The organism is Micromonospora sp. NPDC049101 (genome assembly GCF_040648675.1).
Lineage (GTDB): Bacteria > Actinomycetota > Actinomycetes > Mycobacteriales > Micromonosporaceae > Micromonospora.
On sequence record NZ_JBEZED010000018.1, the window covers coordinates 1 to 115,343 of the forward strand.

A 115,343-nucleotide genomic window follows, 5' to 3' on the forward strand; every position below is an offset into this window, starting at 1 on the left:
ACTACACCATCGTCAGCCGCAGCAGCGGACTGACAGCCGACGTCTCCGGTGCCTCGACCAGCGACGGAGCGCAGGTCGTGCAGTGGACCGCCAACGGCGGGACCAACCAGCAGTGGCAGTTCGTACCCGCCTGACCAGTGACAGAGGTGGTTGGCAAGTCCGACCGCCGATGACCGCCTGACGATCGTCGTGAGGTCTACTCGGGCGCGGGGATTCCCGCGCCCGAGTAGACCACGACCCGATCTTGACCAAAACTGGCGTGCACCAATGCAGTCGATACTCTTGGGGTCTGTGGATCTAACGGTGTTTCCGGCCTGACCTGCCGGGCGTTGTGCTGGCCGAACTTCGGCACTGACAGCGGTGGCGCCGCCGACGATCAGACGACGCCGGGTAACCCCCGCAGCCGGGGAGTCCGGAAACCGTCGGTTTCATCCATGAAGGACACCGTCGGACATGCGGGTCGAGGGTCGTCGTGTTGCGGGGCCAACAGCCCGGCAGCACGACGTTCCATCGACTGCCGTTGACGATCGACTCGTCGCGCGGTCGTCTCGCGGCAGCCCTGGCAGTTCTCCCGTTCGGACCAGCTCCGTCGCCGCAGGTCGGCCGGGTGCATGCGGGCCTGGTCGAGATCCACCCGCGCCGCCATCCTGAGCTGCCAGATCGCCTCGGCGTACGCGTGGTACGCCCGGTGGTAGTCCCGGGAGGAGAGAGCCGCGCCGGACCGGATGGCGTTGCGTATGGCAATCAGTCTCTGGTAGGCCAGTTCTCCCGCCTGGACGAGTTCCACAGTGCCGGCGACCAGCAGCCGTTCTCGTGCGGCGAACACGTCAGCGCTCTGGACAGCGCGGTTGGCGCGACGGAGACGATCCGGTGCGGCATTGTCATCCTGGGCGATCTCGCGTAGCGCACTGTGGGCCGAGTCAAGCGCCACCGCGAAGTCGAGACAGTAGCCGAGCCGTGCGGCCGCACGGTTGCGCCGCCGTTCATCGCGGTTGCGCTGCGCCTCCACCGTGACCGCGCCAGCGAGGGCGATGACGGCTCCGCAGACCGCGCCGATGACCGAGATCCATGCCACACCTCCAGTTTCTACCCACGGTGACGAACCAGCTACCCAGCCCTGTCGCCAGTTCGCGTCGGTGAGGAAACGCCGTCCGGAAACAGCGCCAGGAAACAGCGGCATCCGGCTGGGGCGCCCGACAGTCATCGCCGGGTGCCGACGACGCAGAGACCGGCCCAATCGAACGGGCCGAGGTCGGGATTCTCCGCGCGGATCTCCCGCTGCGCCGCGCGGAGCGCCGGCACCACCGACGCCCCCCGGCCGACCCGTTGAATGAGGCGCGCGGCGACATGCGCCGACGCCACCCCGCCGATCTGGCCGGTGCCCGCCACCACCGTGTCGGCACCTCCGATCAGCGCGCCGACGGCCAGGCTCAGCGGGTCGTGCCCGTACCGGCTCGACGCGGTGCCGCTCCAGCAGCCGTTCAACACCACCAGCCGGGGTAGTCGGCGCTGGGCCAGCGCGTCCATCGTGACGCCGCCGGGTCCGAGCAGCGCCGTGGCACCCGGCTGGTCACCATGCCCGGAGAGGTAGAGCAGAGCGGGGCGGACCCCCTCGTCGACGGCCGGCAGCGCGGGAAGCTCCCGGTGGCCGCCCGGCCAGTCGGCCAGGGCCGGCATTTCCACCCGGTAGCCCGGCAGGCCGGAGTCGAGCAGGCTCACCGCCGGCCCGCTGGCGACCGCCGTACCCGGTCCGCCAGCAACCGGCGACCGGGCCAGGAGAAGTTCCGTGGTACGCAGGCTCGGCGCCAGGGAGACCTCGGCCACGTCACAGAGGTACGCGCCGTCGCGAGTCAGGGCCGCGTGCGGCAGGTGCCACAGCCGTGGATCCGAAATGATCATCACTGACCGGGGATGGTCCGGCGAACCCGCCCAGACGGCCGGATCGGGCAGCAGGAACGCCCCCAGTTCTTCCCAGCTGGCCCGACTCATCCCTCGTTCGGGAGGAACCCCGGTGGTCAGGCTGTCGAGCAGCGCGGCCAGGTGATCGGAGGCGGTACACAGCGTGGCCCGCCATTCCCCGTACCGCGGTCGGGTCAGCACCGACGACCACCAGCCGGCCGACCTCGGCCCGAGCGTGATCACCACCACGACGTCGGCCATCGCGTCGAGGATGTCCGGGGCCGGCAGGTGGCCGGGCAACGGCGGCAGCGGCACCCGATCGGTCGGTCGTCCCGATCTGATCGACGCGGCGGCGAGCCGGGCCACCCCGAACACCTCCTCGGCCAACGCCGGATCGGCGCGCGGTGCGGCAATCCGGGACCGCGCGACGGCACCCGCCAAGCCACCCGAGCCAGCCGGGTCAGCCGAGCTGGTTGATCCGGTCGGGTCCGCGGAACCGCCGGAGCCGGCCGCCAGGTTGGCCGAGCTGCCCGCCAGCAACTGGTTCAACAGGTCCGCGCGCCCGGTCTCGGCGACCCGGACGGCGGCCTCGGGCTCGTCGAGTTCGGTGTGCGCCAGCAGCGCCGCCGCGTACACCTCCTCCCGCGCGGCGTGCGTCGACCACCTGTCGTCCGGGTCGGACAGCTCCCCGCGTTGCAGGTCGGCGGCGAGCAGCGCGGCCCGGCCGGCGGCGTGCCGCAGCCCACGCGGCAGTGCGTCCGTGGGTGGCGCCCGGTGCAGGTCGTACAGCGCGAGCATGGTTCGGTTGAGGTCCTGCCGCTCCGGCCGGGTGGCCAGGTCGAGCACCGTGGCGAGGTGGCCGACGATGGTTGCCGGATCGCCGTTCGAGCCGATGAGGTTGCGGGCGACGTGCCGGTGCCAGCGCAGCGCCTCCAGCGTCTCGGCCCCCTCGTAGTACGGCTGAGCCTCGCGCAGGGTGGCCGCGACGGCGGTTGTGTCGCCGCGGCTCTGTAGCACCTCGGCCCGTTCCAACAGCACCTGACCGAGCCGGTAGGTGTCGCGCCGGGCGCGGAATCGAGTCGCCAGATCGTCGGTGATCCGCAGCGCCTCGCCGAGGCGGTCGAGTGCGCGCAGCGCCGCGACCTCGCGCAGGCGGGCGTAGAAAAGATTGCCCTCGCTCACCCCGTCGAACGCGGCGGCGGCCCGCCGGTATGCCTCGAGCGCCGCCTCGGGTCGGCCGAGCACGATCTCCACCCCGCCCTCCCGGTGCGAGATCAACCCCCGGGTGAACGGATCGACATCCCGTTCGTCGGCGAACTCGCGGGCCCCGTGCAGGACATCCCGGGCGACCGCCAGCTCGCCCCGGTGCCGGTGGAGCGTCGCCTTCTGGATCAACACCCGAACGTACTGTCGCGCCACGCGAGGCTCCTCGGCGTACTGCCGGCACACCTCGATGCCCCGATCGCAGCAGGACAGGCCGGTGTCGTACCGGCTCGCCACCTCCCGCAGGGCTGCCAGCTCCCGCCAGGCGTACGCGTGCAGCCCCGCCGTCGCGGCCTGCAACGGTTCCCGCAGCAGTGCGTGATTCCACCGCTCGGCGGCCGTGAAGCCGCCGCTGAGTCGGTGCCACTGGGCGACGAACGCGACGGCCTCCTGACAGCGTTTCCGGTCGTCCGCGCGCAGCGCGGTCCGGCTCTCCGCGAGCAGGAGGCGCAGCGCCAGCCCGGGCTGCCGCTCCCGCCACGCGGCCGTCGCCTGTTGCTGGTAGAGATCCGCCAGAGGTCGCCACTGCTGCTCGGCGTGCAGGTGCTCGGCGGCGGGCCGGTTGGGGTGTTCGGCTGGCAGCGCGACCGCAGGATCGATCAGCCGGTCGAGAAGCGCCGCCGGTGCGCCAGAGTCGATCACCGTGGCACCGTCCGATTCAAGGTCGACTGTGGAATGAGACCATGGTGACCGTGACAGACTCAGCTGCCGGGCGGGTGGTCGTCAAGTTCGTCGAGGATATTGATGCGGCCGATCGGGACGAGCTAACTCGCCGGCTCGAGGGTGTCGGGCTCGCGCCGCGGGTCGGGTTCGACCTGGGTGATCGCGGTGCGATTCCCCAACGGTTGCTGCCAGCCGCGGTGATCACACTCTTCCACGAGGTCGCCGAGGCCGGTGCCGAGCGGCTTGCTCAGGCCACACAGGCGGCGCGGGACTGGCTGGTGGTCACCCCCGTACCGGGTTTCGTCGAGCTGGAGGTCGACGTCACCCGTCAGTTGATAGTGATCCGGGCCAGCGATCCGGACCGGGCAGCCGAGGCGTTGAAGCGCGTCCTGCCCAGCGGCCTCACCGGCGACCCGGCCGGCAGCCCCACCGGCGGCCCGCTCGCCTGGGACGGCGACCGGTGGGCCGTTGAGCCGGCGCAGCCGACCGCCCGGATCACCGGCCCCCCGCCCCGGGTGTTGGCGCTGGACACTGACTGGTTTTCCGCCAAGGGCGGGGTGAGCACGTTCAACCGGTCGCTCTGCGCGGCGCTGGCCCGGGCGGGCGCAGACGTCGTCTGCGTCGTCCTCAAGCCGTCCCCGGACGAGATCACACACGCCCGCAACGCTGGTGTGACGCTGCTGGCCGCACCCGCGCCGGCGACCGGCGGACCGCGGGACGCGCTGGCCCGGCGTCCGCGGCTGGCAGACGGCTGGGTGCCCGACCTGGTTGTCGGACACGGCCGGATCACCGGCGGGCACGCCCGGATCCAGGTCGAGGACCATTTCCCCGCGGCGGCTCGGGCGCACATCGTGCACACCTGGTCGGACCACATCGAATGGCAGCGGGGTGACCGGCCGGACGCCGGGGCCATCGCGGAGGATCGTTGGAAGGAGGACATCGAGCTGGCCCGTACCGCGACCCGGGCGTTCGGGGTGGGCCCCTTGCTGCACGGTCTCCTCGGCCGCGACCTCTCCGCCTATCCGGACACCCCGGCTCCGGGCCGGATCGATCCGGGCTTCGAGCTCGACGACGATACGCTCCGCGTCCCGCCCGGGTGGCACCAACGCCAGGTGGTGCTCACGGGCCGGCTCGACGACTGGCCGGTCAAGGGGCTGGATCTGGCCGCCCGGGCGGTGGGAGCGGCCGTAGAGTTGCTCAGTCTGGGCGGCACCGAGCCGGAACTGGTGCTGCGGGGCGTACCGCCGACCGAACATGGTCGGCTGCGGGAGCTGGTGCTCGGGTGGGCGGGCCGGCGCACCCTACAGGTCACCCCCCGGGCCTACTCCACCCGCGAGGACGACCTGCGGGCCGACCTGCGCCGGGCGTGCCTCGCGCTGATGCCCTCCCGGGCCGAGGCGTTCGGCCTCGTCGGGTGCGAGGCCATTGTCGCCGGCACCCCGCTGCTGGTCAGCGCGAGGAGCGGGCTGGGCGGGCTGCTCCGCGAGGTGCTGCCGGCGGAGGACGCGGCGTTGGTCGTACTGCCGGTCGAGGACGACGAACCCACCGACACCCAACGCTGGGCCTTCGAAACGGCGCGAATCCTGCGGGACCCGCCGGGGTCCTTCGCCATCGCCGAACGGATCCGGCGGACCATGGCCGAGCGGGTCACCAGCGCGAAGGCCGCGGCGGCCGTACTGAGCACGCTCGGCTGAGACCAACCGGTCCTGGTCACTCGGAGGGTTGGTAGGGCTCGCCGCAGTCGCGGCAGCGTTCGCGATCGGACCAGTCCGCCCGGCCGAGCGCGTCCGGAGTCAGCGGTGGCTGTCCCAGTTCGACTCGCACGGCCATCCGGAAGAGCCAGAGCGCCTCGGCGAAGGGGTGGTAGACCCGGTGGTAGTCGGCCTCAGCCAGGCCCGCCCCGGCCCGGATCGCGTCGCGGATCGCGACGAGGCGGAGGAAGGCGACTTCTGCCGCGGTCACCAGCGGCACCGTGCCCAGCGCCAGAAGACGTTCTCGGATCGCGTACACCCCGGCGTGGTCGAGCGTCCCGTTGGCCGGGTCACGGCGTGCCGCAGGTGACCGGTTGGTGCGGGCCACCGCGCGCAGCGCGTTGTGGGCCTCGTCGAGCGCGAGCATGAAGGCGACCGCAGTAGCCGAGCCGATCGGCAGCTCACCCTGGTGCAACGGATCGTCGGGTCTGCGCTGTGGCATCGCCTCGTCAGGGCCGGGCTGTCGCGGCCAGCCGGTCGCCGGGTCCCGCGTCCGGTCGCTCGGCTGGGCCGCCCGGGAAGGTCGGGAATCGCCTAACTGCGCCTGCGCGAGCCTGGCCAGGATGCCGTCGGTCGCCAGTGCGTCGTCGCAGCGCCGCGCCAGCTGGACGTTGCCCGGCGCGCGGCCGGTCTCCACCTTGCTGAGATAACCCCGGCTGTAGTTGACCCTTCGGGCAAGCCCCGACAGGGACAGGCCGGCGGCCTCCCGGCACCGGCGAAGGCACTCTCCCAGCCGCTCCGCACTGTCGGTCGGCGACTCGCACCTGTCGTCCCGCACACTCGTCACGGCGCAGAGTCGTCTTCGCAGGACACTCCGTAACTGTATCAATCTCAGGCTTCGCACGGCGGTGCTCCGGCTGGGGCGCCCGGTGGCGGTGGCCCGGCGACCGGGAACCCGGCCGCCGGACCACCGCCCCGATCAGCACGCCGGCGTCGATACCTGGTTCGCGACAAGCGATGAGTGGATGTAGCCGCTCGTCGGGCTGTTGACCCTGAACCAGCGGTTGGACGCGTAGTTGGAGCTGGGCGGGTAGACCCACTGGGCGTCGACCCAGCAGAGCATCGTGACGCCCGTACCGTTGCCGTAGTAGCCGTTGGACGAGCAGCCCGTGCTGGCGCAGCTGCGGATGTTGGCGCCGCCGGAGTTGGAGCTGATGTACGGTCCCGCCGCCGCCGCGGGCATCGCCGTCGCGCCAAGGAGAGCGCCGGTGGCACCGACGATCGCGGCGATCCCTGCGAGACGGCGGCGAACCGCCGTATTGCTCTTCGACATCGTGCTTCTCCTCGATGATCGGGGCTGGCCGGTGAACCAGCTCGCTGTCATCAGGATGCGTCGATCAGTTTCCGCTCCGGAACGTGTTTCCTGTTGCCTCGAGTGGACAGGAGACAGGGCCGAACCGGTCCTTGGTAGCCGGTAGCGGGCTCGTGCCAGTATTCGGGGCACGCGGCTGTTCCACGCCCTGATCATCGAACCCGCACGACGCGTTGCCGACATCATCGGCTGTTCGGGCTACCGACGTCGGCACCACAACAAGCCAAGATCAGCCACTACGCCCGGCAAGCCCTCACCGAACCATGAAACGGATCTCCTGCCGGGGTAATTAGACACATCGATTACACCGCCCGGGTTCATCCACAATCCCGGATGCAGTGGCGTCATCGGAGCAGCTGCGACGATGAACAAATCGCCCGTCGGTCTGACTTGCCCGTGGTATGACTCTTCCGGGAGCCGGTAGACCGGACGGGTGAAGAAGCGGGTTGGAGTGAAAACGAAGCGCCCCGGGCTGGTCCGCGATCTTGGCCAGCCGAAGCAGGCCACCTACGTCGAGTTGTTCTTCGATGTGATTTACATCTTTATCCTTTTCCGGCTCTCTCAGGCCCTGCTCAACCGGCTGGACTGGACCGGCGCTTACCAGACGCTGATCCTGCTGTTGGCAGTGTGGTGGGTCTGGTCGTACACCAACCTGGTGACCGACACCCTGGACTCACGGCTGATCCATATCCAGTTGCTGGTAATCGCCACCATGTTCGGTGGCCTGCTAATCTCCACAACTATCCCGGAGGCGTTCGAACAGCGCGGAATGCTCTTCGCGATCGCATACGTCGCGATCAACCTGGGCCGCAGTTCCCTGCTCGCCATCGCCCTGCGCCGGGATCCGCTCGGCTGTCGACCGCTGCGCGCAGTTCCCTGGTTCGTGGTCTCGGCGGTGCCCTGGATCGCCGGCGCACTGGTCGACGAGCCGGCATCGTCGCCATCACCGTCTCCGACGAGATGACGATCGCGCACGCGGCCGCCGCGGCCCCGGCGTCCTGGCTGGTCATCATCCTGAGCGGACCGGCGCTCTTCCTCGCCGGACACGCACTACTCGGGCGGCACGTGTTCACCCGCGTGTCCATGCCTCGGCTGATCGGGCTGGGCGTGCTCATCGCCATCGGCCCGCCCCTGGTCGGGCAACCCGTACTGGTACCCGCTGCGGCAGCCGCCGTCGTGCTCGCAGGGGTCGTCGGGTTCGACCTACTGCGCGGCGGCCGGGAGGTGGGCGATCAATCCTTGCCCCCACGGCTCTGAACCAGCGTTCATCGCACGCGCCTGGTCAACGGCGCGCGTTGCGGATGTCGCTCTGGACCCGGTGGCGCTCCGCCCACCACCGTCGAGACGGGCCGTCAGGCGCGACAGCAAGTCCGGGGTCCGCTCTGGAGTCTTCACGGCCCTGACCGCACGCCACTGCCCACCCGAGCGGAGTTGGGTCCGCATCACTGGATGGGACGGGACACGTCCGTCACCTGATGCCGCCCTCGGTGGCGGCCTGAGGAGACAGGCCCGGCTTAAGGGGTCTTCTGGCCCTGACCACTTGCCGGTGTCGAGCGCAGGCTGAGCACATCGGCGAACGTGTCGCATTCGTCTCCCGCGAGAGCAGCGCGGCGCTCACGTCCCCGCTGCCCCGATCAGCCGCGGCGAGAGTGCCGGTGGCCATTGGCACCGTTGGTCGCGACGGGCTTCCGACGGATGTGCGCCTCGCGCTCTCGGCAGACGGTCGTCATGCACGCGTGAACCGCAATCTTCGACTACCGATAGGAAGGCGGCGGTCCTGATGACCGCGACCCGCACCGCACCTTTGGACACCGCATCCACTCTCCAGGTGGCGGCGGGCGAGCCGTTGGGTTCCGACGAGCTGCAACGCATCGACGCGTACTGGCGGGCGGCAAACTACCTGTCGGTTGGGCAGATCTACCTGATGGGTGACCCGCTGCTGCGCGAACCGCTGCAACCCGCGCAGGTCAAGCCGCGACTGCTCGGGCACTGGGGCACCACTCCCGGTCTGAACCTGCTCTACGCCCACCTGTCACGGATCATCGCCGCTCGCGGCCGGGAGGTCATCTACGTGACCGGCCCGGGTCATGGTGGCCCCGGCCTGGTCGCGAACACCTGGTTGGAAGGCACCTACTCGGAGATATACCCGCGGATACCGCAGGACGCGGTCGGTATGCGGCGGTTGTTCACGCAGTTCTCCTTTCCCGGCGGGGTTCCGTCGCATGTCGCGCCGGAGACGCCTGGGTCGATTCACGAGGGCGGTGAGCTGGGTTACTCGCTGTCGCACGCGTACGGCGCGGCCCTGGACAACCCTGACCTGGTCGTGGCGTGTGTCATCGGTGACGGTGAGGCGGAGACCGGCCCGCTGGCCGCGTCGTGGCACTCGAACAAGTTCCTCGACCCGGTCGGTGACGGTGCCGTGCTGCCGATCCTGCACCTCAACGGTTACAAGATCGCCAACCCGACCATCCTGGCCCGCATCGGCGACGACGAACTCCGCAACCTTTCATCGATCGGGTCCCCGGCCTCGGCCGCAGGGCAGCCGTCCTGCGCCAGCAGATGGTCGACAAACGCGCCGAGCACCGCGCCTACGTGCGGCGAACCGGCGAGGACCTGCCCGAGATCCGCGACTGGGTGTGGCCGCGCACGCCCTGACCGGCCGGACGTCCGATGGTGCAGAAGGAGATCCGACCGTGAGCACTGACGCTTCCATCCGAGCCGCCGACACCCGCGCCGAGGGCCGGGCGTTGTCCGCCGCCGCCGCAACGGCGGGGCACGCCCCGTCGATCCACAACACCCAACCCTGGCGCTGGCGGGTATCCGGCAACGAGCTGGACCTCTACCTCGATCACAGCCGGGGCCTCGAGATCACCGACCCCGACTCCCGGCTCGCCGTCCTGAGCTGCGGTGCCGCGCTGCACCATGCTCTGGTCAGCCTCGCGACGGCCGGCTGGCACACGCTCGTCGCCCGAATGCCGAACCCCGCGCACCCCGACCACCTCGCGCGGGTGCGCATCGACCACCGAATCCCGGTCAATCCGGCTGCGGTACGCCACCTGCGAACCATCGCGCTACGGCACACCGACCGCCGGCCCGCCGTGAGTGACCCGGTCGCCGCCGACAAGCTGCACGCCATCGTCACGGCCGTCGAATCCGCCGGCGCTCACCTACATCTGCTCCAACCCGACCAGGTGTACGACCTGGCCACCGCCGTCGATCACGCCCAGCGCACCGAGACCGGCGAGGTCGCCTGGCAGGCCGAGCTCGCCTACTGGACCGGCGGCACCCGGCCGCTGGGCACCGGCATTCCGGACTCCGCCATCGGTGATCGCGCTCCGCAGACGACAGTGCCCGGCCGCGACTTCGGCCACTACGGCGACCTGCCCATCTCCGAGGCGCACGAGAACGCCGCCACCTTCGCGATCCTCTACGGCCCTGAGGACGGCCGGCTCGACTGGCTCCGCGCCGGCGAGACGCTCTCCGCCGCCTGGCTCACCGCCACCGAACTCGGCGTGTCCGTCCTGCCGTTGAGCGCCACGATCGAGGTGGCAGTCACCCGTGAACGTCTGCGGCGCCTGCTGGCCGACGTCGGTCACCCGCAGCTCGTGCTGCGCTTCACTACCGCGGACCCGGCCGGCACCGCCGCTGCGCACACTCCGCGGATCCCTGCCGAACAGGTCATCGAGCGGGCCTGACCAGCCGTCGCGCACCACCAGCTCCCGCGAGGCTGCCACCACGATCGAGGAAGGCGGCAAACCACAATGACCGTTTCGAAAGCGCAGGTCGTACCAAATGTGGGCTTGGAGCCCCGGCCGAACGGCGAACTGCGCACCGCCTCGGCCGGTGGTCTGTCGTCGCGCGACGCCGCGACGCGGTTGGCGCGGGACGGCGGCAACGTGCTGCCGACGCCGCAACCCACACCGCTGTGGCGAAGGATCGCCACGCAGTTGCGCGACCCGCTGGTGCTGGTCCTGCTCGCCGCGGCAGGGTTCACCCTGGCGACCACCGACTTCACCGACGCGGCCGTCATCCTGCTGGTCATCGCCGTCAACACCACCGTCGGCGTGCTCCAGGAGATCAAGGCGGAGCGGGCCATCACCGCCCTGTCCGCGCTCACCGCCCCGGCCGCCCGGGTGGTCCGCGACGGCAGACAACGCGAAGTCCCGGCCGCGGACCTCGTCCCGGACGACCTGCTGATCCTGGCCGAAGGCGACGTCGTGCCCGCGGACGCCCGCCTCGTGGAGTCGGTCGCGCTGCTCGTCGACGAGGCGGCGCTGACCGGAGAATCCGCGCCCGTCGACAAGTTCCTCGCCGCCACCGGCGTGGACTCGGCCTCTTCAGCGGTCGTGTCGGCCGGTACGGTCGTCGTCCGGGGCCGGGGACGCGCCGTCATCACCGCGACCGGTGCGGCCAGCGCGATGGGCCGCATCGCCGCCATGATGGTCACCAGCCCCGGCCGGACGCCCCTGCAGCGTCGCCTGGCCGGCGTGGGCCGCCAACTCGCTGTCGGCGCGCTGCTGCTCTGCGGGCTGGTCCTGGCCCTCGGCCTGCTGCGCGGACAACCGCTGCAGCTGATGATCGTCACCGCGATCAGCCTGGTGGTGGCCGCCGTACCGGAGTCACTGCCGGCCGTGGTCACCCTCAGCCTGGCCCTGGGCGCACGCCGGATGACCGCCCGCCACGCCGTGATCCGCAGGCTGCCGGCGGTGGAGACCCTCGGCTCGGTGACGATCCTGGCCACCGACAAGACCGGCACCCTCACCGAAGGCACCATGGTCGTCCGGCAGTTGTGGACCCCACACGGGAATGCCTCGGTCAGCGGCTTCGGCTTCGCTCCGGACGGGCAGATCCACCGAGACGGCGAGAACATCGTCGCCGACCAAGCCGGCGACCAGGCCCCCGACCTCGTGGAGCTGATGCGGGCGGCAGTGCTCTGCAGCGATGCGTCGCTGCGCGCGCCCAGCCCCGACAACGACGACTGGCTGGCCGTCGGTGATCCCACCGAGGCGGCGCTGCTGACCGCCGGCGGCAAGCTCGGCATCGACGTCGACGCCCTGCACCGGGCGTCACCCCGGCATGCTGAGGCGCCCTTCGACAGCGAGCGCAAACGGATGAGCACCGCACACCAGTTGGCCGCCGGCCGCGTCTGGATCATCTGCAAGGGTGCCCCGGAGTCGCTGCTGCAGCCGGCGATCATCACCGACCACTCGGACGTGTTGCGTCAGGCCACCGACCGCGCCGACACCCTCGCCCGCGAGGGATACCGGGTCCTCGCCGTGGCCCAGGCCGAACGCGACACCGTGCCCGGCGACGCCGCAGGCTACGAGCACGGCCTGCGACTACTGGGCCTCGTGGCGATCCTCGACCCGGCCCGCGCGTCCGCCGCGACCACCATCGCCGCGTGCCGCGACGCCGGCATCACCCCGGTCCTCATCACCGGCGACCACCCCGCCACCGCCACCGCGATCGCCACCGAACTGCACATCATCGACGCCGGCGACACCGCGGTCGACTGTCGTACCACCGATCCCGGCCCGGCAGCCACCCGCGGCGTGCGGGTCTTCGCCCGCGCCACCCCGCAGCAGAAGGTCGCCATCATCGACGCCCTGCGTGCCGCCGGCGAGGTCGTCGCGATGACCGGCGACGGCGTCAACGACGGCCCCGCACTGCACCGCGCCGACATCGGCGTGGCCATGGGCAAGCGCGGCACCGAAGTCGCCCGCCAAGCCGCCGACCTGGTGCTCGCCGACGACGAACTCGCCACCGTCGTCGCCGCCGCCCAGGAGGGCCGCCGCGTCTATGCCAACATCCGCCGGTTCCTGCTCTACGCCCTGTCCGGCGGCGCCGCCGAGATCGCCGTGATGCTCATCGGGCCGTTCGTCGGCCTGCCCCTGCCGCTGCTCCCGGCCCAGATCCTCTGGATCAACCTGCTCACCCACGGCCTACCCGGCCTGGCCATGGGCAGCGAACCCGCCGACCCCGACGCCATGCGCAAGCCCCCACGCCCACCGGCCGAAACCGTCCTCGGCGCCGGCCTGTGGCAACGCGTCCTGCGCGTCGCGGCGGTCATCGTCGCCGTCACCATCGGCGTCGGCGCCTGGGCGCACACCACCGACCGGCCCTGGCAGACCCTGACGTTCCTCGCCCTGGGCCTCACCCAACTCGCCGTGGCCCTCGGATCACGGGCCCGCCCCGGCACCGCGGCCAACCCCATGCTGTTCGCCGCCGTCGGCGCGGCGCTGCTGCTGCAACTCGCCGCCATCTACGCGCCGCCGCTGCGCGAGTTGCTCGGCACCGAACCGGTCGCCGCCACCGACCTACTGATCGTGACGGCCGTGTCCGCCCTGGGCTTCGCCGCCATCCGCCTCGACCGCCGCATCCACTCGACCCCACCACCACCAGCGGAGCTTGGTACGCCCATTCGGAAGTCGAACTGAGCTGGCCGGGCTCAGTCCCCATGCGCCGACCAGCACGGCTTTCGTCGACAGTGACTGGCCCCTACCCGCCCGGCGGTGGCGGGTGCTGCGTGCCTGACTCGGTCAGGAGTGACGCGGATCGTCCACCATCGACCGGGTCGCTGCCAGCCTCGTGCTGCTGTACGGCCAGCCCGTCAGCCGGATCGTCGTTCTGCGCATTGACCACGTCACCGATTCGACCACCGGGATCAGTGCGGCCCGCATGGGCATCCGACTGACCGATCTCGGCTTCTTCACCCGCGCTGGCCGCGCCACCGCGCTGATGGAGCTGGGTGCCGAGCTGCCACCGGTCGTCCTCAGCAGCTGCTGGGCATCCACATCCACACAGCAACCGCCTGGTCGCAAGCGGCCGGCAACACCAGAACCGGCTACGCAGCGACATTTAGCCGACGCGGCAAATGACCACGACACTTCGAGTTCGCCCAGCGGCAACCTCACCAAACACCGAGCCGATAGGCTCCCCGCCGTGCCGCTTGCCCCGAACGACACCCTGACCGAGCACGCCGCGATACGCCTCGCCGGCGACGACATCATCGTCTGCGAGACAGACGGCGCGTCCGTCCTTCTCGGCAACGACGCCATGGTGATCATCGCTGAGCGGGGAAACGGTCTGGATGTCAGCGGCGTATCGAACAGTCGTCGGTTCCACCTGCACGGGCCACTCGTCGAGGCAGTCGGAGTTCGGCTGTTCGGCCACCCGCCAACCTCGCCGCAATGGAGCTGGGCGGGACGACGCGATGTCCGGCCAATCCACCTGCTGACCCGCCTTCCCGCAGGCTGTCTCTACCTCGGGCTCGGCAAGCACGAACAGAGCCACCACAGCAACGGGGTCATGATCAGTGCCGAGCTGACAATCACCCCAGAATTGACCGGCGACCTCTTGGACCGCGTCCGGCCGCCGACCGAACCCGACACTCTGCCTGACCAGACCTGGCTCGCCAACATCCAGGCCAGCCCGACCACTGCACTCAACCAATTCGTCGAAGGCTGGGTCCCCGAAACCGACGAGGATCTCGGCGAGTTCTCCTCGAGTGGCTGGACTCTGCCCGAACCGCTGACCGCCTTCTACCGGCTGGCCCGGCATCGGCCGGCCCTCCTCGGCCAGCAGAACTTCCTGAGACGCCCGGAAGAGTGGAAGCTGGCACACGATGGCCTCATCGATTTCGGACACGAAAACCAGGGAGGCTTCATCTGGCTCTTCGACCCTTCGGACGCCGACCCCGTGGTGTGGATCGACCAAGACGACTACGGGCTGCGGCCCGAGCACGAGCGGATGAGCGGCTTCCTTCTCAAGTTCGCCGTGTACGAGACGATGATGAACGCCCATTACAAGGCCCTGAGCACCGAGCTCGAAGCCGAGCACGTTGAGATGGTCACCGCAAGATTGACACCGCTGCCGTGGAAGCCATGGCGCTGGCCGAATGACTCGACGCGCTTCTTCGTCGCGCCAGGCATGATCGCCGAAGTGACCGACTCCGGGCACGGGAAGTTCTCGATGTGGATCGGCGCGGCTCACCGTAGCGTGCTACGCCCACTGCGTGGTCTCGAGATCCCGTGGACGCGGTTCGAGGGCTGAGCCAGCATCACGATGGCCGCCAATTGATCCTGGCATCCCGCACGTTCTGATATCCGAACCCGCCAGTATGCTCGGTGTGGTCGAGCAGGCTGTACGCCTCGATCAGGCAGACCAACGGCACGGTAACTGTCGCATCGGCGTAGGCCAGCAGGGCGCCCGTGTCGAGCACGTAGACCGGCGTGCTCACGCTGCACTGGGCCTGTCGAAGTCGGTGCGGACCTCGTCGACCGGGCGCTCCAGCAGCTCCGCCATCCGCAGGAACCGCGCTCTTCGAGCCGGCGCCCGTTCAGCCAGCCCCGCCCGAGCGCTGGATGAGGTGCTGCACCCACTTGTCGAACTTGCTGCTGGCGCCGCCGGCCAGGCTGGCCAGGTCCTGCTCGGTCACCGCGCCCCGGTCGGTCAGCGACACGATGAGGCTGCGCAGCCGCCGGTGGTCGTCCGCCTCGGAGGGTTCGACGGGGCCGCCGCCGCCGACCTGCCGTTGCAGGTCCTGGAGGATGTCCATCATCTGCGGCAGTGTCTCGATGACCTGCGAGAGACCGGTTTCGTGCGGGCTCGACGAGCCGCGCAGGTCCTGCAGGGTGAGCGCCACCGACATCGGGGTGACGATGTCGGCGTCGGTGGTGATCGAGTCGATGGCGCGGCCCAACTGTTCCTTGGCCGAGTGCACACTGTCCAGGTCGGTGTGGTCGACCAGGATCGTCCGCATCCCCTGCACGTCGAAGGGGAGCTGCTGGTCCTTCGCCATCAGCTGGACGAAGGGTTTGCGAAGCGCGTGCCGCACCGCCAGTTCGTAGAAGACGTTGGCGTTCTGGTCGGTGAGGTCGGCGATGACCAGGTCGTTCTGGATGATCCGGTCGAGCACCTGCGAGGTGATCAGGCCGGCGCGTTCGATCTCGTCACCCCGGATCGCCTGGTAGCCCCGCGCCTCGACGACCGGGCGGATGACGTGTTTGAGGATCTGGTCGCTGCGGCGGCGGATCTCGGAGCCCTCCTGGCCGATCGGAGCGATGACGAAGCACTCACGTCGGCTGGGCTGCCCGTTAGCGTCCCCCATGCGGCACAGCGTAGAGGAGGTCGGCAAGCCTCGCTGTCACCCCCGTCGCGCCTCGGCCCGCTCCCAGTGGGCGTGGTGCGCGGCGAGTAGCCGTCCGGCGTCGTCCACCGCGGTGGGAGTCACCCGTTCCGAGGCCCACCGGTCGAGGACCGGTGCCATGCCGTCGACCAGGCGCCGGCCGACCGGGGTCAGGCGTGGCTGCGCGGCCAGCACCCGCACGGTTTGCCGGGCCGCTCGGGTCCAGCGGACGAACTCGACCTCGGCGTGGTGCCGGGCCGCCCGGTCCCGTTCGACGAACCGTTGCCGTCGCCAGAAGCCGGCCACCCCCAGGTGGGCGTACGCGCCGTGCAGCAGGCCCTCCAGGGGGCGGGGGTCGGGTCGCCACGGCGCGTAGAACGACTCATCCGGACCGGGCTCCACCAGGGGGAACAGGTCGGCCAGCGCGGCCAGCTTGAGGTGTTGGATCTCGTGGGCGAGGGTGACCGCCGCCGAGCGGGGATCCGGCGGCAGGGACATCGCCACCGCGCCGAACCCGTGGTGGAACGTGCCGCTGCGGATCCCGGACCGCGGCGGGTCGAGGGGCACCAGCGCGCGGAGCGCCACCGACGCCTCCTCGGCGACCGCCCGGTGCTCGTCGGTGAGCAGGCGCCACGCCCCGCGCAGCCGGTGCTGCCATCGGCCGGGGTCGCGCACCGAACCGGCGATCGGGTGGGCGCGGGCCTCGGCTGCCATCGGCACGTGCCGCCAGGTGCCGGTGTCCAGCAGCAGCCGCAGCGCCAGCCCGCCGTGGGTGGCACGCAGCTCGGGGACCGGCCGCCAGCGGTGGTCGGGCGGGTGGTCGTACCCGATCTCGGTCCGCTGCCCGGCGCAGCGCACCTCGGCCCGCCCACCCGCGCAGCGCACGCGGGCTCGGGTGGCAGCGGGGTCGACCCGCAGGGTGCCGAGGCCGGGCAGGTCCAGCCGGCCCGGTGTGGCCGGGTCGAGCGGCACGTCCAGGTCGGCGTCCGCGCGGGCCCGCACCACTGCGGCGGCGGCGACCGCCGCGAGCAGACCGGGGTACGCCGCCGCGCGCTCGTCACCCCGGCGCAGCAGTGCCGCGGTGCCGAAGGCCCAGGCGGCCACCGGGGGATGACCCCACGCCGCCTGGCGTTGGTCCCGGTCGAGGCCACCCACCACGCGGTACGCCGCCTCGACCGCCGCCCGGTCCGGATGGTCCACCCGATGGGTGAGGACGACCAGCGCCCGGACCAGCAGCAGGTTCTTGCTGTGCTGGGCGGCACGCAACAGCTCAAGGGCGGTCGGGCCGCCTCCGCCGGTGGCGAGCCCGTCGAGGACGGCTCGGGGTAGCCGGTGCCCGGCTGTCGTCACCGGTGCGCCTCCCGCAGTGCTGTCACGTCCCGCCGCAGGGTGCTGCGGATGTGAGCGATGAGCTGGTACAGGTCGGCGCAGTAGACCGACGGGTTGTCGAAGCCGCGGCCGGCGTGCCACCGGTGTGTGTAGAGGCCGCCGCCGCAGACCTGGCGCAGCTCGCAGGCGCGGCACTGGGCGCAGAGCCCGGCTGCCCCGGCCTGCTGGGCCCGCACGCCTGGCTGGTCGAGCGCGGCGTCGAAGGTGTCCCGGTCGACGTGCAGGCCGGTGCTGCCGGCACTGGCGTGGGCGGCGCCGAGGGTGTCGTCCATCTCGATCGCCCCGTCGGTCTCCACCACCGTCACGGCGACCGGGCTGACCCCCACCCCGGCCAGCCGGGAGGAGCCGCCCAGCAACAGCTGGATGATCTCGTCGAAGAGGCGGATCCGGGTCCGTCGACTGTCGTCGGCGTACCACTCGTCGAAGACGGCGGTCAGCCAGTCCGCGTACGGGGCCTGCCGTGGGTCGGCGGGGCGGCCCGGGGGCGGCGACGACCAGGTGCCGTGCGGCAGCAGGAAGTCCATCGTCGGGGGACTGTGGGCCAGCAGGCTGCGGTAGGTGTTGACCGGGTCGTTGCGCAGGTCCACGGTGCACAGCAGACCGTTGAACAGCCGCCGGTACGATCCGGTCAACTGGTGCAGTGCGGCCTCGACCCGGTCGTGGCTGCCCCGACCGTCCGACCCTCGCCGGTGCCTGTCGTGCGCCGCGCGGTCCCCGTCGAGGCTGACGCTGATCCCCACGTCGAGCCGGTCGAACAGACGCAGGAAGGGGCCGTCCAGTCGGACGCCGTTGGTCTGCACCGTCATCCGCGCGGGCACCGGGGCGGCACCGCGCCGCAGCAGCTCGACGGCCCGCTCGACACCGGCAACCCCGGCCAGCAGCGGCTCGCCGCCGTGCAGCACTACGCTCACCCCGCCCAGCCGGTGTCGGCGGGCGTGCTCGCCGATCCGCTCACCGGTGCGGGCCAGTGTCGCCGCCGACATCGTCCGGGGTCGGGATCGCCAGCGCTGGTCGGCCATCGTGTACACGTAGCAGTAGTCGCAGGCCAGGTCGCAGCGGCTGTGCAGCTTCACCACGAACTGTCGGAAAGGAGACGGACGCCGCACTGGCGCGGGGAGGACCACCGTGCCGGGTGACGGCCGGTGACCACCAACGGGTCCGGGCATCAGACGCTCCGCCGTCCTGTCGGTCGCCGGTCGGGCCACCTGCCAGAGTGGAGCATACATCGACAGATGACGTTCCGGGTGCCGCGAATGACCGGCCGGCGCCGGGACGGGCCCGTCCTACCTGGTCCGGCCGCCGTCCGGGTGTCGGCCGTCGAGGCGGCGCACGGTTATCATGAGCACACTCAGCGGAGCTGGCGACCGGTCGATATCTGGCCCGGCGGTGGGCCGACCGGGCGCGGCACGACACGGAGACAGGCGGTGGTCGGTGATGGACACCGAAGAGGACGACCTCCGTTCCGAGTTGATCGACCTGACCGACATGGACCTCGCCGAGCTGGACGCGATCCCGGGTGGTGTGCTCGTGGCCGCACTGGCACGACTCGACCGCCGCGCCGCCGTCGACCAGTACGCAGGCTTCGAAAGCGCCCTCGATGACGACGACTGACCCCACGGGTGCCGCGACGACGCAGGCAACCCGCACCACCGCCCGGGCCGGGGGAGACCGATGAAGATCAGTAGGGACGAGACGCCGGGTGTCGCCACGATCGTCTCGTTCGTGTCACCCGCCGACGACACCGGCCGCAGCAGCGCGGTAGCCAACGTCGCCTGGATCCTCGCCGGCAACGGCAAGAAGGTGCTCGCCGTCGACTGGTGCCCGAAGACCCCACGGGTCTACGACTTCCTGCGCCCGGTGCAGGTGGACGCCGTCTCGGCGGCCCGGGAGCTGGGCGAGGACCTGGCCACCGCGCTCACCCCCGCACCGGACGTGCCGCTGGTGCCACCCTCGACGGTGATCGCGCCGGCCGCGCCCGAGCAGGGCACCCTCTACCGGTACGCGGTGTCCGGCTCGGCCGCGACGTTCAGCATGGTGGGGCTCGGCGCCACCACCGACGGGCTGCCCACCGGGGATGCCGCCCGCATCCGGCAGCTGCTCCAGCAGGCCGACTACGACTACGTCCTCATCGACGCCCCGGTGGACCTGAGCGCACCGGGGATCACGCACTGCGCGGTGCTCAGCGACGTCGCCGTGGTCTGCATGCCACCCCGCCGGCTGTCCGTGCAACAGGCCGCCGGGCTCGCCAAGGAGCTGCAGCAGCGGGCCGCCGGCGGGATCCGGGTGCTCGCCGCGCCGACCCTGCACGAGGGTCCCGAGCCCGGGCACGGTGGTTCCCGTGACTACGTCCGGCAGGCCTTCGGTTGGCTGCTGGAGAAGCCGCCGGGTGACGCCCTCGGCCCCGCCGCAGCGGGGATCGTGGAGGTGCCGGCGCACAACTACGACACCTTCGACGACGTGCTGTCCGTGCTCGGCGACGAGCCGGACGACGCCAACAGCCCGTTGACCGCGTACGAGCGGATCACGGAGTGGATCAGCGGGGGCGAGGTCACCCGGGCGGCGCCCGTCCCGGAGCGGATCCGCCGACGTTACCGGCACGCCGTGCTGCTGGACCCGGCGGAGGATCTCGGCGACATCGCCGTGGCGTACGACCCGGTCGACCGGCCCTGGGCGGACTGGATCGGCGGGCAACTGCGCCGCGCCGGGGTTCGGCCCCACCTGCGGGCGGTGCGCCCCGGCACGCAGCTCGACGTCGCGCCGCACGGCACGGTGCTGGCGGTTCTCTCGCCGGATCTCGCCGAGACCGCCGGGACGGACCTGGCCGGGCTTCGCCCGGACCTGGCCGGCCGGCCGGAGGAGGTCCTCGGCGTGCTGGTGACCGGCGAGGCGTGGCGGGAGCCGTTCGGGCCCGAACGGGTCGTCGACCTGCGCACGGCCGACGCCGTCCGGGCACAGTCGTTGCTGCTGAGCCAACTCGGTCTGATCGCCCCCGCGCAACCGTCCGGCGACCTGCGCAACGTGCCACGCTTCCCGGCGGACCCGGACCGTCGGGTGCGGTTCAACGTGCCTCCCCGCAACCTGTCGTTCGTCGGCCGCGACGACTATCTTGAGCGGCTGCGCGACCACCTCACCAGCGAGGACGGCCCGGTGACCCTCACCGGTGGGGCGGGCGTCGGCAAGAGCGAGCTGGCCCGGGAGTTCGCCCACCGGTTCGCCTACGACTACGACGTGGTCTGGTGGATCCCCGCCCAGGACCGGGAGACCGTGCAGACCGGGCTCGGCGCGCTCGCCAACGAGATCAAGGCGGTGGACAGCACCGGTGCGGCCGAGGCCGCACTGAAGGCGCTCTCCGCCGCCGACGGCGCGTTCCCACGCTGGTTGCTGATCTATGACAACGCCGACGACGCCGACGTGCTGACCGGCCTCCGGCCGCGAGACGGTGTCGGCCACGTCCTGATCACCTCGCGGGACGACGGCTCCTCCGGGTTGCCCTCTCCACTGGAGGTCGCCGCGCTGACCGGCGACGAGAGCGTCGCGATGCTGCGCCGGGTGCTCGGCATCAGCACCGAGGACGCCCGGTCGATCGCGGTGGCGCTGGAACACCTGCCGCTGGCCCTGCGTCTGGCCACCGCCTGGATGCGGCAACGTGCCCTGGGATTGGAACGCGCCGGGGTGCCCAGCCTGGAGGCGGTGGGCCAGGGCGTCCGGGAGTTGCTGGTCGCGCTGGACGGGCAGTCCGACGAGGATCCCGGCGAACACATCCCCGGATCGCACACCTCGAGCGTCGCCCGGGTCCTGCGGGTCACGCTGGAGGCGCTGCGCGCAACCCCCTTCGGGGAACTGGCCATCCGGTTGGCCGAGCTGAGTGCCTTCCTCTCCCCGGAGGGCATCGGGCTGCCGCTGCTGCGGTCCACCTCGATGCTGACCCAGCTCGCCGCCGCGTCCGGCACCGACGTGGACGAGTTGCTGCTCGACGCCAACGAGGTGGACCTCGTCCTCACCGTCGGCGCCCGCTTCGCGCTCTACGACGTCGACTGGGGGCACGGGTCGGCGCTGCGGATGCACCGCGCCATCCAGGTGCTGCTTCGCGAGGCCATCCCCGAGCCGCAGCGCGGTGAGCGGCACCGGCAGGTGCTCCAGGGGCTCGCCGGCTACGCCCCGACCGACCCGGAGGCCGACGGTCGCCGCTACGCCGACGTCTTCGACGAGCTGCAACAGCACCTCGTCCCCACCGGCGCGCTGGACTCCGACGACCGGCAGGTCCGGCACTGGGTCGTCAAGCAGGTGCGCCACCTGTACCTGTCCAACGACAGTGATGCCTGGCGTTCCGCGTTGCTGCTGGCCTCGGCGGCCTGCGACCAGTGGGACGACGGCGACGAGCTCGACCAGCTGACCATGCGGCTGTTCGTCCAGACGGCCAATCTGCATCGGGCACTGGGCAACCACCAGGAGGCGCTGCGCCTTGACGAACGGGTCCTCGGCGAACAGCGCCGCCGCTACGGGCTGCGCCACGTCCACACCCTCGTCGCCGGTCGCGGTCGAGGTGGTGACCTGCGCGGTCTGGGCCGATTCGAGGACGCCCTGGTCGAGGACCAGGCCACCTTCAAGGGTTTCCGCGAGATCGTCGGCGACGACCACCCGAGCACCCGGATGGCGGTGAACAACCTCGGCATCTCGTTCCTGCTCACCGGTGACGCCCCGGAGGCCCTGCGGCTGGCTCGCCAGGAACGCGACCGCCGGATGCTGCTGTTCGGCCCGGAGGACCCGCGGACCTGGCGGGCGTCGTGCCAGGTCGGCACGTGCGAGCGGGAGGTCGGCGAGTACGAGCTGTCACTGGCCACCCTCAGGGAGGCCCTGGCCCGCATCCACGAGTTGCCCAGCGGCAGCCTCCTCGACGAGTTGCGGGTGCACCGCAGCCTCGCCGTCACCGAACGCCGCCTCGGTCTGATCATTCCGGCCAAGAAGCGCAGCGCCGAGACGTACAGCGGCTATGTCAAGAACCTCGGCGAGGACCACCCCCTCACCCGGGGCAGCCTGCTCAGCCTGGCAGCCGACTACTACCGGGCCGGTGACGCCGGGATCGCCGTGAAGAGCGCCATGCGCTGCCTGCGTGGCTACGAGCGGAAGCTGGCGGCGGGACACCCCTTCACCGCCGTCTGCTCGGTCAATCTGGGTCTGTTCCAGCGCGGTCTGGGGGAGTCCGACCAGGCCGTCTGGTATGGCGAGCGCGGTCTGCGGTCGCTGCGCGCCAAGCTTGGCGACGCGCACCCGTGGACCCTGGCGGCGAGCACCGCCCAGGCCGGCCACCTGGCCGCCAGCGGCGACCTGGGCGGCGCGCTGTCGACGCAGGAGGAGGCGCACGCGACCGCCCTGAACTACCTCGGCCGCGGCCATCCGGTGACCCGGGACGCCGCCGCGAACCTCATGGCGGTCCGCGCGCTGCGCGACGGCACTCCCGGTGGTGCTGCCGTCCTGACCGATACCGACATCGATGTGCCGCAGAGTTGAGGGAGTGACCTGGTGACCGATCCGGAACTGCACGACGTCCTGATCGAGGAGACGGCCGAGCAGGACGTCCCGGGTTTCCTGAAGAAGCGTGACCTCTGTCGGGGGTTGCTGCTCGGTGGCGGCGGCGTCTACCACGTGGCCCACTACACCACCGGGGTGCTCGACTTCGCGCTGGACCTGCTCGCCCACCCATCCACCCCGGTACCTGGCGACGAGACCACCCCGCAGGAGCAGCGCGACGTGTACCGCCGCGTCGGCGCCCAACTGGTGTACCGGGTCAGCGAGCTGAACCGTCGGCTGGGCGAGTTGCACAGCGGGGCGCTGATCCGCACTGTGGTGCAGACCCGCGCGGGTCTCGTCTTCTGCAACTCGGTGGTGGGCAACGAGCACGTGGTCGGCTTCGCCGCCGTGCCCGGAACGGACACCGCGCCGGTGGCCGACCCTGCTCGGGTCAGCCTCGTCGACCAGGCCGCCGCGCACGCCGCGACCGACCTGCGCCGGCTGCTGCGGCAGCGGTCGCAGAACCCGGGCGGCTGGGAAGGTGAGGTGGTCGACGAGCCGCTGCCGACCAGCGCGCCGACGGACGGCTTCCAGCCGCACCTGACCGGGTCGTCCACGCCCGACGAAGCGGTCATGGCGGCGCTGCGCCCTGGGTGCCTGCACTACCTGAGCCACCACCGGGCGGGTGAGCAGGCGTGGGCCGTCGACATTCTCGGCCACCCCGACCTGGACACGTTCTTCAACCGGGGAGTCACGGTGGCGGATCGGCGCGACCGCTACCAGCGCCTCGCCGGGGACCTGTCGTTGCTGGCCCTACAGGTGAGCCGGGACCTGCGCCGGGCCGTCGCCGGGGACGTCACCCGGCTGGTGCTCGACGTGGAGATGGGCGCCGTCTACCACTACCGGCTCTCCGCCGACGACTACCTGGTGGGCGTCACCCTGGACCAGGACCGGGTCGCCGTCGCCGACCAGGAGATGGCCGCGGTGGCCCGACGGCTCACGCGGCCGGCCTGAACTCTGCCGGCGGTCCCCGTGGGTTGTGATTGAGGTGATCGCCCAGCGCCGATATCCTCGATTCGAATCAACGGGGGTTCGACGTGTCGGTTGGGTGGCCGTGACCGGACTGAGGAGAGCAGCGCCGGTGGTCGCCGCCCTGGCCGGGCTGCTCTTGGCCTGGGCCGGCGACGTGGGCGGGCTCGAAGGCTCCCCTGCCTACCTCATGCTCGCCTCGGTCCTGTTGGCGGTCGGCCTGGTCGGCAGCACCCGGGACATCAGCCTCGCCGAGGTCCGCGCCCACCTGGGCACCGTACTGCTGGCCGTCACCGTCGGCGTGGTCGCCAAGGCCGCGCTCATCGCCGCGGTCATGGTGCTGGTCTTCGGCGACCCCGCGTTCCTGGTCCTCGGCGTCGCCGTCGCCCAGATCGACCCGCTCGCGGTGGCCGCGATGAGCCGCCCCGACCGCACGTCCGCCCGAGCGCGCTCCATCCTGTCCATCTGGGCGTCCTTCGACGACCCGATCACCGTGCTGCTCACCGTCTACGTCTCCGCGTTCGCCCTGGACCTCAGCGGAGGCGGCGGCGGCGCGCTCGCCGGCGCGATCAGCGACCGGCCGCTGGACCTGCTGCTCGGCCTGCTCGCCAACGTGGCCTTCGCCGTGGGCGCCTGGCTGCTGTGGCGGCTGCTCCACGCCGCCGGCCTGCGCGACGACGCCCCCCGCCCCCGGGTCCGTACGGCACTCAACTGGCTGGCCGTGGCGCTGCTGATCGCGCTGGTCCTCTTCGCCGCCTGGCAGTTCCTCATGCTCGGCATCGCGCTGGCCGGGCTCTTCTTCCGCCCCCGACTGGGCCCCGTCGTCGGCCGTTCCACCCAGGCGGCGTACCTGGTCGCCTCGTTCCTGCTCGGGCTGTTGCTCGTGCACGGCGTCGACATCGTCCCCGGCGTGGTGCTCGGTCTGGCGGCCGTGGCGGCGCAGCTGGTGGTGTCGCTGCCGATCAGCCGTGGCCTGCCCACCGCCGACCGGCGCTACCTCGCCTGGGGGCAGCAGAACGGCATCACAGCGGTGATCCTCGCTCTCGTCCTCGAACGGGACTTCCCCGGAACGGTGGGGATCGTGGCGACGGCCATCGTGGTCATCAACATCATCCACGCCCTGGCCACGGCCGTGCTGGACCGGCGCCTCCCCGACGGCCCCGGCAACGCCCCACCCGGGCCGGACGTCGACCCGACCGGGCCGCCCCGGATGCGCGATGGCCCGGCGGCGCGGGCACTGGAGCCGGAACGCTGAGCCCGGCCGACGCGCTCAACCGGCCAGCAACAACTGACGGACCCGACCGCCCAGCCCGTCGAAGACCGACCGGGCCTGTGACCAGGTGCGCGATCGTTCGACCGGGTCGCCGCCGTCCTCCGCGCCCGGGCCGGAGGCGGCCAGCCCACTGAGGGTGTCCAACTGGAACAGCGGCAGATACTCGGCGATCCCGTCGTACGTCTCGCAGAGCAGGTCCAGCCGTTCCAGGTCAGTCGGTTGGGGATTCGCGCGGTGGCCGTCATACCACTGCTCGACCCCCTCGCGGAACGCTTCGATGAGGCGGCGGAGGACCACCGACGTGCCGACCGCGCGTTGGACGTCCCGGGAGCGCAGCAGCGACCGTAGCGCCTGCCCGCCGTCGGCGCCGCCGACGCTCGCGACCCGGTGCGGGGCGAACGCGTCGCGTAACCGGCGCTCGAACCCGGCGAGCTGATCCAGGGCGGCGACGGCCTCGACGAACATTCGTGCCACCCGCCCCGGCAGCGGCGCCGTCACCCCCGTCGACGCCGGATGCTGCCCCGGGACGACGCCCAACCGCCCGGCCGGGCTGGTGAGATCGTGCCGCAACTCGCCCCGCATCTCGTCGAGCTGGTACGACAGGTGTTCGATGGATCGTTGGGTGTTGCTCTGCTGGCGGTGGATGCGTTCGACGCGTTGGCGCACCGAGGTGAGCGCGTCCGCCCCGATCGCCTGCTCCAGCCGCCGCATCAGGGCCTTGACGCTGCCCGACAGGTCCTCGGCGAACGACTGCGGGTCGTGGACGATCGGCTCGACGCTGAACGTTCCGGCGAGTTCCGCGGCGAACTCCGCGGGCAGGTGACCGACGACCACCAGGATCACCTCGCTGTCCGGAACTGCCGCCCGGATCGCGACGACCCGCCGGTTGAGGTCGTCGACCTCCTCGGCCTTGAGGACCGACTCGCTGAGCAGCACGCAGCAGCCGGCGTTGCGTTCCTCCAGGGGGATCCAGAAGTCGACAGGCAGGTCGCGCATCGATCCGACCAGGTGATCCCGCTGGTACGACCAGCCGTCCTGGGTGAGCACCCGCCGCACGTCGGCGGCGACGTCCTGCCGGTTGGCCAGGTCGAACTGGACCCGGACCACCTCGCGGACCATGACGTGGGTGACAGGTGTGCCGGCCTGGGCGGCGCGCTGGAAGAGGTGGTAGCAGAGCCGGATCACCCGCCGGGGCACCCCGTCGGCGAGGTTCGCCAGGTATTCGGTGGTCTCCACTGTGAACGGCGCGAGTCGGGCCGTGCCGGACGCGCGCAGCTGGGTCTGCCGGATGAACGTGCGGACGTCCTCGCCGGTCAGCGCCGACATCCGCACGATCGGCCCGATCCGCTGCCGTACGTCGGTGCTGAGGAGGTGCAGCATGTCGGGCAACCCGGCGATCACCAGGAAGGCCCCGGCGGAGGTGAACACCCCGAGCAGCCGTTGCAGGCGGGCCATCGTCTCCGGGCCGGGCCGGCCGCCCGCGGTGAGGATCTTGTCGAGCTCGTCGAGGACCAGTACGAAACGATCGTGTCGTCGACAGTGCAGCAGAGCCAGCACGCCCATCGCCTCGACGGCGGTGGCCTCGACGTCCGCGCTGGCCGTCACCCCGGCGGCGACCAGCGCGGGGCCCGGGGGGTGACCCGAGAGCCAGTCCCAGGCGGCCACCTCGGTGTCCGGGTCGAGCAACATCGCCAGGGCGGTGCCGAAGGCCGGGTTGGTGGTGACCTCAGTGAGGCTCGCCCGCAGCCGCCCGACCAGACCGTCCGTCGAGGAGGTGGGGCCCGCGGGGTCGGGCAGATATCCGGTGAGCAGCTCCCGCACGGTGTCGCGGGACAGCCGGGACAGGAACCGCCGGTGCAGGGACAGGAAGGTGTCCCCGGGCGCGTCCAGGTAGATCGCCTGCCCGGCGGCTCCGGTGACGTTCCGGGCGTGGGCCAGCAGCTCGACAGCGAGGTGGGTCTTGCCGGTGCCGTAGTCACCGACGAGGGCGACCACCGCGCCGACACCGGTGTGCAGGTAGTCGTCGAGCTGTTCGGTCGCGTCGCGGACGGCGGCGGTGACCACCGTGCTCGCGCCCGTACCCTGCTCGGTCACCCGGGCCACGGCCGTCGGCGAGAAGGGATTGACCGGGCCTGCCGCCGGTGGACCTCCGGTTGCGTCCATCTCCGTGATCCTCCGGTAGGTCCGGCCTGGGCGCCAGGTGGCGGGGGACCGGAGGCCGACCCGCTCGTGCGCCCCCTCCGGCCCGTCTGGCAATCGTAGCCTTCGGCGGCCACCCCGGTGGACCGATCCGCACCTGCGGGCTGCGGTGTTCACCTGCAAAAAGGGCCGATCAGCCGGGGTGCCGATGGTCCGGTCGGATCGACTGCGTCGAATACGATGCGGGTTGGCCCGGTCTGGCCCGAGCACGAGTCGGTCCGGAGGTGCGCGCGGACGGTGGGCATCGGCCGTCGGTCCGGCGACACTGGTGCGACGACGGTCCCCCGGACGAGGGAGTTGGTCGATGACGGGTCCGGTCCCCGGCGCGTACCGCCCGGCCGGGAGGGCACTGCGAATGGTCTTCGCGGTGATCGGTGTGGTCGCGCTGGTGCTCGGCTACGTCGGCTTCGACCGACTGTTGCGGGCCGAGCCGGGCGCGGGCCACGACCTGTACGACGTGGTCTACTACGACATTCAGCTCTTCGTGCTGGGCGCCGAGCCGTTGCAGAATCCCGGCCCGTACCCGTGGCAGTTGCAGGTCGCCCGGTTCGCGGCCCCGCTGTTCACCCTGCTCGCCGTGGTGGAGGCCAGCCGACTGCTGTTGGCCGCCGAGATCCGGCGGCTGCGTGCTCGCCGGGCGCGGGGGCACTCGGTGGTCTGCGGCGACTCCCAGTTCGCCCAGATGCTCGCCGACCGGCTCTTCAGCGAGGGTGAGCGCGTGGTCGTCGTCCGCGCCGAGCCGTTCGGGCCACTGGAGTACCGACGCCGCCGCTACCTGGGGGTCGTTGGGGATCCGACGAGTCCCGAGGTGCTGCGCGGCGCTGGCCTGCCGCACGCCCGCACCGTGTACGCCTGCACCGACGACGACGACCGCAACCACGCCATCGCCAACGCCGCGAGCCGCCTCATCCAGGACCGGCGGCATCCGGCCCGGGTCTACGTGCAGGTCCACGACCCGGAGATGTGCCTGTCGTTGCAGGCCCGACGCCTGGGTGCCGCTGGTTCCAGCCGGCTGCGACTGGACTACTTCCACGTCGACGACGTCGCCGCCCGGGCCCTGCACCGGCACCACCCGCTGCCCTCGGCGCCCCGACGACCGGTGCGGATCCTCATCGCCGGTCGGGGCAGCTTCCGTCGTGCCGCGCTGGTGGCCAGCGCGCGGCACTGGCAGCTGCGCCAGACCGAGGCGCCGGCCGGTCGGCCCCTGCCACCGCTGCACGTCGACCTGGTCGCACCGGACGCCGCCGCCGAACTCGAACTGGCGAGCGCCCGGCACCCCTTCCTGGCCGGCGCGTGCCAGGTGCGGGCGTACGACCTGGACCTCGACGGTCTGGTCGGGTCGGGGATGCTGCGCCACGGTTACGACCGGCTCTACGTCTGCGCTGAGGACGAGCGGACCGGGCTCCAGTTGGCGTTGGACACGCCGGCCCTCTGGCAGCGGGCCGAGAGCACGGTGTTCGTCCCGGTGTACCGGCAGGCGGCTCTCGCCGCCGCGTTCCACGGCGACCGGCGGCACGACCTGCTCGACGAGGTGCACGGGCGGCTCCAGCTCTACCCGGTGCTGACCCGGGCCTGCGACGCCCAGTTGATCGCCGAGGACCTCACCGAACGGCTGGCCCGGCAGATCCACGACAGGTACGTCCAGGCGCAGGTGCGCGCGGGGGTACGCCTGGGCGCGTCCCCCGCGATGGTGGACTGGGCCCGGCTGCCCGAGTCGCTGCGCCGGGCCAACCGTGCTCACGTGCAGGACATCGCGGCGAAGCTGTTGAGCCTCGGCTGTGTGGTGGCGCCCCGACACGGCACCACAGCCGGCCCGGCGGACCCGGGCGCCAGCCGGGCCATCGACGACCGGATCGACGAGCTGGCCCGGTTGGAGCACGAGCGGTGGTGTCGGGAGCGACGGGGGGAGGGCTGGCTGTACGGCGAGCCGCGCGACGACGCCCGCCGTCGGCATCCCACGCTGCGGCCGTGGGACGAGCTGGCGCCGGACGTGCAGGAGATGAACCGGAACGAGATCCGGGCGCTGCCGGAGGTGTTGTCCGACGCCGGCTTCGAGATGATCCGGCTGACCGCCGACCCGCCCGACCCGGCTGCCCCCGCCGACCCGCCGGCGCCGTCGCGGCAGGTAGCTGGCCCGGACGACGCCCCGCGTGCGCCGGGTGATGCGTCGGGCGAGAGGATCGGCGGATGACGCGGGAGCCTCGGCCGGTCCGGGTGGGAGTCACTGGGCACATCAACCTGACCCCCGGCACCGAACGGCTCGTGTACGACGCCCTGCGTACCGAGTTGCGCCGGATCAGCGGCCGGCCGGTGCGGGGTGTCACCTGCCTGGCCGTCGGCGCCGACCAGGCGTTCGCGCGGGCGGTGCTGGCCACCGGCGGCGCGTACGAGGTGGTGCTGCCGGCGCCCGACTACCGGGAGCGGGTGATCCCCCCGGCCAACCGCGCGGCCTTCGACGACCTGCTCGGCCGGGCGGACGAGGTCGTCCACACCGGATTCCAGCACTCCGGCACGGCGGCCTACGTGGCCGCCAACCGCGAGTTGCTGCGTCGGGTGCACCGGTTGGTGGCCGTCTGGGACGGGGAGCCCGGCTGTCACGAGGCGGCGACCGACCGGACGGTGAGCTGGGCGCGGCAGCGGGACATCCCGACCAGCATCGTGTGGCCAGCGGGCGCCCGGCGGACCGCCACCGCTGGCTGAGGACGCGTGCCGCGCGACCACGTCAGCACTGCCGTCGGCCGCAGCCCGGGACCGTGGCCGCGACCAGCACGAGGGCCGGAGGCGCCACGCCGACGCACCGAGACAGCCCTCCGGATCACACAGATCGCGCCACTGCTGCGCGTCGGTGTCGTGCCCGCGTGCGCGCCGCCGTCGACATGGATCAGTTCGCCGGTGACGGCCGGCATCCACTCGGAGCGCAGGGCGCGCACGACCCGGTCGACCACGGCGACGATCGTGCTGGACCAGCCCTGGGTTAGTGCACTGATCGCGTACGGGTTCGTCGCGCGGGTGCTCACCGGCCCCAAACTCAGCCCGCTCGCCCTGCTCGTCACTCGGGTGATCACGCCGCGGCTACCGGTGCGGCCCAAGCTCGTCGCCGGGCCGCCCAAGCGGTTCGCCCAGGGGATCGGCGCTGTGCTGGCCCTGACCGCCGCTGTGCTGGCGCTCGGGTTCGGGCAGCACCTCGTGGCATACCTCGTCCTCGGCGCGGTGATCGTGGCGGCGACACTCGAATCCGTGTTCGCGTTCTGCGTGGGCTGCGCGATCTTCGCGGCGCTCAGGCGGATCGGATGGATCCCCCGAGGCCGTCTGCGCCGAATGCGACGACATCTGGAGCCGCGTGCCGGCGGGCGGATAGGAGACCGTCGGATCGGGCCGCCGCCCGTGTGCGTCGCCGGGGCCGATGGGCTGGTCGACGTCGGGCGGTCGCGCCGCCTCGGCGAGGATCCACTCCGAGCCGTGGTGGTCCCCTCAGCTCGACGCGCTGTTGAGCTGGCGCCACGCCGCCCGCCGCAGCGCCTGTTGGGCCGGGTCGGCAACCGGTGCCGCCGCCAACAGCCGCGACGTGTACGGGTGCCGGGGCGCGCGCAGCACATCATTCGCCGGACCTCCTCCACGACCCGGCCACGATGCAGCACCGCCACCCGGTCGGCGAGTTGCTCGACCACTGCCAGGTCGTGGCTGATGAACAGGCAGGAGAAACCAAAGTGGCCCTGTAGCGACCGGAGCAGTTCCAGGATCCGTGCCTGCACCGACACGTCCAGGGCGCTGGTGGGCTCGTCCGCGATCAACAGGGCCGGGTTCAGGGCGATGGCGCGGGCGATGGCCACCCGCTGCCGTTGCCCACCCGACATCTCGTACGGGTGGCGGTCGCGCAGGCGCGACGGCAGCTCGACCGCGTCCAACAGCTCGTCGACGCGGCGGCGTTGCGCGTCCGGGCGCAGATCGGTGTGCAGCGACAACGGCTCGGCGATGCTCGCGCCGACCGTCCGGCGGGGGTTCAGGGACGACGCCGGATCCTGGAAGACGATGCCGAGCTGAGAGCGGAACGTGCGCAGTTCCCGACGGGAGGCGTGCCCCACGTCGACGCCAGCGACGGTCACCGTGCCGGCAGTCACCGGTACCAGGCCGGCAATCGCCCGGCCGAGGGTCGATTTGCCGGAGCCTGATTCGCCGACCAGGGCCACCAGTTCACCCTGGCCAATGTGCAACGAGACGTCGTCCACGGCCCGGACCGGCCGGCCGCGCCGCCTTCCCGGGTAGTCGACGACGACGTTGCGGAGCAGTGCGACGGGTTTCGTACCGGTCGATGTGTCGAGCGGTCGTGGCTCGTGCGCCGGCGGCGGCGCCGGTTCCGGCTCGGCGAGCCGCAGCTCCGGCAACGTGGGTACGGCGTGCAGCAACGCGGTGGTGTACTCGTGCCGGGGCGCGGCGAAGAGTTGTGCGACGGGCGCCTGTTCGACGATCTGACCGTCGCGCAGCACCACCACATCGTCGGCGACGTCGGCCACCACGCCCATGTCGTGCGTGATGAGGAGTACGGCCATGTCGAGTCGGGTGCGCAGGTCGCGGAGCAGGTCGAGGATGCCGGCCTGGACGGTCACGTCCAGTGCGGTGGTCGGCTCGTCCGCGATCAGCAGCAGCGGGTCGCAGCTGATGGCCATCGCGATCATCGCCCGCTGGAGTTGGCCGCCGGACAGTTCGTGCGGGTACGACCGCGCCACTCGCGCGGGGTCGTCCAGGCCGACGGTGGCGAGCAACTCCAGAACCCGGGCGTTGGCGGCAGAGTGTGTCACCGGGCGGTGCGCCCGGATCGCCTCGGCGACCTGGTCACCGATGGTGAAGACCGGGTTGAGCGCGGTCATCGGCTCCTGGAAGATCGTGCCGATACGGCCGCAGCGTACCTCCCGCAGCAGGCTCGGTTCCGCGCCGATCAGCTCGGCGCCGTCGAGGGTGATGCTGCCGCTGACCCGGGCGGTGGCGGGGAGCAGGCCCAGGGCGGCCATCGCGGTGACGCTCTTGCCTGATCCTGATTCGCCGACCAGGGCGAGGACCTGCCCGCCGTGCAGCTCGAAGGACGCGTCGTGAACGGCTGCGTGCGTGTCGCCATCCACCTCGAACTCGACGGCCAGCCCGGCCACCGCGAGTAGCGGTGACCGGGTGGCCTTCGTGAGGCGTGGCTCCGTGGGGGAGACCGTCATCCCTGCTTCAGCGATACCTTCAGGTAGTTCGGGTAGGCCGGAAAGGACGGCACGAAGAAGTTCTGCACCTTCGACCCGTGCAGGAACGAGTTCTTCGTGTAGGTCAGCGGCACCACCGGCGCGTCCTGCAGGATGCGCTTGTCCGCCTGCGCCCACCGCGCCTGTGCCTTCGCCGGGTCGGTCTCGGCCGTGGCCTGCTCGATGAGCGTGTCGACCTCGGGCTGGGAGTAGCGGGCGATGTTGTAGCCACCGCCGCCGATCTCGCTGGACGCGAACAGCGGCTGGATGTTGCCGTTGGCGCTGGGGAAGTCCGGCTGCCAACTGGAGACGGTCAGGTCGTAGTCACCCTTGTCGCCGGTGACCTCGGCGGTCCAGGCGTCATCGTCCACCGGCTTGATGGTCACCGCGATACCCACCCGCTGGAGCCCCTGCTGGATGGCCTGGGACTTGGCGAGGTTCGGCTGGTCGTTCTCGGACAGCAGCGTGAGCTCCAGGCTGGTCTGTCCCGCCTCGCCGAGCAACTGCTTGGCCTTGGCGACGTCCCCCGACGGGTCGGCTGGGTAGAGGTTGTAGTCGACTCGTCCGGCGATGCCGGGGGTGATCAACGTGCTGGCCAGGTCGCCGCCGATGGCGCCGCCGGAGGCGAGCTGGTAGGACTTCTTGTCCACGGCGTACTGGATGGCCTGGCGGACCTTGAGGTCCTTCAACGGTCCGCGCTGGGTGTTGAGCGCCAGGTACGACAGTGCGCCCGCGTCCGAGGTGACCAGCCGCTGCTTCGCGCCGGCGTTCTGCTCGATCTGCGCGAGTTGGGCGGGCGCCACGAAGCCGGCGCCGAAGGCGGCGCGGTCGTCACCCGAGTCGGCGATGAGCCGCTGCGACTGGACCGTGGTGTCCTGGCCTAGCTGGAACGTGATCTGGTCGGGCCCGGCGGTGCGGACCGGGTCGGTCCCCGCGTCCCAGTTCGGGTTGCGGGACAGCTTGACCGAGACACCCTGCTGGTACGACTCGACCTGGTAGGGGCCGGACGCGACCGGGTTCTGGTTGTACTTCTTCGGGTCGTCCTTCGCCTTGGGAACGGGTGCGAACGCCGGCGTGGAGACAATCCACGGCCAGTCGCCGTACGCCGTCTTGAGGTGGAAGACGAGGGTCTTCGCGTCCGGGGTCTCGACCGAGGCCAGGTCCGCTCCGGAGTACGGCCCCTTGTACTCGGTGCCGCCCACCAGCAGGCTCTTGTGGTAGCCGAGGCCGCCGGAGAGTTCGGGCGCGAAGGAGCGCTCGATGCCGTACTTGACGTCGCCTGCGGTGATCGGAGCCCCGTCGGCGTACTTGAGCCCGTCCTTCAGGGTGAAGGTCCAGGTTTTGCCGCCGTCGGTGGTCTTACCAGTGTCCGTCGCCAGATCGGGGACCACCTGCGCCGCCTTGCCTGGCTGGACCTCCCAGGTGGTGAGTCGGCGCAGGACCAGGCCCAGGGTGGTGATTGCCAGGTTCTGGCTCTTGGCGGGGTCGAAGTTGATGTCGCTGGCGGCGTTGAGGATGGTCAACGTGCCACCCTTCTCGGTGCCCCCGGTCGATCCGCCGGCGTCCGGTGTGACGTCCGGGTTCGCGTTGCAGCCGGCCAGGGCGAGGACGGCTGCGAGCGCGAGAGCGCTGCGTCTTTTCATCAGTGCCTTACCTTTCGATGGTTGGCGCATCAGGGCGCCACTCTTGGGTCGAGGACGCCGTAGACCAGGTCCACGAGGAAGTTCGCGAGGATGATGAGGAACGCGGAGAAGAGGGTGATCCCGATGATCAGCGGAAGGTCGACGTTGCCGACCGCGTCCAGCAGCAGGGCGCCCAGGCCGGGCATGCTGAAGACCCGTTCGGTGATGACCGCGCCGCCGAGCAGCGACCCGAGGTCGAGCCCGAAGACGGTGACCACCGGGATGAGGACGTTGCGCAGGGCGTGCCGGCCGATGACCCGCCGTTCCCGCAGCCCTTTGGCGCGGGCCGTGCGGATGTAGTCCTCGCCCAGCACGTCGAGCATCTGACCCCGGGTCAGTCGGGCGTAGACAGCCGCGGAGATCAGGGCGAGCACACACCAGGGCAGCACCAGGTGCCACAACCAGCCCACCGGATCCTCGGTCAGCGGCACGTACCCGTTGACCGGCACCATGTTGAGGGTGAAGCCGAACAGCAGGATGCCGAGCAGGCCGACCAGGTAGCTGGGGGCGGAGACACCGATCGTGGAGAACGTCATCGCTGCCCGGTCGAGGGCGGTGCCCCTGCGGACGGCCGAGATGACTCCGGTGCCGACGCCGATGATCAGCCAGAGCACGGCGGCGCCGATGGCGATGGAGAAGGTGACCGGGATGCGTTCCAGGATGAGCTGGGTGACCGATTCGTTCAGTTGGAAGGAGTACCCGAAGCAGGGCGCGGCGCAGTGCACGGCGGCAGCCCCGGAGCCGAAGGTGCGGCCGGTGAAGATCCCGCCGAGGAAGGCCAGATACTGCTGCACCCAGGGCTGGTCGTAGCCCATGAAGGCGCGGGCGTCGGCGAGCCGTTCGGGTGTGCAGGGTCGTCCGCAGGAGAGCTGCGCCGGATCGCTGGGCAGCAGGACGAAGATCGCGTACGTGAGCAGACTGATCACGAGCAGCGTGACGATCATGCTGAACAGGCGTCCGGAGACCAGTCGGAGGAGTTTCATCGCCGCAGCCCTCGCGTCTTCGGGTCGAATGCGTCGCGCAGGCCGTCGCCGAGCAGGTTGAAGGAGAGCGTGGCGAGGAAGAGCGCCCCGCCGGGAAAGACCAGGAACATCGGGTCGGTCTGGACCCAGCCGATCGCGTCGCCGATCGAGCGGCCCCACGCCGGTGTCGGCGGCGGCACGCCGACCCCGAGGAACGAGAGTGCGGCCTCTGCGCCGATCATCGACGGGATCATGATGGTGGCGTAGACGATGATCGTGGCGCTGAGGTTGGGGAGTAGTTGCCGTCTGAGCAGGTGCCAGCCACCTGCGCCAAGCGCGACCGAGGCGACCACGAATGTGCGCTGCTTCAACGCCAGCGTCTGACCGCGGACCACCCGCGCGATCGAGGGCCAGCCGAAGATCGCGAGGACGCCGACGAGGAGCAGTGGTTTCGGGAGGCTGGTCGGAGCGATCGCGCCGAGCGCGATCACGAAGATCAGGTACGGGAAACCGAGCAGGACGTCGATGATCCGGGTGACGATCCGGTCGTACCAGCCGCCGTAGAAGCCGGCGGTGAGGCCGACGATCACTCCGAGCAGCACCGAGACGGTGGTGGCCCCGGCGCCGACCAGGATCGAGGTACGAGCGCCGTGCACCACGATGGCGAACAGATCGCGCCCGGTCATCGGTTCCACCCCGAACCAGTGCTCGGCGCTGATTCCGCCACCGAAGCCCTTCGGCGCCCCGGAGTCCGACAGGGCGTCAAGGTCGTACGTGTAGGGGCCCTGACCCGCGATCGCGCTGAGCAGTGGGGCGGCGGCCGCGACGAGGAGGAAGAAGGCCACGCCGCCGGCTCCGCCCAGCGCCCAACGGTCGGCGGCCAGATGGTGCCAGAGGTGGCGGGCGGTCGTGCTGCGGGCCTGCCTCGGTGGTCGGGTCGGAGCCGGCGGCGCGAGATGAGGGTCGGCGGACACGTTGGTTCCTTACGGGGGTCCAGGGGTGGGTGGGCCGGGAAGCTCAGCGCTCCCGGCAACACTTCCTGCCCACGCTGACCCCTCTCGGTGCTTATTGCGGTAGCTGGAGACCGTTTACCTGTCGATGCCACACCGCGCGGCCCGGCAGCCGCAGCGACCATGTTCCGTGAGCCGCGCCGGGAAAATCCAGCACTAGAGACCTACAACACAGACCGGATTAGTAGGGAATTATCGAGTTCCCCCGTCCAACCTGGCCGATCCACGTCAGCGGCTGGGGTGCCACCCGAGCGCGGGGCCGAGCCGGGTCGCCATGTCGGTGAGGATCTGCGCGTAGTCGGCCGGTGTGAAGGTGAAGGGCAGGGCGAACGCGACCTCGTCGACCTCGCGGAACGCGACATTGTCGAGCAGTCGTTCGGCGATTAGCTCCGACGGGCCGACGAGGTCGGCGGCGAACATCATCCGGGCCGGGCCCTGGGGTGACGCCGTTCGAGGCGTGCGTTGTTGGGCGTACTCCTCGTAGCGGGCACGTTGGGTCGGGGTGGCCGTGTCGGTGGGGATGACGACGAGCCCCTGCGAGACACGAGCCCGCTCGCCGTCCTGGTGGTGGGCGCGAAAAGTCCGGATGTGCGAGAGCTGGATCTCGGCGAAGTCGGTGGACTCCTCGGCCTTGACCACGCTGCTGGTGAGCAGGTTCATGCCCTGCTCGCCGGCCCAGCGAGCGGAGCTGAGGCTGCCGGCGCCGTACCACATCCGGGCGGCCAGGCCGGGGGAGTGCGGTTGCACCCGGCGGGAGAACTGCTCGAAACCTTGGAAGCCGTCGACGTCGCTGGCCGGCTCGCCGCGAACGAGGTCGAGCAGCCGTCGTACCCGCGTGTAGCTGAAGTCCTCCGCGTCCGCGGTGTCCGGGTAGAGCGCTCGGCGGACCTGGTCGTAGTGCATCGGTGGGCCGACGCTCACCCCGGGGTTGAGGCGCCCGCCGGAGAGGATGTCGACCGTGGCCAGGTCCTCGGCCAGCCGCAGCGGGTTCTCCCAGCCGAGCGGGATGACCGCGGTGCCGAGCTCGATGTGCCGGGTCCGCTGTGAGGCCGCCGCCAGGACGGCGATCGGTGAGGAGATGCCGTACTGGAGGTGGCGGTGCCGTACCCAGGTGCTGTCGAAGCCGAGTTGCTCGCCCAACTCGACGAGCTGGAGTGTCGCCTCGTGGCCGTTGCGAGGGTCGGCCTCGTCGAACAGGCCGATGGTCAGGAAGCCGAGCTTTCGCAGTGGCGCCGACTGTTTCGACACAGGTGTTTCACTCACCGTCCGCCTCCAAGGACGCTCACACAAGAACTTGAAACCTACTCGATTGGTAGGGAAGTCGATCGCAGGCTGCCTGTCCGGCTCACCTCCCGCCGGGTCGTCGACCCGATGCGGGTCACCGCGCAGCGCTGCCCCGGCGGGCCCCGCACGGCCTGAGTAACGCTGCACTGGCTCACCCCTGGGCTGCAGCGCTTCCCGACGTGCTGCGCATCGCCGGTATGCCCGGCCAATCCGGCACACCGATGATCGATCCGATAGTCTACTAAAGCGGTAGGTCTTATGGTTTCCCTGGTGTCCGAACCCCGCCCCTCAGGCTGGTGCCGGTGCTCGTCGTTGCCGGTGGCAGCATCACCGCAGGCGCGGTCAGGAGCTGAGCGATCTTGGTGACCTGGCAAAGTGGATCTCTCGGATTCGCCGCAGGCCTGCTCATCTCTCTGGTTACCGCCCCGGCCGGAGTGTCCGGCGCTGTGTTCCTGCTTCCGGTGCAGCTCAGCCTCCTGCATGTCCCGAGCCCGGCCGTGACCCCCACCAACCTGCTGTTCAACATCGTCGCCGGGCCCGGAGCGCTCCTGCGCTACCGTCGAGCAGGTGGGCTGGCCGGCCCACTGACCCGGCTCTTACTCGCCGGAACCCTGCCCGGCGTTGTCATCGGCGCCTGCGTCCGCGTCTTCGCCATCCCCGGCCCACACGCCTTCCGACTCGTCGTCGCCGTGGTCCTGCTACCCCTCGGCATCTGGCTGATTGCCCGCGCCGCACGCCCAGGGATTCCAGATCGGCAACCGCTCACCCGCCGCACCACCCTCGGCCTCGGCGCAGTGGTCGGCACCGTCGGCGGCATCTACGGCATCGGCGGCGGCTCCCTGCTCGGCCCCATCCTCGCCGGTCGCGGCACCCCGATGACAACCATTGCCCCTGCCGCGTTGGCCTGTACGTTCCTCACCTCGATCGGCGGTGCCGCCACCTACGGCCTGCTCGCGCTCGGAACCGACGGCGACATCGCACCGCATTGGGCCCTCGGCCTGCTCTGCGGTGCCGGCGGCCTCGTCGGCGGCTATCTCGGTGCCCGCCTGCAACCACGACTGCCCGAACGCGCACTTCGGCTGCTGCTCGGCAGTCTCGCTGCAGCCCTCGCGGTTCTTTACCTCAGCCAGGGCATCCGCTGACGGGGCCCTCCGACTACGTGAGCCGGTGGCTGATCCTCGACCACGCCTGGCCGGGCTACCGCCGGACACACCGACAGTAACGGGGGCCGCCACCACCAACATCAAAGCCGAATCGGTTATCGCAGTTGCCGGCCTGCGCTGAGGTAGAACCTGTCTGGTGTTTCGCCGTGCTGTTCGAGCATGTCCGCCCGGACGAGGGGCGCGGAGGTCGCGGGTTGCCTGGTCGTCGGTGAGGTTCTCGTCGCGCTGACAGACGGTCCGGCGCACCCGACCGCCGGTTGCGGCGAACTGGGAGACCGGTTTCGTCAACCCGGCGGAGCACTGCCCTCCCGGTCTGGACTGGCTGCACAGTCCGCCGCAGGGCCGCACGCAGTGGCTGCGTCTCGCTTACCGGCTGGCTCCCGTACCCGGCTGAGTTCAGGCCCGCTCGCGGTCCTGCCGCGTCGTCCGTGACGGGGTTCACTCCGGCAGCTGCGCACTTTTCCGCATGCCGACGCATCTTGTTCCGTTCGCGCTACCGGCAACGAGAAACGGAGAACATCGTCGTGGGAACCATCCGGCAAGGTGCGCAGTTTGTTGAGGTCAACGGCATTACCCTGCACTGTTACGTCCGAGGCAGCGGCCCGATCCTGCTGCTGCCCTCGCCGGGCTGGGGCCCCTCCGTCGACTACCTGATGCCGCAGCCGGCCCTGGAAAGGCACTGCACCGTGGTGTATTTCGACGCCCGGCACAGCGGGAAGTCGACCGGTCCGGAGAACCCCGAAGGCTACACGCTCGACCACTACGTGGCCGACATCGAAGCCCTCCGTGTCTACCTGGACGCGCCTCAGGTCTTCGTCGCCGGACACTCGGGCGGCGGCCACCAGGCGCTGGCCTACGGGATCGAGCACGACGCCCACCTGCTGGGGATCATCTCGATCGACGCGATCGCGGCGGCCGACGACGTTCGCAACCGCGAGATGACGAAGATGATCGACAAGCGCTGGACGGAGCCCTTCTACCGGGCGCACCCGACCTACATCGATGACGCCATGGCCACGATGAGCGGCGGAGGCGGTTCTCTCACCATCGAAGAGATCCTCGACAAGACCGGAGCCCTCTACTTCCACGACCCCGAGAAGGCTGCTGGCGGCCTGGCGAACCTGCAGTTCGACAACGACGTCCTCAGGTACAGCCAGATGTCGGGATTCCAGAGCAAGAACCTGCTCCCGGAGCTGCCCCGGATCAGCGCGCCGACCCTGATCATCGTCGGTGACGACGATTTCCAGTGCGACCCGGTATCGCAGGGTGCGCGGATGCACGCCGCGATGCCGTCCTCCACGCTGGAGATCATCGAGGACGCCGGTCACTTCCCGTGGATCGAGCAGCCCGACGCGTTCGACGCGGCCTGCGACAAGTGGTTCGCGACGTTGTCCGCCTGAGAGCTGGCACCTGATCTGCCGAGTCGACGTTGACCGGCTGTTCGAGGCGAGGGATCAGTCTCGTTCGCTGGCCATCGGCAGGCCAGGAAACGGGGGCAGAGGCCGGCCTTGAAAGCTGGCATCGACGTCGATCGCCGGGGTTCGGAAGCGCGGGCCCTCTACGCAACCCCTTGGCGACCAGCGCCAACTCAAAGGCACTCCAAACCATCCTCCTAGGATGCTGTACAGACTGTGCCTGAGCCTCGATCCACCGATCTACGGTGCGGGCCCCGTCGATGCCAAGCTGCCCTTGATCTCGGCAGGCGGGGCGCAGGGTGGCGTTGGCGGCAGCGATATCTTTTGGGGTCGTCGTACACCAGCCGCAACCGTGAGCGGGCCCGGCACGATGATCATCCTGGTCGCGTCGCATTGATGCTCTTGACATGCTTCAGAAAGCCCCGTTAACATCACCGAAACGTTGTTAGCGCTAACAGCCGCGGGTAACTGATCCGCGCCGGACGAGACACGAGTCGATGGGCGTGTGCGCTGGAAGCCCAACTGGTCGAGCGGAAATCCTTTCCCCACCCTTCGTGATCACCGTCGAAGGATGCCTCACATCCAGCAATTAACCCCGTCAGGCAGTCCTATTCGTAAAATCGGACTGCCCGTTGTTGGCGCTAAACACGCCCAGACGGAAGGTGGGACCTGATGGTTATCGAGAGGACTGCCGGCAGTCGACGTCGAGGTTTAGCGGCTATTGGCCTTGCTCTTGCGGTAGGAATGGGCGTGGGTCAACTGACGCCGATCGTGCCGGCCTCGGCGGAGAAGCCCGTGCCGCCGGCGGCACCCGGCGCCGGACCGCAAACCCCGTCCGCCAAGGTGCCACTGGCCGGTGTCGACATGGCTCAGACGTACGTGAACCCGATCAACTTGCCCGGGATGGCCGTGCGCAACATCGTAGGGACGATGCCGCCTACGGACGAGAATGTCGCAGACACCTCGCAAATCCCGGCCAGCTTGAACCTGGAGACGTGGACGGCCGCGTCCGGGCGGACTCTCGCGAGCCGATCCACCGTCGGGTTCTCCAGAATTTCCGAGAACTCCGCACGGACCGGGGCGGACTGGTCTGCTCTGAACGTCGACGGGACCATCTATCTCTATGCATCTGGTGCGATGCAGAACGCACCGAACAACAACCGCACTGTCTGGTCCACCACCGACTACCTCACGTGGACGCCCCACGAGATGAACCTGGGCCTGGTCGCACCAACCGTCGTGCAGCTCGGCGACAAGTTCTACATGGCCGGCAACAACACGCCGGTCTATCAAGCGAACTCGCCCACCGGGCCGTGGACCAGCATGGGAAGTTTCCTGCGCCCGAGCGGCCAGACCCTGAGCGTCGGCGACGTGCAGTTCTTCCCGGACACGGACGGCCGGCTGTACCTGACGTACAACATCGGCTCGCCGATCATGGGCGTCGAACTCGACCCGAACAACCCTCGGCAACTCATCAGCGACCCGGTCGTGCTCTGGACCTTCGACCCGCGCCAGGAGTGGCAGCACATCGGTGACAACAAGGCGACCTACACGCATGGGTACGTGGAGGGTTCGCAGCTGTTCAAGGTGCGGGACACGTACTACCTCTCGGTCGCATCCGGTGGCACGGAGTTCACCACGTACGCGACCGGGGTGATGACGTCGGACAAACCGCTGTCCGGGTACAAGGTCACTCAGCAGAACCCGATCGGCTACGGAAACAACCACCCGAGTGCGGTATATCCGAACGCTGGGCACGGCAGTTTCGTCCTCGACAAGTCCGGCAACCTGGTGTTCTTCTACACCTATGTGATCGCGTACGAGGAGTTCTTCGAGCGGCGGCTGGGGATGGACATCTGCAACGTGGTCCCCGCCGGTCCGAAGCGGGGAGCAATCGATTGCGAGTTGTCCAACACGCCGCAACTGGCCCCGGGGAAGAAGATCTCGGGCAGGGACGACACCGGACTCTACAATGTGGCCACCAACAGCCAGGCGTACTGGACGAGCAGCTATGCGCCCGGGCGCAACCCGTACTACGGAAGCGACCGCTCCCTATCCACCTGGTGGGAGCCGGCTGACGGCGATACCGCGCCCACGTACATCAGGGGCTTCGGGACCGTCTTCCACATCTCCGCCGCGCAGATCCAGTGGAAGGAACTCGGACGCACGTTCACCAAGGACAACGCGGTGCGGTACACGCTGGAGTACAAGGACATCCCCACCAACACGTGGCGGACCCTGGTCGACAGGAGTACGAACGCCACCGCGTACACGGCCGACTACGTCACCTTCGACCGGGTGCTGACGAATGCAGTCAGGCTGAAGGTCCTGGGTACGACCGAGACCGTCAAGGTCGGAGTCCACGAACTGAACGTCTTCGGGGAGAACTACAACTTGGCCGTCGAGAAGGGCATGCTCACTCGATAGTCCGGTTGCTGGACCGTGCAGTAGGAGCGGGCGAGATCAACAGATCTCGCCCGCTCCTACTTGTGCCGCATCTCGGTACGCCTAGGGCTGCCTGGGTGGCTTCCGCACCGTCAACTTCTGGTAATTGGCGGCGTGGGGCTGGTAGGTCGGGTTACCGGAGTAGGCAACGTGGACCCGGTACTCCCCGGGCTGCAGATCGGCGGTCGGCAGTTCGACGACGGCCTTACCGTCCGCCAGTGGCACGACGTGCGCGGCGCCGCCGAAGGTGACGGTGACCTCGCCGGTCGGGGTCGGAGCGTGGTGCTTGCGCCCGCCCGCCGGCCCAACAGTCACGTTCAATCTGAACGTGCCTCCGCGGACGACAGATGCCGGCGCGGCTTTCGCCTGAACCCTGACGGCGGCCGGGCCGGAGGGCACCCCGAACGACGCCGTACCCACCGACGCCTTCAGGTAGTCGAAGCCGAGGTACTCAGCCTTGACCGTCCGGGCACCCGCCGGCAGGCCTGTCGGCAGCGTGACCGTGGCTGCGCCGTCGCTCAGGCGGGCGAGCTTCGACCACGAGCCGATGCTGAGCCGCACCTGACCGCCGGTCTCGAACCCGTCAGCCGCCGCGACTGTCACGGTGGCCGTGGTCGTCTGCGCGCCGCTCGCGTACGGCTCGACCGCCACCTCGGTGGTGGTCGTGACGTCGCTGTTCGGGATTCCGCGGATATCGTTCCACTCGCGAACGGTCAGCGGGATCACGGTGCCGTGACGCGGACGGACGACACCCGCGTTGGTCATCGTGATCGCCTTGGCGCTCCAGGTCGGGGCCTCGATGTTCTCGTGACACGCGGCCTGGTATCCGCCACCGTTCGTGTACCGGTCACCCCAGAGGTAGAACTGGCCGGGGCAGGAGGTGTCACCGGGGTTGGCCTTGAAGATGACCGGTCCCTCGTACCCCTGGTTGGCGACCCAGGTCGTGCGCCCCAGAGCGGGCGCGACCAGTGTCCAGTTGTTGATGTTGCTGTCCAGGAAGTCGGTGTGCTTCTCCGAGAAGATGTCCGAGCCCTGGTTGCCCGCCTCGTTCTTGGTCACCCGGTAGTAGTGGTCACCGACCCGGATCGCGGTCGTGTCGATCCGCGACAGCGGGGCCGGATCCTGCCAGACCCGGGGAGCCGAGAACGTCTGGAAGTCTCGCGTCGTGGCATACCACATCTGCGCGTTTCCCTGACCTGTGCGGTTCACGGGGTCGCTCCACAGCGACTGCGCCCAGAACACGACGTAGGCGCCGATCTCCTCGACCCACAGCGCCTCGGGTGCGAAGGCGTTGCCCGCGTTGTCCGGCGCGACCTTCACGTGCCGCTGAGGGGTCCAGTTCACCAGGTCGTGCGACTCGAACACCTCGATGTGCTGGGTGTCGTTGATGGCGTATCCACCCTGGTCGTACCAGTTCAGGTCGGTGGCGATCATATAGAAGGTGTCGCCGTCGGGGGAGCGGACGATGTGCGGGTCACGAAGCCCCTGGTCGCCCAGCTGGGAGATGAGTGACGGGCGACCTCCGGTCAGACCGGTCCAGTCCAGAGCGGTGTTTCCGTTGGACGTGGCGAACATGATCTGCTCGCCGTCGGCAATACCCTCGCCCTTGAAGTACCCCATGAAGTACCGCTCGTACTCCTCGGAACGTGGCATGGCGGCGATGGTCACCGGGAACGACTTCCTCTGCGCGGCCCTACCCTTGGTGATGGTCGCCGTCAGGGTGGCGGCAACATCCTCCTGGCCGAAGGCCGGGCGGCTGACCGCGCCCGTCGGGGTGACGAGGCGGGTGGTCGACTTCCAGGTGATCGTGGATCCGAACTCGCCCTTGGCAGCGAGGTCGAGGTTTCCGCGTACCTCGTCGGTGGCGGCCACGGTCAGGTCGAAGGCGTCCCGGTCGACCGCCTGGGCGTCGTCGAACTCGGCCTTCACCACGACGGGGATCTCCCGGGTGGTGACCTCCTGGGCGCCCTTGCGGACAGTCGCCGTGAGCGTGGCCGTCGCGTCGGGTTGTCCCTGCGCGGGCCGGGTGATGCTGCCGGTCACCGCAACCTTGCGTGCGCTGGCGAGAGCTGGCGGGGTGTTGACCTCGACGACCGACGGGTCCGAACTCGTCCAGGTGATGGTCGAGCCCGCCACGGAGCCCACTTTGGGCAGAACGACATCGTGTACGACCGCGCTGGTCAGGCCGAGGTCGATGGCTGCGGCGTCGGCGCGAACCCCAGCGGAGACGGTCTTCTCGGCCAGGAGGAGTGTCTCGTCGAGACGCACTGCCCGGTCGTACACGCGGAAGTCCCGGATCGTTCCGCGGAACGAGTAGTGGCCCGACGTCTGCGAGCGACCGAGGAAGTTGCAGTTGGTCCCCGCAGCGTTCACCGACGGCGCCGTGGTCAGGTCGGTCGACGTCGCGTGCAGTACGCCGTCGAGGTAGAGCCGGCCGGTCCAGCTCGTGCCGATCGAGTTCAGCGACTGGGTGTAGGTGACATGGGTCCACGCGCCCTCGAGCATGCGGACCCGGTTCTGTTGGAGGTTCGTCGGGCCCACCGCGACGCGGAACCGCTGCGTGTTCGACGCGAAGATGGAGCCCTCGGCGCCGGTGTCGACGTCGCACGAGCCGGACTTGCGGCCGAAGCCCCACATCTGGTGCTCGCCGACGTTCGCCGGGTCGACCCACACGTCGTAGTCGACGGTGAGGTTGGACATGCCGGCGGTAATGTCGTTCGGCAGCGCCACGTACGCGCCGTCGAGGGCGCTCTCGTAGGAGTCGGGGTTGAACCTGACTCCTTTGCCGGTCAAGGCCGCCTTCTCGGGATTCACGAGCGTGGCGTTCGCCGCCGCGCCCGCGCTACCCGAGTTGACCAACGTCGTCCCACTGGTCTCGTCGAGGGCGAAGTGGTGCACCAGACCCTCGTCGAGCTGCTCCTCGGCAGCGTGCGAGGGCGTCGCCGCGAACGAGACCGAGAGAAGCGCACCCAGTGCCAGGACCGCGACACCTCTGCCTTTGCGACTCAGCCCGAGACGTGGCCTTCGCTGTCGCAGTCTCAACTGATCCTCCTTGGTCGGGGCGGGTTTCTCTCTAAGGTGGACGGAACTGACAACGCTAACTACGGTGTGCTGGCAGGTCAACGCAGTGCGTTTCGGCCCGAGGGCCACGGAGTTCCGCGACCAGGGGCTGTCGGCGGGCAATGGTGCGCGCTCTCGGCGCGTCGGTAGGAAGACAGGCGTGCTTCTCGCCGGAGCCCGCGGTGTCTGCGGCGCTCCGGCGGCCGTACTCGCCCCGGCGTCGCTCCCGGGCGCGGAGGACTACTCGTACGGGTCCTTGGGGGCGGTCATCTGTCGCCAGGATTCGATGTCGATGTAGGGGATTTCTTCGTCGTTGACGGAGTCGCGGGTGACGCGGTCGGTGTAGCGGCCGGTGACCTGGATCCAGGTGTCGTTGGCCAGGCCGGTGGGCGCGTTGCCGGCCATGCCGAGTTTGACGGGTCGGCCGTCGGCGGCGCAGCAGGACAGGATCATGCGGGCGAGGATCGGTTGTCCGTCGGGTCCCGGGGTGATGAAGCCGGTGACCTGGACCCGCCGGTTGCCGATCGACTGTCAGCCCCGGGTCGCGGTGCGTGGGAGCCCAGCCCAGGAGATCGGGATGGGCTCCCACGCGGTGCGGATGGATCAGCTGACGGTGCCGATGGAGACGGCGCCGCGTCCGACGACCGCGCCGTCGTTGGTGACGACGGCCAGTTCGCCGTACAGCTCACGCCCGGCGCTCGGGGCGGACTGGGCGGTCACCGTCCCGGTGAGGGTGGCGGTGGCACCGTTGGCCAGGGCGAGCGGGGCCGGCGGGGTGTCCAGCGTGCCCAGCGACGACGCCGAGAACGAGTCCCGGTAGTCGTAGGCGGTGCTGGTGTTCGGTCCGTCGACGGCGTACCCGTCGACGACGACCCGGTAGGTGCCTGCCGGCGGGTTGGCGATGGTGACCGCTTCCTCGGAGTCACCGTCTGCGGACAGGCCGACCTGCGCGTCGCCGCGGAACACCGTCAGGTCCAGGTCGGCGCCCAGGTTGGCGGTGTTGCCGATCCGGACCGTGAACCTGCTGGCACCGGCCGGAACGTCCACCAGGTACTCCTGCTGGGCGCCCTCGGCGATGGTCGGCCGCTCGGCGTGCACGCTGGACAGCGGACCGCCCTGGCCGGTCACCGCGACCGGGCCGAAGGTGTTGGTCAGCGTCCACGTCGCCGGGGTCGGCTGGCCGGCGGTGAGCGCCGGCAGTTCGAGCACTGCCGGCTCGACCTGTACGCCCTGCACCCGGGCCTGCAACTGGAACGGGTTGTGCAATGCCGGGGAGGTCCGCCGTGCCTCCACCTCGATCTCCCAGACCCCGGCGATCGGGTTCTGGTAGTCGCGCTCCTGCGGCTTGCAGGCGGCGGCATCGGAGTAGTTGGTGTAGCAGGCGGTGCTGGCCGTGCTCTCCACCGGCACGCCGTAGGGGTTGATGGCGATGAACCGGGTCTGCGATCCGGTGGCGATGCCGGACAGGTTCACCTGTAGCGCCCCGGCGCCGGCCGGCACGGTGATGAAGTACGAGGTGAAACTGTTGCGCGCGACCGAGCCCTCGGCGGAGAACGAGTAGCCGGGCCTGGTGACGGTGGTGGCGGCCACCACGACGGCGGAGACCTCGAAGTCGAGCACCGAGGTCTTCGGGTCGTCCACGGTCAGGATCGTGCCGTGCGCGCCGGTGGTTGACGGCTTGGCGGTGACCGGGATCGTGACGGTCTTGTTCAGCGGGAGCGCGACCGTCCTGGGTGCGGTGAAGGTGCCGTCGTTGCCGCGCAGGGCCAGCTTGTGGCTGATGGTTCCGGCCGGGCCGCTGGTACGGGTGACCTTGACCGGGTAGGTGCGGCTCTGGCCGACCTTTTGCTCACCCTCGGCCGGGGTGCAGCGGTTGTAGACGCCGGCGCCGCGGTTGGGGTTGGGGACGAACCGGCTCAGGTCGCGGTCGTAGCGGGTGAGGTTCTCCGACAGCTCCGTGCAGACCGGGGCGTCGGAGACGTACGAGCGGGTCTCGACGCCCTTGGCGAGCAGCTTCCACGCGCCGGGAACGTTGAACATGCCGTAACCCTGCGCGTACGTCGCCACGTCCGTGATGGGCTTGGCGGAGGTGTAGATGGCCCGGCGCAGCGCGGCCGGGGTGACGCCCTTGTCGGTGGCCTTGGCGGCGGAGAGCAACAGGGCGGCGGCGCCGGCGGCCTGGGGGGAGGCCATCGACGTGCCGTTGAGCATCTGGTAGCCCGGCGGCAGCGCGTAGCCGGCCTCGGCAACGGGGATGCCCGGCTGCCAGGTCGGCGCGGTGGAGATCGCCGATCCGGGGGCGGTGATGTTCGGCTTGAAGCCGCCATCCTCGCGCGGTCCCCGGGAGGAGAAGTTGAACAGCGCGTTCTTCTTCGTGACCACCGAGCCGTAGTTGGCCAGCCAGGTGTCCTTGCTGATGTTCGCGGCGACGCTGACGACGTTCTCGGCGACCGAGGGGTCGCCGACGGTGTTCAGGCCCGGCCCGGAGTTGCCGGCGGAGATGAACATCTGTACGCCGTAGGTGGTGATCAGGTCGTTGTAGAGCTGCGCGCGGGCGTTGGCGCCGTCGTTGAGCGTCGGCAGGCCGCCGATGGACATGTTGACCACGTCGACGTGTCGGTTGATGACCAGGTCGGCCATGCCGGTGGTCAGCGCCGCGGCGGTGCAGCCGCCACCCCAGGAGCAGGCCCGGGCGGAGACGAGCTTGGCGCCGGGGGCGGCGCCGTCGAAGGCGGTGTTGCCGAGCATGTCGTTGGCGGCGGTGATGCCGGCGACGTGGGTGCCGTGGGTGGCCTCGATGATGCCGATGTTGACGTAGTCGGCGTACGGGCCGGGCTTGCCGTCGCCCGGGTTGATGTCGACGTCCTCGCGGTACTCGACCACGAAGGGCATCTGGTCCCGTACGGCGGTGGCGGGGTTGTCGGTGCCGAAGTGCCCGACGTCGAAGCGCTCCCGGTACGGGCGCATCAGCGTCTCGTCGGTGAAGCTGTTGTCCTGGTCGACGTCGACCCAGATGTCGTGGGTCTGCGGGTTGTAGAGCACGCCCCACGCGTCGGTGGTGTCCCCGTCGCGGTTGACGTCACCCGCCGGGTCGCTGGCGGCGGTGATCGACTCACGGAACAGGTTGAACGTGTAGGCACCCGCCGGTGCGGTCCATGTCGCGCCGCCCGCGCTGAACGAGGGCCCGGTCACCTCGGTGACCATGCGCCGCCAGGTGCCGTCGTTCTCGGTCACGGGGTCGGTGGCGGTGACCCAGTCGACGATCTTCCGCTCACCGGTCGTGGTCTTCTGCAGCGCCGGCTGGTCCAGGTCGATGCCGGAGTCCATGATGCCGATGGTCACCCCACGGCCGTCCCATTGCGGATGAGCCGTTTTGAAGGACTCCGCGCCGGTCTCGTTGGTCGGCATGTACGGGTTCACCGCGCCGGTGCCCGCGCCGGGACCGCTGAGCGTCGCGCCCTGCGCGGCGGCCTTCGCACCGGAGGCCGCCGCACCGGCGGTCGGGTCCGGCAGTTGGATGACCTCGTCCAGGTCGATCGCGGCGACGCCCGGCAGCCCGGCGGCCTTGAGCACCTTGCTGGTGGGCACGGTGGCCAGGACGTAGCCGATCTGGTCGAAGCGCCGGTTGACCGCGCCACCGAGGGCCTCGACGCCGTCGACGACAGCCTTGCTCCGGCCCTTCTCGGCGGCGACGATCAGGGTCACCGTCGGCGCGTGCTTCGCCTCGGCCTGCGCGAGCAGCTTGGCGTCGTGCGAGCCCAACGCCTCGGCGGGGGTGGCCGCCGGAGTGTCGGGGGTGGAGGGAGCGGCGGTCGCGGTGGCGGCGCCACTCGTCACGGTCATGGCACCGGCCGCCAGAACCGATGCGAAGAGCGCGGCGGAGGTACGCCTGCTCAGGTTGCGGGGTCTACTCACGTTCTCTTTCCTCCAGAGAACAGGGCCCTGAGATGACAGGGCACGCGTGAGCGATCCTTCGTGGTGTTGGTAGTCGATGTCGATAGATGGTTCGACGTTGTGATCTCTCCGTGACATCGGCAGCGTGCGCCCTCCCCGACGAGGATGAGATCGGCCGCCATGACCTCGAAGGACGGTCCCCTGACCGAAATCGGCCAGCGCCGCGCCGCAGCAGTCGGGCGGCGGGTTCGTCGCTCGGCAGGTGGCAGCTCACGAGCAGGCGGACCTCATGTCGGGCGAGCGGCGCGGATGACGTCGACCGGCCCGGATCACCGGCCAGGCCTCCGCAGACAAGCTCCGCCAGCAGTTCGACGGCAGAGACCACGGCCCTCGGTGCTGCCGCACTGTCGCCCCCGCCGCCCTATCGGCACTCGTTTCGGTTTCCGTTACCGTGCGCCCGACGCTCGACCTGCGGAGAATCCATCTGCACTACCCCGCGATGGCACCGGAGGCGGGGTCGGGAGATGGCTGGGCGACGCTCATGCACAACGACGCATAATGGTCCGACGGGCAGCGAGGCGACGTGTCGGAAGCGGCAGGCCGGCGGCGCCCGAAATCACGGGAGGATGGCGGCCACGGTGAACCAGGCGATGCCGAATGTGACCCGGAACACCCGACAGCGGGCAGAGGTGCTGGCGCTGCTGCGCGAGGTGGAGGGCTTCCACTCGGCGCAGCAACTGCACCAGATGCTGCTGGCGCGTAAGGCGGGAGTCGGCCTGACCACCGTCTACCGAACGTTGCAGCTGTTGGTGGATGCTGGTGAGATCGATTCGACTCGGCTGCCGGGCGGCGAACAACTCTTCCGCCGGTGCAGCCAGAGCAAACACCATCACCACCTGGTCTGCCGAGACTGTGGGCGCACCGTCGAGGTGGCCGGTCCGGCCGTGGAGCGGTGGGCCGACCAGGTTGCCGCCCAGCACGGGTTCGTGGACGTCGGCCACACCTTGGAGATTTTCGGCACCTGCGCCGAGTGCGTCCGCTGAGCGATCGACGGATCGTTGCGTCGAAACCAGGGCGGGAAGCCCGGAAGAACGCGGCTCTGGTTCGCCTCAGCGCCACGCCTCAACTGGGTGGGCCGGTCGGGTAGTACCTGGCTCAGGTGGAGATGGGGTGGTGGTGGCGGTTGGAGTCGACGGCGTACATACGGGCTTGGGCGATGTCGAAGTACATGCCGGTCAGGGTGAGGCGGCCGGCGGCGACGGCGGCGTTGACGGTGGGGTGGGTGCGCAGGTTCGCTAGTTGCTGGGTGATGTTGGCGGTGCAGCAGGCTTGTTCGTCGGTCGGGTCGGCGAAGTGCGCACCGGACTGGGCGAGCCAGCGGCCCAGTGCCGAGTCGGTGTCAGTCGTGCCGCTCATCAGGGCTCGTACCGCGCTGCAGCCGGAGTGCCCGCAGACGGTGATGGTGGTGACGCCGAGGACGGTGACCGCGTAGTCGATCGCGGCGGCGACCGAGGTGTCGGGGGCGTCGTTGGCGGGCACGATGTTGCCGACGTTGCGCACGCAGAACAGGTCGCCCGGGCCGCTGGCGGTGATGAGGTTGGGTACCAGGCGTGAGTCGGCGCAGGTGATGAACAGTTGGTCGGGTGCGTGGCCGTTGTGGGTGAGTTCGGCGAGTTCGGGTCGGACAAGCGGCGCGACGCTGCGTTCGAATTCGCGGATGCCGGCTGCCATGGCGCCTTGGCGGTCGCGGTCGGCACCCTGCCACCTCGACCAGGAGCCGAGGAAGCGCGGGGTGCTCTTGCCGGCGCCGAGTCGGTCGGAGGCGGCGCGGTGGAACCAGGAGTCGTGCACCTCGCTGATGTGGACGTCACCGCCGGTTCGAATGTAGGACTGCTGCCAGTCGCGGAGGGTTTCGTAGGCGCCGTGGTCGAGATAGTCCAGATGCAGTTCGACTTCCACCCGCTGGGCGGCGGGTAGCGCGGCGAGTCGGCGGGTGAGCCGCCCGGAGGCGATGAACGCCAGGGTTCCGGAGATCGACACGAGCCACGTGTCGGGTGCCGGTTGCGTGGTCCGGATCTCGCAGCGGGCGAGGCGCCACAGCATGAACAGCACCGCTGCTGCCATGCCGAGGCCGACGCCGGTGAGCAGGTCGGTGGCGGTGACAGCGGCCGCGGTGATCAGGTACACGGGCAGTTCCCGGTGCCGGGCATAAGTGCGGATCTGCGCGAGGCTCACCAGCCGCAGGCCGACGACCACGAGGACCGCGGCGAGCGCGGCTATCGGGATCATCTCCAGCACCGCGGCGCAGAGCAGCACGAACACAGCGATCCAGACGCCGTGCAGGATAGCCGAGGCTCGGGTGCGGGCGCCGGCCGCGACATTTGTCGAACTGCGGACGATGACGCCGGTGACCGGCAGGCCGCCCAGCGTGCCCGAGACGGCGTTCGCGGCGCCCTGGGCGATGAGTTCCCGGTTGAGGTCGGCGCGTGGCCCGTCGTGCATCCGGTCGACGGCTACCGCAGAGAGCAGGGACTCCACGCTTGCGACCAGGGCGATGGTGATAGCGGCCACGGCGATCTCGCGCAGCGGTGCCTCCGGCCAGCGGGCGGTGGTCAGTTCACTGAGTGGCTCGGCGGGCAGATTTACCCGCTGCACGTCGAGGCCCAGGACCGTCGCGAGAACGGTGGCGGCGACCACCGCGATCAGTGCCGCCGGGAGTAAAGTCGTCTTGACCAGACGTGGCCAGATCAGCAACAGCGCGATGGTCAACGCACCCAGCAAGACGGACACCCCGTGGTGACCGGCGATCTGACCGGGTAGGTCACGCAGGTTCGCCCACGCGGAGCTCTGGGGCGCGCCGCCGAGCACCACGTGAACTTGGCTCAGGGCGATGACCAGCCCGATGCCGGCGAGCATGCCGTGCACAACTGCCGGTGACAGTGCGAGCGCTGCCCGGCCGAGGCGGGTGACGCCCAACAGAATCTGCACCCCTCCGGCGACGGCCACGATCGCGGCGGTGCCGGCGAAGCCAAACTCGACGATGGTGCCCGCGACGATCACGGTGAGGCCAGCCGCCGGCCCGCTCACCTGCAGCGGAGCTCCGCTGAGTGCGCCCGCGACGATACCGCCCACGACGGCGGCGAGCAGCCCGGCCAGCAACGGCGCCCCTGACGCCGCAGCGATACCCAGGGACAACGGGATCGCGATCAGGAAAACCACGATCGATGCGGAAAGATCATGTCGGAATGCCTTGAGGGCGGACATTCCGGAAATGTACCTGCGCAGAGTTAACGAGGCATTACACCTGTGGCGTCCTGGGAGGTGCGGCTCCGGGCGACGGCCGTGGCCTGAGGGTCGACCGCCCGATCCCCGAGCGCGGGGGCGACACATGCACGTGTGGTCATCTCGCTATTAGACGATACTTAGCGAAAACGATTACCGTTCCGGGTCTCAGGAACGGAGTGTTTTCGTGAAGCATGGACAACGCACGATCATCGCCGCGGCGACCGCCGCCGCGCTTGTTCTTCTGGGCGGTTGTGGCTCGGGTGACGACACCGCCGAGGGCGGTAGCAACGCCTCGGCCGGCACCGGGCTGGCGGTGGTCGCCACCACCCCCGAGGTGGCCGACTTCGTCCGCACCATCGGTGGCGGCGATGTCACCGTCACACAGATCATCAAGCCGAACGTGGACCCGCACGACTACGAGCCCACGCCGGCCGACATCCAGGCCATCGGCAAGGCCGCCGTCGTCGTCAAGAACGGTGTCGGCCTCGAGGAGTGGCTCGACCAGACCATCGAATCGGCCGGCTTCAAGGGCACAGTCGTCGACTCCAGCCAGGGCGTCACCCTGCGCGAGGGTGGCCACGCGGAGGGCGAGGGCGGCCACGAGGAGGGCGAGGGCGGGCACGAGGGCGAGGAGCACGACCCGCACATCTGGCACAACCCTTTGAACGCCAAGACGATGGTCGCCAACATCGAGAAGGGCCTCGCCGCAGCCGACCCCGCGCACGCCGCGGCCTTCGCGGGCAATCTGAAGAACTACACGGCCGAACTCGACAAGCTCGACGCCGACAACGAGGCCGCCTTCGCCCGGATCCCTGCCGACCAGCGCAAGCTTGTGACCAACCACGACGCTTTCGGCTACTACGTCGACCGGTACAAGCTGCAGTTCATCGGCTCGGTCATCCCCAGCCTCGACACCTCCGCCGAGCTGAGCGCGAAGCAGCTCAACGAACTCGTCGCGAAGATCAAGGCGACCGGTACGAAGGCCATCTTCGCGGAGACGTCACTGCCACCCAAGAGCGCCGAGGCGATCGCGAACCAGGCCGGCGTCAAGGTCATCGGCGGTGCGGACGCCCTCTACGGCGACAGCATCGGCGCCGAGGGCACGCCCCAGGGCACCTACCTCGGTGCGGAGCGGCACAACACCCAGGTCATCGTCACGGGTCTGGGCGGCTGACATGGGCGATGTCGCGGTGGCCGACGCCGCCCTTCGCTACGCCGAGGTGAGCGTCGGCTACCACGGCACGCCCGTGCTCACCGACGTCAACCTCGACCTGGTCCCCGGGCAGCGCCTGGCCCTGATCGGACCGAACGGCGCCGGTAAGTCCACGCTGATCAAGTCGATCCTCGGCCTGGTGCCGGTCCTCGCCGGCACGACCACCGTGCTCGGGCGCACACCGGCCCAGGCCCGGACCCGCACCGGATACGTTCCGCAGACCGACTCCCTCGACGCCGACTTCCCGGTGACCGCAGCCCAGGTCGTCATGATGGGCCGTTACCGACGCATCGGCTGGTGGCGCCCCACCCGCACCGCCGACCGTCGAGCGGTGCACGAGGCGCTCGACCGCCTCGGCCTCGCCGATCACGCGAGGACACACTTCGGAGTGCTCTCCGGTGGCCAACGCCAGCGGGTGCTGCTGGCCCGCGCCATCGCCGCCGAGCCACGGCTGTTGCTGCTCGACGAGCCGTTCAACGGCGTCGACGCGGTGAGCCAGGCAGCCATCCTGTCCGTCCTGCGCGAACTCAGCACGGTCGGGACCACCCTGGTGCTGAGCACTCACGACCTGACTGTCGCGCATGAACTCGCCGACACGGTCTGCGTGCTCAACGGCCGACAGTGGGCGGTCGGCCCGCCCGACGAGACGTTGACCGCCGACACGCTGCGCCGCGCGTACGGCGGACACGCCGTCGAGGTGGCCGACGGCCGGACAGTGCTGGTGGAGCCGTGATCGAGCCGTTCACCGTACCGTTCATGGGGCGAGCCCTGGCCGAGCTCGCGCTGCTCGCCCTCGTCTGCGGACCGGTCAGTGTCTTCGTCTTCGCCCGCCGCCTGTCGTTCGTCTCCGACGCGCTGACGCACACCGTGTTCCCCGGCGTCGTCATCGGGTTCCTGGCCGGTGGCATCGAGGGAATCGTCGTCGGGGCGCTGGTCGCCGGCGTCGTGACCGCGGTGGCGCTGACCCTGCTCAGCCGGGGCGGGGCGCTGTCCGACGATGCCTCCACCGCCGTGGTACTCACCGCCATGTTCTCGATCGGCGTGGTGCTCGTGTCGCGGCGCTCCTCGTACACCTCGGATCTGACATCGTTCCTCTTCGGGCGCATCCTGACGGTGACGCCGCGCCAGATCGCGGAGACCGCCGTGCTGGCGGTCGTCATCCTCGGGCTGCTGGTGATCAGCGCCCGCGCCCTGATCTTCCGTACCTTCGACCCGGTCGGAGCGGCAGCCGTCGGTTTCCGGATCGCCTGGCTCGATCTGTTGCTCAACATCATCGTCGCGCTCGTCGTCGTCGCCGCGGTACGCGCTGTCGGCACCATCCTCGTGGTCGCGTTGCTCATCGTGCCGGCCGCGACGGCCCGCATGCTCACCACCCGCCTGTCACTGATGGCGGTGATCGGCACCGGCCTCATCCTCCTGGCCGCATACGGCGGCCTGCTGGCCAGCTGGACCGCATCGGTCGACTACGGCATCTCCCTGACCTCGGCCTCCGCCGTCGTCCTGCTGCTCGTGTTCGCCTACCTGCTGCTCCTTCCACTGGGCGCGCTGCGCTCCAGGCGCAACCACGGGCGGATCGCCTCCGACGCAAGGAGATCGCCGCATGAACTGGTGGGATGACGCGCTGCACCGGGCCATGGCCGAGGTACTGCTCGCCGGCGCGCTCGCCGGACTCGTCGGCGTTCACGTCGTGCTCCGCCGACTGTCCTTCTTCACCATGGCACTGACCCACGCCACGTTCCCCGGGGTGGTGGCAGCCTCCATCATCGGTGTCAACATCCTCGTCGGCGGCGTGGTCGCGGGTGCGATCGTCGCGCTGGGCGTCGCCGCGCTCAGCCGCCGACGAAGCCAGCACACGGCCGCGGCGACCGGCGTCCTGCTCTCCGGCGGCTTCGCCCTCGGCGCCGGGCTCGTCGCCACCCAGAACGGCTTCAGCCGGGACCTGACCTCGTTCCTCGTCGGATCGATCCTCACCGTCAGCCCGCAGGACCTCGTGACCACCGCGGTCGTGCTCGTCGTCGTCGCGGGCGTCCTGCTGGCCTGCGCCCGACCACTGCGCTACACCGGCTTCGACCGGGACGGCGCGCAGGCCGCCGGCTTCGCCACCGGTGCCTGGGACGTCGTGCTGCTGCTCGCCATCCAGGTGGCGGTTGTGACGATCGTTCCGGCCATCGGCACGATCCTCGCCCTCGCCCTCATCGTCGCGCCAGCGGCGGCGGCGCGCCAGTGGTCGCACCGGCTGGGCATCATCACCGCCCTGGCCGTCACTCTCGGCGCGCTCAGCGGGCTCGGCGGCCTGTACGCGTCGAGCCGCTGGGACGTCGCCGCCGGCGCGAGCATCACCCTGACCGCCACCGCGATCCTGGCACTGTCGACAGTGCTGTCCCGGCTGGTCACGTTCGGGCACACGGCGACCGCCCGCCTACGGGCGTCCACGGCATGAGCACCGCACACCTCGACGAGACGAGGCGCGCTCTGGACCGCGCGGTGGTCGTGCTGCGCGCCATGGCGTACGAGCACCGGATACACATTCTCGTGCTGCTGCGGGACGGCGAACAGACGCCCGCGTCCCTGGCGGCGGCGATGTCGGCGGACTCGACGATCATCGCCCGGCACCTGCGGTACCTCAAGGACGCCCGGTTGATCCGGCGCAGACGTCGCGGGCGAGAGGTCACCTACGCGCTGCAGGGGGAGGCCACCCGGCGACTCGTCGAGGAAGTGCTGCACCACGCCGAGCACTCAGCCTGACCAACGCACGGCAGGTCCACGTGCCGGTGTCGGCACACCGTTGTCCATCAGCGCTCCCCGCTCGGCGTTCCGATGTCGACCGGGGTGGTTCTCGGTAGCCAGAGGGCGAGCACGGCACCGAGGGCGACCACGGCCGCGCCAACCGCGACCGCCGGCCTCAGGCCGTCCACGAAGGTCGCGCCGGTGGCGTACCCGCCGCGAGCGGCGAAGACCGAGGCGAGGGCAGCGACTCCGACGGCCACGCCGAGTTCGCGGACCGAGTTGTTGGTGCCGGAGGCGACGCCCCGGGCGCCTTCCGGCACACTGGCCATGGTCGCGGTGCTGATCGGGGCGAAGGTCAGTCCCATCCCGATGCCAGCCAGCGCCAATGGCACGGCGAGCACGCCGTAGGCGACGTCGGCCGTACTGACCAGGGCGAGCCAGCCGAGTGCGATGGCGAGGGCGCCCTGACCGGCGACGATCAGGTTGCGGACGCCGAGCCTGCCCACCAGGAGCCCGGCCAGCGGGGCAACCACCATCGGCGCCATGGTCCACGGCATCGTGCGTATCCCTGCCTCCAGCGGACTCAGTCCCTGCACCACCTGGAAGAACTGGGCGAGCAGAAACACCGAGCCGAAGACGCCGACCGAGAACGTGAACGCCACCGCGTTGACGAGGCTGAAGGTGCGGGAACGGAAGAGCCGCAGCGGCAGCATCGGGGCCGAGGTGCGCCGCTCCCACCAGAGGAAGCCGCAGATCAGCGCGGTGCCTCCGACCAGCGCCGCCACCACCCTGGTCGAGGTCCATCCGTGCTCCTCGCCGTGCACCACGCCCCAGACCAGGGCCAGCACGCCGACGATGGAGAGGCCCAGGCCGGCCGGGTCCAGCCGGGATGACGGGCCACGTGATTCGCGCAGGGTGATCGCGGCCAGTCCGACGGCGAGCAGTCCGACCGGTAGGTTGAGCCAGAAGATCCACGTCCAGTCCAGCCCTTCGACCACCGCTCCGCCGACCAGTGGGCCGACAGCGACACCGAGACCGCTGATTCCGCTCCAGATTCCGATGGCGGCGTTGCGGAGCCGCTCGGGGATGGCGGCGGCGAGCAGGGTGAGCGACAGCGGCAGCACGGCCGCTCCGGCCGCTCCCTGGACTGCCCGGGCGGCGATGAGCATCCACGGTTCGGTGGCCAGGGCGCAGGCGGCGGAGGCCACCGTGAACAGGCCGATGCCGGCGAGGAAGAGCCGGCGACGGCCGATCCGATCGCCGAGCGCGGCGGCGGTGAGCAGCAACGCGGCGAAGGGCAGCGTGTACGCGTTGACGAACCACTGCAGGTCGGTCAGGGAAGCGCCGAGTTCCGTCCTGATCACCGGCAGGGCCGTCGTCACGACGAGATTGTCCAAGGTGACCATGAACATCGGCACGCCGACGGCGGCGAGCACCGCAGCCAGAGAAGGGCCGTCGGGCCGGTCGGGCGGGGGAGGAAGCTTGGCGGCGCTCTCGGTGACGGCGTCTGCACCGGGCATCAGAGGCTCCTTGTTGTTATCCGATGATAACTAGGCTCAATGAAAGTAGCTATCGACTGATAACATGTCAACGTCCCTCTGAAGGAGCGCCGATGACCAGGACCCGGCTGACCGCCAGCGAGCGCGGCGAACAACTGGTGGCCGCAGCGGTCAAGGCGTTCGCCGCCGCCGGTTACGCCGGCACCAGCACCGATGACGTGGCTCGGCTGGCCGGTGTCTCGCAGCCGTACGTGATCCGGTTGTTCGGCTCCAAGCAGCGACTGTTCATTGCCACGGTCGAGCACGCCGCCGGCCGGATCGAGCAGGCGTTCCGGCGGGCGGCCGAACGACAGGCGGACCTGCCGAGCCTGGCCACCGCCTACGACGAACTACTGGCCGAGCATGACCTGCTCGCCGTGCTGCTGCACGGGTACGCGGCCAGCGCCGACCCGACGATCGGCTCGGCCGTACGCGCCTGCTTCGGCCGGATCTATCAGCTGGTCCGGGACCTGACCGGGGCGACCGCCGAGGAGACCCGCGAGTTCCTCGCCACCGGGATGCTGCTCACCGTGCTGGCGTCGATCCGCGTCATCGGGCCCGACGCGGTCGCGCCGGAAACGTGGATGTCGGAGATCGCCGCGACCATCTACAAGTCCGATCCGGAAAGCGAGTCCGAACCTGACGGCAAGGCGGCCGAACGAGCCGAAGGGTAGCGGCCGACGGCGACGCCCGGTGCCAACGACTGGGCATCATAGGTGCCGTGGTCGTCCTGCTGACCAGGATGTCCCACGTGTGCCGCCCGCTCACCGGTGCGCGACCGGAGAGGCGCGGGCAAGCATCAACCCGGAGGGCAGTCGGTCCAGGTACCAGTATCGTCGGCGTTCGATCGGGGACGGATCACTGGCGAAGGGGACCGCGGGGATGAGTACACCGCTGAGGCCGCATGATCCACGCGAGGTCGGGCCGTACGGCGACCGATTTCGGACCAGCGGGAAGATCTCCCTGGGCATCAACGGGCGCGGCGACGGCAAGGCGGCGGGCGGCTTCGGAGTGATGTTCGGCAACGTCACCGTCGCCACCCCTAGCTGATCCACCCGAGCGACCGGTCGAGGGTGTCGGCGTTGAGCCTGATGTCGGACCTCCGGGACGATGTGGTCGGGTCGGTTCGTCGACGATCCGTCAGCGGGCGTGGGTGCCGCTGGCGGCGGCACGCAGGCCGTGGTCGAGAAAGTTGATCATCCAGGTGAAGCTGTCGTCGACGGATGTGTCGATCTGGAACCCGCCGGCCGCTTCCAGGGTCGAGAACCCGTGCAGGGTGCTGCGGAGCATCCGCAGGGCGTGAATCTCCTGAACGGAGTCCAGGTGGTAGCCGCGCAGCATGGCCGCCCAGGAGGCGACGACCCGTTCGAGGGCGGGGACGAGCGGGTCGTCGGGTCCGGTCGGGCGGGCGGCATTGCCGGCCGCGTACCGGCCCGGGTGTTTCTGCACGTAGGTCCGCATCGCCTGCGCCCCGGCGGCGAGGGCATCGCTGCCGGCCCTTCCCTGGATGGCGTCGCGAATGGCGTCAGCGAACTCGGCCATGACCAGGACAGCTATCCGGTGTGCGAGATCGGCCTGGCTGGTGACGTGTTTGTAGAGCGCGGGGGTCTTGACTCCGAGCCGTTCGGCGAGCAGGCCCATGCTGAAGTTCTCGAAGCCGATGTCATCGATCAGGGCCGCGCCGGCCTCGGTGACCGACTGCGCGGTGAGCCGGGCCCTAGGCATTCGCCAGCGTCTTGTCGAGGAAGGGCCGGGCCAGCGCGAAGACCTCATCCGGCGTCTGGACGTGTGCGTAGTGACCGGCACCGTCGATGACGACGAGCTCACCGATGCCCCTGGGCAGGTCGGCGATGATCTTCTCGCCCTCGGCGCGGGGGTCGGCCCAGTCGGGGTCGAGGCTGCCCTCGATGACCAGGACCGGGCAGGTGACGTTGGCCAGCTGCGCGCCGGCGTCGGTCGGGCTGGTCTTGCACATGGCCTGCAGGACCTTCATCCGGCCGGGCTCGCTCAGCTTCGCCTCGATGCGCCTCAGCTCGGCGTCCCAGTCGGCGGGCTTGACCGGGTACGCCGCGTCGAGGTACTTCTTCCAGCTCGCCAGACTTCCCCGGATCAGGACCTGCGCCATCTGGCTGTAACCGGTCCGGAAGCGCTTCACCCGCATCAGCCCGCCGAGATCGAAGGGTTGTACGCGGGTGAACGGCGCCAGCTCGATGACGCCGTTGATCAGATCGGGCGCGGTGGCCGCCGCGATGGTCGCCGCGCCGCCGCTGATCGATTGGCCGATGATCACGGCCGGACCGCCGAGGTGGCGCACGAGGGCGACGAGGTCACCCGCGATGTCGGTGCGGCTGTAGCCGTCCCAGCCCAGGCTGGAGTCGCCGCAGCCGCGGATGTCGACGTTGGCGACCCGGTACCCGGCGCCGGCCAGGGCCGGAGCGAGGAACCGGTAGGAGTGCCGACTGTCGCCGATGCCGTGCGCCAGGACCACGAGAGGGCCCTGCCCGGACACCTCGTAGGCGAGGTTGTTGCCGGCGATGCTCAAGGACTCGGTCATGACGACCTCCCACAGGATTGGTTAATGATGCTAGCTACAGGTTAGTGGCGTTAACTAAAAGCGTCAAGCGATCTTCTTCGACGGCGCTCGCACCTCGTCTGGATGCCGGTGTCAGCGCACGGACAGCGTGCGGCTACCGAGTGCCGTGCACGGTGGGTGAGGCCTCCGCTCGCCATGGCGGCGAGGACGGCGTCGAGCAGGCCGGGAAACCTGGCATCCAGGTCGTCGCGGATCACTCGGCCCTGCCTGCGGGCGAACAGCACCCCGCTCTCGCGCAGGACGCGCCAATGATGGGTGGCTGAGGATGCGGGAACGTCCGCTCGAACTCCTGGCCGGTGAACTCTGCCCCGACCGGGGCCAGCTCGGCGAGGGTCGGTAGTGCGCCCTGCGCAAGTGCTTCGATGCGCGGCGGCGGAGGCGGGATCCTTCTCGCGCGTCAGCGCACCAGCCAGCTCGTTCTGCGCGATACCCGTGACAAACGCCGAGACGGCGCGGAATGCGACGAAGAGGTCAACGCCCTTCAGGCCGCCGCGAGCGAGTGCTGCCGCGAGCGTCTCGGTGGGGACGAGGCTGGCGCGAGACGAGGTGCGACGGGTGAGTATGAGCGGAATGACTGCCGGATGGGCGCGGTAGGTGCGCCACAGAGCGGTGGCCACGGCCCGCGTCTCGGCCAGCCAGTCGTCGGTCGGCCCGGGTAGCGCGACGCGAGCGGAGACGGCGTCGACCACAAGCTCCTCAAGCGCTTCGCGGCTCTCGACGTAGTTGTAGAGGGTCATGGGGCCGGTCTGCGGTGAGGCCGCGAGGGAGCGCATGGTGAGCCCGGCCAAACCATCCCGGTCGACGATCGCCAGCGCGTGTTGCGCGTCCGTGTCATCGTCTCCGGGCGTAATGCCGAACGAGGACTGGAGGTGGTGGAACAGATCCGTGCCGAGGGAGGAGTGGCCGACTTTGTCGCCGCCGACCTCCGCGACGCGCACTCCGCGGTAGAACTCGCGGCCTAGGCCACCCGGGCCGCCGAGTCCGCAGGCGGAACGCCCCGGCGGTCCTGGCGGATACCAGGACCCCTGGGCCTAGGTGCCTGGAACGCTCTTTCAGCGCTGCGCAGGCGCCCCGGCCACCCTCCCTCGGGCTTCGTCAGCAGCCGTGACGAGGTTGAACACCGTGTACGGGTCGTGTCCTCGGAACAGCAGTGAGATGACTAGCGCGGCCATCGCCTCCAGATGCCGGGCGTACGTGACATCGCCGACCGCCAGCGGCGCACAACCCAGATCCTCGATCAGCGCACCGACCGTGGCCCGGGCCTCCTCGTCGTCGCCGCAGAAGGGGACCACCAGCGGCCGGCCGTCGAAGGCGGGCGGGTCGAGCTGCCAGACCTTCGCCTCGCAGAGGTTGAACGCCTTCACCACCCGGGCGCCGGTGCGCTGCTGAATCTGCTCGGCCAGCGAGGTGGCGCCGGAGGTGACCGAGAAACCCGTCAACTCCACCGGGTTGGTGCAGTCGACGACGACCTTGCCGGTCAGTGCACCCCGGCCCGCCCCGGCCGCGTCGAGGACCTCCGGCACGGCCGTATACGCCACGGCCAACAGGGTGACGTCCGCCGCCTGCGCCGCGTCGGCGAGCGAACCGCTCCGCGCCCCCAGGGCGGTCGCCAGTTGCTGCGCCTTGGCGGCGCTACGTCCGCCGACCAGCACGTCGTGGCCCGCTGCCGCCCAGCGCCCGCCCAGCGTGCGTGCCATCGTGCCGGTACCCAGGATGCCGATCTTCATCATGTCCTCCGCTGTCTCGGCCGGCCGAGCGGTCCGGCAAGTGGGGAAACGATAGAGGTACCCGCCGGACACCACTGCTGAGTGGTACCACCGCTACCAGCAAATCTGCTGATCTGTTTGCCCAGGCCGCGCCGGCGGACAGTGAGACTCACCTGTCCACTGTCTGCAAGGAGTGTCCCGCGGTGTCCAATCTCGCCGAATCAGTGCCATCGGGTCGGGAAGCGACGGCGGACCTATCGCCGGCGCCTCCGTCGCGCGTGCGCGCCAACCTGCTGCTGCTCCTGCTGTGCATGGCCGAATTCATGATCGTGCTCGACTTCTCCATCACCAACGTGGCGCTGCCGACGATCCAGCGCCAGCTGTCCTTCAGCGACGGCTCGCTGCAGTGGGTGGTCAGCGCCTACGCCCTCGGCTTCGGAGGCTTCCTGCTGCTCGGCGGCCGCATCTCCGACCTGTTCGGGCGCCGCCGGCTGTTCATCATCGGCCTGGTCGCCTTCTCCGTGGTGTCGCTGCTGGCCGGCTTCGCGCAGGACGCCACCCAGCTGATCATCCTGCGCGGGCTGCAGGGCCTCGCCGCCTCCCTGGTCGCGCCGGCCGCCCTCTCCCTGCTGACCACGTCCTTCCCCGAGGGCAAGGAGCGCAACCGGGCGCTCGGCGCGTACGGCGCCGTGCTGTCCTTCGGTTTCGTCGCCGGCGTCATCCTCGGCGGCGTGCTGACCGACGCGCTGAGCTGGGAGTGGGTCTTCTTCGTCAACGTGCCCATCGGCCTCGCCACGGCCCTGTTCGCCCCGGTGCTCGTGCCCCGCCCGACCGCCGCCGCGGGCCCCCGCCCCCGGCTCGACGTGCCCGGCGCGATCACCATCACCGGCGCCGCGGTGAGCATCGTCTACGGCTTCTCGATCGCCAACACCGAGGGCTGGCTGTCGGTGAGCACCCTGGGGTCGTTCGCGCTGGGCCTGGTGCTGCTGGCGCTGTTCGTCCTGGCCGAGCGCCGTTCGGCGGAACCGCTGGTGCCGCTGGAGATCTTCAAGGTACGCAGCATCGTCGGCGCCAACGTGGTCAACGTCCTGCTGATCGGCGCCTTCGTCGGCATCACCTACGTGCTCACCCTCTATCTGCAGCGGATCAAGGACTACAGCCCGCTGGAGACCGGGCTCAGCTTCGCGGTGCTGGGCCTGACCGCCATGGTCGCCGGCTTCACCGGGGCCAAGCTGGCCGGCAAGCTGGGCCTGACCCGGGCCATGCTGCTCGGCGTCCTGCTGCAGGCGGTCGGCGCGTTCGTGGTCGCCACGCTCCCGGCCGAGAACTCCCTGGCCTACATCCTGATCGGCACCGCGCTGATCGGCTTCGGCAACGTCGCCGCGGTCGTCATGATCAGCATCACCGCCACCGCCGGCGTGGCGGACCACCAGCAGGGCCTGGCCGGCGGGCTGCTCAACACCTCGCAGCAGCTCGGCGCGGCGATCGGCGCGGCCGCCTTCGCCGCGATCGCCGCCTCGCGGACGGCGTCGCTGCTGCCGGAGGGCACCACCGGCAGCGTCAGCGATCCGGCGGCCTTGCTCTCCGGCTTCCGGTATTCGCTCGTGTGCACCGCGATCGCGGCCGTGATCGCGGCCGTGATCGGCGCCGTGATGCTCCGGACGCGCGCCGACCGCACCTCCTAAGACCGACCGATCCGGCCCTGCCGCCCGCCCCCGCGGACGGGGCCACCGGATGCGCGGCGCGGCTGCCGGCCGCGCCGCGCATCCGCGCATCCGGTCAGACCGGCGATCGGTTGGTCAGTTCCGCCGAGAGCGACCGCAGGCAGGCCCGGTTGGCCTCGTCGTACGCGGCGGGATGCGCCTGCGCCTCGCGGAGCTGGTCGAAGTAGCGTCCGGTGACGCCATCCAGATCGGCGTCGAGAGCCAGCCGGGACACGGCCTCTACCCCGTCCGCAATGGTGCTGATCGGGGTCGACACCATCTTCGTCGGCATGTACGTCGCCGGGTGTAGGGCGTTGACGGTGACTCCGCTGCCCTGAAGCTCGGCGGCCAGGTCAAAGGTGAACATGATCTGCGCCAGCTTGCTCTGGCAATATGCCCGTCGCCCGCCGTAGCCGCGAGTGAGCATGACGTCGGTGAAGTCGATGGGCGTCTGCCCGGCCGAGCTGACGTTGATGACACGGGCCGGGGCCGAGCGACGCAGCAGGTCCAGCAGCCGGTGCGAGAGCAGATAGGTGGACAGGTAGTTCACGGCGAAGCGCAGTTCGAACCCGTCGGCGCTCTCCAGGCGCGCGGTGCCACCGGGCACGTCGGCGCCGATGCCGGCATTGTTGATCAGCACGTCCAGCCGGGGCTCGGCCGCGGCGACCTGATCGGCCAGCGCGTGCACCCCGGCCAGCGAGGAGAAGTCCGCCCGGTAGCCGCGCGCCTCGCCAGAGCCGGTCGCCCGCACCTGGCGCACGGTGGCGGCGATGCGCGCGGCCGAGCGGCCGTGCACCAGCACGGTGGCGCCGCGACGGGCGAGGGCGACGGCCAGGCCGCGGCCCAGCCCGTCGGTGGCGCCGGTGATCAGCACGGTCGGCGGCTGGCGTAGTGGCATGGTGCTCGCTCCTCAACAGCTCGGCGAAGGATCCGGCGCCGGCGGCGTGCCGGAAACTGGAAGCGGGCGAGCCCCGTCATACCGACGAAGCCCGCCCGCGCGGTTCAGTGTTGCCCGGGGCGGTCCGGCCACCCAGGGCACCGTTCATCCTGGCATTGTGGGTGCCAGGTTGGTGCGTGCGGCGGTGAGCCAGACGACCGCGCCCGGGGCGATCCCGGCCCCTGCGGGCCGTCCCGCGCCCCCGTAGCGCTCGTCCGCCGTGTCCAGCAGCACCGACCACACCCGCGGGTCGGCGACCGCGTCCCAGCCGAGCGGCCGGTCAGTCAGGTTCGCCACGCAGAGCAGCACGCCGTCGCCGTGGTCGCGGGCGAACGCCAGCAGCGGCTCGCCCGGGCCGGGACGCCGCCACCACCGCACCGGCTCCGGTCCGGCGGCCACCTGCTGGCGGATCCGGTTCAGCCGGGTGACCAGCCGGCCCATCCCCCGATACAGCTCGCCGCCCGGGGCGTCGAGCAACGGCGACGGGTCCACCGGGGCCCACTCCCGCCAGGGTTCGGCGCCGCCGTGCTCCGCGCCCATGAACAGCAGGGGCACCCCGGGCGTGGCGTACTGCAACGCCAGGAGGGCCCGCAGCGCCGCGGCGGCATCCGGGCCGTCGCCGTGCACGCGACGCCACAGCGGCTCGTGCGGCGCGGTGATCTCGTCGTGGCTGACCGGCAGCACCACCGGGCGCGCGGCGGCGCGATCCACGGCGGCGGCGAGCGTTTCCCGCAGGTGCGGGCGCTGGTCCGGGCCGGCGGCGAAGTACGTGAAGGTGTCGTGCGCCCAGCCGAGGTCCCAGCACAGGTCGAAGCCGAGGCCACCGGCGTCCACCGGCTCCGTGACCCCGTCGGTCAGCCCTGCTTCCTCGGCGATCAGCAGCGCGCCGGGATGCCGGCGGCGTACCGCGCCGGTCAGCTCGCGCAGGAAGTCGATTCCGGGCCGGTCGAGCACGTCGCCGCCGGCCCACCCGCCCGGTTCGCGCAGGAAGTCGCGGCGGGTGATCGAGCTGACCGCGTCGACGCGCAGCCCGTCGAAGTGGAACTCCTCCAGCCAGTAGAGCGCGCTGGCGACGAGGAAGTCACGCACCTGCGGGCGCTGGTAGTCGAACGTCTTGGTGCCCCAGAGCGGGTGCCATGCCCGGTCCGGGTCGGACGGCTCATACAGCGCACCGCCGTCGAAGTCGGCCAGCGACCAGTCGTCCGGTGCGAAGTGCGCCGGGACCCAGTCGAGCAGCACGCCGACACCCGCGGCGTGCAGCCGGTCGATCAGGTGGCGCAACTCGTCCGCGCCGCCGAACCGTGCGCTGGGCGCGAAGTACGAACTGACCTGGTAGCCCCAGGACCCGCCGTACGGGTGCTCGGTGACCGGCATCAGCTCCACGTGGGTGAAGCCGTGCCGGCGCACGTACGGCACCAGGTCGTCGGCCAGCCGCCGGAACCCGGCGCCGGGGCGCCAGGATCCGGCGTGCACCTCATACACCGAGACCGGGGCGTGCCGCCGCGGGCGCCCGGCGAGCCAGTCCGCGTCGGTCCACCGGTGCCGCGACGGGGCCGGGACTACCGACGTGTGCGGCTCCCCGGGTACAACCTCGCGGGCCCACGGGTCGGCCTTGTGCCGGACCGTGCCGTCGCGGCCGTGAACCTGGAACCGGTAGTGGACGCCGGGCCGGGCCCGCGGCACCACCGTGTCCCAGCAACCGTCCGCCGAGCGGGTCATCGCCTCCTGGACCGGCCGGACGCCCGGGTGCCACCACACCAGATCGACGGCCTCGGCGGCCGGCGCCCACACCCGGAATCGGGTCGGCCCGCCGGCGACGTCCGGGTGCGCCCCCATCCGGCGCCACAGGGCGTCCGGCTCCGCGCGCACGGCCGGTGCGGTGCCGGCGCTCACCGCGGCGTCCCGGTGCCGAGCCGGTCAAGCGTGGCGAGCGGGATGGGCAGCCAGGCGGGCCGGACGGTGGCCTCGTAGACCACCTCGTAGACGATCCGGTCCAGCACGTAACCCTCAAGCAGTTGCCGGCTGCGCCCCGGATCGGTGCCGGTGCTGTCCGCGTACCCGGCGCACAGCGCCTCGCGATTGAGCGCGGACCACTGGCTCAGGCGCCGGACCGCGTCCGCGTCCGGCGTTTCGTCGCGCACCGGATAGTGCGTCGCATAGTCGAGGGACCGCAGCAGCCCGGCGACGTCATACAGCGGCGAGCGCGGCGCGCGGCGCTGCGCGAGAGGCCGGGCGGGTTCACCCTCGAAGTCCAGCAGCCACCAGGTGTGCGAGGTGCGTAGGAGCTGACCCAGGTGCAGGTCGCCGTGCACCCGCTGGATGGGCACCGGCGTGGACAACCCGGCGAGGCGCCGGTACCGGGCGTGCAGGAACGGGGCGTGCGGCCGCAGCGCGGGCACGACAGCGACGGCCTCGTCGAGGTGGGCGGCGAAGCCCGCGGCCACGTCTGCGGGGTCGGCGACGTCGCCACCGAAGGCGGTGCGCAGATCGGCGTGCACCTCCCCGACCGCGGCTCCGATTCGGCGGGCCTCGAACTCGAAGTCGCCGCCCGAGCGCGCCACCACCGCCGGGGCGTCGTCGGCCAGCACGTCGCGGACGCTGGCCAGGGCCATCGCCCAGCCATCCACGGCATGCGGGGCATACCCGCTGAGCATGCCGAGGGTGGTCGGCTCACCCTGCAGCTCGCCCTCCACGGCGCCGAGCAGCGGGGCGACGTGGCCGGAGCCGAGCCGGGTGAGCGCCCGGTGCAGCTCCAGGTCGAGGTTCAGCCCCGGCTCGACCTGGCGGAAGATCTTCAGGATGACCTCGTCGTCAAACACGATCGAGGTGTTGCTCTGCTCGGCGGCCAGGACCCGCACGAGCGACGGCGCCGGCGGCCCGGAGTCCGACAGGGCCGCGGTCAGCCGCGGGCCGAGCCGGTCCGGCAGGCCGGCGCCGGGCTCGGGCCGGAAGCGGGTGGTGCCGCGCTCGGCGCCACCGGCTATCGCCCGCAGCAAAGCCAGCGCGGCGGCCGGGACGGCGCCCGATGCAGCCGGGTACGGCGGTACGGCGTCGAGCCCGGGCACCACCTGGTAGTGCTGCGGGGCGCGGTCGTGGAATCGCACTTCGAGCAGGTCGAGCCGGGACGCCGGCCCGTCCCCGTCGCCGCTCAGCGGCACGGAGCCGACCGGCCGCACCTCGCGGACGGCGTGGCCCTTGGCGCGGAACCACCGTTGCTCGGGCAGCCAGGCGGCCAGGTGTGCCGCGTTGACCGGGGTGTGTGTCGGATCAGTCATCTCGACCCTCCTCGGTGGGACGCAGGGCGAACCAGTAGAAGCCGTGTCCGGGCATGGTGAGCAGATAGCTGTCGGTGCCCGGGCTGGGGAACCGCACGCCGCCGATGAGGTCGGTCAGGCGGTATCCGGCGTATGCGGACAGGTCCAGCTCGACCGGCTGGGCGAACCGCGAGAGGTTGTTGACGCACAGCACGACGTCCTCGGTGCCGTCCGCGTGGCGCGGCCGGCGCAGGTAGGCGAAGACGCTCGGGTTGGTGGCCTCCAGCTCGTGGAAGTCGCCGACGCCGAAGGTGCTGTGCCGCTTGCGGACGGCGAGCAACTGGCGGGTGAAGTGCAGCAGCGACGAGGTGTGGGCGAGCTGGTTCTCCACGTTGACCGACTGGTAGCTGTTGCTGGGGCTGAGGACCAGCGGCAGGTGCAACTGCCCGGGGTCGCACGAGGAGAAGCCGGCGTTGCGTTCCGGCGTCCACTGCATCGGGGTGCGCACGCCGTCGCGGTCGCCGAGCCAGATGTTGTCGCCCATGCCGATCTCGTCGCCGTAGTAGAGCACCGGCGAGCCGGGCAGCGACAGCAGCAGGGCGGTGAACAGCTCGATCTGGTTGCGGTCGTTCTCCAGCAGCGGTGCCAGGCGGCGGCGGATGCCGATGTTGGCCCGCATCCTCGGGTCCTTGGCGTATTCGGCGTACATGTAGTCGCGTTCCTCGTCGCTGACCATCTCGAGCGTCAGCTCGTCGTGGTTGCGCAGGAAGATGCCCCACTGCGCGCCGGAGGGGATCGCCGGCGTCTGCGCCAGGATCTCCGAGATGGGCAGCCGTGACTCGCGGCGCACCGCCATGAAGATGCGCGGCATCAGCGGGAAGTGGAACGCCATGTGGCACTCGTCGCCGCCGGTCGCCGGGTCGCCGAAATACTCGACCACGTCGGCCGGCCACTGGTTCGCCTCGGCGAGCAGCACCCGGTCCGGGTATTCGTCGTCGACCACCTTGCGCACCAGGCGCAGGAAGGCGTGGGTGGCCGGCAGGTTCTCACCGTTGGTGCCGTCGGCCTCGAACAGGTATGGCACCGCGTCCAGCCGGAAACCGTCGGTGCCCAGGTCGAGCCAGAAGCGCAGGACGTCGAGCATCGCCTCCTGCACGGCCGGGTTGTCATAGTTGAGGTCCGGCTGGTGGCTGAAGAAGCGGTGCCAGTAGAACTGGTGCCGCACCGGGTCGTACGCCCAGTTGGAGGTCTCGGTGTCGACGAAGATGACCCGCGCGTCCGAATACCGGTCGTCGTTGTCGTTCCAGACGTAGAAGTCGCCGTACGGCCCGTCGGGGTCGGTGCGCGACGCCTGGAACCAGGGGTGGCGGTCCGAGGTGTGGTTCATCACCATGTCGATGACCACCCGGATGCCCCGCTTGTGGGCCTCGTCCAGCAGGCGTACGTAGTCGTCGAGGGTGCCCAGCGCGGGGTGCACCCGGCGGAAGTCGCTGATGTCGTAGCCGCCGTCGCGCAGCGGCGAGTGCAGGAACGGCGGCAGCCACAGGCAGTCGATGCCGAGCCACTGGAGATAGTCCAGCCGCTCGGTCAGCCCGCGCAGGTCGCCCAGCCCGTCCCCGTTGCTGTCCTGGAAGGCGCGCACCAGGACCTCATAGAAGACGGCACTGCGATACCACTCGGGTTCGGGGGCGACCATGGACACCTGCGCGGCCGGTGACGTGGTGTTCATGCTTGTTCCAGGGTGAAGAATCGGGCGACCGCCACGGCGGGATCGATGCGCACGGCTGCGCTGTCATGCCAGGTGCGGCTCCGGCCGGTGGCCAGATCCCGCAGGCGCAGCGGCCGGTCGGGTGACAGGCCCAGAGCCTGGGCGTCCAGCCGCAGCGGCGCCTGCCGCCGGCGGACGGGATCGAGGGTGACGACGCACAGGACGATCTCGCCGGTGCGGTCGTCCACCTTCGAATAGGCGAGGAGCTGGTCGTCCGCCACGTCGTGGAAGACCAGTCCGCGCTGCCGGCCGAGGGCGCGGTGCCGGTGCCGCAGCCGGTTCAGCCGGGTGATCCACGGCCGCAGCGAGGGCCGGGAATCGGCGCCGGCGGGCGGGCGGTAGTGCAGTTCGTACTTCTCGCTGTGCAGATAGTCCTCCCGGCCGGGACCGGCCGGGGTGTTCTCAAACAGCTCGAAGCCCGCATACATGCCCCAGGACGGACCGAGGGTGGCGGCCAGGGCCGCGCGGATGGCGAACACGGCCGGTGGCGCGCCGGCCAGGTGCCCCGGCAGGATGTCCGGGGTGTTGACCCACAGGTTGGGCCGCAGGTGGTCGGCGTCCGCGGTGAGCTCGCGCAGGTAGCCGGTCAGCTCCGCCTTGGTGGTCCGCCAGGTGAAGTAGGTGTAGGACTGGCTGAAGCCGACCTTGGCGAGCCCGTGCAGCACGGCGGGGCGGGTGAAGGCCTCGGAGAGGAAGACGACGTCCGGCTCGGCCTGCTTGACCCGCTCGATCAGCCACTGCCAAAAGTTGAGCGGCTTGGTGTGCGGGTTGTCGACCCGGAAGATCCGGACGCCCTCGCCCACCCAGTGCAGCACCACCCGCAGGATCTCGGCGCGCAGCCCGGCCGGGTCGTTGTCGAAGTTGAGCGGGTAGATGTCCTGGTACTTCTTCGGCGGGTTCTCCGCGTAGGCGATGCTGCCGTCGGCGCGGGTGGTGAACCATTCGGGATGCTCGGTGACCCAGGGATGGTCCGGGGCGCACTGCAGGGCGAGGTCCAACGCGACCTCCAGTCTCTGGTCGGCGGCGGCCCGGACGAAGGCCCGGAAGTCCGCGGCCGAGCCGAGGCAGGGGTGGATCGCGTCGTGGCCGCCCTCCCGGGCCCCGATCGCCCACGGGGAACCGACGTCGCCGGGGGCGGCGGTCGCGGCGTTGTCCCGGCCCTTGCGCGCCAACCGGCCGATCGGGTGGATCGGTGGCAGATAGAGGACGTCGAAGCCCATCGCCGCGATGCCGGGCAGGTGGGCGGCGGCGGTGCGCAGGTCGCCATGCACCGGGCGGCCGTCCGGGCCGAGACCGCCGGTGGAGCGCGGGAACAGCTCGTACCACGCGCCGGTCAGCGCCCGCTCCCGCTCGACCAGCAGCCGCCGGGTGGGCCCGCGGGTGAGCAGCTCGCGCAGTGGGCGGGTGTCCATGATGTGCCGCACGGCGGCGTCCAGGGCGGGCTCGGTCCGCTGCGGCAGAGCGGCGTGCCGGTCCCGCAGGGCCCGTGCCGCCGCGCGCAGAAGACGGCCGTCCGCGCCCGGCACCCGGCGTGCCGCCCGCAGCAGCAGCCTTTCCCCCTCGGCCAGCTCGTTGGCCAGCTCGCCGGCCGGGAAGCCGGCGGCCAGCTTCGCGGTCAGCGCGTCGCGCCAGGTGTGCCAGGGCGCGCTGTAGGCATCCACCCGGTAGGTCCAGTAGCCGCTGTGGTCCGGGACCAGGGCGCCTGACCAGCGGTCCAGACCCGCGTCGGTCAGTTCCATCGGCCGGCGGTGCTCGCCGCGTTCGCCGGGGCGGCGCCACACCAGTTCGGCGCGGACCGCGTCGTGGCCCTCCCGGTAGACGGTCGCTCCCACGTCGACCCGTTCGCCGACGACTGCCTTGGCCGGGAAGCGGCCGGCCCCCACGGCCGGGACGATGTCCTCAATGGCCAGTCTCAGACTCACGTCTGCTCCTTCGCTGTCGGTGTGTCACCGACAGTGCGGAGCGGCGCGGGGTCACGGCCAATAACAGGTGCTCGTTGTGTCGACTACCGACACGGGCAACCCGGGGCGGGTCAGGTCGCGGCGGCCAGGAGGTCGCTCAGCGCCCGCGCGTCCGCCTCGTGCACCGGGGTCTGCAGCACCATGCAGAACTGTGGGTGCTCCACCAGCCGCAGGTGGGACAGGTCCAGCTCCAACGCGCCGGCCCGGGGGTGCGCGAGCCGGTTTACCGCCATGCTGAACTCCGCCACCGGATAGGACTCCCACCAGCCCAGGAATTCGGTGCTGTCGCGGGACAACCGGTCGACGACCTGGGCGAAGCGGGGGTCGCCCGGGTATTGCCCGGCGGCGGCCCGGAACTGCGCCACGATCATGCGGGCGGTCTCGTCCCAGTCGAGCAGCAGCCGGCGTACGCCCGGATCGCGGAACAGCAGCAGCACCAGGTTGCGCTCGTCCTCCGGGATCTCGGCGAAGTCGAGCCACAGTGCGGACTGGGCGGCGTTCCAGGCCAGCACGTCAAACCGATGGTCGATGATGTAGGCCGGGTTGGGCGTGACCGCGTCCAGCATGCGCTGCACCGCCGCCAGCACCGGCTTGTCGTCGCCCGGTGCGGGCGGCAGCGACAGGCTGGCCAGTACGAACAGGTGCCGGCGGTGCTCGTCGCCCAGCCGCAGCGCCGTCGCCAGCGCGTCGATGACCTGACGCGAGGCGGGGATGGCACGGCCCTGCTCAAGCCACGTATACCAGGTCAGGCCCACACCGGACAGCTGCGCCACCTCCTCGCGGCGCAGCCCTGGGGTCCGGCGCCGGTTGACCCCGTCGGGCAGACCCACGTCACCAGGCTTGAGCTCCGCCCGCCGTGCCCGCAGAAAGGCCGCCAGCTCCTTGCGGCGTGCCGCGTCGTCCATTGTCCTGGCCCCCATCATCGACCCACGCAGGCTTTTCCCCTGCTACTAGCAAGGCTGATACCAGTATAACTGGACCCTTGTTACAGATCGGTACCGCAATGTATATGCGGGTTTCGCCCGTAGCGAGCGCCACAACCGGCCCTAATCGATGATTTGGCAGTTCCTGGCGTGAATGCGCAAGTGCTTCACCGGCTCCGTGAGTCATGTTCAACTGCGATTCCGTGTAGTCGCTGAACTTGTTCGCGAAAGGGGCCGCAGTCATGGCTTCCGGCGCAGTCCGTCGCTTAACTCGGAAGGGCAAGGCGAACAACAGAGCCGCCGACGAACGCAGCGGCGAGGTTGTCCAGTTCGCACAAACCCAAAGGGAGCTCTAATGAGCAGACGGATTCTCGTCGTACTCTCCGAGTACGGCTACTGGGCGGAGGAACTGGTCGGGCCGGTCGAGGCATTCGACAGCGCCGGCTACCAGGTCACCTTCGCCACGGCGAACGGGCGCCGGGCGCACGCACTGCCGCCGAGCCTGGACCCCGACTACATCGACCCCCCGCTGGGCCGCTCGGTCACCACCGTGGACATGGCGAACCGTGGTCGCCGGCTGGACGAGTCGTCCCGGCTGGACAACCCGCTGAGCATCGCGGATCTGATCCCCGAACGCCCGTATCTCAGCTCGCTCAACCCGCTGCGCCGGCTCGAGGAATACTACCGCGAGCTCAGTGCCTCGGTCGGTGACCTGGTCGCCAGCTTCGACGCCCTGGTGCTGGTCGGCGGCAGCGGACCGATCGTCGACATGGCCAACAACGAACGCCTGCACGAGGCCGTACTCGGTTTCGTGGCCGCGGACAAGCCCATTCTCGCGGAATGCTACGGCGTTACGGTGCTCGCCTTCGCCCGGGACCTGGAGACGCGGGCCAGCATCATCGCGGGCAAGCATGTGACCGGGCACCCCAAGGAGTACGACTACAAGGACGGGACCGGCTTTCTGGGCGTCGACTTCAACATGGGCCCGCCGCCGTACCCGCTGGAGTACATCCTGCGCGACGCCACCGGACCGGACGGACAATTCCACGGCAACGTCGGCAAGGAACTGTCGGTCATCGTCGACTACCCCTTCATCACCGCGCGTTCGACGCCGGACTCGGCGCTGGCCGGCGCCAAGCTGGTCGAGACGCTGGAGCAGGGATTGCGGCGGGACGGCTGGTGAGCACGGCGGGCACGGGCCACGGTCCGGCCGTACGGCCGCGGACCGGCAAGGCGGCCCTGGTGGAGCAGTTCGCCGCGGACGGCCTGACCTACATGTTCGGCAATCCGGGCACCGTGGAACAGGGGCTGATCGACGAGATCGCCAACTCGGAGATCGACTACCTGCTCACTCTGCACGAGTCGGTGGCGGTGGGCATGGCCGACGGGTACGCCCGAGCCACCCAGCGCCCCGCGCTGGTCCAGCTCCACAGCGGCGTCGGGCTCGGTAACGGCATCGGCATGCTCTACCAGGCCAAGCGGGGAGGGTCGCCGCTGGTGGTGCTAGCCGGCGAGGCCGGAGTGCGGTACGACGCGATGGACTCGCAGATGGCCGCCGACCTGGTCGCCATGGCCCGTCCGGTCACCAAGTACGCGACCCGGGTGATCGACCCGGCCTCGCTGCTGCGGGTGATGCGGCGGGCCGTGAAGATCGCGATGACCCCGCCCCGGGGCCCGGTGCTGGTCGTGGTGCCGGCCGACGTGCTGGACGCCATCGTCACCGATCCCGTGGTGCCGACGGTCATCCCGGACACCCGGGTGCTGCCCGAGCCCGCCGTGCTCGCCGCGGCCGCCGAGATCCTGGCCGCCGGCCGCCGCCCGCTCGTGCTCTTCGGCGACGGCGTCGCCACCAGCGGCGCCCAACGGGAGTTGGCCGCGGTCGCCGAGCTGCTCGGCGCGCCCATGTGGGGAGTGAACTCCTCGGAGGTCAACGTCGACAGTGGGCATCCGCTGTACGGCGGGCAGCTCGGGCACATGTTCGGCGCGGACAGTGCCCGGACGGTGGCGGACGCCGACACGGTGCTCATCGTCGGCACCTACGTCTTTCCCGAGGTGTTCCCGGAGCTGACGAGCCCGTTCGCGCCGGACGCCCGGATCGTGCACGTCGACCTGGACGCGTACGAGATCGCCAAGAACCACCCGGTCGAGCTCGGTGTCGTGGCCGACCCGAGGCTCACCCTCGCCGGCCTCGCCGCCCGGTTGGACCGGCCGGGCCGGCAGCGACCACCGCGCTGGGACGGCGCGGCGCCGCCCGGCGACCAACCGGGCGCCGGCACGGGACTGATGAATCGGTTCGTCGAGACGCTGGTCCGCCGGGCGCCGGACGACCTGGTGATCTTCGACGAGGCGCTGACCGAGTCGGGCCCGCTGGCGGTGCACGCACCGCCGCGGGTGCCGGGCCGATTCTTCCAGACCCGGGGCGGTTCGCTCGGGGTCGGTATCCCCGGTGCGCTCGGCGTCAAGCTGGCCCGCCCGGGTCAGCAGGTGGTCGGCTTCACCGGCGACGGCGGCAGCATGTACACGATCCAGGCGCTGTGGACGGCCGCTCGGCACGACATCGCCGCCAAGTTCGTGATCTGCAACAACCGTCGTTACCGCCTGCTCGACCTCAACATCGAGCAGTACTGGCGGGATGAGGGCATCCCCGCCCATCTACACCCGGGGGCGTTCGACCTGTCCCGGCCCGCCATCGACTTCGCCGCGCTCTCCCGCTCGCTCGGGGTGCCCGCTCAGCGGGTGAGCACCCCGCAAGAGGTGCCGGCCGCGGTCGAGGAACTGCTCGCCACCCCCGGCCCGTTCCTCATCGATCTGGTCACCGACTGACCACCAGCACCCGAAGGAGCAGACCATGCCCGACGCCCTGAGCGTCGAATCTGTCCGCCGGCTCGTCCAGGAGTGGTACGACGCCCTGGACCGGCACGACCCGCTCGATGCCGTGTTGCCGTACCTGGCCGACAACGGCCTCACCATGCAGTTCCCAGAGGCGACCCTGCGCACCGAGGACGACTTCGGCGGCTGGTATGACACCGTCACCCACCGGTTCTTCGACGAGATCCACGAGGTCAAGCGGGTCGACGTCGAGCTGCTCTCGCCGCTGCACGCCGACGTCTCGGTCCTGGTCAACTGGCAGGCCCGGGTGTGGAACCCGCCCGCGGCGACCAGCGAGTGGCTCGGCTTCGACGCCAGCCAGACCTGGTCGGTTGTCCTGCAGGACGGCCAGCCCCGGATCCGTTCCTACGCGGTGGACGACCTGGCCCCGATGCCCGGTTCCGCCCAGCTCTGACCGCCGCGCCCGCGGCGGCACCCCTTCCGGTACCCGCGCACCGCGGGACCACCGAGCACCACGAGACAAGGAGACCACCATGTCCGAACTCACCCCGCAGCGCGTCAAGGACGCCTACGACGCACTGATGTCCGGCGACCGAGCCCGGGCCGCCGAGTACTGGGACCCGGAGGTCCGCTTCCTGACCCCCGGCAACCACCAGTACGCCGGCTGGCACGAGGGCCTCGAGACCTTCCTCGACTTCATCGACAAGGTGCAGGAGGCCTCCGGCGGCTCGTTCGTCATCGACCCGGTCACCATCCTGGTGAACGACGAGGGCTACTCCATCGACGTGAACCGGACCTCCGGCACCCGGGCGCACGCCGCGGCCGGTGCCGAGTCGCCGTTCGAGCGGCTGCAGATCGAGGGCCTGCACCTGCTCAAGTGGGTCAACGGGCGGATCGTCGAGGGCCGCGGCGCCATCTTCGGCGACGGCGTGACCAACTTCAACCAGTGGTGGTCGCCGGTCGGCTCGGACGGCCGCCGGGTCACCGTCTGATCTCCTCCCGCACAGCCGGGCCGGCCGCCGGACGGCGGCCGGCCCGGCCCTTCCCCGAAAGATCACGATGACCACACACGGATACCACCCGCAACGCGGTCGCCTCGTCGGGCGCCGAATCGGCATCCTGCTCGAAAGCGACTACGTCGAGCCGGAAATCTCCTACTACCGCCTGCGATTCGCCGAGGAGGGCGCCGAGGTCGTCCTGCTCACCCGGCTGTGGGGCAACGACTCGCTGACCTTCACCGGTCACGAATACCGGGCGCCGCTGACCGTCGACGGCGACCTGGAACGCCTCGACTTCGCCGAGATCGCCCGGCTCTCCGCGCTGATCGTGCCGGCCGGCATGGTCGCGGACCGGCTCCGCTACACCGAGGACGTCGATCGCCCGGCACCGGCCGTGCAGTTGCTGCGCCGCGCGTTCCGGCTCCCCCACCTGGTCAAGGGCTTCATCTGCCACGGCCTCTGGCTGATGTCGACCGCCCCCGAGCTGATCGAGGACCGCTCCGTCACCTGCCACAACAACCTGGTCGGCGACGTACGCAACATGGGCGCGAACTACGTCGGCAGCGACGTGGTCGTCGACGGCGACCTGGTGACCGGTCGCACCGTCGAGCAGGCCCACGTCTTCGCCCGCACCGTCATCGACCGCATTCTCGCGACCGAGGAGATCCTGCCGTGACCCGCTTCTCGCACGTGGCCCTGAACTGCCGCCGACTCGGCGACACCGAGGAGTTCTACACCCGGTGGTTCGGCTTCCGGCGCACCCAGCACTTCGACCTCGGCGGCAGCCAGATCGTCTTCCTGCGCTCCGGCGACGTCTACCTGGAGCTGTTCGGCCCGCGCGAGCCGGTGCAGGAGGCGGGACAGCCCACGGCCGACGGGCCGCCGGCTCCCGGGACGGTGCGCCACATCGCGTTCCAGACCGCGGACGTCGACGAGTTCGTGCGGGCGATGGGCCCCGCCGCCCGGATCACCCTGGGGCCGCTGGACTTCGACGGCTTCATCCCCGGTTGGCGCACCGTCTGGCTCGCCGACCCGGACGGCGTCGTGGTCGAGGTCAGTCAGGGCTACCGGGACCCTCAGCCGGGCCAAGGCGGTCACGGTGAGCGCTGAGCCACTCGCCACGCGCACCATGTCCGACACCGTCGGCGGGTACGTCGTGGCCGGTGACGGCAGCCGGATCCGGGTGCGCACCTTCGGCGGCGACATCGTATCGCTGCACCTGACCGACACCACAGATGCCCGGTTGCTACACAACCTGGGCTCCGAACGGGTCTCGGTCACCGGGCGGCTCGGCGACGAGCTGGTGCCGGGCCGGCTGATCTTCGCCTACGGCCCGGTGTACGTCGAGGCCGGCTCGGTGCGCCACACTCCACAGGAGATCGTGGTGGTCGGTAGCGCCACTGAGCCGTACCTGTTCGAGCGGCCCGGGTGGTGGGTCGGCCAGCTCCGGTCACTGGCCGAGTTCTACCGCCGGGCGCAGTTCGGGACGGGGCCGGCCGACTTCGCCGCCTACCGCACCGGCGTCGACCTGGCCGGGGCCCGGCTGACCGGGGACCGCCAGGAGACCGACACGCTCGCCCGCCTGGTGTACGGGATGGCGACCGCCTACCTGCTCACCGGGGACGCCGACTTCCTGGACGTGGCCGAGCGCGGCGCTGAATACCAGCAGCGGCACCTGCGGGTGGTGGATCCCGCGCGTGCCGTCACCTACTGGCAGCACGCGTTGGACGTGGGTCCCGGGCCACGCCGCGCCGTGCTTGCCTCCGAGTTCGGCGACGACGCCGGCGCCTTGGCCGCCTACGAGCAGATCTACGCGCTCGTCGGGCTGGTGCAGACCTACCGGGTCACCGGCGATCCGGCGCTGCTGGCCGATATCGAGGGCACAGTCCGGCTCTTCGAGACGGTCTACGCCGACCCCCGACGAGGTGGTTACTACTCGCATGTGGACCCGGTGGATCTGGACCCGCACGCCGCCTCGCTGGGGCCGAATCGGTCCCGGAAGAACTGGAACTCCGTCGGCGACCACGCACCCGCCTACCTGTTCAACCTCTACCTGGCGACCGGCGAGGAACGCTACCGGCGGATGCTGGAACACACCTTCGACATGATCGTGGAGCACTTCCCCGATCCGGCGGGGCTGCCGCTGGTCCGGGAACGCTTCCATGAGGACTGGACGCCGGACACCGGGTGGGGATGGCAACAGGACCACGGCGTGGTCGGCCACAACCTGAAGATCGTCTGGAATCTTCACCGGATGCAGGCGCTGGTGGGCAAGGCCGAATACCGGGCGGTTGCCGCCCGGCTCGCGGCGGACCTGCCGGCGATCGGCCGAGACCCCTACCGCGGCGGCTGGTACGACGTGCTGCACCGCCGGCCACACCGCGGCCGGCACGAGTTCGTCTGGCACGACCGCAAGGCGTGGTGGCAGCAGGAACAGGCCATCCTCGCGTACCTCAGCGGCGCCGCACACCACGGGCCGGTCGGGCCGGACGGCCTCGACCACCTGCAGCACGCGCGCGAGGCCGCGGCGTTCTACAACGCCTTCTTTCTCGATCAGGAGGCCGGCGGCGTGTATTTCGCGGTGCAGGCCGGGGGCATCCCGTATCTGCGCAGCGGCGACGAGCGCGCCAAGGGCAGCCACTCGATGAGTATGTATCACTCGGCCGAACTGGCCTATCTGGCCACCGTGTACGGCGACCTGCTGGTGCGCGGGGAACCGCTCAACCTGTGGTTCAACCCGCGACCCGACGCCCGCTTCCCGGACGGATTGCTGCGGGTGGCCCCAGATGTGCTGCCCCGGGGCCGGGTGCGGCTGGAGCGGGTGCGGATCGACGGCACCGACTTCACCGACTTCGACCCCGCGGCGCTGCTCGTGCGGCTGCCCCGCTCCGCGCACCGGCTCACCGTGCAAGCCACCCTGCGAGCGGTCGACCGTGGCCGGTGACGGGGGCCTGCGGTCGCGGCCCGGCACCGCAGGCTTCGGTGGCACCCGACTGCTGGCCGGGGGCGTGGAGTTCACCGTGCCGGCCGGCGCCGCCCGGCAGACCTCGCTGGTCCTGGTGGACCCGGACGAGGGACGCCGGCTGACCGAGGTGCCGATGCCGGACGTCCGCCACGACGGCGGCCTGCTCAGCGTCGTCGTCCTCGGGCTGGCCCCCGACCTGGTCGACTACCACTACGTCCAGGACGGCCGGGCGGTGCTCGACCCGTACGCCCGGGTGTTGCTGCGGAGCCCGGACGGCCCGGACGGATGGCGCTGCCGGATCACGCCGGGGCGTGCCCCGGCCCTGCCCGGTGCCGGCACGCCGGTGCCGGACGGTCCGGTGGCCACGGCGGCGCTGAGCACCGGTGGGTATCGGGCGCTCGCGGACCGGATCCCAGAGTTCCTCCGCGACGGCGTCCGAGCGGTGGTGCTCACCGGTGTGCTCGCCGCCGACCATCACCGCTTCGCGCCCGGCGCCGGCGGGCTCCCGGTGGGCCTGTTCGCCGCCGCCGGCCCGGGCGACCGGCCGGACGGGGAGTGCCGGGCGCTGATCCGCCACCTGCGCGATGCCGGACTGGCAGTGCTGCTCGACATCAGCTCGGCGGCGCGCATCGCGGAGGGTGACGGGTGGTTCCTGCGGGAGGCGCTGCGGTGTTGGGTGCACGACTACGGAGTGGATGGATTGCATCTGCCGGACAGTGTCGTCCCGGCCGGCCGGGAGCGGGACGTGGCCGAGGTGGTGCGGTCGGACCGGCTTCTCGCCGACCGGATGTCGCTGGGTGCCCTTCGCGACGACGACGGCCGCACCGGTGCGACAGGCCCGGCAGGCGATGACGGGGACGCCCTTGCGGAGCGTGACAACAGGTATCGCCGGTAGTGACGAAGAGACGCGGCCATGGAACGCCGACAACGTTTTGTAATCATTGCGCCTCACGCTGCCATATCGATGAACATTGTGACCGGCGAACGAGAGACAGGTACCACGATGCCCTATCACCCATGGACCGAGACGGCCCTGTTACCGGCGCGCGACGGTCTCACCCGGTTCGCGCACCAGATCATGGCCGAGATGCCCCGCGCGGACCAGCGGCGCTGGGGCGAGACGTACATACGCGGCCTGCTGCTGGGCAACGGCCGGCGTTCGGTCCGAAGCATCGCGGAGGGTGCTGACACCCCGGACGCCGTCCAGTCTCTGCAGCAGTTCGTGAACCAGAGCCCCTGGGACTGGGCCCCGGTCCGCCGCCGGACAGCCCGCTACGTCGACGAGCGCATGACCACGCACGCGTGGCTCATCCGCCCCATATACATCCCCAAGCGGGGTGGCCAGACCGCCGGTGTCGCCCGCCGCTACGTCCCCCAGACCGGCCGCACCCTCAACTGCCAGTACGGCCTGGGCCTGTTCTTATCGGACGCCGAGACGAGCGCGCCCGTCGACTGGCGGCTGGTGCTGCCTTCACCGGCCGGGACCGGGGCGCGCTCGTGGCTCCCTGGCCGCAGAGAAGCGGGCCCGAGCGAGCAGACCGAGTGGGGCCACGTGCTCGCGATGGCCGACGACGTGGCGGCGGCGGTACCAGTGCGTCCACTGCTGGTCGGGCTGCGGCACGTCACCGGCGTGGAACGACTGGTACAGGGCTTGCGGCAGCGCGGCCTGCCGTTCGTCGTCGAAGTCAACGGCAGCATGCCGGTGCTCCGCCAGCAGGCCCAGCCGTCGCTCCCGGGCGGGGCGAGGCTCGGGCTGACCCAGATCCGCTCGCTGGTGCAGGAGACGACCGCGCGCCGGCAACCGATCATGTGGCGGCAACTGCACGACGCCGCCCTGCGCCGCTCGTATGTCACCACGGTGCCGGTCCGGCTGCCGGGCACCGTGGCCGGCTCCGGCGGCGGGGTCGACTGCCTGCTCGTGGCCGTCTGGTCAGCGGCGGCATCGGGCGCGGCCAACTTCTGGCTGACCGGCCTGCCGGAGTCGCAGGTGGGTCACGTGCTCACCCTGGCCCAGCTCGCCGCGCGCCGCGAGCGGGATGTCGACACCCTGAGCGAAGGGTACGGCCTGCTGGACTTCGAGGGCCGCTCGTCGCGCGGCTGGCACCACCACATGACGCTCGTGTCGGCCGCCTACGCCTTCGCCCAGCTGGAGATCCGCTCCCAGCAGCAGGAGCAGCAGGCCGGCTGAGCGCGGGCGCCCGGGCGCCCGGGCGCCGCGACCGGACCGGACCGGCAAACGCCGGTCGCGGCGTCCGAGGCCAGCTCATCCGAAGGACAAGACCGTCCGGTGCTGCACCAGCTCGCCGGCCGGCGGCGTGCTGCCGGCCGGCCGGGTGGCCAGCCAGACGACGTCTCGGGCCGCCTCGTCCGGGCTCTGCGCCGACGACATGTCATCGAACCAGGGGCGGGAGGCATCGGTGTCGACCAGGCCGGGACACACCGCGCCGACGTAGACGTCGCGCCCGGGCCGGTCGCGCTCCACCATCCGAGCGGCCACCCGGGCCGACGCCACCTGGCCGACCTTCGACGGAATGTTGATCCAGCCCGGCCAGCCCCGGGCGTCGGCCTCGCCCTTCTGCACCAGGCGGACGTATTCGTCCATCACGTCTTCGATGTCCTCCAGGCTCATCCGGTCGGTGTCGAAGGCGCTCCACAGCGGTCTGGGCAGGTGCCGCCGCGAGCCGAACGCGCTGGCCACCACGAGCAGCCGGGCGTGCTCGTTGAGGATCGGCAGGAAGTGGTGGAGCATGCGATATGTGCCGTGGTTGTTGGTGTCCACGAACTCGGCCACCTGCTCGGCAGGGGGCAGGTCCCGCGAGATCCGGGCCGCGGCATTGGAGATCAGCACGTCCAGCCCGCCGTGCCGCTCGCGAATCATGTCGGCCGCCGCCGCGACGCTGGCCTCCACCGTCACGTCCAGCGGGTGCAGCCGCGGGGCGAGACCCTCGGCACGCAACAGCTCCACCGCCTGCTCACCACGCGCCGGGTCGCGAGCCGTCAGGTAGACCTGCGCCTCGGGCCCCAACTCCCGGCACAGCCCTCGCACCAGGGCCAGGCCCAGCCCTTGATTGCCGCCCGTCACCAACGCGACTGCCATCTGCCGTTCTCTCCCATCGCGCCGCCACATCCGTCTCTTCCACGGTAGACGGCGCACGATTACTCCGAGGTAACCGCGACGGCACCGGCCTGCTCCCCCTGGGCCTGCAGCACGTCCGATCCGTGCTGCTCGGCCCAGCGAGACAGCATCTCCACCGGCTCGACCAGGGTCTGCCCCAGCGGGGTCAGCTCGTATTGCGCGATTGACGGCTGCTCGGGCAAGGCCGAGCGTCCGACCAATCCGTGCCGCTGCAGTCGCCGCATCGTCTGGGCGAGCACCTTGGACGACACGCCACCGATCAGCGCCTTCAACTCGTTGTGCCGCCGGGGACCCTGACTGAGCCCGTAGATGACCACTACGGACCACTTGTCCGCCACCAGCTCGATAGCCAGCCGTGCCGGGCAGTCCGCCAGGAAGACGTCGCCCGGCCGCATGAATACGCCCACGCAGGCATAGTACCCGCAGCCCGAGAGAAGCGTGTTGCCAAAGTCACTCTCCGGAGTGGAGGGGGGCCCGCCTCGGCCATGCCTGGTCGGGCAGCGGTCGTGCCGTAGACCCGGCGCAGCATCGAGTCGATATTCACAAAGGTCAGCACGCCGGCGTCGGCCAGGTGACCGAGGCGTTGTTGGTGACCCGCGCGGTGGACAGCACGCTGCCGACGGGGTGTCGCCCTGGGCGCCGGGAGACGGCATGCGGACGACCCCGCGCCACCTAGTGCGTGATCCATGCGTGATCGACGGTCCTGGCGTGGGTCAAGCCTGCCTGGCACTGGCCGACAGGAACCCGGGTCTGGCAACGCCATTAATAGTGCTTTGTTAAGTTGTTCTGGTGTGTCGCTTGTAGGGCTATTTGGGTTGTGTTTGGCGTCCCAGACGCGGGCGGCGGAGGTTGTGAACACCGCGATCGGGACGGCCTTGACCGGTCGTCGGCTTTGACCGTCGATCACTAATCTCGGTGCCGTGGAATGAATTTTTTCCATACCTTGAACCCCATCTCTTGAGTGATATAGAGGATTCGACACCTGTCTTTTGCTGACGTCATTGAGTAATCTCTTCCTAATCGGCAACTATTGATCTCTCGTCGTGGGCGAGTGGACGAACGAGTGCCGATCGGAGGGAGGGGGAGAGTGAATCTCCCGAGGAAAGTGGCTGTGGTGGGCGCTGCCGCGACGCTGCTCCTGACGGCCGCCACGCCGGCCGTGGCGGCCGAACCGGAGGGCGTCATCCGTAGTGCCGGCGGCGCCACGGCTGTCGTCGACAGCTACATCGTGGTGTTCAAGGAGAGCGCGGTGAGCCGGGCGCAGGTCGGCGCCACGGCCAGCAGACTGGCTGGCCAGCACGGTGGAGCGATCGCTCGGACCTACGCCACGGCACTACGCGGCTTCGAGATCACGGCCGGCGCAAAGACGGCGGCCAGGATCGCCGCGCACCCCGACGTCGCGTACGTCGAGCAGAACCACACGGTCCGGATCTCCGGCACTCAGCCGAACCCCCCATCCTGGGGTCTGGACCGGGTCGACCAGCGCAACCTGCCGGTCGACAGCTCGTACACCTATCCGAACACGGCGACCAACGTGCACGCGTACATCATCGACACCGGCATCCTGTTCTCCCACAACGACTTCGGCGGCCGGGCCACCAGCGGCTACGACGCGGTCGACGGCGGCTCCGCCGACGACTGCAACGGGCACGGCACGCACGTCGCCGGCACCGTCGGCGGTTCCTCCTACGGCCTGGCCAAGGGCGTGCAACTGGTCGGCGTACGGGTGCTCAACTGCTCCGGCAGCGGCACCAACGCCGGTGTGATCGGCGGCGTCGACTGGGTCACCGCGAACGCGATCAAGCCGGCCGTGGCGAACATGAGCCTCGGCGGCGGTGCGAACGCGTCGCTCGACACGGCGGTCCGCAATTCGATCAACTCGGGCGTCACCTACGGTCTCGCCGCCGGCAACGACAACGGCGCCAACGCCTGCAACACCTCGCCGGCCCGGACGACGGAGGCGATCACGGTCGGCTCGACCACCAGCACCGACGCCCGGTCGTCATTCTCCAACATCGGTACCTGCCTGGACATCTTCGCGCCCGGCTCGTCGATCACGTCGGCCTGGTACACCAACAACACCGCGACCAACACGATCAGCGGCACCTCGATGGCCACCCCGCACGTGGTCGGCGCCGCAGCCCTGGTCGCCTCCGCCAACCCCACCTGGACCCCCCAGCAGGTCCGGGACTACCTGGTGAACAACGCGACAAACAACGTGGTGACCAACCCCGGCACCAATTCCCCGAACAAGCTGCTCTACGTGGTCAACGACGGCACTCCACCGGCCAACGACTTCTCCGTCGGGGTGTCGCCGACGGCCGGGTCGACCGCGCCGGGCGGCTCGGTCAGTGCCACCGTGAGCACCGCGACCACCAGCGGCTCGGCGCAGTCGGTGAGCCTGTCGGCGAGCGGGCTGCCGAGTGGCGCCACCGCCTCGTTCAGTCCAGCCACTGTCACCTCGGGCGGCTCGTCCGTGCTCACCATCGCCACCTCGGCGAGCACTCCGTCCGGCACCTACAGCGTCAGCGTCACCGGTACGGGCACCGCGGGTGCGCGCAGCGCCACGTACTCGTTGACGGTGACCGGCTCGGGTGGCGGCGGCTGCTCGGGCACCAACGGCACCGATGTGGCGATTCCGGACAGCAACACGGCGGTGACCAGCGGTATTGTCATCGCCGGCTGCGACCGTAACGCCTCCTCGGCGTCCACGATCGCGGTCAATATCGTGCACACCTTCCGTGGTGACCTGATCATCGACCTGGTGGCACCGGACGGTACGGCCTACCGGCTGAAGAACCAGGGCTTCTTCGACGGTGCCGACAACGTCATCGCCACCTACACCGCGAATCTCTCCTCCGAAACGGCGAACGGCACGTGGCTGCTTCGAGTGCGTGACGTCTTTTCCGGTGACACCGGCTACATCAACACCTGGACCCTGACGCTCTGAGACGTGACAAAGGGCCCTTTCCGCTCCGATTTCCGGTGGCGGGAAGGGCCCTTTCCGTAGGTCAGTTGGTGTCGACGATCATTCCGGCGGCGATGGTGCGGTTGGTGGTTTCGTCGATGAGGATGAAACCGCCGGTGGTGCGGTTACGCCGGTATTCGTCGGCGAGGAGCGGGACGGTCGTACGCAGGCGGACACGGCCGATTTCGTTGAGTCCGAGTTCGGTGGCGGCCTCGTCACGATGCAGCGAGTTCACCTCGAGCCGGTAGTGCAGTTCGCGGACCACGGTCCGGGCGGTGCGGGTGGTGTGCTTGATGGCGTACATCGCGCCGGGGCGCAGCGGGGTGCTCTCGTCCATCCAGCAGATCATCGCCTCGATGTCCTGCGCGACCGCCGGGCCGTTGTTCGGCCGGCAGATCAGGTCCCCCCGGGAAATGTCGATCTCGTCGGTCAGCCGGACCGTGACGGACATCGGCGGATACGCCTCGGTGACCGGTCCGTCCGCCGTCTCGATCCCCGCCACCCGGGAGGTGAGCCCGGAGGGGAGAACCAGAACCTCGTCCCCCGGCTTCAACACACCCGAAGCGACCTGCCCGGCGTAACCCCGGTAGTCGGTGATCGTGGTCGACTGCGGGCGGATCACATACTGCACCGGGAACCGGACGTCGACCAGGTTCCGGTCGGAGGCGATGTGCACCCGCTCCAGGTGGTGCAGCAGCGACGGGCCCTCGTACCACGGAGTGTGCTCCGAGCGCGTCACGATGTTGTCGCCGTGCAACGCCGAGACCGGGACGACGGCGAGATCCGGCACCTCCAACTTCGCCGCGAACGCCGTGAACTCATCCGAGATCCGCTCGAACACCTCCTGCGACCAGTCCACCAGGTCCATCTTGTTCACACACAACACCAGGTGCGGCACCCGCAGCAACGAACACAGGAACGCGTGCCGGCGGGACTGTTCGACCAGACCCTTACGGGCGTCGACCAGGATCAACGCCAGGTCGGCGGTGGAGGCACCGGTGACCATGTTCCGGGTGTACTGGGTGTGGCCCGGTGTGTCGGCGATGATGAACTTCCGCCGGGGTGTGGCGAAATACCGGTACGCCACGTCGATCGTGATGCCCTGCTCCCGCTCCGCCCGCAGGCCGTCGGTCAGCAACGCCAGATTCGTGTACTCGTCGCCCCGGGCCGCACTGACCGCCTCCACCGCCGCCAACTGGTCGGTGAACAACGACTTCGTGTCGTAGAGCAATCGGCCGATCAGCGTGGACTTACCGTCGTCGACGCTGCCCGCCGTCGCGAACCGCAACAGGTCCATCGCCCGCCCCTCGGGCGCCGCGCCCTCGGCCACCGGAACCGCGGTGCTGCTCATCAGAAGTAGCCTTCCCGTTTGCGGTCTTCCATCGCGGCCTCACTCACCCGGTCGTCACCCCGGGTCGCCCCGCGCTCGGTGATCCGGGTCGCCGCGACCTCCTCGATCACCAGGTCCACCGTGTCCGCCTCGGACAGCACCGCCGCCGTGCACGAGGCGTCACCGACGGTCCGGTACCGCACCCGCGCCTTGAACGGCTCCTCCGACCCTCGGGGCGCGATGAACTCGTTCACCGCGTAGAGCATCCCGTCGCGTTCGATCACCGTACGTTCGTGGGCGTAGTAGATCGACGGCAGAGCCAACCGCTGCCGGGCGATGTAGTGCCAGATGTCGAGCTCGGTCCAGTTCGACAACGGGAACACCCGGATCGACTCACCCCGGTGGTGGCGCCCGTTGTACAACGACCACAACTCCGGCCGCTGGTTCTTCGGATCCCACTGACCGAAGTCGTCCCGGAAGCTGAACATCCGCTCCTTGGCCCGGGCCTTCTCCTCGTCCCGCCGCGCCCCACCGAACGCCGCGTCGAACCGGTACTTCTCCAGCGCGGCCAACAACACCGGCGTCTGGATGCGGTTGCGCGTCCCGTCAGCGGGCTCGCGGACCAGGCCCGCCTCCAGCGCCTCCGGCACGCTCGCCACCACCAACTGCAGGCCGAGCTCCGCCACCTGCTGGTCCCGGTAGTCCAACACCTCGTCGAAGTTGTGCCCGGTGTCGACGTGCAGCACCGGGAACGGGATCTGGGCCGGTGCGAACGCCTTCTGCGCCAGCCGCAGCATGACTATCGAGTCCTTGCCACCCGAGAACAGCAGCACCGGGCGTTCCAGCTCGGCCACCACCTCGCGTATGACGAAGATGCTCTCCGCCTCGAGCGCGTCCAGATGCGACACCTGGTACGCCGCCGGAGTGGTCATGTCCACCGTCTCCATCGGGGGTCAGCCGGCTGCCGTTGCCGGCGTGCGGGTCAGGTGTTGCCGCAGCGCGGCGAGGAGCGGGGTGGCCAGTTCCGGCTGGCACACGACCAGATCCGGCAGCCGCGGATCTGCCTCGTTGTAGCTCAACGCTGATCCATCGATGCGGGAAGCGTGCAGTCCCGTGGCCGTCGCCACCGCCACCGGCGCCGCCGAATCCCACTCGTACTGACCGCCCGCGTGCACGTACGCGTCGACCTCGCCACTGATCACTGCGGCGATCTTCGCCCCCGCCGACCCCATCGGGACCAACTCCGCCCCGACCTGGGCCGCCAACTCGGTCAGGAACGCCGGCGGCCGACTCCGACTCGCCGCCAACCGGATCGTCCGACCGCTGAGCGTCGTCGGCGGGGGTGGGGGTGTCTCGGTGCCGAGGGTACGGTGCTGGGCCGGCAGGGCGATGGCCCCTGCGACGAGGCGGTGCTCCGTCAGCGCGTTCCGTTGCCAGAGTGCGACATGCACCGCCCAGTCCGTCCGGCCCGGCTCGGAGAACTCGCGGGTCCCATCCAACGGGTCGATGATCCATACCCGGTTGGCGGCCAGCCGCTCCGGCGGGGGGCCGGCCGCATCCGTGGCCCAGGCCTGCCGTGCGCCGTCGTCCTCCTCCGAGAGCACGGCGTCGGCGCTTCTGCACCGGGCCAGTTCGTCGCGCAGCAGTTGGTGCGACGCCCGGTCACCCGCGCGCTTCAACGCGACCGGGTCGGCGTGACCGTGTTCGGCGCGGACGCGCAGCAGCAACCGGCCGGCCCGCTCGGCCAGCCAGGCGGCGAACGCGCCATCCGACGCGGGGGCTTCGGACCTGGGGGGTTCCAGCACGTTCATCGACGAGCACCTCCGGTAGACGCGTGGACCGTGCCGTTCACTGGACGGCACGCCGACTGAAGCTTCGTACGCTGGTGACCGTGACCATCGCGGCCACCCCGGTCAGGACCAGCAGACAGACCCAGGCCGGTATGTGCGCGACGCCGGGCAACATGGCACCGCGTACGCCCTCGGAGACGTAGGTCATCGGGTTGAGGGCGGTGACCGTCTGGAACCAGGGCATCGAGGAGAGCCGTGGCCACGGGTAGTGGATGCAACCGGTCCAGATGATCGGGGTCACGACCAGCGAGAACGTGATGTTGATCCGTTGGATGGGCAGAATCGTCGCCAATGTCATGCCGATGCCGCCCCCGATCCATCCGCCGAGCAGGACCGTCAGCAGGACCATCGGCAGTCGTCCGGGCTGCCAGGGTGCCGAGCCGACCATCAGCGCGCCCAGCGGGTAGATGAGGGCTGCGGCGATGAGCCCGCGCAGCATCGCGACCACGAGCTTGCCGACGGCGACCAGGTTCGTCGACAGCGGGGCGAGAAGCCGGTCCTCGATCTCCCGGGTGAAGCCGAACTCCTTCACCAGTGGCAGCGCGACGCTCTGCAACGCGGTGGTGAGCGCGGCGAGCGCGATGATGCCGGGCAGGAACAGGTCGGCGAAGTTCCCGGCGACGACGCCCTGCCCGCCGAGCACCTTGACGAAGACGAAGAGCATGAACAGCGGGGTGAGGCCGACCTGGACCAGGATGACCCAGAGTTCCTTACCGGTGACCAGCAGGTCCCGGCGCAGGATGGCCAGGAAGACCCGGTGCGCGCTGGGTCTCGGACGTGTCGCCGTGGTGCTCGTCGCCGCTGCCGGCGGAGCGTCGAGGTCGGTCACCGTGGGTCCCTTCCGGTCAGTCCGATGAAGACGTCTTCGAGGCTTGGCTCGGCGATGTGGACGTCGGTGAGGGTCGCCGACCGTGTGGTCACGATGGCGAGCGCCGGCCCGAGCACGGTGGCCGGGTCGGTGGCGAGATGCAGCCGGATCCGGACGCGCTGACGCCCGCCGGGGTCGGGGGTGAGCGTGGCGACCGCCCGTTCCCGGCGGGCCAGTGCGGCCAGTGCGGCGGCCGGCGTACCCGCGCCGAACCCCGCGCCGCCCCCGAGGCCGAGGCCGAGGCCGGAGCGGAGGTTGGCGGCGCCACCGCCGGGCGGTGCGGCCGCGGCGAGCCGTTCACCCTTGCGTACGCCGGCGACCTCGGAAAGCGCACGCAACAGCTCGTCCGGTTCGTCATGCGCGGCCGGGGTGACCGTCAGGTCGAGGATCGAACGTCCGGCGAGCCCTCTGACCAGGTTGCCCGGCGTGTCCAGGGTGAGCAGCCGGCCCTGGTCGACGATGCCGACCCGGTCGATCAGGGCAGCGGCCGCGTTCATCTGGTGCGTGGTCAGCACGACCGTCACGCCGCGCCCGCGCATCTCGCGGATCTGGCTCCAGATCGACCGCCGGGACTGTGGGTCGAGCCCGTTGGTGGGCTCGTCGAGGAAGAGCACCGCCGGTTCGTGGATCAGTGCCCGGGCGATCATGAGCCGTTGCGCCATGCCGCCCGAGTACGCCTCGATCCGCTTGTCCGCCCGATCCGTCAGGCCGAAACGGTCCAGCAGCGCATCGGCCCGGGCGTTGCGTACGGCGCGGCCGACACCGTGGTACGCGGCGTGGTACAGCAGGTTCTGTCGTGGCGTCAGCGAGCGGTCCAGGTTGTTGTGCTGGGGTACGACGGCCAACTGGGCACGGGCCGCGACCGGGTCGCCGACCACGTCGACCCCGCCGACCAACGCCCGGCCCGCGGACGCCCGCAGCCGGGTGGTGAGGATGCCGATGGTGGTCGACTTGCCGGCACCGTTCGGTCCCAGCAGCCCGAAGATCTCGCCGGGGGCCACGGTGAAGGACAGCCCGTCCACGGCTGGGGTCGTGCTCCCGGGATAGCGTTTGACGAGGTCGGCGACCTCGACCGCGGCCGGGCCGCCACCACTGCTGGGCATCTGCTGCTCCCTGTCCTGAGTTGTCGGGTGGATGGGCGCCGGTCGGGTCAGCCGCCGGTTCGTGCGTGTGTGTCGAAGAAACGCCAGATGGTCTCGGTCGCGTCCAGTGCGGTCGCGGGTGGATCCAGGCCGAGGAGGCGTTGCGCCTCCGGTCTGGGGCCGGCGGCGCCGGGCCACTGATGGCCGGCGTCGTCGACGGTGACCAACTCGACAGCGCGTCCCCCGGGGCAGGTGGCGGTCGAGGTGCTGACCAGGCCCGAGGCGGTGGTCACCGGCGCGTCGCATCCGTCGGTCTTCCGCCACTGGCCGAGCAGGTCGGGGATGGGCGGGCCGTCGATCTTGACCGGATTGCGTCCGGTCCCGTCGTTGTCCCGTTTGCCCGGACCACCGTCGAGCGGCACTGTCTGGTCCGCCGTCCCGTGGATGTGGATCACGGAGGTCGGTGCGGGGGATGGGCAGGGGCCGAGTTGGGTCGCCGCCACCGGTCCGATCGCGGCGAACAGCTTCGTGTCGCACGCCAGGCGGTATGCGAGCATCCCGCCGTTGGAGATCCCGGTGGCGTAGACCCGGGCGCGGTCCACCGGGAGCTGGTCGGCCACGGTGGAGACCAGCTGCTGGATGAAGGCCACGTCGTCCACGCCGTCGCGGGCCGGCGGGCCGCAGCAGTCCGGGCTCACCGCCCAGGAACGGCTCAACCCGTCGGGGTACGCGACGACAAAGCCCTCGCGGTCCGCCATCGCGTTCCAGCCGTACGCGGTTTCGGCCTGACTGCCCGTGCCCAGCGCGCCGTGCAGCATGACCACCAACGGAACTCCGGTCGACCGGGCGAGGTTCGCCGGTAGGTAGAGGCGGAAGCCGCGCTCCTGCCCGTCGATCACGAGGGTGTGCGTCGAGGTGCCGCTCGGCATGGTGGACACCGGCCCGACGTCGTGCGGCTTCGGGTCGTCCCGGAACATCCCGCAACCGGCCAGCAGGGTGAGCGCTCCGACGAGCGGCAGGACCGCGAGCAGGTGTCGCCACCGGCCATACCGAACCGAGCGGCTAGTCCAAGATCTACTAATTTGCGTCATATTCGCACCCTGGCATAGGGATGTTCGGGATTTGTAAGGATTTGTACTGGATGGTGTATCCGTGCGGTCGGCCCCGCCCGTGGCTGCCCACGACGCACGGGCGGGGCCAACCGGCTAACAGTGCTGCACACTGAGCTGGATCAGCTCCCAGCCGCCCTCGGGAACGTCGTCGTCGGGGTCCGTACGCAGGTTCATCGGATTGGCCATGCCCAGGTAGAGGGTCGACCCGTCGGCGACCATGTTGCGGATCCCGTAGTTCAGATAGTTGCCGAGCCCGCTGTTGTCCACCACGGTGGCCGGCTTGCTGGTCGAGTCGAACACGAAGAGGTCGCCGCCGTAGACCGGTGCCGGCGGGGGGTCGTCGGCCAACACGGAGGCGTCGCCGAGCTCGGCCGCGGCCGGACCGGTGACACCCAACAGCCGGGCGGTCTCCTGGCCCAGGTCCTTGGAGATGTAGCTCCAGTCCATGGTGCCCACGTAGAGTTTCCCGCCCGCCACCACCATCTTCCAGGTGTAGTTGTTGTACGGGTTGCCCATGCCCGACGGGCCGTACAGCGGGGTGTAGCCGGTCGAGGCGGCGGCCCACAGGCCCGCGCCGCCGTTGCCCGCCGGGTCGTAGGCGGGCAACTGGGGTGCGCCGTACAACAGGTCCACCTTCTGGTGGCTGCCGCCGAAGCTCTTACCTCGGAAGATGCTGATCGCCCGCTGCGTGCTGCGTACCGTCGTGCGCAGCGCGGTCTCGTCCGCCGGTGGGTAGGTCGCGATGTGCACGGTGGTCGCCTTCATCGGCACGTGCATCGTGCCCCAGTAGAGATAGCCGTTGAAGGAGGCGAGCCCACCCAGGGCGTAGGTGCGGGCCACCACCGGGTCGGGCTCGTACCCGTCGACCGACCAGACCTGGGTCCAGCTGTCGGCGTCGGCCGGTGTGAGACCGCGTTCCCCCTGCGACAGCTTCGGGCTCATCCACACCCCGGCGACCCCGGACAGCGGCTCGTCGGCCGTGCCGGGCACGGCCGCCGCCAGGGCGTCGTCACCGGAACCCGTCCAGGTCGTCACGAAGATCCGCCCGTCGTGCACGGTGAGATCCGCGGCCTGGGCCGGCAGGTTCGCGACCTCGACGAAACTGAACGGGTTGCTCCGGGAGCCGGTCCAGCGCAGCACGTGCCCCCGGTTGCCGCCGTTCGCGCCCACCCCGACACCCGCGTAGAGCGCGCCGTCGGCCACCACGAAGTGGCGGATGTTGCCGTACTCCAGCAGGTTGACCGACCCGAGGAAGGCGCCGGTGCCGGTGTCGAAGGCGAACAGGTTGATGCTTTCGCCCAGGGCGGGCCCACCCAGGAACGCCACCCCCTGATGGGTGCCGGCGGCCCGGATTCCGGCAGTCGTGCTCAGCCGGTTGGCGTCGGTGGTGGAGGCGTTCTTCACCGCGTCGGTCTTCTCCGTCAACCGTCGCGAACGTTTGTCGTACGTGTACAGCCGGGGCGGGCGATGGTCGCCAAGAGTGGCGGGCAGCGTCGGGTTGCGTTTCGCGATCTGGCTCTCGCCGTACTCGCACACCCAGTCGTCGTTCAGGTTCGGCGTCGTGTTGCGCAGGTTGCGCCCGCTGGTCAGGCAGTTGACGTTCGCTCCGGTGCCGAACCACAGGCTCTGCGCGGTCTGGGTCATGCCCCACAGGTAGGACTGGTTCACCTTCGACTGACCGGTGGCGCACGGAGGACCGGCTGGATAGGCCACACCGACACCGGCGAAGCACTCGTCCGGGGTGCCCTTCCCGATCAGCTTCCGCTCGTACCTCGGCTGATGTCCGGCCGCACCCGGCGCATCCGCCTCGATCGCCGCGGCGGCCGACGCCGGTGCCGCGAGCACGAACAGCAGTCCCAGTACGGCGGCCGCGGCGAGCGGTCGCCGGCCCGACATCCGGAATGGTTTCACAAATGGTTCCTCTCGTTCGACGAAGTCATGACGATTGGTGGGGCACTGTTGCGGGTCAGGCCGCGGCGACCTCGCGGGACCGAGCGGGACCGACCACCCGTCCGGCGACCCGCTGTGCCCAGTCCGCCCCGTCCTCGAACTCCAGGAACCGGGCCAACAGGCCGAGCTGCCCGACCGGGTCGGCGACCAGGTCCTCGTAGCTCATCCGGTGCAGATGTCGCGGAGGCAGGTCGGTGAGCGCCTGCTCGGCCTGGCTGGTCAGGAACGCGCTCAGACCGAGATAGCGGCGCAGGTCCTGACCCCGGTCCCGGAGCAGGTCGGCGGTGAGGCGGTCCGGCAGGTACCGTTCCAGATCCTCGGGCACCGACTGGCCGGGCTCGATCCGGAACGGATCCAACCCGCACCGGCCGAGGAACTCCACCCGCAGCTGGATCAGCTGGAACGACGAGTGCTGGCTCATCGAGCGGGCGGTCGCCTCCCGGTCGCGGGTCAGGTACACCACCTTCGCCTCGGGAAATGCCCGCAACAGGTACGGAGCGACATGGCTCGACCCGCCGGAACGCTCGACCCAGCGCCGCTTGCCGGTCACCATGGCCAGCAGGTCGAGGAACATCCGGTGGTGGTCGCCGACCGACTGCGTCGGGAAGTCCGGCACCCGCTCGGCGAGCTGGTCGAAGAGCCGGTCCGGGTCGGCGGTCAGCTTCGACAGGGTGATGGCGAGGATCCGCGGCAGCTCGGTCATCCGGTCCGCCCACCGACCGGTCAGCGGATAGCGCACCTCCTTCGGCGGCAGCCCGATCCGGAAGAGGGTGGCGAGCTCCGCCTTGGGGCTGCTCAGCACCGCCCAGTACGCGGCCCCGGTAAGGACCTCGGAACTGCGCGCCCAGGGTGCGACGGACATGAAGAACTCCTGCGCCGAGAGCGTCTCGGGCTGCTCGGCGATCAGGTCCGAGAGCAGCGTCGAGCCGCACCGGCCGTTGCTGATGATTATCGACCTGCCGGGGACCGGGGTGTCCATCCGAGGACCTCCTGCACGATGGGTTGTCACGGGGCGGTGGCCACCTCGGCCACCTCAACGGAGCACTCCTCGCGGAGCCAGGCCAGGACGAGCCGGCGGACCGCCTCCGGCCGGTCGACCAGGACCGTGTGTTTCTCGCCGGGTAGGACCACGGACCGTGTCTGCGGTAGCAGCCGGACCACGGCCGGTGCCAGTTCGACGACAGCGGAGTTCGCCCCGTAGAGGCAGAGCACCGGTACGCCGATCGCGCTGATCTGTGCGGAACTGGGCAGGGCACTGGCCGGCAGGTCCCTGGCCAGCGTGGTCGTCGCGAGCATCTCGCCGGTGGCCCGTGCCCGGCGGGCCACCCGTTCCCCCCGACCGGCGCTGATCTGTGCCAACGCCTCCGGCCGGGGCAGGAGGTCGGTGGCCCGGTCCAGCCGGCGCGCGACCCGAGCCATCCAGGCCCTGGTCGGTGGTGACGATTCGATCGCCGCGACGGAGGCGACCCGGTCCGGGTGGCGGATCGCGTAGCCGAACGCGATGGTGCCGCCGAACGAGTTGCCGAGCAGGTGCACCGGATCGGTGACGTCGAGTTCGGTCAGCATCGCCGACAGGTCGTCGACGAAGTCGTCGAGGGCGTAGCCGGTGGGCGGGCGCTGGCTGTGGCCGTGCCCCCGCAGGTCGTACATCAGGACCCGCAGCCCGGCATCGGCCAGGGGTTTGGCCAGCGTGAAATACCAGCTGGCGAGGCTGTCGGAGGCCATCCCGTGGATCATCACCAGGGTGGCCGGTCGATCACCCCGCCGGGCGCTGCCCCCGCCCGGCCCGTCGGCCGGTGGATCGAGGCGCTCGATGTGCACCTCGATCCCGTTGGCCCGGATCATCGTCACGAGTGGACCGCCTCGACGACGGTGGGGCTGGCGCCGGTCGGCACGTCCCGGCCGGACCCGTCCGCGTCGAGGGAGCGGGAGATGTGCTCGACCAACTGCCCGACCCGCAACTCACCAACGGTCTCCAGGTCCAGCTTGGCGACGAAATGCGCGAAGTTGACGGTGTTGCCGTACCGGGCCTGCAGCCGGCCGGCGAGGGAGACGACGTCGATGCTCTCCATGCCGAGGTCGTCGCGGAAGGTGGTGTCCATGGTGATGGGTTCATCGGCGGCGAAGTCCCCGAGGACCGCGTGGATGATCTCCGTGAGTTCGGCGAGGATGTCGGCGTGCGAGGCGGCCATGGGGCGTACTCCTTCGAATGGTCGGGAATGGGTGCCGGTCACGGTTGATCAGCCAGAGCGCCGGTCTGCGGGCCCCAGGTCCAGGCGACGACGTACCGTCGGGGCGTCAGGTCGTCAGGGTTGCCGACCTCGCGGTGCTCAACCACGTAGCTCCGCTCGTCGATCTGTACGGTCAGCACCGTGTCCGTGGCGTTCCGCACGGCGAAGCGGCGAGGGCGCCCGTCGAGTCCGGTCCCCTCCGCCTTGCCGACCGCCTCCTTGGCCGCCCAGAACCGGGTGAACCACCGCCGCCGGCCCTCTGCGTCGCCGCCGAGCGAGTCCAGCAGGGCCGTCTCCGCATCGGACAGGGCGAAGTGCACGGTGCTCTCGGGGTGGTCGGCGATCTCGGCGACGTCGATGCCGACGCCCGGCGCGTCGGGTGGCGACGCCGGGTCGCGGGGTTTCGCGATGGCAACCCCGATCTCGGCGCAGTGCGCCAGCGAGACGTCGCAGTCGCGCAGGTCACGGCCCGGACGTCCGTGGACCCGGGGCCGCCCGCTCGGATCGTTGCCCACCGTCAGCTCGATCGGGTAGATGTCGCTGTGGCCGTCCTCCCACAACCGGAACCGGACGGCGTCCTTCGCCGCGATCCGGCCCAGCAGCCACTGCTTGCGAGATCGGGCCGGCTGCCGCTCGTAGTCCGCGTACGCGGCCGAGCCCAGGATGCCGCGGGCGGCCATGCCCTGGGTGACCAGGTCGGTCCAGCAGTCGAAGGCCATCGTCCAGCCCTCGGGTTGGATCAGCGACATCGGATGCCGCTCGGGGAACCGTTCCGCCGGCCGCGCCTGCGGATGGCTGTCGAAGCGCCGGTCGACCGCGCCGTCGATCTGTGCCCACACCCGGCCGTCGACCACCAGTTGGGTGTCCGCGACGAGTTGTGCGTCGTCGATCGAGCGCACCCGGGCGACACACTCGAACGCCGTACCGGGCTCCGGCGGGGGACCGAAGTACCGGACGTGGCCCAGGCCCACGGGCAACGCCACGGTACGGAACGGCTGGGTGGTGATGAGCCAGTTGCCGATCAGCTGCAGCGCGTTGTCCAGCAGCGCGCCCGGCGGCACGGGTGCGGTGACCACTCCCCGCACGTGCATGTCGCCGAGGGCGTGTACGGCGGTGACACCCTGGAACTGCGGGCCGTGGAACATCAGCCGCTCGGCGTACATCTCCTCGGCGCTGATCCGGGGCGGCCGTTCGGTCGCGGGATCGTGCCGCCACACCTCGGGCGCGTCCGCCGGATAGTCCGCGGCGAGTTCCACGGTCGACCGGGCGTACGGGCCGAAGGTGACCGAGACCAGGCCGTCACCGGACGGCTTCACCGTGATCTCGACGTCCTGCGCCGGCTCGGCGATCAGCCAACGGTTGAACCTGGCGTCGCGTACGGCCACCGCCCGCATGCCCGGCACGGCCTGCTCCGCCGCGTCGACCATGTGCTGGACCAGGGTGGTCGCCGGCACCACCGGCCACCGGTCCTCCACGTTCGGCCAGTCCGGTGGTTGGACGAAGAAGCAGTGATCCCGCAGGTACGGCATGGTCTCGACGGAGACTCGCAACGTGATCCGCCGGGCCGTGCCCGCGTTGCCGTTGCCGTTGCCGTTGCCGTTGCCGTTGCCTGCGCCGACGACGACGGCGGCGTCGGTGGGTGTCACGGGCGGGACGCTCGGAGGTGGCGTGACACCTCCCAGCGGCGCCACCGGTGCCGCCGGCCGGTGTGGTCGGAGCGCGGGTGCGGCGGCGTCCAGCACGCTGACCGCGTCCCGGGCCGTGTCCTGCAACAGTGCGGCGAGTTCCGCCGCCGCGCTGGACCGTCCGGCCAGGCGGTGCAGTGCGGCCAGCGCCGTCGCCGGGTTACCGCCGGTGCCCGCCGGCTCCGGCTCGCGCGTCCCGGCCGGCGCCGACGCGTCGACCGGGGCGCCCGCACCGTGAGCCGGCGGACCGGCGGAAAGGTGGCCCGGCCGGGTGTCGTTCACGGACACGCCGAGCAGACCGGCGGCTCCCGCCCCGAGCCTGACCAGTGGTCCACCCAGGTCCAGCGGAATCGACGGGCCACGACGTACCGGTTTCCCAGTCGTCTTCGCCGGTGCTGGCGGATCGAGCGCGCTCAGGTTCGGGCTGCCGCCCTCCACCCAGAGCGCGGTGGCGACCCGGCGGAGCTGGTCCAGCCCGCTGCGGTGCTTCACGTTGACCGGCATCGCGAGGTGGTCACGCCCGCGCAGGTTGTCGCTGATCAGCGAGGCGAGTTGTCCGGCGCCGAGTTGGAGGAAGACCCGCACGCCGGCGTCGTACATCGCGCCCACCGTCTGACGGAACCAGACCGGCTCCATCATGTGCCGGACAAACAGCGCGTTGACCTGTGCCTCGTCGGCGGGGAACGGTGCCGCCAGGGTCGCCGACCAGACCGGTATCCGGGTCGGGTGCACCTCCCAGCGGCGCAGCGCCGCGCCGATCGACTGGAGGCCGTCGGCGAACACGGGGGTGTGGAAGGCCGACCGGAACGGCAGCTTCTGGCACAGCACGTTCTCCGTACGCAGCGCCTCGACGAGGCGGTCCACCTGGGATTCGGGGCCGTTCACCACGGACTGCGCCGGGGCGTTGTCGTGGGAGAGCACCACCCCCGGGAAATCGCCGAGCATCGGGGCGACGCGCTCCGCGCCGGCTCCCACCGCGGCGAAGACATACCCGGACACCTCGACCGAGTCGGCGTTGAACAGCTCCAGAAATTCGTCCATCTCGGCCGTGCTGATCTGTCCGCTTGTCGCGGCGGCGGTCCACTCGCCGATGCTGTGTCCCGCGACCGTGTCCGGCAGCACGCCGATGCGGCGCAGTGCCTCGTCGAGCAGCTTGCCCACCTCGATCAGCCCGGCGCCGTGCCGGCCCAGGTCCGCCGCGGACCACTGCTGGTCCGGTAGCCCGAAGTGCCCGGCGATATCCGCGGTACGCGGTGCGAACTCGGCCTCCAGGCCGGGGAAGACGAAGGCGAGACGTCCGGTGCCGGCGGCCAGCAGCGGCGACGGACTGAACCAGATGTCCCGCCCACCCCGCCATGCCTGACCTCGGGCCACCGTCTTGCGGGCGACGGCCAGCAGCTTGTCCGTGGGGTTGACGATGCCGATCCGGCTCGTTTCGGCCCCGTTGGCGGGCCTGTTGCTCCGGGCCCGTGCGGTGCCGAGGGCCCGTACCTCGTGGTCGTCGCGGGCCAGCAGTCCGGCCAACCGGACCGGATCCGGCGCGGCGAGCCAGAGCACCTGGTCCGGTTCGGTGACCTCGACAGTCGTCGAGCCGGCCGTGGCCGAGGCCGCGCCTCCTGCGACACCCGCTGTCACCGGGACGCCGCCGGCCGGCCGGTTCCGGCTGCCGGCCGGTTCGGGCGGCTGCTCGATGATGACGTGTGCGTTGATGCCGCCGAAGCCGAAGGCGTTCACCGCGGCGCGACGCGGCCCGTCGCTCTCCCAGGGTTGGGCGGTCGCGATCGGGGCGAACCGGGTCGCCGCCATCTCCGAGCGTGGATCGTCGCAGTGCAGCGTGGGCGGCAGCACCCCCCGGTGTACGGCGAGCGTGGCCTTGATCAGGCCGGCGATCCCGGCGGCCGGCATGGTGTGCCCGATCATCGACTTGACCGATCCGATCACCGGGCGCGGGCCGTCACCCGAGTGCGGTCCGAAGACCTCGGCTACCGAGACCAGTTCGGCCGCGTCGCCGGTGGGCGTGCCGGTGCCGTGCGCCTCCAGCAACCCCACCGCGTCCGGCGCGGTCGGGTCCAGCCCGGCCGCCTCCCAGGCCCGCCGGATGGCCAGCACCTGTCCGGAGGAGGCCGGGTTGAACATGCTCGCCGAGCGGCCGTCGCTGGACATTCCGCTGCCCCGGATCACGGCGTACACCCGGTCGCCGTCCCGGACCGCGTCGGACCACCGCTTGAGGACGACCACACCGGTGCCCTCGCCGATCAGCAGGCCGTCGGACTCCCGGTGGAACGGCCGGCTCTCACCGCGCCGGGACAGCGCCCGCAACTGGTTGAACACCGACCAGAAGCTGATGTCGTGCACGTGGTGCACACCACCGGCCAGGACCGCGTCCAACCGCCCGCTGGTCAGCTCGGTGATCGCCTGGTCGACCGCGATCAGCGACGAGGCGCAGGCGGCATCCAGGGTGTACGCCGGACCGCGCAGGTTGAGCCGGTTGGCCACCCGGGACGCGGCCAGGTTCGGCACCAGGCCGATCGTCCCCTCCGGCTGGTACGGGCCGAGCCGCTCGTCGAACTTCTCGCGTACCAGGTCGAGCCGGCTCTGGTCCAGCTCCGGGATCAGCTCCCGCAGCACCTGGATGACCTGGCTCGACATCCGCACCCGTTGGGCGTAGCGGGCCTGGGCCGGACTGAGGATGCCGCCTCGCCCGAGGATCACACCCACCCGGTCGCCGCCGGGCAGCCGGTCCGCACCGCCGGCATCGTCGATCGCGGCGGCGGCCACGTTCAGGGCGATGAGCTGGTCCGGTTCGATCTCCGCCACCGAAGCGGGCATGATGCCGAACCGCAGCGGCTCGAAGTTCGCGAACTCGTCGACGAACCCGCCCCGCCGGCAGTACATCCGGTCCGGTCGGTGGGCCTGCTCCGGGTCGTAGAACTCGTCGTCCCACCGGTGCGGCGGCACGTCGGTGATCGCGTCCACGCCGTCGACCAGGTTGCGCCAGTAGCTTTCCAGGTCACCGGCGCCGGGCATCACCGCCGCCATCCCGACGATCGCGACCGGGTCGCGCCGATCGGTGCTCGTATTCATCCTCGACCTCTCGCTGCACAGTCGACGGGCCTGCCGGGGAGGCGGCTCAGGCGCCGCCGCACCTCGTGCACGATCACCAGCCCGAGGCGGTGTAGACCACGGAGTTGATCTTCGGATCGCCCCAGGCCAGCTCGCTCAACAAGCTGAACGCACCCGCCTCGGGGTCGATCAGTTCGATGCCGCGGCGGGCGTACTCCCTGCTCAGCTCGTCAGTGACCATCCCGCCATGCCCGGCACCCGGCGCCCAGGGGCCCCAGTGCACGGTCAGGCAGCGGTTGCCGGTGGCGTCCGCCCACCGGGTGCCGATCGCGTCGATCGCGTCGTTCGCCGCGGCGTAGTCGCCCTGACCCCGATTGCCGTACGCCGCGGCGATGCTGCCGAACAGCACCACGAAGCGGGGTGCGGAGCCCAGCTCGTCGATCCCGGCCAGCACCGAGCGGGCACCGTCCACCTTGGTGCCGAACACCCGGGCGAACGACTGCGGGTCCTTCTCGGCGATCAGCTTGTCCTCGATCATGCCGGCCGCGTACACGACGCCGTCGACCCGGCCGTGCGTACGCTCGACATCCAGTAGCAGGCCCCGGGTCGCCGACGCGTCCCGCACGTCGAGGGCGTGGTAGCGCACCTCGCTGCCCAGTTCCCGTAGCTCGCTGAGGGTGGCCTCGACCTCACGGGCGGCCAGGACCGCCTGCGCGGCGCGTTCGATCTCCGCCGGTGACCGCATCCCCCGGCGGGCGAGCGCGGCACGCAACGACGCCTTGTCCCGGGCCGACACCAGGTCTGGATCCTCCGGCTCGGTCGGCAGCGGCGTACGGCCGACCAACTCGATCCGGCAGCGGCTCGCCATGGCGACCGTACGGGCGAACCACGGCGTGATCCCGCGTGCCCCGCCGACCAGGACGACCACCGAATCCCGGTCGAGGCCGATCGCCGCGGCCTCGGAGGCACCGTCACCGGCCGGCCCAGCACCGCTCGTTGCCACCGCTCCCAGCGGCACCGGTGCGAGGTCGATCGCCGTCCGCTCGGTCTCGTCCCGTGCGACAACCGGTGCGTCCCCGCCGACCAGCAGCTCGTCGAGCAGGTGTCGGGCGATCCGCTGCGGGTCGGCGGCCGCGTCGACCTCGACGTACCTGGCCGTGACCTGCGGGTATTCCCTGGCGATGGTGCGGAACAGGCCGGCGAGTCCGTCGGTACGGTCGGCCCCGCCAACCGGCCCGGCCGCCAGCAGCCAGCGTGGACCGGTCGCGAGCGCCCGCTTGAGGAACGGGAAGATCTCCGGCAGCAGGGGGGCGCCGGCGCCGGTCAACCCGTCGAGCAGGATCAGCCCGTCGAAGGAGGCGAGCTGATCGGCCTCCTTCCCGTCCACCACACCGGTCTGCCCACCCGCTCCGTGCTCCTGCAGGAGTTCGGCGAGGTACGCGAGCGCCGGGCCGGCGCCGGTGATGAGGAAACTGGTCCCGGCGAGCGGCGAACCGGCGTCCGCCCCGGGCGGACCCGCGATCACCCCTGGCTGGGGCAGGAGCCGCTTCGGCGTGATCCCCAGGCGGCCGGCGGCGGCGACCTCCGGAGCGACCGCCACGGTGTCGGCGACGAAGGCGATCGGCGCGGGTGCGCTGGAGATCGGCGCGGGCGCGCTGGCCGGACTCATCGTGGCCAGCGCCGAGGGCGCTCCGCCGGACGGCGCCGTCATCGGCGCGGGTGCGGCGGTGGTGAGCGCGCGCGCTACGGGCGGCGTCAGCGTGCCGATACCCGCTGACGGTGCCCCGACGGCCTGCCCCTGCATCTTCTGGTTGAGCCAGTCGACCATGGTGCGTACGGTGCGGGCCTTGACGAGGTCTTCGAGTTCGGCTTCGTCGCCTTCGACGGCGAGGCGTAGTCGGGCGGCGACCTCGCCGGCGACTTCGGCGCGTTTGATGGAGTCGATGCTGAGGTCGGCTTCCAGGTCGAGGTCGAGTTCGATGAGGTCGACCGGGTAGCCGGTGCGTTCGCTGATCACTTCGAGGATCGCGGTCTGGAAGTCGGGGCGGGTCAGCACGACCGTGCTGGTCGCGACCAGAGCGTTGGAGTGCGCCGACCCGCTCGCCGGGCCGAGTACCGCGGTCGCGTGGATCACGGTGGTGCTCGTCGTCGACCGCATCTTCTGGTTGAGCCAGTCGACCATGGTGCGTACGGTGCGGGCCTTGACGAGGTCTTCGAGTTCGGCTTCGTCGCCTTCGACGGCGAGGCGTAGTCGGGCGGCGACCTCGCCGGCGACTTCGGCGCGTTTGATGGAGTCGATGCTGAGGTCGGCTTCGAGGTCGAGGTCGAGTTCGATGAGGTCGACCGGGTAGCCGGTGCGTTCGCTGATCACTTCGAGGATCGCGGTCTGGAAGTCGGGACCGGACGCGGCGACAGGTACGGCGGTCACGTCGACCGCGACCGCCGGTGCGGCCGGGGGAGCGGCCGCCACCACCGTCGTCGTGACCTGGGCGACCTCGCTCTCCTGACCCGGTAGCACCACGGGCGGGTACGCCTGGGTGGGCTGCCACACCAGCCGCCCACCCACACCGTCGCCGAAGTAGGCGAGCATCACGTCCCGCTGCGAGGCGATCATGTCCCGGCTGGTGCGCAGGAACTCGCTCAGCAACTCGTCGCGGCCGTCCCGGTTACCGAAGGTGGTCCCGTTCGATGCGGTCATCGACAACTCCTTGATCCGTCGTGGGGGTGTCATCCCGCCGGGCAAGCTGTTTCCGAACTGGTCGCGTACGAGCTGGCCGTCGATCGTCCAGAACGGACGCCGAACCGGCTCGGCCGTCGCGAGGGCCGCCGTGTCGCGGCCCTGGAACAACCAGCCAGTCCGAACCGGTACGCCGGCACAGGCCAGTTGGGCGACGGTGACGAGGAAGCCGCGCAGTCCCTCCTCGGGACGTGGTTCGGCGGCGACCGCCAGGTGTGGCCGGTCGCCGAGGACGGCCCGGACCAGTTTGGTGAGGACCTGACCGGGGCCGGCCTCCACGAAGGTCCGGGCGCCGGTGGCGTACATCGACTCGATCTGCTCGACGAAACGCACGGGTGCACCGATCTGCGCGGCGAGCTGTGCACGTACGCGGTCGGCGTCACCGTCGTACGGGGCGGCTGTCTGGTTCGACCAGACCGGGATCGCCGGCTCGCGTACCGTCCTGGCGGCGAGCGACTCGGCGAAACGTGTGGTGCCGGCGGCCACCACCGGGCTGTGGAACGCGCACGCGACGGAGAGTCCCCGGGCCGACAGCCCGGCCGCGCGCAGCGCCGACACCGCCGACCCGACGGCGGGTGTCGGCCCGGAGATCACCACCTGCGTTGGCGCGTTCCGGTTGGCCAGGACAACCTCGCCGGCCAGTCCCGCCTCGGTGAGGACCCGGTCGACCTGCTCGTCGCTGGCGGTGACCGCTGCCATGGTGCCCGGATCGTCGCCGGTGGCGGCGAGGATCGCCTCGGCCCGTTCCCGGCTCAGCGCGAGCAGGGTCTCCGGGTCGAACGCGTCGGCCACGCAGAGCGCGACCAGTTCCCCGTAGCTGTGTCCGCCGGTCAGGTCGGGTCGGACGCCCAGCCGACGCAACAGGTGGTCGACCGCGAGGCCGCCGATGCCCAGTACGGGTTGGGCGACCCGGGTGTCGCGTACCCGGTCCTCCTGCTCGCGCGCCGTCTCGGGGTCGAACGCCGACGGCGGGAAGAGCAGGTCCGCCCACTCGGCACCGAGGCGCAGGTAGTGCCGTATCTCGGGGAACGCCACGAACAGTTCGGCCAGGGCACCCGGCCGCTGGCTTCCCTGACCGGGAAAGAGGAAGGCCACCTTGCCCGGCCCCGGCTCGTCCGGCGGTTGGACCAGTCCGCGCGCCGGGTCGTGTTCGCCGGCCAGGGCCCGGTCCAACAGCTTGGCGAGTTCGTCCCGGTCGCGGGCGACGATGGCGATCCGGACCGCGCCCGCCCGGTGGTCCGCCTCGTCGGCCAGGGACGCGGCCAGGTCCCGCAGCGACCACGGCCTGCCCAACTCGTCGCGGTTCGACAGCATCTCCACCAGTCGCCGTACCCGCAGTTGGGCGGCGGGCCGGTCGGCGCCACGGAAGCAGAACAGTTCCGCCGGCCAGGACTGCCGCGTGTGCCGCGGCTCCAGGCCGTTCGGGTGCGCACTGAGCACCGCGTGGAAGTTCGTTCCGCCGAAGCCGAACGCGCTCACCCCGGCCAGCCGCTCGGCTGCCGGCGCCACCCACGGGCGGGCGTTGGTGTAGAACGCGAAGGGACTGCGTTCCGGGCTCCACGCCGGGTTCGGCCGGGTCAGGTGAATGGTGGGTGGCTTGACTCCGGTGTACAGCGCGAGGCTCGCCTTGATCACGCCGGCCAGGCCGGCCGCGCACTTGGTGTGCCCGATCTGCGACTTCACCGAGCCCAGCGCGCAACTACCGGGCTCCGCGCCGGCCTCGTCGAAGAACCGGGTCAGGGTCTCCAGTTCGGTACGGTCGCCGACCACGGTGCCGGTACCGTGCGCCTCGACCAGACCGATCTCCCGGGGCGAGACGCCGGTACGGTGGTAGGCCCGGTCGAGGGCGCGCCGCTGTCCACTCGCCCTCGGCGCGGTGAGCCCGAGCGCCCGTCCGTCGCTGGAACTCCCCACGCCCTTGATCACGGCGTAGATCCGGTCGCCGTCGCGTTCGGCGTCGGCCAGCCGCTTCAGTACGACGCACGCCACCCCCTCGCCGAGGGCGATCCCGTCGCCGGTGCTGTCGAACGTACGGCACCGCCCGGTGGGGGAGAGGGCGTGCGCGGAGGTGAACATGAGGTAGTCGTTGATGCCGTTGTGCAGGTCGGCGCCACCGCAGATCATCAGGTCGCTGCTGCCGGCGCTGAGTTCCTTGCACGCGGCGTCCATCGCGGCCAGCGACGAGGCACAGGCGGCGTCGATTGTGTAATTGGGGCCACCGAGGTCGAGGCGGTTGGCGACCCGACCCGCGATGACGTTCGCCAGCACACCGGGGAAGCTGTCCTCGGTGACCGTGGGAAGTTGGTCCTCCAGCTCGGCCGGCACGTCACCCAGGTAGGCCGGAAGCATGGTCCGCAGCGTCTGGGCGTGACCCATGTCGCTGCCGGCCTCGGCACCGAACACCACCCCGGTCTGGCTGTGGTCCGCGCCGGCCGCGTCGTACGGGTATCCGGCGTCGACGAGCGCCCGGTGTGCCACCTCGAGCGCGAGCAACTGGGTCGGGTCGATGCTGCTCAGCGCCGCCGGGGGAATGCCGTAGCGGATCGCGTCGAACGGGACCGGCTCGATGAACCCGCCCCATCGGGAGACGCTGATCCGACCCGCCTGCCCAGGGCCCACCTCGGGCGCGTAGTACGTGTCGACGTCCCACCGGTCGGCCGGCACCTCGGTGACCGCATCGGCGCCACCGAGCACGGTCTGCCAGAAACTGTGCAGGTCGGGGGAGCCGGGCAAGACGCAGGACATGCCGACGATGGCGATGTCCAGTGGCGCGGGCGGCTCGTCGACCGGCACTGCCGGTGGGGTGAGTTCGGCGCGCAGCGCGGCGGTCCGTACCGCGTGGAACTCCCGTGCCTCGGTGGTGACCTGCTCGTGCAGCTCTGCGACCGTGGTCGGTGCGTGGCGCAGCACCGCGACCTGGCCGGCCATGAACATCCCCTCGACGGCCTGGACCGCCTCGTCGACCTCCACCAGGCCGTCGTCCTCCCGGCGTACGCCCTTGCTGGCGATCCGCAGCCGGCCGACGTTCAGCAGCTCCAGTTGTTCCCAGACCTGGCGGTTCTCCACCCCGGCCGATTCCAGTTCCTCCCGCACGCCGTGGAAGTCGTCGACGAACGGACTCGGCAGGCACCGGGTCGCGTGTCCCGGGGCGGTCTCCAGCAGCGACGTGCCGGTGGCGGAGATGGCCGCACGGTGGAACAGGGGTTGAATCGCGCCCTCCTCGACCGCCTCGCGGGTGAAGAGGTAGGCGGTCCCCATCAGCAACCCGATCTGCGCCCCGCGCCCGGTCAGGGGAGCCGCCATCGCGGCGACCATCGCCGCCGACCGCGCGTCGTGGATCCCGCCCGCGAACAGCAGTTGCAGCCGCCCGGCATCGTCCGGCGTGTCCGCCAGGAACTCCTCCAGCACCAGCAGCTGCGCCTCCCACAGGGGAAAGCTCGCCCGCGGGCCGACGTGGCCGCCGCACTCCGCCCCCTCGAAGACGAACTTGCGTGCGCCCGCCCGCAGGAACTGCCGCAGCAACCCCGGCGACGGCACGTGCAGGAAGGTGTTGATCCCGTCCCGCTCCAACTCGGTGGCCTGCGACGGCCGGCCGCCCGCGATGATGGCGCACGCGGGTCTGATCTCCCGGATCGCCGCAAGTTGTGCCGCGCGCAACTCGTCGGGCGCGAAGCCGAGCACCCCGACGCCCCAGGGCCGGTCGCCCAGCCGGTCGGCGGTCTCCCGGAGCACCCGGCGGGACTGTTCCGCGCCAGACAGGGCGAGCGCGATGAAGGGCAGCGCACCGTCGGCGGCGACCGCGGCCGCGAACGGGGCCTCGTCGCTGACCCGGGTCATCGGGCCCTGCACCACGGGTATCCGTACGTTGAGGGCGTCGGCGAGGGCGGCACCAGGCACCAGGGCGTCCCCGGCGGCCGGTTCGACTATCGCTTCGAGCAGGGTGGCGCGGATTCCGCGTACGGCTGCGGCGGTGTCGGGCCAGCGCCGGGCGAAGACGGCGGCGAGCCAGCCGTCCTGGCCGATCGGCAGCAGCTGTGAGGCGCTGTCGTGCGGACCGCCTCGGCGGACCCCGCGTACGCCGTCGACCAGGACCGTCTCGGAGCCGTCCATCCGGCGGATCGCGCCCCGTACGTCCGCCGGTAGCTCGGACTCCGGCATGAGGGCGAGCTGGCTGTCCAGGACGACGCCGGCCGCGCCGCCGATGACACAGGCGACGGCGGTGCGAGGGCCGATGCCGCCGGCGACCCAGATCGGCAGGTCGATGCCGTCGGCTGCGGCCAGTTGCTGGAGTAGGACGAACGAGCTGAGCTCGCTGACCCTGCCGCCACCCTCCATGCCCCGCGCGATGAGCCCGTGTGCCCCGGCGGCGACGGCCAGCCGAGCGTCGTCGAGGCTGGTCACCTCGACCAGCACCCGGTACCTGTCGACCACGTCGGCCAGTTGCCACGGTGTGTCCAGCGGTACGACAACGAGATCGACCAGGCCGTGGCCGGCCCGGTCCACGTCAGCCTGCGTGGCGGTGCAGCCGGCCGGCACGCGTACGCCGATCGGCTCGCTCGACCCGGCGGTGGCCTGGGCCAGGGCGGTGAGTGTCCAGCTGTCGCCGGAGGCGAGGTCCAGGACGCCGTGACCGCCGCCGTGGCGGGCGGCCGTGACGATGCCGGGACTGGGTTCGAGGAGGCTACCGGCGCTGATCGCGATCACCAGATCGCGCGTGTTCGGTGCAGGGCTCATCGGACTCCCAATTCATGTGGCGACGGTTCTCGGACGCGACCGAATGAATCAAATGATCAACCGCGGAGGTGGCCCGCGATAATTGGCGTTAGTCAATCTCGGGCTCCAATTAAGTTAAGCCAGCTTAGTTACGGCTCAGTTAACTCTGTCTAACTAGGGCGCTGGCCTGCTGATTCTTCCGGCCAGCCCGCTGAAGCACGAGACATCTTCCGTCTGTCGGGGCATACCAGCCTGACCTGGGCGGATGGCCGACAACTTCGACCCTGCCATGGGTCATCGTGTTAACTATCCACTTAATTTGATTTCCAATATGTTGCCGGCCACCCCAAAAAAGTGATGTCGATCACTATGGCCTTGCCAATCAGGCTTATAAAAGCACTCTTAGCTGGTCGGTTTGGTTGGGGCCGGAACCATTCCTATCTGCCGGGTATGGAATTTGTCTGGGTCGGGCCCCCGTCGAATGCGCGGAATGCCGACCGGAGAGGGGGGGAATCGACCGACAAAATGCCTTGTCATCGCGCGGAGCGGCCCAGGGACCGTCGTGAACCGACCATCGCTGGCCGGGCCCGGTCCGTTCCACCGAGCCGCGCCGGCCGTGCTTCGCGAGCCCTTCAAGGACATGAGCCCCACGCCATCCCTCCGTACGTCCGTTCCTCGACACCCCTCGGGGTCGATGGGCCGCAACGCCTGCGCGTGCCCAGCGGCACCGCCGGGTGCCTGTCGGCGATCACCGCACCGGCAAGACCCCGCCGACGGGCCGCCCACCCGCCTGTCCAAACCCGAGCCCTCAGCTCCCCACCCCACCTGCCCTCGACGAACTGGTGGTCCCTCATGCGCAAAATCCTCCTGCTGGCCCTGGTTGGCCTCGGCGCCCAACTGGTCGACGGCAGCCTCGGCATGGCCTACGGCGTGACCTCGACAACCCTGCTGCTCGCCGTCGGCGTTCATGCCGCCGCCGCCTCGGCCACCGTGCACCTGGCCGAGATCGGCACCACCCTCGCCTCCGGTGCCGCCCACTGGCGGTTCGGCAACGTCGACGCAAAGGTCGTCGCGCGGATCGGCATCCCTGGTGCGGTTGGCGCCTTCGCTGGCGCGACCTTCCTGTCCAACCTCTCCACCGACGCGGCGGCACCGATCATGTCGCTGATCCTGCTCACCCTCGGTAGCTACCTCCTGGTCCGCTTCACCACCTTCGGTCTGCCTCGGGGCAACGTGGGCAAGCCGCTTCGCAAGCGATTCCTCGGTCCGCTGGGCCTGCTCGCCGGCTTCGTCGATGCCACCGGTGGCGGTGGCTGGGGACCGATCGGGACCCCGGCGATCCTGGCCAGTGGCAGGCTCGAACCACGCAAGGTCATTGGATCGATCGACACCAGCGAGTTTCTGGTCGCCGTCGCGGCGAGCCTCGGCTTCCTGGTGGGGATCGGTGCGGAGAACATCAACTTCGGCTGGGTCGTCGCCCTACTCATCGGCGGGGTCGTCGCCGCGCCGGTGGCGGCCTGGCTCGTACGCAAGGTCCCGCCCCGGGTGCTCGGCTCCGCGGTCGGCGGCATGATCGTGCTGACGAACAGTCGAACCCTGCTTCGCGGTGATTGGTTCGATGCCCCGACAACCGTTCGTTACGGCTGTTACACCGTCATCTGCGCGGTATGGGCGGCCGCCGTCGCCCACTCGATCCGTCAACACCTGACGGAGCAGCAGCGGAATCCGATTGGGACCGGTAGCGACTCGATGCCTCGGCCCAGTTGACCACAATGCCGGCACCTCCCGGTCCGCGGTCCGGGAGCCACGTACCCAGGGTCTGTGTCGAAGTCCTCAGGCCGGCCAGGGGCTTTGACACAGGCCCTGAAGGGATCTGCGGCCGGCCGAAAACAGCGCGCCGCTCCTCGCGGTAGCGCGCTGGGCGTCGCGCAGGCTGACCGTGGGTTGCTCAGAAGCCGCTGACCCGGGTGCCGCAGGCCGCACGGACATGTGAATCGGCGGTGACCGCCGGGTGACGGTCACCGCCGATCGCATGGTCGAACCGGTCAGGCGGCGGAGCAGGCGGCGTCCAGCTCCTTGATGGCGGCTTCCAGGGCCTTCTTGCTGGGCTTGGCGTCGGCGGACTCGTTGTACGCGTCGCTCAGGCTCATCATCTCGTTCTGGATTTTCTCGGAGGCGGCGGTGACTGCCTGGCTGGCACCCATCGAGTGCGCCAGGATCGCGACCGAGCCGGCGGCCCACTGTGCACTGACCGCGAAGTGCCCAGCTGGTGGGCCGATCTTCTCGGCCTTGCTGATCTTGGCCGCGTTGTCCTTGATGTCCTTCTTGATGTCGGCGCAGGCCTTCACTGTGGTCGCGTCGTTGGCCGCGGTGCTGGCCGCGGTGGTGGCCGCACCAACGGTCGGGGCGGCGCTCGATGCCACCGGGGACGGCGAGGTCGCGGTGCTCTCAGATGTGGGCTGCGGATCGCAGCCGGACATCGCGATCGCCGCCGCAACGGCCACGCCAGTCAGGACGAGTCGAGTTCGGTTCATCGATGTTTCCCCCATGATCTTCATGTTCGGCGGACGCTACCAGCCCCGGTCGAACGGGTGGGACCAGTTAATGGGCCGACGAGCACCACATGAGGTGGGAAGTGTGCGCTGACCCCGCCCAGACTTTGGCCGGAGGCAGTGCACCTCGTGCGCTCGGCGTTGACGAACCGGGCGGCCCTAGGGCGTGTGTCAAGTCCTCGGTCGAGCCGAGGCGGAGTCCAGACGGCAGTCCAACGCGGCCGGTCGTCGTCTGGGCCCGCCGTAGGCCGGCCGGCGCTTTGACACACGCCCTAGCTTCGAGGAAGCACGGTGATGGCCGCGATGGCGCTGTTGACGACGGTGGCCGTCACGGTGCGGGTCACGGCTGCCGCTGCGGCATCGGCACCCCAGTCGCCCCGCTCGAGTTCCTTGGCTCGGTTGATCACCGATGACGTCCACGGGATCTCGCGGTGGAACTGCGGGAGCGTTCCGCTCGCCGAGAGCAGCGCCGTGAGCGCGGCGACACGGGCCTGCGGTTCGGCACCGTCCACGAGGACCCGCCGAACGTCGGCGAGCAGGCGGGCCCGTCGTTCGGTCCTGCCGTCGCGCAGGGCCGTCGTCCGGAACAGGCCGAGCACCCTACGGGGCTCCTGGACGATGTCGCCTCGCGCGATGAGCCGCTCCAACACCGGCTTGCGCAGGCTCGGACCGATCGCGGCGAGTGCGGTCTGCACCCCTCTCGGTTTCTCGGCGAGGTAGTCCCATGCCGGACGCAGCAGGCCATCCGACGGTGGGTGACCCGCCACGCTTCTGAGCCGCCCCCGCTCCGCCGTGCCCAGGTGCTCGCCGAGGGCGAGGTCCGCGAGGACGGCTCCACCGAGGACGTAGAAGAGGGTGCCCTCTCCCGCGATGGTCCCGGATCGGGGTTGGAACAGGAGCAGTAGGAGATCTTCTGCCAGGGTCGGGGCGTCCGACCGGGGTTCGATCGTCATCGGCGGGGCTCCCAGCGGAAGAGGCGGGTGGCGAGGGCGACGGCGATGACGACCCAACCGAGCGTGGGCGCGAGCAGGAGCAGTGAGTCGGTCACGGCGACGCCGCCGTTCCAGGCGTTCATGGTCAGTTCGGTGGCCGCGCCGCCGGGCAGCAGCCGCTTGAGCCAGGCGAGGTTCTCGGTGCCGGAGATGCCCACCCAACTGGCCATGGCGATCACCCCGAGGGTAACGGGGAGGGTGGTGACCTGGGCGTGTTCGGGGGAGTTGGTCAGCCCGGCCGTGGCCAGCGCCAGGCCGATCATCATGGCCGCGGTCGCGAGGACCGCCACCACCAGCAGGGCGACGTTCGCCGGTTCGCCGGCGACCACGGCCAGGGCGGTCAGGATCGCGGTCACCTGCACCACGGTGAGGAGGAGTACGGGCAGCAGTAGGCCGGTGAGGATGCCGGCGTCGCTTTCGGCGGTGGAGCGCAGCCGCTTGAGGAAGAGATTCTGCCGTCGGGACGCCAGGGTGGTGACGGCCGTGGCGTAGAGCCCGAACGCGGCCACGGTGAACAGCACGATCGCGGCGACGTAGCCGAGGCTCCCGATCGCGGCGTAGGTCTCGTGCTGACGGACGAAGAACACACAGACCGCCGCCGGGATGATGAGGCTGGTGATCAGGACCAGCCGGTTGCGGAAGATCTGGATCAGTTCGCTGGACGCGATGGACAACACGGTGACGCTCCTCTCGGAAGATCGAATCAACTGTTGATGGCGCGGAACACGTCGTCGAGCCGGGTCGGCCCCGCCGCCAGGTCCTGCAGCTCGACGCCGTGGTCCTGCGCCCAGCCGAGCAGGAGGTGCAGGTCCTTCTGCAGCTCGAAGGTCTCGACCGTGACCTTGCCGTCCGCGTCGACGGCGGCCCGTACCGGCAGCGTCGGTGCCGATGGTGGGAGGGCGAAGCGGATGACCGCAGGCAGGGTGTGGGTCAGCTCGGAGACGGTGCCCTCCCGGTGGAGGGTGCCCTCGTGCATCAGCCCGATCCGGTCCGCGCGCTGTTGTGCCTCCTCCAGGTAGTGCGTGGTGAGCACGATGGTCGCGCCGTTCTCCCGGAGCCGGTCGACGGTCGCCCAGACGGCGTCGCGGGACTGGATGTCGAGGCCGGTGGTCGGCTCGTCCAGGAAGATCAGCTCCGGGCTGCCGTAGACCGCGGTGGCGAAGTCCAGCCGCCGTTTCTCCCCGCCGGACAGCTGCGACACCTTGCGGCGGGCTCGGCCGGTGAGGTCGACCAGGTCGAGCACCCGGTCGACGTCGTCGACGCGTCGGGTGAGCCGGCCGACCAGACCGACGGACTCACGGACGGTGAGGTCCGGGGAGAAACCGCTCTCCTGGAGCATGACGCCCATCCGGGGACGTACCGCTCGCCGGTCGTCGGGGCTGCGCCCGAAGACGCGTACGGTGCCCGAGGTCGGCCGCCGGTGTCCCTCGACAACTTCCAGGGTCGAGGTCTTCCCGGCCCCGTTGGTGCCGAGCAGCGCGTAGAGCTCTCCGGGCCGTACCTCGAAGGAGAGGTCCTTCACGGCGTGGAAGTCGCCGTAGGTGAGGTTCAGCCGTTCGACTTCGATGACGGGTGTGGTGGACATGCACCCATGACAGCGCGGGCGCGGCCGACCCGTCAGTGGCACCACGTCACCACCGCTTGTGACGTGGTGTCACTGGTCATGGCCCCTGGCTGCCGGATACTGGCCTGGTGACCGCGAGATCGCCGCGCTTCACCGAGTCGACGCAGGGAAGACTGCGCCGGCTCCATCTCGCCACGGCACTGCCGCCTGTGGTGTTCGCCGCGGTGGTTCTGCTCTACACCGACGCGCGTACCTGGTGGCACCTCGTCGTCCTCGCGCCGGGGGCCGTGGCGGCCGTGGTGGCGTTCGAACGCTGGACGGCCAACGACCTCGCCCGGGTCGCGCTGCCCTGCCTGGTCGTAGCGGCAGTGGTCTGGCCGCTCGGGGTCCTGGTGACCGGCAGCCCCAACGCCTACTGGGGTGTCTGCGCCGTCGGCTCGCTGGCCCTGCGCGAGGTGCGACGGCGTCGGAAGCTGGTGATGGCCGGGCTGTTCACCTACGTTGCCGCCGTCGGTACGGCGCGGCTGCTGGTGCAGCGGGACGACATCGGACACGTCCTGCTGACCTACGTTCTCATCCCGACCGTCCTCACCGTCGTCGTGACGATCTTCACGGTGGTGGGTGAGCGGTTCTACGACCTCATCCGGGAGCTCGAACAGACCCGGGAACGCGAGGCGGAACTGGCCGTGGTCCGGGAACGCGTGCGGTTCGCCAGCGACCTGCACGACATCCAGGGCCACACCCTGCACGTGGTCAAGCTGAAGATCGCCCTGGCCCAGCGACTGCTGCTCGGCGACACGGCCCGGGCGGAGAAAGAGCTGCGGGAGACGTACGCGCTGGTCAGCGACACCATCGCGCAGACCAAGGAACTCGCCTACGCGCAACGGCGGCTCAACCTGACCGCGGAGATCGAGAACGCGAAGAACCTGTTCGAGGCCGCCGGCATCCAGGTCCGGGTGACGCGGGAGGCCGAGGCCGATGCCCGCGCCAGCGAACTGCTCGGGCAGGTGCTGCGGGAAACGACCACCAACATCCTGCGGCACGCACAGGCCACCCACGTGCAGATCACGCTCGGCGCGTCGGGCATCACCATCGTCAACGACGGGGTGACCGCCACCTCACCCCCGGAGTTGCGAGGGCTGGCGGCACTCCGGCAACGGGTGGCGGGCGACGGAGGTGAGCTGACCGTGGAACAGCAGCAGGGACGCTTTCGGACGGCGGCGACGTTCCCGGCCGTCCGTGCCGGCACTGAGCGGGGGGACCGCCGGTGACCACCATCGTGCTCGCCGACGACGAGGCGCTGCTGCGTACCGCCCTGGCCGCGCTGCTGCCGATGGAGGGCGACATCACCGTTCTCGCCGAGGCGCAGGACGGCCAGACGGCGATCGCCGCCACCCTGCGACACCGGCCCGACGTGCTGGTCATCGACCTGGAAATGCCGGGCGTGGACGGCCTGGGCGCGGTCGCCGAGATCCGCCGCGAACGGCCGGAGCAGGTGATCCTCATGCTGACCCGGCATGCCCGCCCCGGCGTGCTGCGCAAGGCGCTCAGGCTCGGCGTCCA

General features: G+C 70.5%; 87 protein-coding genes and 3 pseudogenes (1 of these 90 running past the window's edge). 42 read left to right on the forward strand and 48 right to left on the reverse strand.

From position 1 onward, the window contains the following. Nucleotides 1-8 precede the first annotated feature (8 nt). Nucleotides 9-134 (forward strand): RICIN domain-containing protein, encoded by a 126-nt coding sequence (locus tag AB0B57_RS23535; RefSeq protein ID WP_357073946.1) that lies wholly within the window; start codon nt 9-11, stop codon nt 132-134. Nucleotides 135-376: 242 nt separating this feature from the next. On the opposite strand, the gene AB0B57_RS23540 is transcribed toward AB0B57_RS23535, so the two are convergent. Together AB0B57_RS23540 and AB0B57_RS23545 are read right to left on the reverse strand one after the other, a co-directional pair. Then, nucleotides 377-1,075 carry a hypothetical protein gene (locus AB0B57_RS23540; RefSeq protein WP_357073592.1) on the reverse strand — a complete coding sequence of 233 codons (699 nt, stop codon included), beginning with the start codon at nt 1,073-1,075 and terminating at the stop codon, nt 377-379. Nucleotides 1,076-1,200: 125 nt separating this feature from the next. Then, entirely contained in the window at nt 1,201-3,804 is a 2,604-nt protein-coding gene (locus AB0B57_RS23545) for a CHAT domain-containing protein (RefSeq protein WP_357073595.1), read from the reverse strand. 50 nt (nt 3,805-3,854) lie between these two features. Here AB0B57_RS23545 and AB0B57_RS23550 point away from each other — a divergent pair, with 50 nt between their 5' ends. Continuing rightward, the gene (locus tag AB0B57_RS23550; RefSeq protein ID WP_357073598.1) at nt 3,855-5,519 is read left to right on the forward strand and encodes a glycosyltransferase family 4 protein; all 1,665 of its coding nucleotides are present in this window, start codon (nt 3,855-3,857) and stop codon (nt 5,517-5,519) included. Between the two features lie 16 nt (nt 5,520-5,535). Here AB0B57_RS23550 and AB0B57_RS23555 read toward each other — a convergent pair whose 3' ends face one another. Together AB0B57_RS23555 and AB0B57_RS23560 are read right to left on the reverse strand one after the other, a co-directional pair. After that, on the reverse strand, nt 5,536-6,363 hold the full coding sequence (locus AB0B57_RS23555) for a helix-turn-helix transcriptional regulator (protein WP_357073601.1): 828 nt from the start codon (nt 6,361-6,363) through the stop codon (nt 5,536-5,538). Nucleotides 6,364-6,495: 132 nt separating this feature from the next. After that, nucleotides 6,496-6,849, reverse strand: coding sequence for a hypothetical protein (locus tag AB0B57_RS23560; protein ID WP_357073604.1), 354 nt, complete (start codon nt 6,847-6,849; stop codon nt 6,496-6,498). 472 nt (nt 6,850-7,321) lie between these two features. Between AB0B57_RS23560 and AB0B57_RS23565 the strand changes: the two genes are divergently transcribed. From AB0B57_RS23565 to AB0B57_RS23595, 7 genes and pseudogenes are all read left to right on the forward strand, one after another. Continuing rightward, the gene (locus tag AB0B57_RS23565) at nt 7,322-7,852 is read left to right on the forward strand and encodes a low temperature requirement protein A (protein WP_357073608.1); all 531 of its coding nucleotides are present in this window, start codon (nt 7,322-7,324) and stop codon (nt 7,850-7,852) included. Further along, complete coding sequence (locus AB0B57_RS23570) at nt 7,849-8,145, forward strand: hypothetical protein (protein WP_357073612.1); 297 nt, start codon at nt 7,849-7,851, stop codon at nt 8,143-8,145. Before AB0B57_RS23565 ends, AB0B57_RS23570 begins: the two co-directional genes overlap by 4 nt. A gap of 571 nt (nt 8,146-8,716) precedes the next feature. Then, nucleotides 8,717-9,385, forward strand: a pseudogene (locus tag AB0B57_RS23575) (phosphoketolase); the annotation flags it as partial. Between the two features lie 62 nt (nt 9,386-9,447). Beyond that, nucleotides 9,448-9,543 (forward strand): hypothetical protein, encoded by a 96-nt coding sequence (locus AB0B57_RS23580; RefSeq protein ID WP_357073949.1) that lies wholly within the window; start codon nt 9,448-9,450, stop codon nt 9,541-9,543. A 38-nt stretch (nt 9,544-9,581) separates the two neighbouring features. After that, the gene (locus tag AB0B57_RS23585) at nt 9,582-10,583 is read left to right on the forward strand and encodes a nitroreductase (protein WP_357073615.1); all 1,002 of its coding nucleotides are present in this window, start codon (nt 9,582-9,584) and stop codon (nt 10,581-10,583) included. Nucleotides 10,584-10,688: 105 nt separating this feature from the next. Further along, nucleotides 10,689-13,325, forward strand: coding sequence for a cation-translocating P-type ATPase (locus AB0B57_RS23590; RefSeq protein WP_357073618.1), 2,637 nt, complete (start codon nt 10,689-10,691; stop codon nt 13,323-13,325). A 151-nt stretch (nt 13,326-13,476) separates the two neighbouring features. Further along, nucleotides 13,477-14,940 carry a hypothetical protein gene (locus AB0B57_RS23595; RefSeq protein ID WP_357073621.1) on the forward strand — a complete coding sequence of 488 codons (1,464 nt, stop codon included), beginning with the start codon at nt 13,477-13,479 and terminating at the stop codon, nt 14,938-14,940. A gap of 7 nt (nt 14,941-14,947) precedes the next feature. Here AB0B57_RS23595 and AB0B57_RS23600 read toward each other — a convergent pair whose 3' ends face one another. The 4 genes from AB0B57_RS23600 to AB0B57_RS23615 all read right to left on the reverse strand — a co-directional run bounded on the left by AB0B57_RS23600 (nt 14,948) and on the right by AB0B57_RS23615 (nt 18,570). After that, a complete protein-coding gene (locus AB0B57_RS23600; RefSeq protein ID WP_357073624.1) occupies nt 14,948-15,127 on the reverse strand; it encodes a hypothetical protein in 180 nt (59 codons plus the stop codon). A 99-nt stretch (nt 15,128-15,226) separates the two neighbouring features. Beyond that, nucleotides 15,227-15,997, reverse strand: coding sequence for a hypothetical protein (locus AB0B57_RS23605; RefSeq protein WP_357073627.1), 771 nt, complete (start codon nt 15,995-15,997; stop codon nt 15,227-15,229). 36 nt (nt 15,998-16,033) lie between these two features. Continuing rightward, entirely contained in the window at nt 16,034-17,365 is a 1,332-nt protein-coding gene (locus AB0B57_RS23610; protein ID WP_357073629.1) for an HEXXH motif domain-containing protein, read from the reverse strand. Next, entirely contained in the window at nt 17,362-18,570 is a 1,209-nt protein-coding gene (locus AB0B57_RS23615) for an FxsB family cyclophane-forming radical SAM/SPASM peptide maturase (RefSeq protein WP_357073632.1), read from the reverse strand. Before AB0B57_RS23615 ends, AB0B57_RS23610 begins: the two co-directional genes overlap by 4 nt. A gap of 268 nt (nt 18,571-18,838) precedes the next feature. Here AB0B57_RS23615 and fxsA point away from each other — a divergent pair, with 268 nt between their 5' ends. The 4 genes from fxsA to AB0B57_RS23635 all read left to right on the forward strand — a co-directional run bounded on the left by fxsA (nt 18,839) and on the right by AB0B57_RS23635 (nt 25,196). After that, a complete protein-coding gene (gene fxsA / locus AB0B57_RS23620) occupies nt 18,839-19,015 on the forward strand; it encodes an FxSxx-COOH cyclophane-containing RiPP peptide (RefSeq protein ID WP_357073635.1) in 177 nt (58 codons plus the stop codon). Nucleotides 19,016-19,075: 60 nt separating this feature from the next. Next, the gene (gene fxsT, locus AB0B57_RS23625) at nt 19,076-22,912 is read left to right on the forward strand and encodes an FxSxx-COOH system tetratricopeptide repeat protein (RefSeq protein WP_357073638.1); all 3,837 of its coding nucleotides are present in this window, start codon (nt 19,076-19,078) and stop codon (nt 22,910-22,912) included. 12 nt (nt 22,913-22,924) lie between these two features. Beyond that, on the forward strand, nt 22,925-23,926 hold the full coding sequence (locus AB0B57_RS23630; RefSeq protein WP_357073641.1) for a hypothetical protein: 1,002 nt from the start codon (nt 22,925-22,927) through the stop codon (nt 23,924-23,926). A gap of 100 nt (nt 23,927-24,026) precedes the next feature. Further along, nucleotides 24,027-25,196, forward strand: a complete 1,170-nt coding sequence (locus AB0B57_RS23635; protein ID WP_357073644.1) for a hypothetical protein — start codon at nt 24,027-24,029, stop codon at nt 25,194-25,196. Nucleotides 25,197-25,211: 15 nt separating this feature from the next. On the opposite strand, the gene AB0B57_RS23640 is transcribed toward AB0B57_RS23635, so the two are convergent. Continuing rightward, entirely contained in the window at nt 25,212-27,377 is a 2,166-nt protein-coding gene (locus tag AB0B57_RS23640; RefSeq protein WP_357073647.1) for a hypothetical protein, read from the reverse strand. Between the two features lie 340 nt (nt 27,378-27,717). On the opposite strand from AB0B57_RS23640, the gene AB0B57_RS23645 reads away from it, so the two are divergent. The 3 genes and pseudogenes from AB0B57_RS23645 to AB0B57_RS23655 form a co-directional block, all read left to right on the forward strand. Next, nucleotides 27,718-29,604: a RyR domain-containing protein gene (locus AB0B57_RS23645; protein WP_357073650.1), complete on the forward strand. Its 1,887-nt coding sequence runs from the start codon at nt 27,718-27,720 to the stop codon at nt 29,602-29,604. Beyond that, a complete protein-coding gene (locus tag AB0B57_RS23650) occupies nt 29,601-30,113 on the forward strand; it encodes a hypothetical protein (protein ID WP_357073653.1) in 513 nt (170 codons plus the stop codon). The genes AB0B57_RS23645 and AB0B57_RS23650 overlap by 4 nt, the downstream gene beginning before the upstream one ends. 255 nt (nt 30,114-30,368) lie before the next feature. After that, nucleotides 30,369-30,638: pseudogene (locus AB0B57_RS23655) on the forward strand (DUF4395 family protein); the annotation flags it as partial. Between the two features lie 246 nt (nt 30,639-30,884). Here the strand turns inward: AB0B57_RS23655 and AB0B57_RS23660 are convergent. The 6 genes and pseudogenes from AB0B57_RS23660 to AB0B57_RS23685 all read right to left on the reverse strand — a co-directional run bounded on the left by AB0B57_RS23660 (nt 30,885) and on the right by AB0B57_RS23685 (nt 37,549). Continuing rightward, nucleotides 30,885-31,007: a hypothetical protein gene (locus AB0B57_RS23660; RefSeq protein ID WP_357073952.1), complete on the reverse strand. Its 123-nt coding sequence runs from the start codon at nt 31,005-31,007 to the stop codon at nt 30,885-30,887. 44 nt (nt 31,008-31,051) lie between these two features. After that, a pseudogene (locus AB0B57_RS23665) lies at nt 31,052-32,614 on the reverse strand (ABC transporter ATP-binding protein); the annotation flags it as partial. Then, a complete protein-coding gene (locus AB0B57_RS23670; protein WP_357073656.1) occupies nt 32,611-34,275 on the reverse strand; it encodes an ABC transporter substrate-binding protein in 1,665 nt (554 codons plus the stop codon). The pseudogene AB0B57_RS23665 and the gene AB0B57_RS23670, both read right to left, overlap by 4 nt. Before the next feature lie 29 nt (nt 34,276-34,304). Then, nucleotides 34,305-35,297 carry an ABC transporter permease gene (locus AB0B57_RS23675; protein WP_357073659.1) on the reverse strand — a complete coding sequence of 331 codons (993 nt, stop codon included), beginning with the start codon at nt 35,295-35,297 and terminating at the stop codon, nt 34,305-34,307. Continuing rightward, the gene (locus AB0B57_RS23680) at nt 35,294-36,250 is read right to left on the reverse strand and encodes an ABC transporter permease (protein WP_357073662.1); all 957 of its coding nucleotides are present in this window, start codon (nt 36,248-36,250) and stop codon (nt 35,294-35,296) included. Before AB0B57_RS23680 ends, AB0B57_RS23675 begins: the two co-directional genes overlap by 4 nt. A 264-nt stretch (nt 36,251-36,514) precedes the next feature. Further along, complete coding sequence (locus AB0B57_RS23685; protein ID WP_357073665.1) at nt 36,515-37,549, reverse strand: LLM class flavin-dependent oxidoreductase; 1,035 nt, start codon at nt 37,547-37,549, stop codon at nt 36,515-36,517. A 383-nt stretch (nt 37,550-37,932) separates the two neighbouring features. Here AB0B57_RS23685 and AB0B57_RS23690 point away from each other — a divergent pair, with 383 nt between their 5' ends. From AB0B57_RS23690 to AB0B57_RS23705, 4 genes are all read left to right on the forward strand, one after another. Continuing rightward, nucleotides 37,933-38,712: a sulfite exporter TauE/SafE family protein gene (locus tag AB0B57_RS23690; protein ID WP_357073668.1), complete on the forward strand. Its 780-nt coding sequence runs from the start codon at nt 37,933-37,935 to the stop codon at nt 38,710-38,712. 449 nt (nt 38,713-39,161) lie between these two features. Next, a complete protein-coding gene (locus AB0B57_RS23695) occupies nt 39,162-40,133 on the forward strand; it encodes an alpha/beta hydrolase (RefSeq protein ID WP_357073671.1) in 972 nt (323 codons plus the stop codon). A 217-nt stretch (nt 40,134-40,350) separates the two neighbouring features. Further along, the gene (locus AB0B57_RS23700) at nt 40,351-40,545 is read left to right on the forward strand and encodes a hypothetical protein (protein ID WP_357073674.1); all 195 of its coding nucleotides are present in this window, start codon (nt 40,351-40,353) and stop codon (nt 40,543-40,545) included. A gap of 533 nt (nt 40,546-41,078) precedes the next feature. Then, nucleotides 41,079-42,575 (forward strand): family 43 glycosylhydrolase, encoded by a 1,497-nt coding sequence (locus AB0B57_RS23705; RefSeq protein WP_357073955.1) that lies wholly within the window; start codon nt 41,079-41,081, stop codon nt 42,573-42,575. A gap of 81 nt (nt 42,576-42,656) precedes the next feature. On the opposite strand, the gene AB0B57_RS23710 is transcribed toward AB0B57_RS23705, so the two are convergent. From AB0B57_RS23710 to AB0B57_RS23720, 3 genes are all read right to left on the reverse strand, one after another. After that, the gene (locus AB0B57_RS23710) at nt 42,657-45,743 is read right to left on the reverse strand and encodes an immunoglobulin-like domain-containing protein (protein ID WP_357073677.1); all 3,087 of its coding nucleotides are present in this window, start codon (nt 45,741-45,743) and stop codon (nt 42,657-42,659) included. A 150-nt stretch (nt 45,744-45,893) separates the two neighbouring features. Beyond that, on the reverse strand, nt 45,894-46,178 hold the full coding sequence (locus AB0B57_RS23715; RefSeq protein WP_357073958.1) for a hypothetical protein: 285 nt from the start codon (nt 46,176-46,178) through the stop codon (nt 45,894-45,896). A 78-nt stretch (nt 46,179-46,256) separates the two neighbouring features. Continuing rightward, nucleotides 46,257-49,568 carry a S8 family serine peptidase gene (locus AB0B57_RS23720; protein WP_357073680.1) on the reverse strand — a complete coding sequence of 1,104 codons (3,312 nt, stop codon included), beginning with the start codon at nt 49,566-49,568 and terminating at the stop codon, nt 46,257-46,259. A 605-nt stretch (nt 49,569-50,173) separates the two neighbouring features. On the opposite strand from AB0B57_RS23720, the gene AB0B57_RS23725 reads away from it, so the two are divergent. Next, nucleotides 50,174-50,590 (forward strand): transcriptional repressor, encoded by a 417-nt coding sequence (locus AB0B57_RS23725; RefSeq protein WP_203118058.1) that lies wholly within the window; start codon nt 50,174-50,176, stop codon nt 50,588-50,590. 112 nt (nt 50,591-50,702) lie between these two features. Here AB0B57_RS23725 and AB0B57_RS23730 read toward each other — a convergent pair whose 3' ends face one another. After that, on the reverse strand, nt 50,703-52,811 hold the full coding sequence (locus AB0B57_RS23730; protein ID WP_357073684.1) for a bifunctional SulP family inorganic anion transporter/carbonic anhydrase: 2,109 nt from the start codon (nt 52,809-52,811) through the stop codon (nt 50,703-50,705). Between the two features lie 205 nt (nt 52,812-53,016). Between AB0B57_RS23730 and AB0B57_RS23735 the strand changes: the two genes are divergently transcribed. Genes AB0B57_RS23735 through AB0B57_RS23755 form a run of 5 tightly spaced genes read left to right on the forward strand, consistent with a single transcriptional unit; the run spans nt 53,017 to nt 56,790 of the window. Next, nucleotides 53,017-54,006, forward strand: a complete 990-nt coding sequence (locus AB0B57_RS23735; RefSeq protein ID WP_357073687.1) for a metal ABC transporter substrate-binding protein — start codon at nt 53,017-53,019, stop codon at nt 54,004-54,006. Between the two features lies 1 nt (nt 54,007). Further along, nucleotides 54,008-54,778, forward strand: coding sequence for a metal ABC transporter ATP-binding protein (locus AB0B57_RS23740; protein ID WP_357073690.1), 771 nt, complete (start codon nt 54,008-54,010; stop codon nt 54,776-54,778). After that, on the forward strand, nt 54,775-55,662 hold the full coding sequence (locus tag AB0B57_RS23745; protein ID WP_357073693.1) for a metal ABC transporter permease: 888 nt from the start codon (nt 54,775-54,777) through the stop codon (nt 55,660-55,662). Before AB0B57_RS23740 ends, AB0B57_RS23745 begins: the two co-directional genes overlap by 4 nt. Further along, the gene (locus AB0B57_RS23750; protein ID WP_357073697.1) at nt 55,646-56,485 is read left to right on the forward strand and encodes a metal ABC transporter permease; all 840 of its coding nucleotides are present in this window, start codon (nt 55,646-55,648) and stop codon (nt 56,483-56,485) included. The genes AB0B57_RS23745 and AB0B57_RS23750 overlap by 17 nt, the downstream gene beginning before the upstream one ends. Beyond that, on the forward strand, nt 56,482-56,790 hold the full coding sequence (locus AB0B57_RS23755) for a metalloregulator ArsR/SmtB family transcription factor (protein ID WP_357073700.1): 309 nt from the start codon (nt 56,482-56,484) through the stop codon (nt 56,788-56,790). The genes AB0B57_RS23750 and AB0B57_RS23755 overlap by 4 nt, the downstream gene beginning before the upstream one ends. 47 nt (nt 56,791-56,837) lie before the next feature. Here the strand turns inward: AB0B57_RS23755 and AB0B57_RS23760 are convergent, their stop codons facing one another. Beyond that, on the reverse strand, nt 56,838-58,292 hold the full coding sequence (locus AB0B57_RS23760) for a DHA2 family efflux MFS transporter permease subunit (RefSeq protein WP_357073704.1): 1,455 nt from the start codon (nt 58,290-58,292) through the stop codon (nt 56,838-56,840). A 92-nt stretch (nt 58,293-58,384) separates the two neighbouring features. Between AB0B57_RS23760 and AB0B57_RS23765 the strand changes: the two genes are divergently transcribed. Continuing rightward, nucleotides 58,385-58,984 (forward strand): TetR/AcrR family transcriptional regulator, encoded by a 600-nt coding sequence (locus AB0B57_RS23765; RefSeq protein WP_357073706.1) that lies wholly within the window; start codon nt 58,385-58,387, stop codon nt 58,982-58,984. A gap of 208 nt (nt 58,985-59,192) precedes the next feature. After that, the gene (locus tag AB0B57_RS23770; RefSeq protein ID WP_357073708.1) at nt 59,193-59,360 is read left to right on the forward strand and encodes a hypothetical protein; all 168 of its coding nucleotides are present in this window, start codon (nt 59,193-59,195) and stop codon (nt 59,358-59,360) included. A 90-nt stretch (nt 59,361-59,450) separates the two neighbouring features. Here the strand turns inward: AB0B57_RS23770 and AB0B57_RS23775 are convergent, their stop codons facing one another. The 4 genes from AB0B57_RS23775 to AB0B57_RS23790 form a co-directional block, all read right to left on the reverse strand. Further along, entirely contained in the window at nt 59,451-60,035 is a 585-nt protein-coding gene (locus AB0B57_RS23775) for a WHG domain-containing protein (RefSeq protein ID WP_357073710.1), read from the reverse strand. Further along, nucleotides 60,028-60,864, reverse strand: a complete 837-nt coding sequence (locus AB0B57_RS23780) for an alpha/beta hydrolase (protein WP_357073712.1) — start codon at nt 60,862-60,864, stop codon at nt 60,028-60,030. The genes AB0B57_RS23775 and AB0B57_RS23780 overlap by 8 nt, the downstream gene beginning before the upstream one ends. A 50-nt stretch (nt 60,865-60,914) precedes the next feature. Further along, nucleotides 60,915-61,841 (reverse strand): TetR/AcrR family transcriptional regulator C-terminal domain-containing protein, encoded by a 927-nt coding sequence (locus AB0B57_RS23785; protein ID WP_357073715.1) that lies wholly within the window; start codon nt 61,839-61,841, stop codon nt 60,915-60,917. A gap of 114 nt (nt 61,842-61,955) precedes the next feature. Next, nucleotides 61,956-62,630, reverse strand: coding sequence for an NAD(P)-binding domain-containing protein (locus AB0B57_RS23790; protein ID WP_357073718.1), 675 nt, complete (start codon nt 62,628-62,630; stop codon nt 61,956-61,958). 257 nt (nt 62,631-62,887) lie between these two features. On the opposite strand from AB0B57_RS23790, the gene AB0B57_RS23795 reads away from it, so the two are divergent. After that, nucleotides 62,888-64,294 (forward strand): MFS transporter, encoded by a 1,407-nt coding sequence (locus tag AB0B57_RS23795; protein ID WP_357073721.1) that lies wholly within the window; start codon nt 62,888-62,890, stop codon nt 64,292-64,294. A gap of 94 nt (nt 64,295-64,388) precedes the next feature. Here the strand turns inward: AB0B57_RS23795 and AB0B57_RS23800 are convergent, their stop codons facing one another. The 6 genes from AB0B57_RS23800 to AB0B57_RS23825 form a co-directional block, all read right to left on the reverse strand. After that, a complete protein-coding gene (locus AB0B57_RS23800; protein WP_357073724.1) occupies nt 64,389-65,210 on the reverse strand; it encodes an SDR family NAD(P)-dependent oxidoreductase in 822 nt (273 codons plus the stop codon). A gap of 144 nt (nt 65,211-65,354) precedes the next feature. Then, complete coding sequence (locus AB0B57_RS23805) at nt 65,355-67,142, reverse strand: alpha-amylase family glycosyl hydrolase (RefSeq protein WP_357073727.1); 1,788 nt, start codon at nt 67,140-67,142, stop codon at nt 65,355-65,357. Then, nucleotides 67,139-68,524 (reverse strand): hypothetical protein, encoded by a 1,386-nt coding sequence (locus AB0B57_RS23810; RefSeq protein WP_357073729.1) that lies wholly within the window; start codon nt 68,522-68,524, stop codon nt 67,139-67,141. The genes AB0B57_RS23805 and AB0B57_RS23810 overlap by 4 nt, the downstream gene beginning before the upstream one ends. After that, nucleotides 68,517-70,232, reverse strand: coding sequence for a maltose alpha-D-glucosyltransferase (treS, locus tag AB0B57_RS23815; protein ID WP_357073732.1), 1,716 nt, complete (start codon nt 70,230-70,232; stop codon nt 68,517-68,519). The genes AB0B57_RS23810 and treS overlap by 8 nt, the downstream gene beginning before the upstream one ends. Further along, nucleotides 70,229-72,193 carry a maltotransferase domain-containing protein gene (locus tag AB0B57_RS23820; RefSeq protein ID WP_357073735.1) on the reverse strand — a complete coding sequence of 655 codons (1,965 nt, stop codon included), beginning with the start codon at nt 72,191-72,193 and terminating at the stop codon, nt 70,229-70,231. Before AB0B57_RS23820 ends, treS begins: the two co-directional genes overlap by 4 nt. Nucleotides 72,194-72,303: 110 nt before the next feature. Next, the gene (locus AB0B57_RS23825; RefSeq protein WP_357073738.1) at nt 72,304-73,137 is read right to left on the reverse strand and encodes a helix-turn-helix transcriptional regulator; all 834 of its coding nucleotides are present in this window, start codon (nt 73,135-73,137) and stop codon (nt 72,304-72,306) included. Nucleotides 73,138-73,510: 373 nt separating this feature from the next. On the opposite strand from AB0B57_RS23825, the gene AB0B57_RS23830 reads away from it, so the two are divergent. The 9 genes from AB0B57_RS23830 to AB0B57_RS23870 all read left to right on the forward strand — a co-directional run bounded on the left by AB0B57_RS23830 (nt 73,511) and on the right by AB0B57_RS23870 (nt 82,135). After that, on the forward strand, nt 73,511-74,338 hold the full coding sequence (locus AB0B57_RS23830) for a type 1 glutamine amidotransferase domain-containing protein (RefSeq protein WP_357073741.1): 828 nt from the start codon (nt 73,511-73,513) through the stop codon (nt 74,336-74,338). Next, entirely contained in the window at nt 74,335-75,978 is a 1,644-nt protein-coding gene (locus tag AB0B57_RS23835) for a thiamine pyrophosphate-binding protein (protein WP_357073744.1), read from the forward strand. Before AB0B57_RS23830 ends, AB0B57_RS23835 begins: the two co-directional genes overlap by 4 nt. A gap of 25 nt (nt 75,979-76,003) precedes the next feature. After that, entirely contained in the window at nt 76,004-76,438 is a 435-nt protein-coding gene (locus AB0B57_RS23840) for a nuclear transport factor 2 family protein (RefSeq protein ID WP_357073747.1), read from the forward strand. A 79-nt stretch (nt 76,439-76,517) separates the two neighbouring features. After that, on the forward strand, nt 76,518-76,976 hold the full coding sequence (locus AB0B57_RS23845) for a nuclear transport factor 2 family protein (protein ID WP_357073750.1): 459 nt from the start codon (nt 76,518-76,520) through the stop codon (nt 76,974-76,976). Nucleotides 76,977-77,043: 67 nt separating this feature from the next. Next, on the forward strand, nt 77,044-77,658 hold the full coding sequence (locus AB0B57_RS23850; RefSeq protein WP_357073753.1) for a DJ-1/PfpI family protein: 615 nt from the start codon (nt 77,044-77,046) through the stop codon (nt 77,656-77,658). Then, nucleotides 77,655-78,092: a VOC family protein gene (locus AB0B57_RS23855; RefSeq protein ID WP_357073756.1), complete on the forward strand. Its 438-nt coding sequence runs from the start codon at nt 77,655-77,657 to the stop codon at nt 78,090-78,092. The genes AB0B57_RS23850 and AB0B57_RS23855 overlap by 4 nt, the downstream gene beginning before the upstream one ends. Further along, a complete protein-coding gene (locus AB0B57_RS23860) occupies nt 78,082-79,926 on the forward strand; it encodes an AGE family epimerase/isomerase (RefSeq protein WP_357073759.1) in 1,845 nt (614 codons plus the stop codon). Before AB0B57_RS23855 ends, AB0B57_RS23860 begins: the two co-directional genes overlap by 11 nt. Then, on the forward strand, nt 79,916-80,842 hold the full coding sequence (locus tag AB0B57_RS23865; protein ID WP_357073762.1) for a hypothetical protein: 927 nt from the start codon (nt 79,916-79,918) through the stop codon (nt 80,840-80,842). The genes AB0B57_RS23860 and AB0B57_RS23865 overlap by 11 nt, the downstream gene beginning before the upstream one ends. A gap of 108 nt (nt 80,843-80,950) precedes the next feature. Continuing rightward, nucleotides 80,951-82,135 (forward strand): transposase, encoded by a 1,185-nt coding sequence (locus tag AB0B57_RS23870; protein ID WP_357073765.1) that lies wholly within the window; start codon nt 80,951-80,953, stop codon nt 82,133-82,135. Nucleotides 82,136-82,210: 75 nt separating this feature from the next. Here AB0B57_RS23870 and AB0B57_RS23875 read toward each other — a convergent pair whose 3' ends face one another. Both AB0B57_RS23875 and AB0B57_RS23880 read right to left on the reverse strand, forming a co-directional pair. Continuing rightward, nucleotides 82,211-83,044 (reverse strand): SDR family NAD(P)-dependent oxidoreductase, encoded by an 834-nt coding sequence (locus AB0B57_RS23875; RefSeq protein WP_357073768.1) that lies wholly within the window; start codon nt 83,042-83,044, stop codon nt 82,211-82,213. Between the two features lie 59 nt (nt 83,045-83,103). Then, on the reverse strand, nt 83,104-83,490 hold the full coding sequence (locus AB0B57_RS23880; protein WP_357073771.1) for a helix-turn-helix domain-containing protein: 387 nt from the start codon (nt 83,488-83,490) through the stop codon (nt 83,104-83,106). Nucleotides 83,491-84,188: 698 nt separating this feature from the next. Between AB0B57_RS23880 and AB0B57_RS23885 the strand changes: the two genes are divergently transcribed. Continuing rightward, nucleotides 84,189-86,033 carry a S8 family serine peptidase gene (locus tag AB0B57_RS23885; protein ID WP_357073961.1) on the forward strand — a complete coding sequence of 615 codons (1,845 nt, stop codon included), beginning with the start codon at nt 84,189-84,191 and terminating at the stop codon, nt 86,031-86,033. Nucleotides 86,034-86,094: 61 nt separating this feature from the next. Here AB0B57_RS23885 and AB0B57_RS23890 read toward each other — a convergent pair whose 3' ends face one another. The 12 genes from AB0B57_RS23890 to AB0B57_RS23945 form a co-directional block, all read right to left on the reverse strand. Next, entirely contained in the window at nt 86,095-87,402 is a 1,308-nt protein-coding gene (locus tag AB0B57_RS23890; RefSeq protein WP_357073774.1) for a GTP-binding protein, read from the reverse strand. Continuing rightward, nucleotides 87,402-88,313, reverse strand: a complete 912-nt coding sequence (cysD, locus tag AB0B57_RS23895; protein ID WP_357073778.1) for a sulfate adenylyltransferase subunit CysD — start codon at nt 88,311-88,313, stop codon at nt 87,402-87,404. The genes AB0B57_RS23890 and cysD overlap by 1 nt, the downstream gene beginning before the upstream one ends. A gap of 21 nt (nt 88,314-88,334) precedes the next feature. Continuing rightward, the gene (locus AB0B57_RS23900; protein ID WP_357073781.1) at nt 88,335-89,192 is read right to left on the reverse strand and encodes a 3'(2'),5'-bisphosphate nucleotidase CysQ; all 858 of its coding nucleotides are present in this window, start codon (nt 89,190-89,192) and stop codon (nt 88,335-88,337) included. A 37-nt stretch (nt 89,193-89,229) separates the two neighbouring features. Then, on the reverse strand, nt 89,230-90,060 hold the full coding sequence (locus tag AB0B57_RS23905) for an ABC transporter permease (RefSeq protein ID WP_357073784.1): 831 nt from the start codon (nt 90,058-90,060) through the stop codon (nt 89,230-89,232). Next, entirely contained in the window at nt 90,057-91,202 is a 1,146-nt protein-coding gene (locus AB0B57_RS23910) for an ABC transporter ATP-binding protein (protein WP_357073787.1), read from the reverse strand. The genes AB0B57_RS23905 and AB0B57_RS23910 overlap by 4 nt, the downstream gene beginning before the upstream one ends. Before the next feature lie 47 nt (nt 91,203-91,249). Further along, on the reverse strand, nt 91,250-92,272 hold the full coding sequence (locus AB0B57_RS23915; protein WP_357073790.1) for a PHB depolymerase family esterase: 1,023 nt from the start codon (nt 92,270-92,272) through the stop codon (nt 91,250-91,252). 114 nt (nt 92,273-92,386) lie between these two features. Beyond that, a complete protein-coding gene (locus tag AB0B57_RS23920; protein ID WP_357073793.1) occupies nt 92,387-94,204 on the reverse strand; it encodes a hypothetical protein in 1,818 nt (605 codons plus the stop codon). A 55-nt stretch (nt 94,205-94,259) separates the two neighbouring features. Beyond that, the gene (locus AB0B57_RS23925) at nt 94,260-95,222 is read right to left on the reverse strand and encodes a sulfotransferase domain-containing protein (RefSeq protein ID WP_357073796.1); all 963 of its coding nucleotides are present in this window, start codon (nt 95,220-95,222) and stop codon (nt 94,260-94,262) included. 26 nt (nt 95,223-95,248) lie between these two features. Continuing rightward, nucleotides 95,249-96,088 (reverse strand): alpha/beta hydrolase, encoded by an 840-nt coding sequence (locus AB0B57_RS23930; RefSeq protein WP_357073964.1) that lies wholly within the window; start codon nt 96,086-96,088, stop codon nt 95,249-95,251. 2 nt (nt 96,089-96,090) lie between these two features. Beyond that, nucleotides 96,091-96,435, reverse strand: a complete 345-nt coding sequence (locus AB0B57_RS23935; protein ID WP_357073799.1) for an acyl carrier protein — start codon at nt 96,433-96,435, stop codon at nt 96,091-96,093. A 38-nt stretch (nt 96,436-96,473) separates the two neighbouring features. Next, nucleotides 96,474-101,243: a beta-ketoacyl synthase N-terminal-like domain-containing protein gene (locus AB0B57_RS23940; RefSeq protein WP_357073802.1), complete on the reverse strand. Its 4,770-nt coding sequence runs from the start codon at nt 101,241-101,243 to the stop codon at nt 96,474-96,476. 73 nt (nt 101,244-101,316) lie between these two features. Further along, a complete protein-coding gene (locus tag AB0B57_RS23945; protein WP_357073805.1) occupies nt 101,317-108,693 on the reverse strand; it encodes an SDR family NAD(P)-dependent oxidoreductase in 7,377 nt (2,458 codons plus the stop codon). 831 nt (nt 108,694-109,524) lie between these two features. Here AB0B57_RS23945 and AB0B57_RS23950 point away from each other — a divergent pair. Beyond that, nucleotides 109,525-110,439, forward strand: coding sequence for a sulfite exporter TauE/SafE family protein (locus tag AB0B57_RS23950; RefSeq protein ID WP_357073808.1), 915 nt, complete (start codon nt 109,525-109,527; stop codon nt 110,437-110,439). Nucleotides 110,440-110,717: 278 nt separating this feature from the next. On the opposite strand, the gene AB0B57_RS23955 is transcribed toward AB0B57_RS23950, so the two are convergent. From AB0B57_RS23955 to AB0B57_RS23970, 4 genes are all read right to left on the reverse strand, one after another. Further along, a complete protein-coding gene (locus tag AB0B57_RS23955; RefSeq protein WP_357073811.1) occupies nt 110,718-111,206 on the reverse strand; it encodes a hypothetical protein in 489 nt (162 codons plus the stop codon). 290 nt (nt 111,207-111,496) lie between these two features. Then, nucleotides 111,497-112,177, reverse strand: a complete 681-nt coding sequence (locus tag AB0B57_RS23960) for a GPP34 family phosphoprotein (protein WP_357073813.1) — start codon at nt 112,175-112,177, stop codon at nt 111,497-111,499. Further along, complete coding sequence (locus AB0B57_RS23965) at nt 112,174-112,893, reverse strand: ABC transporter permease (protein ID WP_357073816.1); 720 nt, start codon at nt 112,891-112,893, stop codon at nt 112,174-112,176. Before AB0B57_RS23965 ends, AB0B57_RS23960 begins: the two co-directional genes overlap by 4 nt. Nucleotides 112,894-112,919: 26 nt before the next feature. Continuing rightward, complete coding sequence (locus AB0B57_RS23970; RefSeq protein WP_357073819.1) at nt 112,920-113,801, reverse strand: ABC transporter ATP-binding protein; 882 nt, start codon at nt 113,799-113,801, stop codon at nt 112,920-112,922. Nucleotides 113,802-113,908: 107 nt separating this feature from the next. Here AB0B57_RS23970 and AB0B57_RS23975 point away from each other — a divergent pair, with 107 nt between their 5' ends. Then, the gene (locus AB0B57_RS23975) at nt 113,909-115,051 is read left to right on the forward strand and encodes a histidine kinase (RefSeq protein WP_357073821.1); all 1,143 of its coding nucleotides are present in this window, start codon (nt 113,909-113,911) and stop codon (nt 115,049-115,051) included. Next, a protein-coding gene (locus AB0B57_RS23980) for a response regulator transcription factor (RefSeq protein ID WP_357073824.1) crosses the window boundary here: on the forward strand, nt 115,048-115,343 show its 5' end (the start). It continues 307 nt past the right edge of the window; the window shows 296 of its 603 coding nt (coding positions 1-296); the start codon lies at nt 115,048-115,050; its stop codon lies off the right edge, out of view. The genes AB0B57_RS23975 and AB0B57_RS23980 overlap by 4 nt, the downstream gene beginning before the upstream one ends.

Excerpts from the sequence above, each read along its gene's own strand:
- AB0B57_RS23560 (WP_357073604.1), bottom strand. The coding sequence starts at position 6,849 with ATGTCGAAGAGCAATACGGCGGTTCGCCGCCGTCTCGCAGGGATCGCC.
- AB0B57_RS23570 (WP_357073612.1), top strand. The coding sequence starts at position 7,849 with ATGACGATCGCGCACGCGGCCGCCGCGGCCCCGGCGTCCTGGCTGGTC.
- AB0B57_RS23580 (WP_357073949.1), top strand. The coding sequence starts at position 9,448 with ATGGTCGACAAACGCGCCGAGCACCGCGCCTACGTGCGGCGAACCGGC.
- AB0B57_RS23605 (WP_357073627.1), bottom strand. The coding sequence starts at position 15,997 with ATGGGGGACGCTAACGGGCAGCCCAGCCGACGTGAGTGCTTCGTCATC.
- AB0B57_RS23615 (WP_357073632.1), bottom strand. The coding sequence starts at position 18,570 with ATGCCCGGACCCGTTGGTGGTCACCGGCCGTCACCCGGCACGGTGGTC.
- fxsA (WP_357073635.1), top strand. The coding sequence starts at position 18,839 with ATGGACACCGAAGAGGACGACCTCCGTTCCGAGTTGATCGACCTGACC.
- fxsT (WP_357073638.1), top strand. The coding sequence starts at position 19,076 with ATGAAGATCAGTAGGGACGAGACGCCGGGTGTCGCCACGATCGTCTCG.
- AB0B57_RS23640 (WP_357073647.1), bottom strand. The coding sequence starts at position 27,377 with ATGGACGCAACCGGAGGTCCACCGGCGGCAGGCCCGGTCAATCCCTTC.
- AB0B57_RS23645 (WP_357073650.1), top strand. The coding sequence starts at position 27,718 with ATGACGGGTCCGGTCCCCGGCGCGTACCGCCCGGCCGGGAGGGCACTG.
- AB0B57_RS23650 (WP_357073653.1), top strand. The coding sequence starts at position 29,601 with ATGACGCGGGAGCCTCGGCCGGTCCGGGTGGGAGTCACTGGGCACATC.
- AB0B57_RS23670 (WP_357073656.1), bottom strand. The coding sequence starts at position 34,275 with ATGAAAAGACGCAGCGCTCTCGCGCTCGCAGCCGTCCTCGCCCTGGCC.
- AB0B57_RS23675 (WP_357073659.1), bottom strand. The coding sequence starts at position 35,297 with ATGAAACTCCTCCGACTGGTCTCCGGACGCCTGTTCAGCATGATCGTC.
- AB0B57_RS23700 (WP_357073674.1), top strand. The coding sequence starts at position 40,351 with ATGCTGTACAGACTGTGCCTGAGCCTCGATCCACCGATCTACGGTGCG.
- AB0B57_RS23705 (WP_357073955.1), top strand. The coding sequence starts at position 41,079 with ATGCCGCCTACGGACGAGAATGTCGCAGACACCTCGCAAATCCCGGCC.
- AB0B57_RS23725 (WP_203118058.1), top strand. The coding sequence starts at position 50,174 with ATGGCGGCCACGGTGAACCAGGCGATGCCGAATGTGACCCGGAACACC.
- AB0B57_RS23730 (WP_357073684.1), bottom strand. The coding sequence starts at position 52,811 with ATGTCCGCCCTCAAGGCATTCCGACATGATCTTTCCGCATCGATCGTG.
- AB0B57_RS23740 (WP_357073690.1), top strand. The coding sequence starts at position 54,008 with ATGGGCGATGTCGCGGTGGCCGACGCCGCCCTTCGCTACGCCGAGGTG.
- AB0B57_RS23750 (WP_357073697.1), top strand. The coding sequence starts at position 55,646 with ATGAACTGGTGGGATGACGCGCTGCACCGGGCCATGGCCGAGGTACTG.
- AB0B57_RS23755 (WP_357073700.1), top strand. The coding sequence starts at position 56,482 with ATGAGCACCGCACACCTCGACGAGACGAGGCGCGCTCTGGACCGCGCG.
- AB0B57_RS23760 (WP_357073704.1), bottom strand. The coding sequence starts at position 58,292 with ATGCCCGGTGCAGACGCCGTCACCGAGAGCGCCGCCAAGCTTCCTCCC.
- AB0B57_RS23765 (WP_357073706.1), top strand. The coding sequence starts at position 58,385 with ATGACCAGGACCCGGCTGACCGCCAGCGAGCGCGGCGAACAACTGGTG.
- AB0B57_RS23770 (WP_357073708.1), top strand. The coding sequence starts at position 59,193 with ATGAGTACACCGCTGAGGCCGCATGATCCACGCGAGGTCGGGCCGTAC.
- AB0B57_RS23775 (WP_357073710.1), bottom strand. The coding sequence starts at position 60,035 with ATGCCTAGGGCCCGGCTCACCGCGCAGTCGGTCACCGAGGCCGGCGCG.
- AB0B57_RS23780 (WP_357073712.1), bottom strand. The coding sequence starts at position 60,864 with ATGACCGAGTCCTTGAGCATCGCCGGCAACAACCTCGCCTACGAGGTG.
- AB0B57_RS23790 (WP_357073718.1), bottom strand. The coding sequence starts at position 62,630 with ATGAAGATCGGCATCCTGGGTACCGGCACGATGGCACGCACGCTGGGC.
- AB0B57_RS23800 (WP_357073724.1), bottom strand. The coding sequence starts at position 65,210 with ATGCCACTACGCCAGCCGCCGACCGTGCTGATCACCGGCGCCACCGAC.
- AB0B57_RS23810 (WP_357073729.1), bottom strand. The coding sequence starts at position 68,524 with ATGACTGATCCGACACACACCCCGGTCAACGCGGCACACCTGGCCGCC.
- treS (WP_357073732.1), bottom strand. The coding sequence starts at position 70,232 with ATGAACACCACGTCACCGGCCGCGCAGGTGTCCATGGTCGCCCCCGAA.
- AB0B57_RS23825 (WP_357073738.1), bottom strand. The coding sequence starts at position 73,137 with ATGGACGACGCGGCACGCCGCAAGGAGCTGGCGGCCTTTCTGCGGGCA.
- AB0B57_RS23830 (WP_357073741.1), top strand. The coding sequence starts at position 73,511 with ATGAGCAGACGGATTCTCGTCGTACTCTCCGAGTACGGCTACTGGGCG.
- AB0B57_RS23840 (WP_357073747.1), top strand. The coding sequence starts at position 76,004 with ATGCCCGACGCCCTGAGCGTCGAATCTGTCCGCCGGCTCGTCCAGGAG.
- AB0B57_RS23845 (WP_357073750.1), top strand. The coding sequence starts at position 76,518 with ATGTCCGAACTCACCCCGCAGCGCGTCAAGGACGCCTACGACGCACTG.
- AB0B57_RS23850 (WP_357073753.1), top strand. The coding sequence starts at position 77,044 with ATGACCACACACGGATACCACCCGCAACGCGGTCGCCTCGTCGGGCGC.
- AB0B57_RS23870 (WP_357073765.1), top strand. The coding sequence starts at position 80,951 with ATGCCCTATCACCCATGGACCGAGACGGCCCTGTTACCGGCGCGCGAC.
- AB0B57_RS23875 (WP_357073768.1), bottom strand. The coding sequence starts at position 83,044 with ATGGCAGTCGCGTTGGTGACGGGCGGCAATCAAGGGCTGGGCCTGGCC.
- AB0B57_RS23890 (WP_357073774.1), bottom strand. The coding sequence starts at position 87,402 with ATGAGCAGCACCGCGGTTCCGGTGGCCGAGGGCGCGGCGCCCGAGGGG.
- cysD (WP_357073778.1), bottom strand. The coding sequence starts at position 88,313 with ATGACCACTCCGGCGGCGTACCAGGTGTCGCATCTGGACGCGCTCGAG.
- AB0B57_RS23900 (WP_357073781.1), bottom strand. The coding sequence starts at position 89,192 with ATGAACGTGCTGGAACCCCCCAGGTCCGAAGCCCCCGCGTCGGATGGC.
- AB0B57_RS23910 (WP_357073787.1), bottom strand. The coding sequence starts at position 91,202 with ATGCCCAGCAGTGGTGGCGGCCCGGCCGCGGTCGAGGTCGCCGACCTC.
- AB0B57_RS23915 (WP_357073790.1), bottom strand. The coding sequence starts at position 92,272 with ATGACGCAAATTAGTAGATCTTGGACTAGCCGCTCGGTTCGGTATGGC.
- AB0B57_RS23925 (WP_357073796.1), bottom strand. The coding sequence starts at position 95,222 with ATGGACACCCCGGTCCCCGGCAGGTCGATAATCATCAGCAACGGCCGG.
- AB0B57_RS23930 (WP_357073964.1), bottom strand. The coding sequence starts at position 96,088 with ATGATCCGGGCCAACGGGATCGAGGTGCACATCGAGCGCCTCGATCCA.
- AB0B57_RS23935 (WP_357073799.1), bottom strand. The coding sequence starts at position 96,435 with ATGGCCGCCTCGCACGCCGACATCCTCGCCGAACTCACGGAGATCATC.
- AB0B57_RS23940 (WP_357073802.1), bottom strand. The coding sequence starts at position 101,243 with ATGAATACGAGCACCGATCGGCGCGACCCGGTCGCGATCGTCGGGATG.
- AB0B57_RS23945 (WP_357073805.1), bottom strand. The coding sequence starts at position 108,693 with ATGAGCCCTGCACCGAACACGCGCGATCTGGTGATCGCGATCAGCGCC.
- AB0B57_RS23950 (WP_357073808.1), top strand. The coding sequence starts at position 109,525 with ATGCGCAAAATCCTCCTGCTGGCCCTGGTTGGCCTCGGCGCCCAACTG.
- AB0B57_RS23955 (WP_357073811.1), bottom strand. The coding sequence starts at position 111,206 with ATGAACCGAACTCGACTCGTCCTGACTGGCGTGGCCGTTGCGGCGGCG.
- AB0B57_RS23960 (WP_357073813.1), bottom strand. The coding sequence starts at position 112,177 with ATGACGATCGAACCCCGGTCGGACGCCCCGACCCTGGCAGAAGATCTC.
- AB0B57_RS23970 (WP_357073819.1), bottom strand. The coding sequence starts at position 113,801 with ATGTCCACCACACCCGTCATCGAAGTCGAACGGCTGAACCTCACCTAC.